78 protein-coding genes and 3 pseudogenes are annotated in these 99,680 nt (G+C 46.5%); 49 read left to right on the plus strand and 32 right to left on the minus strand.

Annotated elements, in window-relative coordinates:
* The first annotated feature begins 695 nt into the window (after positions 1-695).
* The 4 genes from EBR25_00005 (at position 696) to EBR25_00020 (ending at position 3,807) form a co-directional block, all read left to right on the plus strand.
* Positions 696-2,087: a tetratricopeptide repeat protein gene (locus tag EBR25_00005; protein NBW39364.1), complete on the plus strand. Its 1,392-nt coding sequence runs from the start codon at positions 696-698 to the stop codon at positions 2,085-2,087.
* Positions 2,088-2,353: 266 nt separating this feature from the next.
* Complete coding sequence (locus EBR25_00010; GenBank protein NBW39365.1) at positions 2,354-2,668, plus strand: integration host factor subunit beta; 315 nt, start codon at positions 2,354-2,356, stop codon at positions 2,666-2,668.
* Between the two features lie 257 nt (positions 2,669-2,925).
* Entirely contained in the window at positions 2,926-3,312 is a 387-nt protein-coding gene (locus EBR25_00015; GenBank protein ID NBW39366.1) for a hypothetical protein, read from the plus strand.
* 135 nt (positions 3,313-3,447) lie between these two features.
* On the plus strand, positions 3,448-3,807 hold the full coding sequence (locus EBR25_00020) for a hypothetical protein (GenBank protein NBW39367.1): 360 nt from the start codon (positions 3,448-3,450) through the stop codon (positions 3,805-3,807).
* Positions 3,808-3,946: 139 nt separating this feature from the next.
* Here EBR25_00020 and EBR25_00025 read toward each other — a convergent pair whose 3' ends face one another.
* The gene (locus tag EBR25_00025) at positions 3,947-4,750 is read right to left on the minus strand and encodes a hypothetical protein (GenBank protein ID NBW39368.1); all 804 of its coding nucleotides are present in this window, start codon (positions 4,748-4,750) and stop codon (positions 3,947-3,949) included.
* An 82-nt stretch (positions 4,751-4,832) separates the two neighbouring features.
* Between EBR25_00025 and EBR25_00030 the strand changes: the two genes are divergently transcribed.
* Positions 4,833-5,858 carry an aspartate-semialdehyde dehydrogenase gene (locus EBR25_00030; GenBank protein ID NBW39369.1) on the plus strand — a complete coding sequence of 342 codons (1,026 nt, stop codon included), beginning with the start codon at positions 4,833-4,835 and terminating at the stop codon, positions 5,856-5,858.
* Between the two features lie 3 nt (positions 5,859-5,861).
* Complete coding sequence (gene truA / locus EBR25_00035) at positions 5,862-6,620, plus strand: tRNA pseudouridine(38-40) synthase TruA (protein ID NBW39370.1); 759 nt, start codon at positions 5,862-5,864, stop codon at positions 6,618-6,620.
* A gap of 21 nt (positions 6,621-6,641) precedes the next feature.
* Here the strand turns inward: truA and EBR25_00040 are convergent, their stop codons facing one another.
* From EBR25_00040 to EBR25_00055, 4 genes are all read right to left on the minus strand, one after another.
* Positions 6,642-7,343, minus strand: coding sequence for a hypothetical protein (locus EBR25_00040; GenBank protein ID NBW39371.1), 702 nt, complete (start codon positions 7,341-7,343; stop codon positions 6,642-6,644).
* A gap of 153 nt (positions 7,344-7,496) precedes the next feature.
* Complete coding sequence (locus EBR25_00045; protein NBW39372.1) at positions 7,497-7,679, minus strand: hypothetical protein; 183 nt, start codon at positions 7,677-7,679, stop codon at positions 7,497-7,499.
* Between the two features lie 326 nt (positions 7,680-8,005).
* Positions 8,006-9,193, minus strand: coding sequence for a phosphoglycerate kinase (locus EBR25_00050; GenBank protein NBW39373.1), 1,188 nt, complete (start codon positions 9,191-9,193; stop codon positions 8,006-8,008).
* 51 nt (positions 9,194-9,244) lie between these two features.
* On the minus strand, positions 9,245-10,054 hold the full coding sequence (locus tag EBR25_00055; protein ID NBW39374.1) for a Nif3-like dinuclear metal center hexameric protein: 810 nt from the start codon (positions 10,052-10,054) through the stop codon (positions 9,245-9,247).
* A gap of 128 nt (positions 10,055-10,182) precedes the next feature.
* Between EBR25_00055 and EBR25_00060 the strand changes: the two genes are divergently transcribed.
* The 12 genes from EBR25_00060 to EBR25_00115 all read left to right on the plus strand — a co-directional run bounded on the left by EBR25_00060 (position 10,183) and on the right by EBR25_00115 (position 24,698).
* Positions 10,183-11,037: an acetyl-CoA carboxylase carboxyltransferase subunit beta gene (locus EBR25_00060; GenBank protein NBW39375.1), complete on the plus strand. Its 855-nt coding sequence runs from the start codon at positions 10,183-10,185 to the stop codon at positions 11,035-11,037.
* 333 nt (positions 11,038-11,370) lie between these two features.
* Complete coding sequence (locus EBR25_00065; protein ID NBW39376.1) at positions 11,371-13,995, plus strand: LPS-assembly protein LptD; 2,625 nt, start codon at positions 11,371-11,373, stop codon at positions 13,993-13,995.
* Between the two features lie 82 nt (positions 13,996-14,077).
* Positions 14,078-15,118 (plus strand): dTDP-glucose 4,6-dehydratase, encoded by a 1,041-nt coding sequence (gene rfbB, locus EBR25_00070; GenBank protein NBW39377.1) that lies wholly within the window; start codon positions 14,078-14,080, stop codon positions 15,116-15,118.
* Positions 15,118-16,044 (plus strand): dTDP-4-dehydrorhamnose reductase, encoded by a 927-nt coding sequence (rfbD, locus tag EBR25_00075; GenBank protein NBW39378.1) that lies wholly within the window; start codon positions 15,118-15,120, stop codon positions 16,042-16,044. The genes rfbB and rfbD overlap by 1 nt, the downstream gene beginning before the upstream one ends.
* Complete coding sequence (locus EBR25_00080) at positions 16,019-17,131, plus strand: mannose-1-phosphate guanylyltransferase (protein ID NBW39379.1); 1,113 nt, start codon at positions 16,019-16,021, stop codon at positions 17,129-17,131. The genes rfbD and EBR25_00080 overlap by 26 nt, the downstream gene beginning before the upstream one ends.
* Positions 17,132-17,322: 191 nt before the next feature.
* A complete protein-coding gene (gmd, locus tag EBR25_00085) occupies positions 17,323-18,294 on the plus strand; it encodes a GDP-mannose 4,6-dehydratase (protein NBW39380.1) in 972 nt (323 codons plus the stop codon).
* 24 nt (positions 18,295-18,318) lie between these two features.
* Positions 18,319-19,290, plus strand: a complete 972-nt coding sequence (locus tag EBR25_00090) for an SDR family NAD(P)-dependent oxidoreductase (protein NBW39381.1) — start codon at positions 18,319-18,321, stop codon at positions 19,288-19,290.
* Between the two features lie 80 nt (positions 19,291-19,370).
* Positions 19,371-20,075, plus strand: coding sequence for a glycosyltransferase family 2 protein (locus tag EBR25_00095; GenBank protein ID NBW39382.1), 705 nt, complete (start codon positions 19,371-19,373; stop codon positions 20,073-20,075).
* Entirely contained in the window at positions 20,066-21,550 is a 1,485-nt protein-coding gene (locus EBR25_00100) for a UbiA family prenyltransferase (protein ID NBW39383.1), read from the plus strand. The genes EBR25_00095 and EBR25_00100 overlap by 10 nt, the downstream gene beginning before the upstream one ends.
* A gap of 26 nt (positions 21,551-21,576) precedes the next feature.
* Positions 21,577-22,935, plus strand: coding sequence for an FAD-binding oxidoreductase (locus tag EBR25_00105; protein ID NBW39384.1), 1,359 nt, complete (start codon positions 21,577-21,579; stop codon positions 22,933-22,935).
* A gap of 12 nt (positions 22,936-22,947) precedes the next feature.
* Positions 22,948-23,688 (plus strand): SDR family oxidoreductase, encoded by a 741-nt coding sequence (locus tag EBR25_00110; protein ID NBW39385.1) that lies wholly within the window; start codon positions 22,948-22,950, stop codon positions 23,686-23,688.
* Complete coding sequence (locus EBR25_00115; GenBank protein ID NBW39386.1) at positions 23,685-24,698, plus strand: hypothetical protein; 1,014 nt, start codon at positions 23,685-23,687, stop codon at positions 24,696-24,698. Before EBR25_00110 ends, EBR25_00115 begins: the two co-directional genes overlap by 4 nt.
* A 118-nt stretch (positions 24,699-24,816) precedes the next feature.
* Here EBR25_00115 and EBR25_00120 read toward each other — a convergent pair whose 3' ends face one another.
* Positions 24,817-26,427, minus strand: coding sequence for a hypothetical protein (locus tag EBR25_00120; protein ID NBW39387.1), 1,611 nt, complete (start codon positions 26,425-26,427; stop codon positions 24,817-24,819).
* Between the two features lie 164 nt (positions 26,428-26,591).
* On the opposite strand from EBR25_00120, the gene EBR25_00125 reads away from it, so the two are divergent.
* Positions 26,592-28,445 (plus strand): hypothetical protein, encoded by a 1,854-nt coding sequence (locus tag EBR25_00125; GenBank protein NBW39388.1) that lies wholly within the window; start codon positions 26,592-26,594, stop codon positions 28,443-28,445.
* A 295-nt stretch (positions 28,446-28,740) separates the two neighbouring features.
* Here EBR25_00125 and EBR25_00130 read toward each other — a convergent pair whose 3' ends face one another.
* Entirely contained in the window at positions 28,741-29,166 is a 426-nt protein-coding gene (locus tag EBR25_00130) for a TraR/DksA family transcriptional regulator (protein ID NBW39389.1), read from the minus strand.
* Between the two features lie 432 nt (positions 29,167-29,598).
* Here EBR25_00130 and EBR25_00135 point away from each other — a divergent pair, with 432 nt between their 5' ends.
* On the plus strand, positions 29,599-31,278 hold the full coding sequence (locus tag EBR25_00135) for a hypothetical protein (GenBank protein NBW39390.1): 1,680 nt from the start codon (positions 29,599-29,601) through the stop codon (positions 31,276-31,278).
* Between the two features lie 163 nt (positions 31,279-31,441).
* Here EBR25_00135 and EBR25_00140 read toward each other — a convergent pair whose 3' ends face one another.
* Entirely contained in the window at positions 31,442-34,513 is a 3,072-nt protein-coding gene (locus tag EBR25_00140) for an isoleucine--tRNA ligase (GenBank protein NBW39391.1), read from the minus strand.
* Positions 34,514-34,613: 100 nt separating this feature from the next.
* On the opposite strand from EBR25_00140, the gene EBR25_00145 reads away from it, so the two are divergent.
* The gene (locus EBR25_00145; protein ID NBW39392.1) at positions 34,614-34,979 is read left to right on the plus strand and encodes a J domain-containing protein; all 366 of its coding nucleotides are present in this window, start codon (positions 34,614-34,616) and stop codon (positions 34,977-34,979) included.
* Positions 34,980-35,718: 739 nt separating this feature from the next.
* A complete protein-coding gene (locus tag EBR25_00150; protein NBW39393.1) occupies positions 35,719-36,285 on the plus strand; it encodes an Hsp20/alpha crystallin family protein in 567 nt (188 codons plus the stop codon).
* A gap of 175 nt (positions 36,286-36,460) precedes the next feature.
* Here EBR25_00150 and EBR25_00155 read toward each other — a convergent pair whose 3' ends face one another.
* Positions 36,461-36,832: a hypothetical protein gene (locus tag EBR25_00155; GenBank protein NBW39394.1), complete on the minus strand. Its 372-nt coding sequence runs from the start codon at positions 36,830-36,832 to the stop codon at positions 36,461-36,463.
* Positions 36,833-37,133: 301 nt separating this feature from the next.
* On the opposite strand from EBR25_00155, the gene EBR25_00160 reads away from it, so the two are divergent.
* Positions 37,134-38,354, plus strand: coding sequence for a hypothetical protein (locus tag EBR25_00160; protein ID NBW39395.1), 1,221 nt, complete (start codon positions 37,134-37,136; stop codon positions 38,352-38,354).
* Between the two features lie 27 nt (positions 38,355-38,381).
* On the opposite strand, the gene argB is transcribed toward EBR25_00160, so the two are convergent.
* The 6 genes from argB to EBR25_00190 are packed head-to-tail and all read right to left on the minus strand — an operon-like array spanning position 38,382 to position 44,142.
* Complete coding sequence (gene argB / locus EBR25_00165; protein NBW39396.1) at positions 38,382-39,278, minus strand: acetylglutamate kinase; 897 nt, start codon at positions 39,276-39,278, stop codon at positions 38,382-38,384.
* Complete coding sequence (locus EBR25_00170; GenBank protein ID NBW39397.1) at positions 39,271-40,287, minus strand: N-acetylornithine carbamoyltransferase; 1,017 nt, start codon at positions 40,285-40,287, stop codon at positions 39,271-39,273. The genes argB and EBR25_00170 overlap by 8 nt, the downstream gene beginning before the upstream one ends.
* On the minus strand, positions 40,284-41,459 hold the full coding sequence (locus EBR25_00175) for an aminotransferase class III-fold pyridoxal phosphate-dependent enzyme (protein ID NBW39398.1): 1,176 nt from the start codon (positions 41,457-41,459) through the stop codon (positions 40,284-40,286). Before EBR25_00175 ends, EBR25_00170 begins: the two co-directional genes overlap by 4 nt.
* Positions 41,460-41,482: 23 nt before the next feature.
* Positions 41,483-42,559, minus strand: a complete 1,077-nt coding sequence (gene argC / locus EBR25_00180) for an N-acetyl-gamma-glutamyl-phosphate reductase (protein ID NBW39399.1) — start codon at positions 42,557-42,559, stop codon at positions 41,483-41,485.
* Positions 42,560-42,563: 4 nt separating this feature from the next.
* On the minus strand, positions 42,564-43,652 hold the full coding sequence (locus EBR25_00185) for a hypothetical protein (protein ID NBW39400.1): 1,089 nt from the start codon (positions 43,650-43,652) through the stop codon (positions 42,564-42,566).
* A gap of 16 nt (positions 43,653-43,668) precedes the next feature.
* Positions 43,669-44,142, minus strand: a complete 474-nt coding sequence (locus EBR25_00190) for a hypothetical protein (protein NBW39401.1) — start codon at positions 44,140-44,142, stop codon at positions 43,669-43,671.
* 84 nt (positions 44,143-44,226) lie between these two features.
* On the opposite strand from EBR25_00190, the gene EBR25_00195 reads away from it, so the two are divergent.
* The 7 genes from EBR25_00195 to EBR25_00225 all read left to right on the plus strand — a co-directional run bounded on the left by EBR25_00195 (position 44,227) and on the right by EBR25_00225 (position 52,327).
* Positions 44,227-45,411: an argininosuccinate synthase gene (locus EBR25_00195; protein NBW39402.1), complete on the plus strand. Its 1,185-nt coding sequence runs from the start codon at positions 44,227-44,229 to the stop codon at positions 45,409-45,411.
* 41 nt (positions 45,412-45,452) lie between these two features.
* Positions 45,453-46,955: an argininosuccinate lyase gene (gene argH / locus EBR25_00200; protein NBW39403.1), complete on the plus strand. Its 1,503-nt coding sequence runs from the start codon at positions 45,453-45,455 to the stop codon at positions 46,953-46,955.
* Positions 46,952-48,070, plus strand: coding sequence for a M20 family peptidase (locus tag EBR25_00205; GenBank protein NBW39404.1), 1,119 nt, complete (start codon positions 46,952-46,954; stop codon positions 48,068-48,070). The genes argH and EBR25_00205 overlap by 4 nt, the downstream gene beginning before the upstream one ends.
* Before the next feature lie 133 nt (positions 48,071-48,203).
* On the plus strand, positions 48,204-49,217 hold the full coding sequence (locus EBR25_00210; GenBank protein NBW39405.1) for a hypothetical protein: 1,014 nt from the start codon (positions 48,204-48,206) through the stop codon (positions 49,215-49,217).
* Between the two features lie 14 nt (positions 49,218-49,231).
* Complete coding sequence (gene fahA, locus EBR25_00215) at positions 49,232-50,500, plus strand: fumarylacetoacetase (protein NBW39406.1); 1,269 nt, start codon at positions 49,232-49,234, stop codon at positions 50,498-50,500.
* An 11-nt stretch (positions 50,501-50,511) separates the two neighbouring features.
* The gene (locus EBR25_00220; protein ID NBW39407.1) at positions 50,512-51,594 is read left to right on the plus strand and encodes a hypothetical protein; all 1,083 of its coding nucleotides are present in this window, start codon (positions 50,512-50,514) and stop codon (positions 51,592-51,594) included.
* A 79-nt stretch (positions 51,595-51,673) separates the two neighbouring features.
* Positions 51,674-52,327 carry a rhodanese-like domain-containing protein gene (locus tag EBR25_00225; GenBank protein ID NBW39408.1) on the plus strand — a complete coding sequence of 218 codons (654 nt, stop codon included), beginning with the start codon at positions 51,674-51,676 and terminating at the stop codon, positions 52,325-52,327.
* Between the two features lie 73 nt (positions 52,328-52,400).
* Here EBR25_00225 and EBR25_00230 read toward each other — a convergent pair whose 3' ends face one another.
* Positions 52,401-53,171 (minus strand): glucose 1-dehydrogenase, encoded by a 771-nt coding sequence (locus EBR25_00230; protein NBW39409.1) that lies wholly within the window; start codon positions 53,169-53,171, stop codon positions 52,401-52,403.
* A gap of 141 nt (positions 53,172-53,312) precedes the next feature.
* Here EBR25_00230 and EBR25_00235 point away from each other — a divergent pair, with 141 nt between their 5' ends.
* Positions 53,313-55,745 carry a phosphoenolpyruvate synthase gene (locus EBR25_00235; protein ID NBW39410.1) on the plus strand — a complete coding sequence of 811 codons (2,433 nt, stop codon included), beginning with the start codon at positions 53,313-53,315 and terminating at the stop codon, positions 55,743-55,745.
* Positions 55,746-55,763: 18 nt separating this feature from the next.
* On the opposite strand, the gene EBR25_00240 is transcribed toward EBR25_00235, so the two are convergent.
* Positions 55,764-55,991, minus strand: coding sequence for a hypothetical protein (locus EBR25_00240; GenBank protein NBW39411.1), 228 nt, complete (start codon positions 55,989-55,991; stop codon positions 55,764-55,766).
* Positions 55,992-55,996: 5 nt separating this feature from the next.
* Positions 55,997-57,256, minus strand: a complete 1,260-nt coding sequence (locus tag EBR25_00245) for a class I SAM-dependent methyltransferase (GenBank protein NBW39412.1) — start codon at positions 57,254-57,256, stop codon at positions 55,997-55,999.
* 187 nt (positions 57,257-57,443) lie between these two features.
* Between EBR25_00245 and EBR25_00250 the strand changes: the two genes are divergently transcribed.
* From EBR25_00250 to EBR25_00260, 3 genes are read left to right on the plus strand one after another with little or no spacing between them, the layout of a single operon-like run.
* Complete coding sequence (locus EBR25_00250) at positions 57,444-57,908, plus strand: DUF2267 domain-containing protein (protein NBW39413.1); 465 nt, start codon at positions 57,444-57,446, stop codon at positions 57,906-57,908.
* A gap of 14 nt (positions 57,909-57,922) precedes the next feature.
* A complete protein-coding gene (locus tag EBR25_00255) occupies positions 57,923-58,255 on the plus strand; it encodes a hypothetical protein (GenBank protein ID NBW39414.1) in 333 nt (110 codons plus the stop codon).
* Positions 58,256-58,266: 11 nt separating this feature from the next.
* Positions 58,267-60,276 carry a protein-L-isoaspartate(D-aspartate) O-methyltransferase gene (locus EBR25_00260; protein ID NBW39415.1) on the plus strand — a complete coding sequence of 670 codons (2,010 nt, stop codon included), beginning with the start codon at positions 58,267-58,269 and terminating at the stop codon, positions 60,274-60,276.
* Between the two features lie 119 nt (positions 60,277-60,395).
* On the opposite strand, the gene EBR25_00265 is transcribed toward EBR25_00260, so the two are convergent.
* Positions 60,396-60,914: a DUF892 family protein gene (locus tag EBR25_00265; protein NBW39416.1), complete on the minus strand. Its 519-nt coding sequence runs from the start codon at positions 60,912-60,914 to the stop codon at positions 60,396-60,398.
* Positions 60,915-61,040: 126 nt separating this feature from the next.
* Here EBR25_00265 and EBR25_00270 point away from each other — a divergent pair, with 126 nt between their 5' ends.
* The 3 genes and pseudogenes from EBR25_00270 (at position 61,041) to glgP (ending at position 64,612) form a co-directional block, all read left to right on the plus strand.
* Positions 61,041-62,225 (plus strand): hypothetical protein, encoded by a 1,185-nt coding sequence (locus EBR25_00270; GenBank protein NBW39417.1) that lies wholly within the window; start codon positions 61,041-61,043, stop codon positions 62,223-62,225.
* A 95-nt stretch (positions 62,226-62,320) separates the two neighbouring features.
* Entirely contained in the window at positions 62,321-62,794 is a 474-nt protein-coding gene (locus tag EBR25_00275; GenBank protein NBW39418.1) for an Hsp20/alpha crystallin family protein, read from the plus strand.
* Positions 62,795-62,961: 167 nt separating this feature from the next.
* Positions 62,962-64,612: pseudogene (gene glgP, locus EBR25_00280) on the plus strand (alpha-glucan family phosphorylase).
* 2 nt (positions 64,613-64,614) lie between these two features.
* On the opposite strand, the gene EBR25_00285 reads toward glgP, so the two are convergent.
* Complete coding sequence (locus EBR25_00285) at positions 64,615-65,025, minus strand: CBS domain-containing protein (GenBank protein NBW39419.1); 411 nt, start codon at positions 65,023-65,025, stop codon at positions 64,615-64,617.
* A gap of 171 nt (positions 65,026-65,196) precedes the next feature.
* Here EBR25_00285 and EBR25_00290 point away from each other — a divergent pair, with 171 nt between their 5' ends.
* The gene (locus tag EBR25_00290; protein NBW39420.1) at positions 65,197-67,065 is read left to right on the plus strand and encodes an ATP-dependent metallopeptidase FtsH/Yme1/Tma family protein; all 1,869 of its coding nucleotides are present in this window, start codon (positions 65,197-65,199) and stop codon (positions 67,063-67,065) included.
* Between the two features lie 305 nt (positions 67,066-67,370).
* Here the strand turns inward: EBR25_00290 and EBR25_00295 are convergent, their stop codons facing one another.
* Positions 67,371-67,832, minus strand: a complete 462-nt coding sequence (locus EBR25_00295) for a hypothetical protein (GenBank protein ID NBW39421.1) — start codon at positions 67,830-67,832, stop codon at positions 67,371-67,373.
* A 531-nt stretch (positions 67,833-68,363) separates the two neighbouring features.
* On the opposite strand from EBR25_00295, the gene EBR25_00300 reads away from it, so the two are divergent.
* A complete protein-coding gene (locus EBR25_00300) occupies positions 68,364-68,903 on the plus strand; it encodes an ATPase (protein ID NBW39422.1) in 540 nt (179 codons plus the stop codon).
* A 20-nt stretch (positions 68,904-68,923) separates the two neighbouring features.
* Here EBR25_00300 and EBR25_00305 read toward each other — a convergent pair whose 3' ends face one another.
* Together EBR25_00305 and EBR25_00310 are read right to left on the minus strand one after the other, a co-directional pair.
* Positions 68,924-70,249, minus strand: a complete 1,326-nt coding sequence (locus tag EBR25_00305) for a Glu/Leu/Phe/Val dehydrogenase (protein ID NBW39423.1) — start codon at positions 70,247-70,249, stop codon at positions 68,924-68,926.
* Positions 70,250-70,464: 215 nt separating this feature from the next.
* Entirely contained in the window at positions 70,465-71,778 is a 1,314-nt protein-coding gene (locus tag EBR25_00310; GenBank protein ID NBW39424.1) for a homogentisate 1,2-dioxygenase, read from the minus strand.
* A gap of 305 nt (positions 71,779-72,083) precedes the next feature.
* On the opposite strand from EBR25_00310, the gene msrB reads away from it, so the two are divergent.
* On the plus strand, positions 72,084-72,752 hold the full coding sequence (msrB, locus tag EBR25_00315) for a peptide-methionine (R)-S-oxide reductase (GenBank protein ID NBW39425.1): 669 nt from the start codon (positions 72,084-72,086) through the stop codon (positions 72,750-72,752).
* A 51-nt stretch (positions 72,753-72,803) separates the two neighbouring features.
* Here msrB and EBR25_00320 read toward each other — a convergent pair whose 3' ends face one another.
* From EBR25_00320 to EBR25_00330, 3 genes are read right to left on the minus strand one after another with little or no spacing between them, the layout of a single operon-like run.
* Positions 72,804-73,610, minus strand: coding sequence for a hypothetical protein (locus EBR25_00320; protein ID NBW39426.1), 807 nt, complete (start codon positions 73,608-73,610; stop codon positions 72,804-72,806).
* Positions 73,610-74,440, minus strand: coding sequence for a hypothetical protein (locus EBR25_00325; protein NBW39427.1), 831 nt, complete (start codon positions 74,438-74,440; stop codon positions 73,610-73,612). Before EBR25_00325 ends, EBR25_00320 begins: the two co-directional genes overlap by 1 nt.
* Before the next feature lies 1 nt (position 74,441).
* A complete protein-coding gene (locus EBR25_00330) occupies positions 74,442-75,482 on the minus strand; it encodes an ATP-binding cassette domain-containing protein (protein ID NBW39428.1) in 1,041 nt (346 codons plus the stop codon).
* 230 nt (positions 75,483-75,712) lie between these two features.
* On the opposite strand from EBR25_00330, the gene EBR25_00335 reads away from it, so the two are divergent.
* A complete protein-coding gene (locus EBR25_00335; protein ID NBW39429.1) occupies positions 75,713-76,246 on the plus strand; it encodes a hypothetical protein in 534 nt (177 codons plus the stop codon).
* Positions 76,247-76,250: 4 nt separating this feature from the next.
* On the opposite strand, the gene EBR25_00340 is transcribed toward EBR25_00335, so the two are convergent.
* Positions 76,251-77,153, minus strand: a complete 903-nt coding sequence (locus tag EBR25_00340) for a glycosyltransferase family 2 protein (GenBank protein ID NBW39430.1) — start codon at positions 77,151-77,153, stop codon at positions 76,251-76,253.
* A 103-nt stretch (positions 77,154-77,256) separates the two neighbouring features.
* Between EBR25_00340 and EBR25_00345 the strand changes: the two genes are divergently transcribed.
* From EBR25_00345 to EBR25_00360, 4 genes and pseudogenes are all read left to right on the plus strand, one after another.
* Entirely contained in the window at positions 77,257-80,007 is a 2,751-nt protein-coding gene (locus EBR25_00345) for a glucosidase (protein NBW39431.1), read from the plus strand.
* A 141-nt stretch (positions 80,008-80,148) separates the two neighbouring features.
* Positions 80,149-81,975 (plus strand): M3 family oligoendopeptidase, encoded by a 1,827-nt coding sequence (locus EBR25_00350; protein ID NBW39432.1) that lies wholly within the window; start codon positions 80,149-80,151, stop codon positions 81,973-81,975.
* 33 nt (positions 81,976-82,008) lie between these two features.
* Positions 82,009-82,725, plus strand: a complete 717-nt coding sequence (locus EBR25_00355; GenBank protein NBW39433.1) for an NAD-dependent deacylase — start codon at positions 82,009-82,011, stop codon at positions 82,723-82,725.
* A gap of 1,013 nt (positions 82,726-83,738) precedes the next feature.
* A pseudogene (locus EBR25_00360) lies at positions 83,739-83,909 on the plus strand (HU family DNA-binding protein).
* A 206-nt stretch (positions 83,910-84,115) separates the two neighbouring features.
* Here EBR25_00360 and EBR25_00365 read toward each other — a convergent pair.
* Both EBR25_00365 and EBR25_00370 read right to left on the minus strand, forming a co-directional pair.
* Positions 84,116-84,574 carry a hypothetical protein gene (locus EBR25_00365; GenBank protein NBW39434.1) on the minus strand — a complete coding sequence of 153 codons (459 nt, stop codon included), beginning with the start codon at positions 84,572-84,574 and terminating at the stop codon, positions 84,116-84,118.
* A 169-nt stretch (positions 84,575-84,743) separates the two neighbouring features.
* Positions 84,744-86,948: a 4Fe-4S dicluster domain-containing protein gene (locus EBR25_00370; GenBank protein NBW39435.1), complete on the minus strand. Its 2,205-nt coding sequence runs from the start codon at positions 86,946-86,948 to the stop codon at positions 84,744-84,746.
* A 592-nt stretch (positions 86,949-87,540) separates the two neighbouring features.
* On the opposite strand from EBR25_00370, the gene EBR25_00375 reads away from it, so the two are divergent.
* Together EBR25_00375 and EBR25_00380 are read left to right on the plus strand one after the other, a co-directional pair.
* Positions 87,541-88,839 (plus strand): HlyC/CorC family transporter, encoded by a 1,299-nt coding sequence (locus EBR25_00375; protein ID NBW39436.1) that lies wholly within the window; start codon positions 87,541-87,543, stop codon positions 88,837-88,839.
* Positions 88,840-89,081: 242 nt separating this feature from the next.
* Positions 89,082-89,813: a hypothetical protein gene (locus EBR25_00380; protein ID NBW39437.1), complete on the plus strand. Its 732-nt coding sequence runs from the start codon at positions 89,082-89,084 to the stop codon at positions 89,811-89,813.
* A 4-nt stretch (positions 89,814-89,817) separates the two neighbouring features.
* Here EBR25_00380 and EBR25_00385 read toward each other — a convergent pair whose 3' ends face one another.
* Positions 89,818-90,135 carry an RNHCP domain-containing protein gene (locus EBR25_00385; GenBank protein ID NBW39438.1) on the minus strand — a complete coding sequence of 106 codons (318 nt, stop codon included), beginning with the start codon at positions 90,133-90,135 and terminating at the stop codon, positions 89,818-89,820.
* 18 nt (positions 90,136-90,153) lie between these two features.
* The gene (locus EBR25_00390; GenBank protein NBW39439.1) at positions 90,154-91,086 is read right to left on the minus strand and encodes a hypothetical protein; all 933 of its coding nucleotides are present in this window, start codon (positions 91,084-91,086) and stop codon (positions 90,154-90,156) included.
* A gap of 29 nt (positions 91,087-91,115) precedes the next feature.
* Here EBR25_00390 and EBR25_00395 point away from each other — a divergent pair, with 29 nt between their 5' ends.
* A complete protein-coding gene (locus tag EBR25_00395) occupies positions 91,116-94,592 on the plus strand; it encodes a DNA polymerase III subunit alpha (GenBank protein NBW39440.1) in 3,477 nt (1,158 codons plus the stop codon).
* 1,292 nt (positions 94,593-95,884) lie between these two features.
* Positions 95,885-96,097, plus strand: a pseudogene (locus EBR25_00400) (hypothetical protein).
* Positions 96,098-97,256: 1,159 nt separating this feature from the next.
* On the opposite strand, the gene EBR25_00405 reads toward EBR25_00400, so the two are convergent.
* The gene (locus EBR25_00405) at positions 97,257-99,680 is read right to left on the minus strand and encodes a hypothetical protein (GenBank protein ID NBW39441.1); all 2,424 of its coding nucleotides are present in this window, start codon (positions 99,678-99,680) and stop codon (positions 97,257-97,259) included.

Below are 99,680 nucleotides of genomic sequence, written 5' to 3' on the forward strand. Positions count from 1 at the left end.
CTTAAATGATAAACCTGTTAGCTTTGTAAGGCAGGATGTTCGGGAAGACTTTGAGCTAAGAGGATTAGTAAATTGTTCCTGCTGTAAAAATAAGCTCACGGCTGCCTTTTCAAAAAGTAAAACTGGCAAGAAGCATCCCTACTATAAATGTGCCACTAAGGGATGTGATTACTACGGGAAAAGCATCAGAAAGGCTCAACTTGACGATGATTTTAATGTACTAGTTGCTGACATTAAACCTTGTACTGAGATTGTAGAGCTTGCTGAAGCGATATTTGATGATGTTTGGCAAAGTGCAGCCAATGACCAAGAGAAATCAAAGAATAAGGCTATTAACGAGCATAAAACCTTAGAAGCTAAGTTAGAAGTTATTACAGATAAAATCGCTACAGCTTCCAATGATACAGTTGTCAGGCAATACGAAAAGATTATTGAAAAACTTGGAGTTGAGATTGAAGAATTAGAGCGAAAAATTAATGATGACTATGACTATTCAATTCCTTATCGAACTTCCAGAGAACAAGTTTTTCAAATTTTGCTAAACCCTGAATATGCTTGGAAAAATTATGACGTTTATCAGAAACAACGCTTCTTTAATTTTATATTTGAAGCAAATTTAGAATATGACAGAAACAATGGTTATCGAACTCCCCTAACTACCTTACCTTTAAGGATATTTGAGGAGTTATCAACCAATGAATCTGGTGAAGTGGAGGTGGGGAGAATGCGACCCCACCTCCAGGGCAGGCATCTTAAGTCTCATGGAGCATCCACCACGAGAAAGTCAGGGGCCTACGCTCTCGCTTTGCATGATTGCAAAGAACGAATCGCACTGTATTCGCAATGCTCTGGAGAGTGCTTCTTCCTTGTTTTCTGAATTTATTCTTGTAGATACCGGTTCTTGCGATGATACGGCAATCATCGCTCAGGAGTTTGGAGCAACTGTGATTCATCAGCCATGGATGAATGACTTTTCATTTCACAGAAACACTTCTCTGTCTCACGCCACAGGAGATTGGATTTTAGTGCTTGATGCAGATGAAGTTATTGACGAATCGCAACACAAGTACCTTCGCGAGCTTCTGCAGGGGGAGAAGAAGTGCTACCAGTTTATCCAACGCCACTATACCAACGATCATCGTCTCAGTCGTTTTCAGCCCGCTCGAGGGAGCTATCCTCACAGGGAAAAGCAGTACGTAGGCTTTTTCGATAGTTACTTGTGCCGGTTATTCCCGAATAATCCGAAAATTCGTTATGAGAATTGTGTCCATGAGCTTGTAGAGCCTTCAATCCTTAGAGAGCATGAACTTCAGTTGGAGAAGTGCTCTATCATTCTTCATCACTACGGGAACACTCCCGAGCTTATAGAGAGAAAAAAGAGAATGGGGCTTTATGCAATGCTCGGTGAGCTCAAGCTGAAAGAACAACCAGAAGAGTGGAAAAATTTATTTGAGCTAGGAGTGGAGCACAACACCGGCGGTCGGTTAACCGAGAGTGCAGAATACTTCCAGAAAGCGCTTGTTCTGAATCCTGAAAATATCAGCATTTCAGTTAATTTGGGATTCGTTCTTACTGAGCTTTGCAGGTTTCAAGAGTCAGAAGACGTTTTGTTATCAGCACTGCAAAGAGCTCCTCATAGCCCCGAGGCGTTGTGTAATCTTGCGGTAAACTACATGCGTCAGGATAAAGAAGATCTCGCAATTCCTCACTTGAGAAAAGCGATAGCCCTCAATCCAAATTACATAAATGCCTACGCGAATCTTGGACGTGCATTTTTTAAAATCGGTGCGATAGCAGAAGGTACTCAGGCATACGAGCAGGGAATAGTGAGAGCGCCACGGAATTCAAAGATACTGCTTCAGTTTGCAGTGTCACTTCTTGATGTTGGAATCCTGAAAGAGGCCAGAACCGTCCTAGAGGCGGTCATTCGACTCTCCCCAGATGACGCACCAGGGTGGCAACTGATGGCAGTTGCCCTGGAGCGGCTTGGGCTCCCGAAAGAAGCGAAATTCGCCACTGAAAAAGTGGAAACACTCCTTGCTGACACGCGTTCGCTCAAACCATCTTCAACTCGTAGGGGAGCGTAGCTCGTTCTACAGAGAAAGATGATGTTTTACTATTTTCCATTTTCCGTATTTCAAAGATGACAAATGGGTCAGATTCTCATCGTAATAGGAGTCGCTTCGGCTGGTTAGCCAAGCCGCGGGGGACGGTCCGTTCTTTGGTCGGGGTTCTTCGGGCTTGTTTGCGAGGATGGACGGAAAAGTGTGCGTGATGCATTTAGGGCATTTAGCACACCAATACTTTTGTGTATGATTGCCAAATAAGGCTAATGATAAAGAGGGGTTGAACTGTGAACAAGTCTGAGCTGATAGAGAAGCTAGCTGATAAAACGGGTCTTAACGTCATTCAGGCAGAGGAGGTAGTGAACCTCATTTATAAAAAGATGAGGGATACCCTCGTTGGTGGAGGTCGAATAGAGATTCGAGGCTTCGGTAGCTTTGTTGTTAAAGAGTATGATTCCTATCAGGGGAGAAACCCAAAGACTGGTCAACGTATTGATGTTCCCAAAAAGAAACTTCCCTTTTTCAAGGTGGGGAAGGAGCTTAAGGAGCGTATTGACCAGATAGAAGATCAAGAAGATTCTGGTGCATCTGTTTCGCATTAAACACTGAAATCAACGTTTCCATCCTCTCGTGTTGTTATTTTAGAGCAATTCTTTATAGCTTGCCCTGTGCAAGGGGGCGCCGTTTGAGCGTTAGACAGGGCCTTTGCGGGTTGGAGAGGAGTATTAATTTTTCTTTAGTTTTCGCCCATTTCTGTCGAAGATTTAATTTGTGAAGTAATATGGCGGGGGAGTGAGATTTGGTGTGTAATAGCGCTAAATCAGTAGGGTAGCACTTGCTCTTTGGAGAAGGTAGAGAGATGTCAATTGATTTCTTGCAAGATTTAGAACGAGCGGTAGACAACGGGAAAGCATACTTTGGGTGTCCGAATATCGGTAGGAACCAGTGGAAGATTAGTGAAGTCGCGGAAGAGGTAGAGAGAATAGCGGTTCGGACTGCTAACAACAAAAAGATGGCTGTTAATGTCGTTCGCCTTTTATCAAAACTCGATGCGCTTGTTGGAAACTCTTATTTGGTACCAACAAAGATAGGTGAGCCCGGTCCACGGGGAGAGCCAGTTGTAGAATGGTCAGTGGTAGAGACGCGAGAAGCTGCTGAGATGATGAAAGATCTTCGCCGAGGTCCTGCTCCCTTTTTTGCAATGCAGGTAGAGAAAGTGATCGAGCCGGCAGAGGCTATTGAATAAATTGAGAGCCTTTTCAGCAGGTTTTTCCTTAGGTCTTGAGTCTAATCGCTATTTAATCAAATAGTCCAATGGTGTATTGTCTGGTGAAGAGGAAGCCAGTAGCAGTACAAGATTTATCAAACGAGAAGGGTGTTCATGGACAAGCAGTTTAAGCCACGAATAGTGCGTATCGAAGAAGCACTGGAGAGCCGCTATTCAGCTGGCATACGTCCGTTGTCTTGGGATGATCGTCGAGCAGGTTTCGATAAAGTTCGGACTGCTGATGGTGAGGAACTAACGCTTCTGAGTGGGGGTCAGCAAAGTACGCCACAGCCTGGATGGGAGATACTGCTCACCGCTGAAGAGGCAGTCGATGCTACTGAATTGAATATCCCTTCCGAGCGTGGAAAAATTGCTTGTTACGCTTGGACCTTGTACGGGCTTGGAACTCCGCACAGAGAGGGCCACAGAGAGGGCCACGGAGAGAGCCACGGAGTGAACGGCACACAGAACTAATACGTGCCTTCTGAACTCAATAGCTCCTACCTTTAAGGGGCCTTTAAGGGGGCCTTTAAGGGGTTTTGCATATCTTGTTGTCTCTTTCTCACACAATTCGTGCTGCTCTCAGGTGTTATCGCCCTGTAAATATGCTGACTTATGGATCGGTAGTCGAACAGACCTCTAGTCGAATGATGGGCTGCTCGTCAAATAAGATTGGGAACTCAGGTGCGATGGCAGTGTAGAAACTTCTCGGAAACGACATATCTGCGAGATATAATCTCCCAAGGAGATCTGTGTGATTTGTGAGGCACTCTAATGGTGCACCCAGAGCCATTGTGGAAGACGCAAAGAGTCGTTCTCCGTTAGGTTCTCCCGTCTCAAGATTCACTCCATGCGGCGCAAGAATGCAGTGAACCGGCGTACTCAATTCATTCAAGATAGAGATACTTTGATTGATGAATTCTTGTTCCTGTGGCGGGCGGATTGCAATCGGAAATTCGATATCAGAACCCCCGAAGATAATATTATGACATTCCTGGATTAGGTCGACGACTAAATCGTTTTGGTCAGTGGTACTCCAAAACTCGACTTTCATTCCGTACGCTTTGGCACTCTCGAGAGCGTTCGCGATATAAGAGAGCGGCTGGTCCTCGGGGTGACCAAGAACGAGAATCACTATATCTGACCCAGCATTTTTTAGATGTCGAAGGCAATTTATTGCGATATTTCCGCAAAATGTGTCTCTTACTAAACCGCAGATGAGACCACCAGCAGCGGACAACCCTAGCGCATACCGAACTACCATAGCGAGTCCGTAGGCTGGTCCTTCAGCCAAGGCTGGAGGCGAGAGGTGAAAGCCATCTCTCAGTGATAAAAAGCCGTTCGAGAGAGCCTGGTAGGAAGCAGTAGGAACTCGTGTTCCATCGTCTTTTTGAAAGTATTTTCCCGAGTGGCTCACTGTATGTCTCTATTGGTTTATTTCAGAGTCTGCAATATGTAGTATCACCCCAATAAGAATTCAACAAAAGGCAAAAGTTTCTATGATAGACAAAAAAGGCCCAGCAGTTGCCATCGTAGGGGCAACGGGTGTTGTTGGCAGTGAGATGCTTAGGATTCTCGAAGAGAGGCAGATTCCAGTCGGAGAGCTCTGCCTTTTTGCCTCTAAGGAGTCAGCTGGAGAACTCTATGCCTTTCATGGAGAAGAAATCGAGGTGGAGGAGCTTGCAGAAGACTCCTTCTCAGGCGTTAATTATGCGCTTTTTGCACTCGACTCAAAGCTTGCTGAAAAATATGTTCCTCTGGCGCTCGAGGCAGGAGTTACGGTAATTGATAATTCGAGTGTCTACCGCCTAGACGAGAAGATTCCCCTCATTGTTCCTGAAGTAAATGGCGAGTTGCTCTCAGCTGAGCATCAACTCATCGCGAATCCGAACTGCACCACAGCTCAGCTTGCTCCCGTACTTGCAGTAATGCATCGTGCTGGAATATTGAAACGGGTAGTTGTATCAACCTATCAAGCGGTTTCTGGAGCAGGGAAAGAGGCGCTTGATGAACTTTGGGAGCAAACAAGAGCAGTTTTTACTCAGACCGCTATTCCTAATGAAGCCTTTCAATATCAAATTGCATTCAACTGTATTCCTCAAATTGATGTGATGCTAGAGAGTGGATACACGAGAGAGGAAGAGAAGGTTATTGAGGAAACACGAAAGATTTTGGGAATTCCCGACCTTCCTATAACGGTGACGGCAGTGCGAGTTCCTGTTTTTCATAGTCATGGTGAGAGTGTCAATGTTGAGCTGCAAGAACCGGTTTCCCGTGATGAGTTAATCGCGCTGTTTGAAGCCGAGGATGCGCTTGAGGTATTTCCCCATCATGAGGATTTTCCGTTACAGATTGATGCGGCTACGCGTGACCCCATTTTTGTGGGAAGGATTCGAAAGGATGAGTCAGTCCACTCTGGCTTCGACCTTTGGATAGTTGCTGACAATCTACGAAAGGGGGCCGCCTTAAACGCGGTGCAGATTTTAGAAAAAGTGTTATCGCTTAAAGAAGAGAGTTCGGCGTAAAGCATGAGAAAAATTCGACTCGTTATTGAGTATGATGGGAAGAAGTTTTCTGGTTGGCAGATTCAGCCTGAGGTACGAACAGTACAAGGCGAGCTCCATCAGGCGCTTCAAACGGTCCTGCGGTCAGAAGCAGTCTCCCGTCCAATCGCTTCCGGCAGAACTGACGCTGGAGTCTCAGCAAGACGACAAGTGGTGTGTTTCGAAGCTCCTGTTGAAGAGGAAATGCTTCGTAAGATTCAGGTTGGAGTAAGTAGTATCCTGAAATCGGAAGTGTCGGTGTTATCAGCGTCATTTGTCAGTGATGAATTCCATCCCATACATGATGTGATGAGAAAGCAATACTCGTATGCCGTATGGAATCATCCGAGTCCCCCAGCATTGCAATTTGGGTACGTCATGCATGTTATTGAACCACTCGATATAGATATCATGAGGCACGAATCAGAATGTCTAATCGGTACGCACGATTTTTCGAGTTTTCGCGGACATGGTTGTGGAGCGAGGTCCCCAGTGCGGTGTATTGAAGAGATTACTATTGAGCGGCGCGGAGAGTTGGTGCTCTTCGAATTCCAGGGCAAGGGGTTTTTGAAACAGATGGTTCGAAATCTTGTCGGGACACTTATTGAGTATGGAAGGCGCTCTGGAAAGCTCCAGTCATGTCGGGAGGTGTTGGAGTCATGTGATCGCCGGTGTGCCGGGCCTACGGCTGAACCGTGGGGCCTCAGTCTTGATTGGGTTGAATACCCCGAGGGAAAACTCTAGGAAGCAACGGAAAATGGTGCTTTAGGGAATGAATATAGCTCGCACAGTTGCGACCACTAACAGCCCGCATTGATAGAGCTCTTGCCCAAATATCTGTAATCCATCATTCCCCCCAACCAGCCAAAGGATTAGAAGTGATGTGATACATGCATTTGCTGCAAAGATATATCCGAGTGCAACAAAGTACCCTCCTTTGATACCCGTCAGGTCCGTTTGAATAGGGGTGGCATCTTTGAGTTGTAGATAGAGTTCTGTTCCATGGATGGCTGCCAAAAAAAGGAGAGCCCCTTCCGTATTGGCATGATGGAGAATCGGGTAGAGTAACAGTCCGATAAAGGTAATGACGGGAAGGAAATAGGGTGCCAGTGAGATAAAAGCATTATATTCAGCCGTGTCCTGAGTATAGCTGTACTGAAAGGAACCAGACATCCCTTTCAATTTCAACTTTTTCCATTTGTTCCCAACGAGCAGGGCGAGGAGTGCATGTTTATACTCATGAATCAGCACTGATATCTGGCCTCGGAGGAGTGTGTATCCAAACCACCATCCAAGGAGAAGTCCAGCTAGGAGGAGCCAGAGCGTAAAGCTATCGGCAGTTGAGATGACCTGGCGTGCGGTGGAGAGGCCTATCAGCGCAAGAGGAAGTGAAAAGACATAGGAGAAGAAAAAGGCAACGCCCCCAATTTTTACCTTACGCTTTCTCACGCTCCATCGAAGCAACACAGATTCCTCTTTTGACCCTTTTGGAGTGTTATAGTGGCCAGTGACTCCTGCGTAGCGTAACAGTCCCGACCATGGATCAGAAGAGAGAGAAACCCCTCTGCCTCTTATTATGACGCTTGATACCAGTGATAGAACGACTGCAACTCTTCTCGCTTAGTGCGGAGGGGAGATTAATGCCTTCGCTAACGTCACACTGTTAGGTTTATACGTTCCGTTCATGAGTTGTTGTTTCAACAATCTGAGACGGACAGCTCGTTCCGCATCGCTTTGATGGAGGAACCGTTCAGACACCTCTTTGATACGAGGGTTTAACTTCGGTATTGTCTTATCATTCATTGTACTACTCCGGACCAAATCTTCGAGGATTTTGACTTCCGTGTATTATATTAGTGGATTTCCGTACCCTCGTGACTCAGCACCTTTTCTCTCAAAATAGAATTGCTCCGTTTCGATGTTTCCATCTAAACAAGAAGTCGACCACTCTTCGGTTTTGCTAAACTTTTGGTGTCTAAATAGGTGGAAATTTCTGTGGCAATTTAAGACCTCGTCTTTCTCCGAGATTGGCGTAGCGAGCGTGAATTTTGCTTACATGACGAATGGTCAGGCTATAGAAAGCGCTAAAAGAATGTGTGTAATGACGTAATTGCTGCTACGAAATCCTTTTACTCTACTGCAATATCCAGTGCTTTCAGAGCTGGTAGAGGTTGGCCTTCAAGGAGTGCTAAGAAAGCCCCTCCACCAGTCGAGATAAAATCGAATTTGTGTGCAAGTTCGAGTTTATGAATCGCTGCATCGGTATCACCACCCCCGACAATTGTTACCCCAAGAGCATTCCCTACGCTCTCGACCATGCTCTCTGTGCCTGCGGCAAACTCCTCATGTTCAAAGGCTCCCATTGGGCCATTCCAAACAATAGTAGCTGCATTTTGAACGGCCTCTTGAAAGAGGATTCGTGATGCTGGTCCTACATCAAGCGCCATGCAGTCAGCGGGAATTTCTTGCACCGTAACATTTCGTGATAGTCCTTGGCTCTTCAGACCTGGGGCAACGACAACGTCAACAGGGAGGTACAGTTGACCACCTCTTCTTGCAATTTTCCCGAGAATTTCGAGTGCTTGTGGAAAGAGCGCTGGCTCATAGAGAGAGCGACCCATTTGAATACCCTGAGCAGCCAGGAAGGTATTCGCCATCGCGCCCCCCACAATCACTTTATCCGCTTTTTCGCATAATCTCGTCAGTACACCGAGTTTGGATGAGATTTTTGCTCCGCCTACAATGACGCATAATGGCCGCTCAGGCTGAATAAGTGCCTTCTTGAAATAATCGAGTTCTTTCTGCATGAGCAGTCCTGGAACTTTAACGGTCATGTAAGAGGGCACGCCAACAACGGATGCATGAGCACGATGTGCTGTTCCAAAGGCATCATTCACGTAAACATCAGCGAGCGAAGCGAGTGACTGGGCGAATGCTTCCTGGTTTTCTTTTTCATTTTTATGAAAGCGTAGGTTTTCTAGAAGAATGATCTGGTTCGGAGATGCCTTTTCTACCAACTCAATGACGGCAGCACCCACGCAGTCGGGAGCTAACTGAACAGGGTATCCCGCTTCAGTCTCGAGAGCTTTTGCCACTGGAGCGAGCGAAAAGGAGTCATCACGTTTCCCTCCAGGTCTTCCCAAGTGCGATGCGACAATAGGGATCCCTCCCTTCTCAATAATGAGCCGAACAGTCGGCGCAAAAGACTTGATGCGATGACGATCTGTAATCTCACCTTTCTCATTAAGCGGAACATTCAGATCGGCTCGGACAAAAACTCTTTTTCCTTTAAGGTCAATATCGTGAATGGTGTTCATAAAGTCTTCAGTATAGTAAGGGTTTGGTAAAATAAGCGTTGCGTTACTCAATCAGATACCAGTCGGCTCGTCCAGAAATATGCACTGAATTTTTGCGTTCTTCTCAAGAAATTTTCCTATCGCCCGCACCCCGAAGGTCTCGGTGTGATAGTGGCCCGCAAAAATGGCATTCATTTCTTCCTCTTGAGCCAGGTGGTATGCCTCATGCTTTGGTTCGCCTGAGAGAAAAGCGTCACACCCCAGCGCTTTCGCTTCGGGAATGAGCGAACTCGCTGATCCTGTCGCGATGCCTATTCGAGAGACATGCTCTGGACCGAACAGAAGTGAGCAGGTCATTCCTTTTTGCGCCTTCTCTGGAATAATTCGACTGAGGAGATGTGATTCGAGTTGAGACCTTTCAAGAGTCTGGGGGAGTATTCCAACGACGCCGATTGTCGCTCCAAGAGCCGAAAAAGCAGGTTGTATATCAGTAAGCTCAAGGAGCCGTGCAATCTCCGATGCATTTCCCACTGTCAGATTTCCATCCAGAGGGAGGTGGCACGAATAAAGAGAACATGTGCCGTTTATTAACGTCCTTATTTTCTCTCCCGTCTTCCCTATCACCATTGGTGAAGGAGCGGTTCCCCAGAAGAGTCCATGGTGAGTGATAAGAAGGTCGCATTCTTGTCGAATGGCTTCTCGTATTATCGATACCCCTGCATCAACTGCTAATCCGACCTTTTTTACGATAGCCTCGCTGTTGGCTTCAACTTGAAGTCCGTTCCAGGCGATATCCGCAGCAGTAAATCGATCGGGATCGAGCAATTCGTCTAAAAGTTGCGTTATATCCGCCAGGCGAACTGCTGTGTGAGAAGTATCCATAATTCAAGATGTTACGAGTTTTCTTTCCGCATCTCAACCCATTGGTCGTTCATTCTCCGGGAGAGTTGGAAATAGTTTGGAAGGATGATAGCCTTCCGTCCGCATTGTTTTCCTAAGAGAAGGACAAAATGGGTTGGTTTACGAGAAGCAAAGCACCAAAGCCGCAGGCAGAAGAGAACGAACGGGTTCAGATGCCAGACGATATTTGGACCAAGTGTCCTCGTTGCGGAGCGATTCTCTATACGAAGGAGCTACGCCGCACATTAGGCGTTTGTACTCGGTGTGAATATCACTTCAGACTTACGGCTCAACAGCGGATCCCCGTGGTTGTCGATAGACACTCTTTCTCGGAAATCGATAAAGAATTGAGAACGAGTGACCCGTTAAATTTTCGAGACAGCAAGAAGTACAAAGAACGGGTCAAGAAGGCTGAGAAATCGAGTGGTTCTCCAGAGGCCGTAATCACCGGTCGTGCGCGTGTCCAAAATATTCCGGTTGTCCTAGGCGTATTCGAGTTTGGATACATGGGTGGGAGCATGGGCTCAGTGGTCGGAGAGAAGCTTGCTCGAATCGTTGAGATCGGAGTTGCCGAGCGCAGGCCAGTCATTATCGTAAGCGCCTCAGGCGGTGCTCGTATGCAGGAAGGGATTTTCTCGCTGATGCAGATGGCGAAAGTTAGCGCAGCTCTCGGTCGGCTAGGTCAAGAGCGGGTCCCCTACATATCAGTTCTTACCGATCCTACAACGGGAGGGGTCGCCGCATCATTTGCGATGCTTGGGGATGTAATCATCGCTGAACCAAAGGCGCTCGTTGGTTTCGCAGGGCCGAGAGTTATTGAGCAGACTATTCGCCAGAAGCTTCCTGAGGGATTTCAGCGCTCCGAGTTTTTACTGGAGCATGGGATAGTCGATATGGTGGTGGAGAGGGCCGATCTCAAGGAGGAGATTGCGGGTCTTCTGACGAATTTTGGTTTTAAAGCCTAAATAAAACATCGGAATACCTCTGAAGCCTCTCTAGGCGTTATCGGTGATACCAGTTGAACCTGCATTCTTCACAGGAGGAGCCCAAATCATTCGGCTCATGGCTCTTGTATTCAAAAGGTCAGAGCCCCAGCTGCTGTTTAGCGCACTTTCCCAAAACAATCGAAGCTGATCGACAAGTGAGTTATTTCATCCCTTTTGAGACTGCCATTTTCGCGTTTATACTCCACGAGGAAGGTTCTTATCTCGTCATAATCCGAGCGCCACGTTTTTTCGTCGACAGAGAAATAGAAAGGTTGCGGTCTGTAATAGGTGGTCTATTGCCTTAGGAAGTCCGTGTTCAGGGCTGCGCTGAGAGTCAGCACAAAAGGGGGATGTCAATTGAAATCAGCAGAGCAGGGAAGAAGAGGAGTCTTGCGTCAATCAGAAGCGAGAGGAGCGGACCGTGTCGTGTTCACGGTTTTTTTTCGCGTTCCCCTGATGTTTATAACAATAGTCATCATGTTCGTTGTTATGCCCCTTTCTCTCTTTGCCCAAGTAATTGCGCCTGACGAGAAGGAAATTTTTCGAGAGGACTCTGATAGATTTCAAGAGCAGCTTTCTAAAAAAAGAAAGTCTCTCATGACTCCGACGGTGTCTGGTGGTGATCAAGTAGATTTCTCGGCACCAATTGTAAATTTCAATCAAGAAGAAAATATTATTTCCGGTTCTGATGGAGTGCTTATTTCGGGGCAGGATTTTCGGATTCAAGGTGAACGAGGAAGTGTCGATCTCGATACGAACGAAGCAAGCCTAGAGGAAAGAGTCGTCTTAACAGGAGAGACAACAAATATTGCCGCAGAAAAAATGCAGTTTAATCTTAATTCAGAGGTAGGCGAATTCGAGCAAGCGACCTTTACTCTGGAAGACTCAGCGTTTCAATTCTCTGCTGAGAGAGCCAAAAAGTTAAATGATGTCGAATTTGAAATGAGTGACTGCTCGCTCACTACGTGTTCGTGTGAGGATGGCTCTATCCCGTGGAAGCTCAGCGCCTCGCGGGTGACGGCTGAGCGAGAGGGCTATGCCCATGCGTATAACCCGGTATTTGAATTTCAAGGCGTCCCGCTATTTTATGCCCCATGGTTGGCTGTTCCGGTAAAGCAAGAACGGTCCAGTGGTCTGCTGGTACCAGAGTTCGGGTATAGCAACAGAGATGGGTTCAACACTCGACTTCCATTTTTTTTCGTAGTGGATGAGTCAACCGACATAACTCTTGCACCATTTGTTCAGACAGAAACCCGTTTTGGAACCGAGTTGGAGTATCGCGAAGCATATTCGTTGCGTTCTTCTTTTGAGGGGAAGTTGTTTTATTCGGATGAGACGCCTCGAGATGGAGAGTTGCGAGGAACCGATATCAGTAATATTGCGGAGCCAGAAATAGATGATAATCGTTTGGGACTGTATGCGAAGCAGCAGTGGAGCAACTCGCCTTCTTCTTCAGTGCCGTTGAGCTTGGTATCAGATATTCACTGGGTGAGTGATACGCTCTTGCTTCGCGAACTGAATGCATCGGAGATAGGTCTCCCGAGTAGTCGGTACGCTACTTCGCGAATTGCCTTGCGTGGTCAGTTTGGAGATTTTGTCTCTTCCTCACTGGTTGGAGAGTGGAACGAAGCGCTTGTCACCCCACAAGATACCACCTTTCAACGCCTTCCAGAGTTCTCGTTAAATATGGCGAAGAGTTATCGTCCGTTTGGCTACAATCCTTATGGCTTGAAGGTGCTTCCAAAGCTCGATTTTCGCGCGGTCAATTTCCAGCGCGACAATGGATATGATGGTATTCGATACAATGTGAGCCCCTCTGTGCGAATTCCTCTGCGCTACAAGAATTATTTCAATAGTAGTCTAGAGATGGCAGCTCATCATACGGTGTATTCTCTCGATGAAGTGACTAATCCTGCGGGAGGAGCGGATCTTGATGATTCGAATAGTCGTGACCTCTTTATCCTCAACTATCAGATAGGGACGGCACTTGAGCGGATCTATGACGTTTCTTCGGACAGCTTCTTAAGGACGATGACGAGTCTTGGAGCGCGAAATCAAGGGAGTATACTAAAGCGAGTAAAGCATACGATTGAGCCGCGAGTCTCTTTTTCTTATGTTCCAGGCACGAGTCAGTCGGATCTGCCACTCTTTGATTCTTTCGACCGAGTAAGGAAGAAAAGCGTTATTACCTATGAGTTAATGACCCGACTTCTTGGAAGCTTTGACTCCTTGAGCCCAGCAGGGGGAGGAATCGAGGAGCTTTTACCAGATACGGAGCAGTTTGAAACACTCGATACGCTCTCACCACTTTCTGGCTTTGATCGAGGCATGAGTGGTTCGGTGGGCGGTCTGACCGGAGGGATGGGAAGGAGCCGAGGAATTTCACGGAGAGGACGGAAGAACATTCGGCAACTCGCATCCTTCCGCTTGGTACAAAGTTATGATTATACCGAAGACCAAGAGGATCTCGATCCCAACCGAAGACCGTTCTCTGATTTGGGGGCGCAATTCTACTTGACGCCGACAAGTGATTTTGGTCTTGGGCTTTCGACAAATTATAATCCCGAGACGGGTGATGTCTCTTCTTGGTCGGTTGAGTCTCATTTCTTTGATGATAGAGGTGACAGTGTACGAGCGCGGTATACTTCAGTCGATGGTAGTGTTGGACAATTTGAAGGAAACCTCGAGCTTGTGTTAGCTCCGCGGGTGAAGTTGGGATACTACGCGCGATTCGATGAGCGAACATCCGAGTTTATTGAGCAACAGTCTGCACTTCGATTCTCGAGTGCATGTGATTGCTGGCACATCGATCTTGGTTTCACTGAGCAGTTAAACCCGAATAGAGAGGCGGTTCTTTTCCGATTTTTCTTGAAGGGCCTCGGTGACTTTACTCAGAACTTTGGGTTTAATCGACAGGGGAATTCGCAAATCCCTTAATAGGTGATGGAAGTCTGTTCAAGCAGTTCTCTCTTCTGCCGTTTCATGTTAGTTTTGCTGGGAATTAGACGGAGGTAATGCCATGCGAGTGCTTGTAACCGGAGGAGCCGGATTCATCGGAACGAATCTTGTGCGATTGCTGCTTGAAGAGCGACCCTCGTGGGAGGTTGAGGTGTTAGATCTACTCACCTATGCAGGAAACTTTGATAATGTCTCGGAGCTGATCGACGGAGAACGCATCGCTTTTCATAAAAAAGACATTACTGTGGCATCTGATGTTCAAGAAGTTTTTCAAGATGCCCAGTATGATATTGTTTTTCACCTTGCAGCAGAGAGTCATGTTGATCGCTCTCTGTATGCAGCGAGTACTTTTGCCGCGACTAACGTTCTTGGAACTCAGCATTTAGTGGATGCTTCGCTTCAAAGTGGGGTGAAGCGGTTTGTACATGTTTCGACTGATGAGGTCTACGGTTCGATGGGGCCAGAGGATCGAGCAACTGAGGACTATCCTATAGTTCCCTCAAGCCCTTACTCAGCGTCGAAAGCGTCTTCCGATCTCATGGTGCTGGCTGCACACAAATCACTCGGGCTGCCGGCGGTAGTAACCCGTTGTACAAACAATTACGGAGCGTACCAGTTCCCAGAGAAGTTCATCCCTCTCTTTATCACGCGCGCTATGCGGGATGAAGCACTTCCGCTCTACGGGGATGGAAAGCAGATGAGAAGTTGGATACACGTTACGGATCATTGCAGAGCGCTTCTTGAGTTGGCAGAGCATGACGTGGTGGGGGAGGTGTTCAATATCGGTGGGTTTGAGGAGGCAGAGCTTACTAATATTCATGTTGCCAGGCAGATTCTCAGTGCGCTTGGGAAACCAGAGTCTCTCATTCAGCATGTAACCGATCGACCTGCGCACGATCGCAAGTATGCCGTGGATAGCTCCGCATTAAATCGGCTAACAGGATGGAAGCCTCAAGTGTCATTCGCAGACGGCATTGCTGAAACCATTCGGTGGTATGAGAACAACGAGGCATGGTGGCAGGCTATTATCAGTGGCTCTTATCAGCAGTTTTATGAGAAGCACTACGGCGCGCGCCACACAACTTCCTCCACGGAGTCCTAATGAAGCTGTGTGTTTTCGGTGCTTCAGGGCAGCTTGGAAAGGAATTGCTAGCCCCTGGGATCAGCCCATATCAGGTCGTCGGTTTTGACGAGATTCATGGTGATGTTACTTCTCTTGAAGTGGTGCGGGATATCATTCAGCGGGAGGCGCCTGATGTCGTGGTAAATTGCGCAGCGTATACCGCTGTTGATAGGGCTGAAGAGGAGAGAGAGATTGCGTTTGCTGTTAATGAAGGAGGGGCCAAAAACCTTGCGATTGCAGCGAAGGAGTTTTCCACTCGACTCATTACCGTTTCCACTGATTATGTATTCGGGGGTGACTCGCAGCAGCAGCTCTGTGAACCGATAAAAGAGGAAAGCCCCAGTGACCCATGTAATGTGTATGGAGCCTCTAAGAGAGCTGGCGAGTTAGCTGCGTTAGAGGTGTATCCGGAGGGAACGCTCGTTGTTCGCACATCATCGCTTCATGGAGCCTATGGAGCAAATTTTGTACACACGATTCTCCGACTACTTGAGGAGCGAGAGGAGCTATCAGTAGTAAACGATCAATACATGGCTCCAACGTGGGCTGGTTGGTTGGCCCATGTGTTGTTGGAGCTCTCTTCAAAAGAGATAACGGGCTATCTCCATGCATCCTCACGTGGTGCTATTACGTGGTATCAGTTTGCCGAGGCGATTAGGAATATGGCTCAGTTCTCTACTCAGGCACCAGCTATCCTTCATCCCATTACTACTCGTGATTATCCTACCCCAGCAAGAAGACCTCGGTACTCGGTGCTTGATTGCTCCAAGCTAGATCGGATTATCTCGGGGGTGGTTATTGATTGGGAAGAAGGACTTCGCGCACATCTACAGGAGCTTGGACGGGTATCATTTGAACAAGTAGCCCAAGAGACGAACTATGGAGGAGAGAACAATGACGACTGAGGTAGCGGCGGTAATTCTTGCTGGAGGGCAGGGGGCTCGGTTTTGGCCCTTGAGTAGAAAAGACTTTCCGAAGCAGTTTCTCTCGCTTGGAGAAAGCGGTGATAGTTTGATTCAGGCAACGGTCAAACGACTTGAACCACTCATCCCTCGTGAGCGCATAGTCGTTATTACCGCCCAGCACTTAGTATCATTGGTGGAAGAGCATACTCCTGGAGTGCAGATATTAGCTGAGCCTTTCGGGAGAAATACGGCAGCGGCAATCGCTCTGGGAGCGAAATGGCTTTCGGATCAAGGTTTCGATGGAGTGATGATCGCGTTGCCAGCTGACCATGCGGTGAAAAGTGATGAAAAATTAATCCAGACACTGCGGGCAGCGACAGCTCTTGCGGCATCGAGTGATGAGCTTGTTACCATAGGTATTCAACCTGACCGTCCTGATACTGCCTTCGGCTATATTCAGAGGGGCGCGCCCTTGGAACAAGAAAGCAGTGGAACAAATAGCGGAGGAAGGGTTTACTCGGTAAAGCGATTTTTTGAAAAACCAAACGAGCGGCGAGCAAGGCAATATATTGAGAGTGGTGATTTTTACTGGAACAGTGGAATGTTCGCTTGGAGACCTGAGGTTTTTCTAGACGCGTTAGAGCGCTTTTTGCCAGAGATGTATGCTGAGTTTTGTGCCGTGGAGTTTCCAGCTGAATGTGAGCAGGTAACAGATGTTGTTGAGGGGCTTTATTCGCGTATTGAATCGATATCGGTCGACTTTGGCATTATGGAACATGCAAAGAATGTGAAGGTGGTAGAGGCCTTTGATTATGGGTGGAATGATGTCGGTTCATGGGACGCATGGGCGGAGCATTTTCAAGGTGACTCTGAGGGTAACCTTTTAAAAGGTGATTGCATCTCTCTCGATGGCTCTGGCAATATTGTTTCCTCGGATTCAGGTCGCTTTGTAGCTCTTGTTGGCACAGAAGACCTTGTTGTGGTTGATGCGAAAGATGCCACGTTAGTGTGCCCTCGTTCTCGAGTGCAGGATGTGAAGAAAGTCGTTGAGTATCTGAAGAAGCAAAAGCGGGAGGAGCTCATCTAGCGCGGTCATAGGACTGTGCTCACACAACCCCCTAAAATCATTATGCTATTAGGAGTTTTCTGGAATTTGTTTCTTTCAACTTCTTTTGAAAAGGCACAGATTATCGAAAACTCTGTCGCAAGGTTGCGACTTTTCTCTTGGCAATTATATAGTCAGGGCACAAATTTTTAGGCGTTTTCAGGAGGATAGAGATGGCGCAAAAGGTAGCTCTCATAACAGGAGTCTCAGGTCAGGATGGTTCGTACTTGGCAGAGTTTCTTTTGGAGCAAGGATATAGAGTTTTTGGAATGGTACGCCGCTCCTCTGAGGAGAAGTGTGAGCGAATTGCACACCTGAAAGATAAGATAGAGCTTGTTCAGGGAGATCTCCTTGATCAGTTCTCTTTGATCTCTGTCTTGCAAGAGACAAAGCCTTCTGAGGTGTACAATCTGGCGGCGCAAAGTTTCGTTCCAACGAGTTGGAAGCAGCCAGTTTTGACGTCAGAGTTCACGGCTGTGGGTGTAACGCGCTTACTTGAGGCGGTTCGTTTTGTAGATAGAAATATAAGGGTCTATCAAGCCTCTAGCTCTGAAATGTATGGCAAAGTAAGAGAAACCCCTCAGTCAGAGCTTACCCCGTTTTATCCTCGTTCACCGTATGGTGTTGCTAAAGTGTATGGGCACTACATTACCGTGAATTATCGAGAGTCGTATGGACTGTTTGCGGTTTCAGGAATTCTTTTCAACCATGAGTCTCCAAGGCGAGGTCTTGAGTTCGTGACCCGTAAGGTTACAGATGGGGTAGCAAAAATTAAGCTTGGCCTCGAAAATGAACTCCGTCTTGGGAATCTGGATGCGAAGCGTGATTGGGGATTCGCTGGTGATTATGTAAAAGCGATGTGGTTGATGCTTCAGCAGTCGACGCCGGATGATTATGTGATCGCTACGGGTGAAATGCATTCGGTACGCGAGCTTGTTCAAGTCGCATTTTCTCATGTGGGTCTTGACTGGGAGCAGTATGTTAAGATTGATAAAGCGTTTATTCGTCCTGCTGAAGTAGATCTTCTCGTCGGTGACTGTCGCAAGGCAAAAGAAGAGCTTGGGTGGGAGCCCTCAGTAAGCTTTGAACAGATGATTACAATGATGGTTGATGCAGACCTCGAGCGGCATCAATCCAAAGCGTAAGCGAAGAAAAAGAGCAGCCAGATCATGAGGATTCTCGTCACAGGAGCGTGTGGTTTCGTGGGTCCGTATCTGGTGAAGGCGCTCCAGGATCTTGGTGGGCATGAGGTTGTGGCATCGGTCCATAGCCACGCGTTAGGTGATAGGGCGGCCTGTGAAGGGGAGTCTTTAAAAAGCCTCGCTTCCAGCGTGGTAGAGCTTGATGTAACTGACAAGATGGCGTGCGGCGAGTTAATCGGAGAACTTCGCCCAGATTGCGTCTATCATCTTGCGGGGCTAGCTTTCGCACCAGATGCTGCCGCTCATTTTGAACGAGCGTTGTCAGTGAATGTGCAAGGGCCGTTCAATGTGTGCCAAGCACTTGCTGACCATTGTCCCGAAGCTCGGATGATCTTTGCGAGTTCGGGTGAAGTCTACGGCGCAATCTCTGACGATGAGCTCCCAATTCGCGAGGAACAGCCGTTACGACCAATGAATCCGTACAGCCTAACAAAAGCTCAGGCAGAGGACGCATTGTGCTATTTTGGACGTCGTACTGGACTGCAAATCGTGATAGCACGACCATTCAATCACTTTGGTCCAGGCCAGTCAGAGAAGTTTGTAACAGCTGCGTTTGCCTCTCAACTGGCGCGAATTGCCGTTGGCAAACAGCCGCCTCAACTCAGCGTTGGGAATCTTGAAGCACGGCGTGATTTTACTGATGTGCGAGATATCATCGATGGCTATGTTTCGCTCTTAGGGGTAGAAGCAGGGAATTATAATCTCTGCTCGGGAAAAGCCCCTTCGATTCAAGAGCTGCTCGACATTCTGATAGAAGAGAGTGGTATTTCAGTCGAGATTCAACAAGATCCGGAACGCATGCGCCCAGCCGAGGTGGCGGAAGTGCGGGGGTCTTACGACAAGATTCACACCGCGTGTAATTGGATGCCAAAACGGGAGTTAAGAGAGTCGCTGCGTGACCTGTACCGGTATTGGCTTGAGAAAGAGCAATCATCGTAGTGCCCATCTTGAATGGTGCTAAGAAAGTAGACTTTTTGAAGAGAGATTGAGTAAGATTAAGGCGTTACGGGAGATTAATAATGAAATTATCGGTCATCATCCCCTGCTATAATGAACGTCACACGATCCATGAGATTGTAAAGGTGGTTCAGGAGAGTCCGGTCTTTGTAGATGGCATCGTAGAGCCAGAGTTGATCATCGTTGATGATTGTTCGACTGATGGTACGAGGCAGATACTTCGCGATGAGATGGAGTCCCGCGTTTCAAGAGTTATTTATCATGATCAAAACCAGGGAAAGGGAGCGGCTCTTCGCACTGGATTTGAGCACGCAACTGGGGATGTGATCATTGTTCAGGATGCTGACCTAGAGTATGACCCCCGAGAGTATGGAATTCTCTTAGGCCCAATTCTTGAGGATAAAGCTGATGTTGTTTTCGGCTCTCGCTTTATGGGAAGCGGCCCTCATCGAGTAGTTTATTTCTGGCATATGATCGGGAATAGAGTACTTACGCTCTTATCGAATATGTTTACGAACATTAACCTGACTGATATGGAGACCTGCTACAAGCTCTTTCGAAAGGAGGTGCTTGCTGGAATCATCATAGAGGAGAATCGCTTTGGCTTTGAACCAGAGATTACTGCCAAAATAGCCAAAGGACGATGGCGTGTTTATGAGGTTGGTATCTCGTATTATGGCCGAACGTATGAAGAGGGAAAGAAGATAGGCTGGCGAGACGGAGTTCGCGCAATTTATGCGATCATTAAGTACAATGTTTGGAAGTAGATTTGGTGGAGCATCAAAGCACACAGAGGGAGCAGGAGAGCGATTCCTCAACAGCAAACGTAGCGGTACCTTTGTGTGTTGATCTCGACGGGACGCTTGTAAAAACCGATCTCTTCTTTGAAAGCATCGTACTGCTACTCTGGAAGAGTCCGTGGCGCATTTTCGAGTTGTTCATTTCCCTGCTGAAAGGTCGTTCATGTTGTAAGGCGTGGATAGCAGAAGAGGTGCTTCCTCGTTTTGAGCTCTTGCCGTATCGCGAAGATGTACTTGCGTATATCCAACAGGAGCGTGAACGCGGCAGGAAAATTATTCTGGCTACAGCGAGTCATGCTCGTGTAGCAGAAGGGGTTGCTGGTCATCTCGGTCTGTTTGATGAGGTTCATGCAACGACGGCTGAAAGGAATTTAAAGGGAAAAAATAAGGCAACCTTTTTGCGAGAACGATTTCAGGTCTATGAATATATTGGCGACTCAGGAGCCGACCTTTCTGTATGGAAGAGTGCAAGCGGTGCGGGAATTGTAGAGTCTCGAGCTCGTCTCACTCAGAGCGCTTTGGCACTGCATCCAAACGCGAAGCGGTTTTCTTCTGGTCGCAAGCCTTTTGCAGGGCTTCGAATGTTACGGATACATCAATGGGTCAAGAATCTCCTCATATTCTTGCCTATATTGATGGCGCATCGAATCTCAGAAGTTCAGCTGATGGGGCAAGCCTGTATTGCATTCCTCCTTTTTTCCATGACGGCTTCAGCGGTGTACATTTTCAATGATCTTGGCGATGTCGAGAATGATAGAACACATCATTTGAAAAAGAAGAGGCCGCTGGCAGCGGGAGATATCTCAATACCATTTGCTATTGGTACTGGTATCGCCTTGCTTGTAACAGCACTAGCCCTCTCGACGCTTCTCCCGCTTCAGTTCTCCTTGGTATTGATTGGATATTTTATTCTTACATCGGCATATTCTCTTGCGTTAAAAACAGTTGCGGTCCTCGATGTTGTTACTTTGGCTTCATTGTATACCGTTCGGATTATTGCAGGTGGCGCTGCTACCGGAGTGCTGGTCTCGGAGTGGTTACTGACGTTCTCTCTCTTTATCTTTTTCAGTCTTGCATGCATGAAGCGACTATCTGAGTTGTTAGGACTTGCGAAGAGAAACCTCACACAGACAGTTGGTCGTGGATATCAAGCTGACGACATTGAGCAGATGGCCATTTTCGGTTCCGTCAGTGGATATCTCTCCGTTCTCGTGCTTGCACTCTATATTAATTCTCCGACTGTAACGAAGCTATATCAGTCGCCTGCCTTCTTATGGCTTCTTTGTCCAGTACTCCTCTTTTGGATTACGCGCATTTGGCTCCTTGCTCGTAGAGGCGAGGTGCATGAAGATCCGATAGTGTTTGCTTTGCGAGATCGGGTAAGTTACCTCGTGTTTGGACTGGCATTAGGAATAATGCTGTTAGCAAGTACACTGGCTTAGCCTTTAGAGGAAAGGGAAAATCCCTCATGAACCGTTCCGAAATTGACAGTGCGTATTCATTCCGAGAAGGCAGTTGCTCATGGGGACGGTATCCCACGGCTATTCATCATGAGCATCCGCTCCAATGGCGGACAGAGACGCTTCTCTCTGAATTTACAGACAAGCAGATAAACCTCCTTCCCTTCGGTAAGGGTCGCTCGTATGGGGACGTCTGCCTCAATGATGAAGGAGCGCTGCTCACCACTGGACTTCTTGATCGAATCATCACATTTGATCCCAGCACTGGAGTTCTTGAAGCTGAAGCAGGCATGACGCTTGAGCAGCTTCTTCGCTTTGCCGTCCCAAAAGGTTGGTTTTTGCCCGTTAGTCCTGGCACTCAGTTTGTCACCTTGGGTGGAGCAGTTGCGAATGATATCCATGGGAAGAATCATCATTGCGCGGGCACTTTCGGCCGACATGTTTTGAGCATAGAGCTTGAGCGCTCAGAAGAGGGGGTTGTTGTGTGTAGTCGTGAGGCTCATGGAGACCTTTTCGCAGCGACAGTCGCTGGACTCGGACTAACGGGACTCATAAGAACTATAACCCTTCAACTGAAGCGGATAGAATCCCCATATTTTGACGTCGAGACAATAAAATTTGATCGCTATGAAGAGTTCTTTGAAATAGCTTCAGAATCGGATCAAAGCTATGATTACACCGTGGCATGGATTGATTGTGTGAATCGGTCTCCGCACCTTGGAAGGGGCCACTTCATGCGGGGAAACCACAGTCCTGCTCAATCTTCGAGTGAGCTCTTAAGGACGGCTCGACGTTCTTTTCTCAGTGTCCCCGTTTCTTTTCCCCGTTTTGTTTTAAGCAGGAAGACAGTCTCTCTTTTTAATCACCTGTATTATCATCGTCAGCGAGAGAAGATAAAAGTGACACGTGAGCATTACCGCCCATTTTTCTATCCCTTGGACAGTGTTAGAGGGTGGAATAAGATTTACGGCAGAGGTGGATTCCTGCAGTTTCAGTGCGTGATTCCTGTTGAGAAGAAAGAGGAGGGAATTGGAGCGATTCTTGAGCGAGTCGTTGAGAATGGAAAGGCGTCTTTCCTCGCTGTGATCAAGGAGTTTGGCGAAATCCGCTCGCCAGGAATGTTAAGTTTCCCACGACCTGGAGTGACGCTGTGCCTGGATTTTCCGATGGAGGGTGCTTCAACCCTCAGGCTTTTTCACCAACTTGAAGAGCTGGTCTGTGGATATGATGGTGCTTTGTATCCAGCAAAAGATGCATGTATGCGACCTGAGAGTTTCCAAAAGTTTTTTCCAAGACTAGAGGAATTTAAGCGATGGAAAGATCCGAAGTTTTCTTCTTCTTTCTGGCGTAGGATGCAAAATATCTAGGAGCTAGAAGTAATGACTCGATCGATTCTCATTTTTGGCGCTACCTCTCGGATTGCGGAGTGTGTTGCAAGAAAGTATGCCGAGCAAAAAGCGAGTATTATTCTTGTTGGAAGAAATCAAGAGAAATTGGGGGCTATATCGCAAGATCTCTTGATGCGCGGTGCAAATGATGTCCAGTATTATCAACTCGATCTTGCAGCGATAGGGGATATCCAAGAGTTTTTTACACAAAATTCAAAATTGAGTTCTGTCGTTGATACGGTATTAGTCGCACATGGTGTATTACCCAATCAGCAAGATATACAGAATTCGTGGACGCTGATACGGCAGAGTTATGAAGTGAATCTGATGAGTGCTATGTGTATCGCTACAGAGGTAACTCAGTGGTTTGAGGAGCAAGGGAGAGGCACGCTTGCTGTCATCACCTCTGTTGCAGGTGACAGGGCAAGAAAATCGAACTACATCTATGGAGCAGCTAAGGGAGGACTTTCTCTTTTCCTCCAGGGATTAAGGAATCGATTTGGTAGTACCCCTATTCGCATTATCGATATTCGTCCCGGTTTTGTGGATACCCCTATGACAGCTCACTTGCCCAAGGGGCCATTGTTTGCAGAGCCTGAAAGAGTGGCTGAAGGAATTGTAAAGGCAATCGATAGAGGTGCTGATATTGTATACTTACCGTGGTTTTGGCGCTGGATACTTCTTTGTATTAGGCTTATCCCTGAAGTAATTTTTAAGAAGTTATCGTTGTGAGAATTATTTTTTCTACATTTCTCTTTCTCTTATTCGGCTATGGGTGTGCGCTACCGCCTTCGCAATCTTCCACAAGCCCATATGTTTCAGTTAACGACAGTGCTCTGATCGAAGCGGTTAGGGATGGGCTTGGGTATGCCAACCAAGGTCGTTTTATCAATGCTGAATTCTCGTTTCGAAAGGCGCTCTTTTATTCTCCTGAGAATTTTGACGTGCAGCTCAATCTGGCAACGGTACTGGGTGAACAAAGAATATATAGTGAGGCGAAAGCACTTCTACGCCATCTGCTCTTAAAAAGTCCAGGAGATATGCGAGTTTTGGGCGCGGTGGCTCGTCTAGCAGTCAGTGAAGGTGATTATGAATCCGCCAAGAGGTTTTATCATAAAATTCTTGAAGTGATAGTGACAGCTGCTACACCAGAAAAATATGATTCAATTCGGAGGAATGTTCTTCTTAGCCTTTCTACGATTGCTTTTCGTTTAGGAATGGAAGAAGAAGCACTTTGTAACTCTGAGCTGGCGCTTCGGGATTTAGGAAGAAATGTGGAGCAGAGTGCACGGCACGCAAATTTGTTGCTCGCAACTGGCCATCTTGATCAAATGCAAGAATATCTCGAATCTTTGCAGATCGAACCGCTGCCACAAGCACTGCTCCATCAAAAGGTCTTGTTATCATTTGAGCTTGGTGATGATGATGAAGCGGCCTCGCTCTGTGAAGCGGTGCTCCTGCAGGGGGTAAGGAGTTCGAAGTTTGAAGTTGACTGTCTCTGGATTATTGCTCTCGCAAGAGAATTTCAAATTCTAAGGAGTGATGGTGTCGATATCTCAGAATCAGTAAAAGCTCGTGGTTTTAGTCTCCCGCATCGAGAATATGCTCAAGAGGATTTATTTACATCATTCCGCTTAATGGATGAATTGCTCACTATTCAGGATCAAGTGGCGGTAGGTCAGGTGCAAGATGGTCAGTTATTTGCTTATCCCGGAAAAAAGGAAGCTGAGCAGGCGGCATGATTGCTGTTAGAGGTTTCCCTCGTATCCTGATTTCCTCTCGTAACCTGGTTGGATTTCGGGATGTATCAAGATGTTTTCTCGATTGGTTCGGAAAGAACCCGAGAGCGGAGCGCTTGGCTTAATCAGTATATCGGTGAGAGATGTTTTTTTCGGCGCTTCCGTAAAGAGAGAGGACGTCTTTTGGATGTATGAGGGCCTTTGAGAGGCGGCTGATAGAGGGATCAAATCCATTCGGCTTCGCAAAGAGCATTTGGAGAGCATCAGCGGTAATCTGGGCGGTTGATACAGCATGAATACGATTTCCGAATGGTCCAGTCGGACCGAATTTTCCCATGGGAATATCGACTAACGAGCACGTGTCGGTAATAACCCAAGCATCAACATAGGGCGAGGAAAGTGCTTTTTCAGCAAACTCACCAACAGCCTGCATATGAGAAACCATTCCGATGAATAATTTCGAACCGGTAAATCGCCTTCTTCTCAGTTTCTGAGTTGGATCATCAAGAATCTGCTGTCTTTCAGATTCTGTGAGATGCCCATGCTTGGCAAGTGCTCCTGCTAGGATCATAGAGGAGAGGGAGGAACCGATATCATCTGAGCCGAGAGCAATGACGGGGAGCTCAGTGCTCTTATCCATTAAGAGCCGACTATCGACACTAGCATCGTTCCTCTTTTTTACAACTGCGACCTCTGCTTGTTCTATCCCAATCAGATCTCCGAGGAATTTATTCCTCGCATATGCGGAGTTGTCTGGACTAATGAATCCAACCGAAGGTTGTTGAAATAGAGACCTTCCCCTGAGCCAGTTTACTCCATTCACTCCGTTTCGCAGTTTAAGGTGTTTTTGCATATACGGTAAGACGGCAGCGGAGGGAAAAACAGCTTCGATTTTGAAGTTTCCATCAGACACCAGACCAAATTGTTTAAAGTGGGGGTCAAATGTCAGCAGCCTGTTTACTCCGACCGCTTTGAGCCGCGCTATATATTCGGGATACATTGCGGCTTCACGTATATCACGAGTAGGTCGGTCGCTACGCATTGGAAAATAGGGAGAAATTACCGTGATATCACTGCAGTGATTTTGTTTCGCAGCAGTGCAGAAGCCGCTTAATTCTCCAATGCAAAGGTTTGGGCTTTTGGAGGGATCAATAAAGATGACGAGGTGATTCTTTCTAACATTTGGCAGTCGAAAGTTTTCTCCCCCGTCTGCATACCTGACAGGAGTCCAGTGCGAGAGCTTCACATTTTGGGCGTCTGCTTCTCGGCCAAGGTTAGCGCGGATGGCAGAGATTGTTCTCTCAGCGTAATTATTCGCAAGACCGATTGCAAAAAATCGTACATTCGAGAAGTCTGCTCTGGGGCCCTCTTGGCTGGATGCCTTAAACAGTTGTTCTTCAAGTGAGCTCCGGTGCAAGTTATCGAACTCTCGCATATCTTCAAGAGCGCGCTTCCACTGCGGGCTATTGGGTCGTAGTTGAAAGCTTCCATTCCCTGAGTGAACGGGAATTGAGTCTTGTCCTACTTCTTTTGTAAGTTCAGTTATACGTTTACTCAGGGCTTTCACTTCTTCAGGAGAGAGGGTATCAGGAGACTTCCCAATTCGAGCGAGTCCACTCGGAGACAGGATGAACTCTACATCGCTACGATCAAGATTATTTATGTTTTCAAGCGTTGCCTTTTTCCCAGGTCTTTCAGGAGAGGGGATATCGCCTTGTGGAGTTGAATACATATTAATCTTACTTTGATGCCACCCTAGGGAATAGTGACGCTGTTCTATTGTGGTTGCGCTTTCAACCAAGTAGCCTAACGCCTTCTATTTTTTAAGTAAAGTAATAGCCTTTTGAGCGGAACTTCTCTTTGGAACTTTTTTTCAGTAGACTCAGGTAATTACCTATGATCATGCTTGTTTTTGCCTGTCTTGCCCTGCTCGCCGGGCCACTTCTTTACCAGTTGGTGAACCGTAGTCCGCGGGCTCTTAACGCGATCGATGGCTTTGTATTTGTTTCAATCAGCGGGCTGTTAATCATCCATCTTCTGGCGGAGTCGGATGAGTCTTTTGGATTTTTAACCCTTGGAGTGCTTGCACTCGGTCTCTTTGGACCGCTTTTTTTGGAGCGTTTCTTTCAGCGTATTGAGCACGAAGTGCACATCGCCACCATGATTCTTGGGGCAGTTGGGTTTCTGATTCATACCTCGATTGATGGTGCTGCCCTTGCGTTGAATCACGGGGAAGGAATCGTGAGTTCATCTCGCACGTCTTTGATTTCTCTTGCTCCTGCTATTGTCATCCATAGACTTCCTGTTGGACTTACTCTTTGGTGGCTTTTAAAGCCTCGCTTTGGAATTCCAATTGCTTTTCTTGCTCTTACCTGTGCTGTTGTGGCGACTTTTGGAGGATACGTTCTTGCAGGCAGCCCCGTAGTGCAATCTTTGGAATATACCTTCCCTTGGGTAGAGGCATTTGTTGCGGGTTCTATACTGCATGTTGTTTTGTTTCGCTTTCATTTGCATGGAGATGAGCATCACCATATGCATGAGGGTCATGGAGCAGAAGCTCATGGGTCAGGTCATAATGATGCGCACGCTCTTTTGGGAGAGCCAGCTCGGGGGGTAGAGAAGTGGATCAGTAACGAGGGAATAGGGAATCTTTTAGGAATTCTCCTATTAACTTTTATCTTTTTCTCTATGCCCGCCTCTCATGGTCATCACCATAGTGAGGTCTCTTTTTTCAGCAGTTTTCTGGCATTGGCCTCTGACAGTGCGCCAGCGCTTCTGTTTGCCTATTTCGCTGGCATTTTTATTTATGGATTCTTCCCTGAAAGCTCTGTGCAATGGATGAGAAAAGGTGGCAGGGTGCGTCAGGCAGCGAAGGGAATGATGGTAGGGCTGCCCCTTCCAATCTGTAGTTGTGGCGTATTGCCATACTACCAAGCGTTAGTGAAGAAAGGTGCTCCACCTGCTGCTGCGGTTGCTTTCTTGATAGCGACGCCTGAGTTGGGGCTTGATGCGGTCTTCCTGTCTCTTCCTCTCCTCGGGAAGGAGCTGATGGTAATACGCCTAGTTGCGAGTGCATTGATTGCATTTGTGGTAGCAGCGATCGTTTCACGGTTCATCACCCAAAGAAAGACGCTGCCAGTTTTGAATGAGGCTCTTCCCCCGTCATTGAATCAGAGGATAAAAAGAGGAGCTCATTTTGCGTTAGTCGAACTTGTAGATACGACAGCACCATGGATGTTACTTGGGCTAGTACTTGCTGCCATGGCAGGACCTGTAGTCCAAGAGTTTGGGATTTCTCAACTTCATCCCATACTAGAGGTGTTTCTCTTTAGTGGTATCGGAATGGTTGTGTATGTGTGTGCCTCAGGTGCTACTCCGCTGGTTGCTGCATTGCTTGTTGCAGGGGTATCACCCGGTGCAGGACTCGCATTCCTTCTCACTGGACCTGCTACAAACATAAGCACTTTTGGAATTTTATCGGAGCTTCACGGTAAAAAAATAGCATTTCTTTTTGCTGCGTTAATGTTGCTCCTCGCGTTGATGGCAGGGGTGGTCACGAACCTCATGCTTCCAGAGTACTCTGGTATTATCGATCTCGGATCGGAAGTACACCATGTCGAGCAGGGGCTTTTCCCTGCCCTCCGCAGCATAGCCCTAGCGTTGGTAGCGCTCCTTTTCCTTGCTTCTTTTGCAAGACAAGGCGGCAGAAAGTTTTTTGGACATGTGTTGGGGGATCAAGTCGGCCATTGATGGGTTGCCGTACTTTTAAGCTGTTATGGAAATCGTCCCTTATTCTGCGCCACGTGGTGAGCACTGATGCATGTTGAAGTTTATCAATACCAGTAAAGGGGACTCTCTATGTTCTCAAGCCAAAGAGGAAGGGTGTGCGAGCATCCCACCATTACTCGGGAAGGTCGTGCAGAAGGCTTCCCACGTGATCGGAGAGTCAACCGAGCGTTCAAAGGAATACAGTCCTGTGGGCAATAGAATGCTAGAGGCAATAGAGTGCTAAGACAAAGCGAGACAGGTCAGCTCGGGAACGAGTTTAATCTTCGTCGTCGTCTGCTGGAAAATAGTCCTCTGATGAATCGAGCTCTTCGGTTTTTCTAAACCCACGCTCTTTCCTTTCGAGCATCTCCTTGGCTTCAACGGTGTACTGAGCAACAGGACGAGCTTTCAGTCTTGCATAGGGGATATCTTCTCCCGTCAGTTCACAGATTCCATACGAGTCATCATCGAACTTTGCTAACGCTCTTTCAATCTTATCAAGAAGCTTCTGTTCTCTACTGCCAAGCTTGTGCAGAGAGGCTTGTGAGATTTCTAATGATGCGATGTCAGCACTATCACCTGAGAGTTCATTGAGCTCAGAGAGAGAATCATCTTGACGTTTCAAGAGTTGGTCGAGGATTCTTTTCTTGTCAGCAATAAGAAGTTCTTTAAGTTCAGTAAGTTGTTTCTTTGTTAGAGCCATTGCGTTTTACCCTTGATGGTATGAGCTGATGTTTCTGCATCAGACCTTTCGGTATACTACACCGCCAATCCGAATTCTGAGAAGAGATGGAGTATCCTACCCGTAGAAGGATGTAAAGACTTTAGGGGCTTACGGCTGCGAAAACGAGATGCCACAAACATGAGTTTCGCACGGAAAGTCTGGAAAGAGAGCGTAATTTCAATTTGTTATAGCTGCGTTGGTTCTCTCCGTTGCTCTCTTGGCCGTGGATGAGACCTCATGATGAGGGAGGGAGGATTTGGGAAATCCTCGAAACAACACAAGGCTCATTGCCGAAATGCTGTTTTACTATATTACGGGTTAGTGGGCTGACGCAGCGCAAAACTCATTTTAGAGTAACGGTACTTGCCCCTATTCAGGGAGCATTGGTTGTGTAGCACCGAAGGAGTTGCCATGTCTTTTCGTTTTCTATTGAAACTTCAACACGCTCTTATTGTTCTGATTTTCTGCGTTCTCTGGATAAGTCAAGCGAATGCGATTTCAGTGAAGGCAAGGGTTGAAGGTCAGCAACTCCTTGCTACCAGTGGCAGTCAAGTGAGTGTCTCTAAGAATGATGGACGTCAACGGATCAAAATATCTGGTAGCTCTGCTCGGGTTCTCCTTCGAAGTGATGAGATTGGTACTTTTTCTGGACCAGTTGTAGTGGGTATCAAAAACGGCAAAAAGGTATATTCGGTTAAAAAAGCGATAAGACTTGGAGTATGCTCTAGCCCTGAGAGTGTAGCACTTGTTGGAGTCAAAAAGGGGAAGCCTCGTGGAGGTGGTAATAAAAGAAGGGTTGTGAATTTAGGCGCGCTCAGGCTTGTAACCGATGAACAAGAAAACTCCCTCGGATTTTACACTCCTCGCCGGCGTCTTGGACGCCGTCAAATGGATGCCTCGGTATCTGCACCAGTCAGCTCTGAGTGCGTGCCAGAGGGCAATGGTAGAAATTTAGGGCTTGTCAGCCAGCAAAACACGTCTTTTAGCGTCTCGAGCTTTTTAGGAAGAGCTGTTTCGGAGTTTGATCTGGATGGAGATGGGCTTCCGAATAGTCTCGATATCGATGTAGATAATGACGGTATCCTGAATCCTTATGATGCAGATTTTTCTGCGCCAAGTGACTCATTCCGCTTATTCTCGAACCTGAAAGTCAATATGTCCGATGTGGTGAATTATCATACAGGTGAGGTGAGTTCGACTGATATCAACTCCCTTATGTCGAGCACAGCAACGCTTGCCATCGAAGTAAAAGCTTTAGAGGGAGGGATTCAAGAGAGCGAACTTGACTGTGGTGCTCTGACGTATTGTTCAGTGGGTGGTACGGGAACTGCACCACCGAACAGTGGAGCGCCCTTTCCAGGACTCGCGGGTGAAGCGTTTGACCTCGATGGCGATGGGTTTGGCACTATTACTCGAGGTGGCACAGGAGACTTTCAGTTAGCACCCGGGGCAGGGTCTGCTGATATAAAAGCAGGAGATGTTCTCGTTCAGACCGTGAGTGATTCTTCTACATCAACGGTGACATCGTACACAGGCATGTTGGATTTTATTTTTAATACGACACCTGCGCTTCGTAGTGTTTCCGTAAACGGTGGTGGCGCGCTGGTTATCTCGTATCCAGCTGATGAAAACATCTCTGGCTCAGCGAACAACTGTTTCTCAGCACCTGCTTTGGGGGATGTCTCGCTGGAGCTTGAGAGTTGGAGGCCTCAACGAGCGGGGGTATTAGGAGCGGGTGAGGCTGCTATTATGGATATCGGAAGTTCTAATATCGTGATTGATATTCCGAATGCTCCGTGTTCTGGCAGTGGAGGTTGTTCTGGCTCTGGTCTAGGGCTTTGCGGAGCAGCCTTTTATTCAACATCTGATACGAACCTAACGACGGCACCTGAAGGGCTTCAGGATATACTTGGAGATGTCTCGGCTGACCCGGCAAATACGTTCACTTTTTCAATTGATGTCAGTGGTTGTCTTGCTGATGGTAGCCTTGCTTGGAATGCGGGAGAGAAGGTGTTTCTCGATCTGCAGATGAGAAATAGCGTAGGTGATAACAGTGCAGTGAAGTTTTGCGTTCAACGGGCAGCGACGTAGTGCCAAGATTCGAGATTTGGTGCTCCAGGTCGTCAGTCATGATAGCGCGATTTACGGCAAGTGATGAACCCTATTGGTATTGGAGCACAGCGGATAGTGGGTCACCGCTCATTTCGATAGTATGAGAGATTTTCGAAGATTATCTTAATAGGCATATGCTCTGCTAGCTGATTCGGCTTAGCTGAATAGTGACGTTACTCTCCCCGATAACAACTGTCTTCTCAATATCGGCATTTTCGAGTTTTGGAAGACGTTCTGCGGTGAGTGTTTCTTGAGTGATATAGTTCTCGTGTGCTGCTAACACCTGATCGCCTCCCTGCACTGCAAGTGCTATGCGATCAGAGATATTAAAATCAGCCTCTTTTCTCAGTTCCTGAATCTGTCTGACGAGATCTCTCGCAAGCCCCTCGATCTTGAGCTCTTCAGAGATATTAAAATCAAAGGTCAGAACAGCTCCCTTTACTGCTTCAACATCGGCGCCTTCTTTCCCAACGTAAACCACTTGAGCCTCGTCGTGTTCAAGAACGAGTTCATCAATGTTTATTTTCCCATCGTCATCGATCGTAAAGTTTCCACTTTTTAAGGCACTAAAAATTCTCTTTGCATCCTTCCCATATCTCGGGCCGATAAGCCGAGAGTTGGCTTTTCCGATTCGTTCTCCAATCAGAGATGGGTCTTTAATGATTGCTATCGACTTAACATTTAGCTCTTCTTGAATAGCCGGAAGCTGACTCTCCAAGCTAAGCTCTTCCAGAATGGCGAGTTGGAGTTCTTGGAGTGGCTGGCGTACTCGGATGCTCGCTTTTGAGCGAAGCGACAGGCCAGCTGAAATGATTTCACGAGCTAGCGCGACTCGTTTTGAGAGATCTTCGTTGCACCGCGTACCATCGATAGTTGGCCAAGCCGACATATGCACACTTTCAGAGTTGCCGAGTGCTTTCCAGACTGATTCTGCAATAAAGGGACAGAACGGACTGAGGATCTGAGTGAATCGTTGTAGGGTAGTATACAGCACTGAATAAAAAGCGAGCTTGTCGGGAGAGTTTTTCTCAGGCGCCCAAACCCGTTGTCGGCTCCGACGAATATACCAGTTATTGAGCGTATCGAGAAATTTTGGAAGGTACTTGGCAGCTTCATGAACGTTGTATTCATCGAGTTCTTCTTGTACCTGTCTAATCGTAATCTCAATTTCAGAAAGGATGAATCGGTCGAGATCTGTTAGGTGTGATTCGTGCTGAGTGAGATCGAGTTGTTCGCTATCGATCTCATCGATCTCAGCATAAGTCGTGAAGAAGCTCAGGGCATTCCAGAGCGGGAGCGAGAGGCTCTTTACCATTTCTTCCACTCCATCATCTCGGAAAGCGAGATCTGCCATCTGTACGGCATGTGACGAGAGCAGGTAGGCACGCAGGGCATCTGCCCCATACTTTTTCATTAACTCCATTGGATCGGTATAGTTCTTCAGAGACTTAGAGATTTTTTTCCCATCAGCAGCGAGGAGCGTCCCGTGTACGAGGCAATTCTGGAACGCAGGACGATCAAAGAGAGCGGTGGATAGGACATGAAGATAGTAGAACCAACCTCTTATTTGTCCTGTGTACTCCACTATGAAGTCAGCAGGGAAGTGAGAGCGAAAGTGCTCTGCATGTTCAAATGGATAGTGAAACTGTCCGTATGGCATCGACCCTGACTCGTACCAGCCGTCGAGGACTTCTGGGACTCTTGTCATCTGACTTCCGCACTGCTCACATGCAAAGTGAATAGTATCGAGATTCTCTTTATGGAGATCCTCAAGAGTGCTTCCTGCTTTTGTTTCGAGTTCTTCGAGAGAGCCCAGCACTACACGGTGGCCGCAGTCTGATTGAGAACATTCCCAGACTGGAATTGGAGTTGCCCAGTAGCGATTCCTTGAAATATTCCAATCCCGAGCATTCTCTAACCACTTTCCGAAACGACCTTCCTGAACACTTTCTGGTTTCCAAGAGATAAGCGCATTATTTGCTATGAGCTTCTCTTTGATTTTCTCTACACTAAAATACCAAGCATCGACTGCTCGATAGATGAGGGGGTTCCTGCACCGCCAGCAATGCGGATAGTTATGCTCGATGGTTTCATCTCGAACAACCAGTCCTTGCTCTTTCAAATATTTAATAATGTCTGGATTTGCCTCATGGACGTTGCGTCCCGAAAAGTGAGAGACCTCATCAGTAAACTCTCCTTTTTCATTCACCGGTGCGATGACTCCGATATTGTGAGAACGGCACGTCCAGTAATCGTCTTCACCGAACGCGGGTGCGGTATGCACAATTCCCGTTCCATCCTCGGTCGACACAAAATCGGCTGAAATAACGCAAAATCCATTTGGATTCTGATCGCGAAAATACGGAAGAAGCGGCTTATATTTCATGCCGAGCAGCTCTTTCCCGAGAGTTACCTTTTGAATTGTAGGTTCTTCACCGAACTCTTTCGCAAATGACGAAACAAGTGCTTCTGCCAGTATGAATGTTTCTTTTTCTACCGTTACGAATGCATAGGAGATGTCCTCTCCGACTGCGAGTGCAAGGTTAGACGGGAGCGTCCATGGAGTAGTCGTCCAAGCGAGAAAATACGTATTCGCATCTGTTTCAGACTGGAATTTGACAGTAATCGCTCTATCTTGTTTGGGGCGTGTCGCGTCATCTAGCCGTGTATCTGAGATTGAGAGGGGAGTTTCGCACCGATAGCAGTAAGGGTTTACCCGGTAGTCTTTATAGATGAGGCCTTTCTTGTAGCACTCAGCGAAAGACCAGATGACAGACTCCATGAACTCTCGAGACGCAGTGCTATAGGGATTGCCGAAGTCGACCCATCGTCCGAGCTTATCTATATAAATCTCCCATGAATCGTTAAATTCGGAGACAATTTTCCGACATTCGTCGTTAAAAGCTTTTACCCCGAGCGTACTTTCAATCTCTGTTTTCTCTTTTATCCCGAGATTTTTCTCGGCCAGTGTTTCAATTGGGAGACCATGGCAGTCCCATCCCCACGACCTTGGGACGTAGTAACCACGCATCGTTTTGTATCGTGGAATAAGATCTTTCAAAATAGATACGAAGATAGTGCCGTGATGCGGATTCCCCGTTGGGAATGGGGGACCATCGTAGAAGACAAACTCTTCCCCAGAGGCTTTATTTTTTTCAACAGTTTGTTCGAAAGTCTTTTCCTCTTTCCAGCGAGCAAGGACCTCTGTTTCCATTTCGGGGAATGATGGCTGGGAGCTGACTTTTTGGAATTTCAAGGAAACCTCACAAAGATAGTTCAACAATTTTAATAAGGTATCGTAAAAGCTCTGGTGGATGCAACGTTTGTGTTTCAGGGATTTTGTCTTTAAGTCGCTGGAAAGGCCTTGCTATCAGATTCCCTCTGGTCAATTCATGCGCTATCAGTGCAAAATAGACCAGTCGGGTTTTAGGTGCACGTTGTTAGAGGAGAGGTTGATGTATTGGGCATATCATACACTGGGAGTCCTCCCTGGAGCATCTCGCGAAGAAGTAAAGAGGAATTATCGTCGGCTTTTAATGAGCTATCATCCTGATCGGCTTCTTCACGCGCAACAGTCTGATGATGAAAAACGGAGAGACCTTTTGCGTTTTCATGAAGTGCAGCAGGCGTGGGAAGCGCTTGATCGTGAGTTTGTTCGTATAGAGAAGAATGCTGCGTAGAGGAATGGCGATACTGCGGCGGTGTAGCATTGCGGTAGAGTTAAAAACAAAATACTCCAGCCCGTACTGTTAGTTGTGCCCTTACTGCTATTTGGGCTGAGATTTTCCAATGTAGACCCTTTCACCAAGACTTAGATTTCAATCCTTCTCGGGGTGAAGTTGCTCGTAAATAACTTGGAGTGGTGGTTTTTCATTTGGTGAGTGGGTCCTTCTATTTTCCAATCACTGAGTCGTTTGTTCCCCGATGCATCGCCATCTGAGCTTACCTGACAGTGGTAGAGAGCCACTTCTGACGAAGATAAGGAAAAGATTTCCAGAAAAATTTTCTGAATTTCATTGAAACAGAAACCTTTTATTGAAAGTGTCCAGAATGGGCGCCCAGTAAAAACAGGGGGTTATCTGGAATTCATAAAAAAAATATCTCTCTAATGATAAAAATCACGTTCATCCTTACGTTCGCCAAAATAAAGCCGTTTATCATTAGTATGAGGCGGAGCTAACGCTTCGCTGTCTCTCCAAAATAATACCGCGCCCGTTGAAAGGGTGGCCTCCCGCGGCCGCCCTTTTTTTTTGTAGGCAGGGAGGGAGGGGCGACTCCATCCCATCCTCTCTAAAACGTTGCTTTTGCCCCCTTGAAATTTATTCCAACGATGACCATTAGGTATTTAGGCGGAAGAGATGAGTCGACTCCATCATACGCTCGTAACATGAAATAGAGTACTACAGTCTATCTCTCTGAATGGAGAGAGTTAAAAGTTCTGTAACTGAATGGTGGAGGAATAAAATGGTAGGATTTGGAAGAGGCTATGTCAGGCCGTATAGACGGGTAGCGCAGTATGCACCTACGCTTAGGAGTGTTAGCCCTTTAGGGTTGAGTGAGGATGTATTACGAGATTTTTTTAACCTTGCTGAGCCGATGCTTAACCAGCGAACAATGAGCCAGCGAACAACGAGCAATATCCCGACTGAAAATTTCTTCGTGAATGTAACTGATGGGGATTCAGCGTATACATTAGCAGTTCAGTTACCAGGACAAAAGAAAGAAGACGTCGAGATAGCGCTCGAAGAAGGAGTGCTTCGCATTACCGTAAAAAGCGAGGAAGAAGGGGAGATTTTACCGTCTGAAGAGAGTACCTCTGAGCGCGTTCTTCTGAAAGAATGGGCGCCAAAGATGGGTACGCGCTCTTTTACCCTTCCGAAAGATGCAGATCCTGAAAAGGTTGGGGCCATAATGAGCGATGGAATCTTAACTCTAACAATTGGGAAACTTGAAGAGCAGCAAGCGAAGCGAGTTGAGATTCATTGATACCAAGGGAAATGGAGTGAAAGAATACCTCAATATTCTTTCCTTGCATGATGCCTGCAAGGTGTGACGGTGAAAGTATCTGGAGATACGAAAAAGCGGCTAGCCAGGAGTTTGTCTGGTTAGCCGCTTTTTGAACGTGATAGATTACGGTCCATCTAAACGATTTTGCCCACGTTTATCTGCCTCGCCGTTGGTTTACACACTCTCCAGTGACCTCCAGTGCACAGATAGTCAGTCCTAAAATGCCTGTCTGGTGGAAAAGACCCACAGCAAGTCTATCAATCATCCTCCGATTCAAGCCATTAAAGGATCCACAGATCTCTGCCTGGCTTTGCGAGACTAAGTGATGAAATATCCAGGCAGAAGAGCCCGGTGCATCTTGTGCAAACGCAGCAAGATAAAGTTGATTTACTGGTTCGGCTAAGCAAGTGGTATCTGATTGAGTTGGCGAAGAGTCTTGTTCTTGGGCACTTGCAAAAGTGGTTGCAGGTAACAATAAAAGTGCAGCAGTGAAAAGAACAAAAGAGTAAAGAGCGGTGCGTTTCATAAAATCCCCCGTTAAAACGATAAACAACCTTGGACTGTCGAGTTTTAAACTCTCGAGTCTTTTTCCAACTCCCCTCAGGATCGTTATGTCAGCAGTACGGAGAACGTTACATAGTCGCGCTAAGCCATTGATTATGCGGCATTATGTATGAGAATGCTGCTTATAAGGGGCGTGTTGGGAGAACTCCTCATTATGTCAAAAATATATCTGAATTCGGCACCAACTTTACATTATAACCAGGTTTTACTATCTCTATTCCATACGGGGTCTGAGATGAATTCTGTTTGGGGAATAGGAGGTTATGAACTTAGAGCACGATAATCGTTTGCCAGAGAGCAAAAATGGAGTATCCAGAGAGAGCTTGCCGAAAGCCGTCCAGAGTATCCACGAGCAACTCATGGCAACGGGGTTTGTTGATTCCTCGAGTCGGAAACCAAGTCTTTATCAGATTGGAACAATTACAGCTGAAGATATCCTATCGGGGTATAGAAAGCTCGATGGAGGAGCTATTGAATTCTCCCTACCAGAAGGTGTTTCAGTACAAGAGGCAGGAGAGTTGCTGAATACCCTTGCTGAGCAAAAAGGGATGAGCTCACCAGTATTTGATGTGACTCATCAGAGATTTTGGGAAGAGAATGAATCTACTGAAGGTCAGGGAGTCATTTCAAACCGAATCTATCACTTTCGTATTATACCAGAAGCAGCCTCTAAATCCCGTCAGCAACAAGTCCAAGACCATGGGGCTCCCGTTTCTATAGGAGTGGTAGCACTAGCTGAAGCATGTGAAAAAATACAGACAGAGAATACAGCATCTCTTCTTTGTGATGGGTTTGGACACAATGCACTGATTCGAGGTGCTACGAGAGGAGTGGTGCTGGGGGCTGATTCTTTGAACGGTGTGGGAGTATATACATGCAGTGATTCTATCGCTGTAAAAGGGATTGCATTCGCTGCTTCAGTATTTGAAGCAGAAGCTACACTACCAATAGTAGGTGAGCAGTTTCTCGGTGGTTTTCAGAAGCTTGATAACGGCCTCATCTCTTTAAGTATTCCATCCGAGCATTCCGTCGTTGAGCTTGCGGCAGCACTGAATGCCGCGGCTCACACACGTGGACTCGGAAGTGATGTCTTTTTTCTTGATGATGACGCGAGGTCATTCTGGGAAGAGCATGAGGCAAATGAAAAGACGAGAACAACTCCTGGTCTTACGTATTCATTCGCTATTGATCACGATTTCGTTCAGGCATCTCGGGACTCACAGGTAGGTCAGCTGGGGGAGCTTGCCCCACTCGCAGTCGTGGCATTGGCTGAGGGATGTCAGAGGCTGAGTAGTCACAATAAGCAGAGCATCTTTGAACGTGAGGGAGGGAGTCCTCTGCTGGTACGATGTCAGACTACCGATAGGTTGCTCTACTCCTTTCCCCAAGTAGGAGTAGACGTCAGTAAGGATGATGGAGCCCCATATCAACATGTGGCTGCCGCGCAACTGATGGATAAAACGCCCATTAAGCCGTCGGTGTAGGCCGCCACTACAGAGAATGACTGCTTACTAACTCTTTTCGGCAATTAACAACGTGCCTGATCCCTCATTGGTAAAGATCTCGTTGAGGAACGCATCTGGTTTTAAGCCGTTTGCAATGTGAGCTCTTGGAACTCCCCGTTTCAAAACCTCAATACAGTTTTGAATTTTTGTATGCATTCCACCCTGAACGGTACCATCAGTCAGGAGTTCTTCTGCTTGGGTCAGTGTGATTTCTGAAAGTAGCGAGGTCGGGTCATTTATGTCACGCATCACTCCATCGACGGGCGAGAGCAAACAATACTTTTGAGCTCCAACAGCTTCTGCAATTCCTGCTGCTAGTGTATCAGCATTAATGTTTAAGATTCTGCCCGTAGTATCTGAAACGAGTGAGCAGATAACAGGGACAAACCCCTTTTCTAAAAGAGAATACAGCACGTGAGGATCAATTCCTTTCAGGTCTGCAACTTCACCAAAATCAACATTCTGTTCCTGCTGAGTCTCAACATTTGATACCGTTTGAGGAGGGCGCTTAAAGGCTTTTGCGAGTCCTCCATCAATCCCACTCATTCCAATCGCTGGAACTTCCTCTGCATTCAACGCCGCAACAAGATCGGTATTTACTGTTCCAGCAAAACTCATCTTTGCAGCTTCCAGCATCCCAGGAGAAGTAATTCGCCTTCCATTAATAAACTCAGACTCGATCTGCAACCTATCGGCTAGAGCATTTGCCTGAGGACCACCGCCATGCACAATGATAAGCTGTATGCCCAGCTGGTAGGCAAGCGAGAGCTGCTCCATGAGATTTTTGAGGTGTTTGCCTGGTTTGCATATCTCACCCCCTAACTTAATCACGAATATTTTCCCCTTATAGGCTCGTATATAGGGAATTGCGGTCTTTAAGAGTTGTAAATCTACTTCAGTCATTTTGTATCACTCCATCGTCATTAGTAAAAATCCATTCAAGAATAGAGAGCTGTGCCCAGAGTCGATTCTCAGCCTGTTCAATGATTGCCGAATTTTTGTGGTCAAGAGCCGCATCAGTCGCTACGAGGTTTCTCCGTATCGGCATGCAATGTAAGAGGCGCGTCTCTTCTTGTAGCAGAGGCGCATCCACCATCCAGTGCGCGTGCCGTTCGAAGTCTTGGCGTTGCCGCTCTGGCTGATTATAGAGCGAGCTCGCTCCCCAGCTTTTTACATAAACGATTTTTGTATCATCTGGTAAGCTGCTCGGATCATGGCTTTGGGCGAATGTGCCTCCGAGGAATGTGGTGGTTTCTTTCGCGTACTGAATAAACTCAGTGTGCAATTCATACCCCTCTGGAGCACACACCGTGATATTCATGCCAAGGTGTGCTGCAGCGAAAATCGCTGAGTGGGGAACGGCAAGCGGCAAGGGTTTGATGTGCGGAGCCCATCTGAGACAGAAATTCTTTGCCTTCGGTTCGGTGCAGATTTCTTTGATTGTCAACATGTCAGCTAACATCTGACACGGATGCTCAACCGCTGATTCAAGGCTCATAACTGGAACAGTTGACCAATCCTCGAAGCGGCGTAAGGTGGTGTCTTGCACATCTTCCGTAACTGACTGAAGTTTTGCGAAGCTTCGAAGTGCAAGCGCATCCACATAGCGAGACATCACTCGTACCGCATCTTTCAAATGTTCAGGTCTGTCACTATCCATTCGAATGCCGAGCTGCTCTTCAAAAGCCCAAGAAGATTCTCCTGGGGTAATTGAAAGTGCTTGGCCTCCACATCGAGCCATTGCGGCCTCGAAAGAAAGTTTGGTTCTCAAAGATGGATTCATAAATACCATTCCGAGAATTTTCCCTGAAAGGTCAGGATATCGCCGTTCATATTTCATCAGAGACGCTGCTTGGAGCAGTGAGAGCAGTGTATCAAGAGAACATCGCTTGGCTTGTGTATAGTGCTTCATGTCAGGCCTTCTCCAATGTCGGCTAGCGCCTCGGCCAGTTGTTTCGCATGCGTTTCCTCGACCTGATAAGAGGGAAGAAGGCGCATCACGTTCGAGACGCCACTTGTTCCCGCAAGAATTCTTTTGTCTCTGAGTCCAGTCACGACGCGTTGTGCTGGTGCTGATAAGACGAGACCAAGGAGACAGCCATGTCCGCGTATCTCTTGCACAAGAGAGCAGCACGAAAGCTCGCTGCGGATCGCGTCTTCAAATCTTTGGACTCGTTCCATGAGATGTTCATTCGAGATGATTGATATTGTTTCAAGAACGGCGGCACTCGCTAGTGGTCCTCCACCAAAGGTGGATCCGAGATCTCCAAGTGCAATTTCTTGAGCAATCTCGGCGGTAAAAAGAACTGCTCCGACCGGGAATCCATTTGCTAGGCTTTTTGCTGTTGTGCTCATGTCCGCTTCAATGCCGTGCGTGAGCATTGAACTATCTCGGTGACCATGTCCATTAACATACGGGACTCCTGTGCGGCCTACTCCTGTTTGCACCTCATCAAAAATAAGAAGTGTTCCCGTTTTGCTCGTCTGCTGTCGAAGCGCAATAAGGAATTCATTCTCGATCGTATTAACTCCACCGATACTCTGAATGGGTTCAATAATCACGGCTGCACATGTCTGATCAATCTTCTCAAGCTCAGCGATATTATTCGGTTCTAGGAAGAGGACATTCCCAGTCCACCCTGGTGTTTTTGCATGCCACGATGGGTCGTCTGTAGCAGCAGCAGCCATTGTGGTTCTGCCGTGCCATCCCCCTTTGAATGCCACGATTCGCGAACGTCCCGTGAGTTGAACAGCCAGTTTGAGTGCGTTCTCGTTCGCTTCAGCACCAGAATTGCAAAAGAATAGGGAACTCATTCTGTTGTTCGCAAAGGTGAGTAGAGCTTCGGCGGCTTTGTTCCGAATCGAGAGGCGAGTAAGATTCGAGTAGAAGAAGAGTTTTTCTGATTGGCAAGCAATTGCTTGCTGAATTCGAGGATGATTGTGTCCGAGTGCACATACGGCGTGCCCGCCGTAAAGGTCGAGATATGTATTTCCATCAGAACCAGTCACATATGCCCCGCTTCCGTGGGTAATTTCAAAGGGGTACTGGGGATATGTATTTACGAGAGGAGCTATCGCATCCATACGTTATTCCTTTCTTGATTTACTTAGTAGGGACGAGTGCCAGGGATCATCAAGCCGCGTTCCTCCGGGAGCCCGCACATCAGGTTAAGATTTTGAATGGCTTGTCCAGCCATGCCCTTAACCAGGTTATCAATTGCAGCCATGACAATGAGCTTTTTATCATCTATGGCTACCGAGAGGTCACAAAAGTTTGTGCCGACTACCGGTTGTAGATGTGGTGGCGATTTGCGAAAGCGAATAAATGGATGTTGGGCGCTGAAAGCCTCGAAGGCGTCAACGACTTGATCCGCATTCAGACTCGTCTTGTTGTGCACATGCGTTGTAACGTAGATGCCACGTGCAATCGGAAGGCTTTGTGCAATAAAGCTCGTCTCGCACGATGGTAATCCGATGTGTTTCAGGCATGAACTGATCTCTGGTACGTGCTGGTGAGAGAGAGGCTTATATGCCGTATAGCTCGCATGCCGGGTTGGGTGATGAGTGCCCTCTTTTAGTTCTCGACCTGAGCCAGAAGAACCTGTTTTTGCGTCGAATGCTATGAAGGCTGGCTTGATCAGAGAGGCAATCGGAGCCAGTGACAGGATTGAGGCAGTGGCCAGACATCCTGGGTTGGCAATATGAGATGCAGTTGAGACTGAATTGCTCGCGAGTTCGGTAAGCCCATAGACGAACTTTGTCGCTAACTCCTCATTACGAGGCGTTCCAGGGTAGAATTGCTGATGTAAATCTTGTGCCGATAGTCGATGCGCTCCTGAGAGATCGATAAACTTCATATTGAGCAGTGAGCGTGTCGGCTCTAGAGCTTCTCCTGTTTTACCGCTCACTTCATGTGGAAGAGCACTAATGATTATGCGATGTGGATGCTCTTTAATCGCATCGATATCTAACTCACTTGAGAAACGAAGCGTATCATAGAATCCAAGCAAGTGCGGGTGGATATCTGTTACGAGTTTTCCGACCTGAGTTCGCGAATTGATTGAAACAACTTTCACATCAGGGTGGTGTGCCAAGAGTCGAAGCAGCTCTCCTGCGCCATACCCAGTGCCGCCGAAGATTGCTACTGCAACTGTTGGAGTCGTCAATGTATCGTCAATAGTCATAATATTACTCTGTTGATGGAATACACGGTGTCGCTTTTTCTTGAATACATTGATTCGCAAAACTGATCAGTTCTTCTGTATTCTTTCTGGCATTGATAGCTCGAACTCCGAGTTCGCGTTCAATGTAGTTAATCCCAGCAAGGTTATCTGTTGTTGGACCTGATATGATTTGAGGACGCAGCCCGAATCGTTCCTTTAAGAGTTCTACTCCGCCCCAGGCTCCTACTGGATCATTCGCGCATAAGACAAACGTGGTAGCCATCTGCATGAGCGTAGCGTCTGAAAGAATCTCTTTCACACCATACGTTCCCAGAATTCCATCTCCGAGTTCTGCTACGATGACATCCACCCCTTCTTCAATCAGTGTATGAAAGACGAGGTGGGCCGTCGGAACAGCGGATTCGCTATCGGTGGTAACAACGCCAGCATCGATAAACGTGTGTGCAGTATCTGCCCCGTAATCCTCCATCTCAAGAATATCCCGTAATAGAGAAACTCCAGTCAGCTTGCAAGCACCAACAGTAAGCCCTGAGTTTTTCAAGCCGCGTATCATGCGTGCGCAAACACTCGTTTTCCCCGCCTGCATGCAAGTGCCTGCAACGAAAACTACTGGTACTTTCCTTGAGAAGTTTATTTCTTGCCCATTCGGCCATTGTAATGCACCGTGTTGTGCCACGTGAGCGGGCTCTCCCTGGCGGCTTTCAAACTGAGGAAAAACGAGGATGCTTCCCAGCACCTCGAAGTCAAAAGGTTTGCCTACTTGTGGGTTTGCAGAAGTACATTCTCCGATTACTCCCCCCATATTAAGGACCTGGAGCCTATCCCCAATCGAGATTTTATCGGGGACCCTTCCTGAATACCCATGCAAGGCATCTCGGTGCCCGAGGGTGCCAGCGAGTACTTCTCCAGCATGCAGCCTGATTCGGCGTCCAGAGAGGTTTTCAATTTCATTATAGGTTGTTTTTTCTCCGTGGATCTTGCCAGCAAGTACGTATCCCGGTTTGGCAATAACTTCCTCAGTGATTCGTGCTTCACGTGTAAGTGAGACGTTTTTAGTGGATGATGATATTTTATCAAGTATTATTCTTCGCATCATTATCTCCAGCCAGTTACAGAAGTTTCTGAGTTAAGAAATCAAGAGCGGGTGCTTGTTGAGACGGATCATCAAAGGCGAGAAAAATTGTGTCATCCCCAGCGACTGTTCCAATGAGCCCTTCAATAGACACGGCATCAATCTCAGCTGCCACTCGTTGTGCCGCACCGAGTTTTGTTCGTACAACAATCATGTAGGGGCCAGCAGGTATGATAGCATCAGTAAGACCTTCAGGGAGTTTTTCCTTTAATGCAGAGGGCGGAAGATAACGACCTGAAAATTTTATTATCCCCAGTTCTTGTAAGTCTCGGCTGATGCTTGGTTGTGCCGCTGAGAATCCAGCTGCTTTCATCGCATCACAGATCTCTTGTTGCGAGTAGTAAGGGGACTCCGTTAAGAGTTCTACAAGGGCTGTTTGACGGGCTTCTTTAGAATCTGGCATCAGGTCAATCCTTCTTGTGGTCTTGGTCTGGAGAGGATAATCCCCCATATTAAATATTTATTCAATATATTTTGCATATTTATTCAATTTAGGCTAGCTTTTGCCCGTATGCTTCATTAAAGAGGAGATGAGATGAATAAAGTCGTTGTTGCCTACAGCGGGGGGCTCGATACGAACTACTGCGTGAAGTATCTTCAAGAAAAGGGATATGAGGTTATCACCGTAACGGTGAATACGGGCGGATTTTCGCCTGAGGAACTCTCTCGGATTGAATCAGTTGCTTATGAGGCTGGGGCGACTCGACACGTTACTCTTGATGCCGTCCAAGAGGTGTTCGAACGGTTTGGCACGAGAATTATTCAGGGGAATATACTACGGGGTGGTGTATACCCGTTGGTGGTAGGAGCTGAACGAGTTATTCAAGCAGAAAAAATCGTAGAGATTGCAAAAGAGATTGATGCAATCGCAGTAGCACACGGCTCAACAGGAGCTGGAAACGATCAGGTTCGATTTGACGTCACCTTTCAAACACTGGCACCTGAGCTGGAAGTGATTGCGCCCATCAGAGAGCTTCGACTGACTCGAGAGGAGGAGACGGAGTACTTGAAAGCGCGTGGCCTTGAAATTTCTGCTGCGAAAAAGAAGTACTCAATCAATCAAGGAGTTTTTGGTGTGACCATTGGAGGAGGTGAGACCCACGACCCGTGGCAAACAGTTCCTGAAGAGGCATACGTTCTGACCCGTTCGCTTGCAAGGGTGAGTGATGCTCCACGTGAGGTGGTGGTGGGATTTGAGAAGGGAGTCCCTGTCACTCTCGATGGCACCGATATGGCTGGGCACGAGATCCTCGCCATGCTGAATGCGATTGGGGGCGAGTATGGCTACGGGAGAGGCGTTCATGTCGGCGACACGATTCTTGGAATAAAGGGACGGATTGCGTTTGAAGCACCAGGGATGTTAGCGCTCATCCGAGCCCATCAGGAGCTTGAAAAGATTGTCCTCAGTAAGAGCCAACTCGAATGGAAGCAGACCGTTGCCCAGACTTATGGCACGTTCATGCACGAAGCGAAGTGGTATGAACCGCTCATGAGAGATCTGGAAGCGTTCTTTGATTCTTCACAACAGAAAGTCACAGGGTTAGCGCGTCTCCGGTACGAGAAGGGGCACTGCATTATCACTGGTGTTCAGGCTGATAAATCAGCCCTCTCTGCGGGAACGCTCTACGGGGAGGAGTCCTCTCTCTGGAGTGGAGAAGAAGCCCGTGGTTTCTCAAAGATTTACGGCATGGGGTCTGCCATCTTGCATCGGATCGGGTAAGATCTACGTCGGCTCGAAGGAAGAAAAGGAAAGGAGTTCTCGTGGTCAGTAAGACAGTCTCTGAGTTTGTTGTTTCACCCCAGCAGATGCAGCTTGATATGAAGATGGTTGCCTCAGATATCTGGGGAACAAGAGCACATGTGTTGATGCTTGCACGAACGAAAATAGTTTCGCAAAGTTCTGCAGTAGCAATTCTGCAGGCGCTGGCGGACATTGAGCGGTTGAACGAGCAAGGGAATTTTTCGATTGATCCAAATCGAGGAGCACAGCTTACGCTCGAAAAAGAGATCGTCGAACGGGCAGGAGAGAAAGCTGGTCTATCAGCGCATACCGCGCGGAGCCGTAACGACCAGGTGATGGTAACGGAGCTCCTCTTCTTGCGGGAGGAAGCGTGTGAACTTGCGATACAGTTAGAGCATGTAATCAAGCAGCTCATAACCTTTGCAGAAGAGCATATTGATTGGGTGATGCCCGGGTATACCCACATGCAGCCAGGGAAACCAACAACGGTTGCACAGTGGTGTCTTATGTACTGTGGGGGGTTTGTTCGTATTCATAAAGCGCTTTTCTCGCTCTTATCGCGCTATGATCAGTGCCCTCTTGGCTCAGTAGAATCATTCGGTACTTCTTGGCCTATTGACCGCGAGTATACGGCTGAGCTTCTTGGATTTGAAAAGGTGTGGGAAGTGCCACTTGATGCGATCAGTCACCGAGGCTTTTTCCAGTACGAGTTGCTGCAGATACTTTCCGTTGGTGCGATAGAGCTTTCAAAGTTTGCAACCGATACCTTACAGTATGCGACGTTTGAATATGGATTTCTCGAGTTGGGAGACTCTGTGGCACAACGACTTCACCCAATTACGGGAAGCTCAGTCATGGCACAGAAGAAGAATCCCGATGCCCTCGAATTACTTCGAGCATCTGGGAATCAGGTCGCAGGCTCGATGCTTGCAGGCTTTGAGCTCCTTTCAGGACTTCCAGCCGGATACAATCGAGATGCAAGAGAGTTAAAAGAATACGTGGAACTCGGGCTGAGGAAGTTCAAAACTGGGCTGGGAGTGCTCACAGAAGTACTCGGGAGCATGCGCTTTCACCGTGAGCGTATGGAAGTGCTCGTGAAGCAGAACTATTCCTTAACGACAGACGTAGCTGATTTTGTTTCGCAGACGACTGGTCTGCCGTATCGGCTCGTGTATAAGATTGTAGGGCAGGCAGTGAACGATCTCATGGAGAGAGGTCTTCCCTTGGAAGACCTTCGGGAGTCAGATCTGGTGCGTTATGCCGAGGAGCTCGGCACTTCGCTCAGTGTGAATCCAGAGGACCTCAAAGAGGTCCTGAAGCCTCAAGTGGCTCTATCTCGGAGAAAGCACCGTGGGGGACCAAGTGAGGAGGCTACCAAGCTCTCTGTTGAGCTTTTCGTGAAGGAGTGGGAAGCGTGCAAGGGGGCCCGTGAGGGTGTCCGTCTCAGAATCCAAGAAGCTGTCCATCGGACTGCGAGTGAAGTGGCTCGTGTTCTTGGGGAGAGTGAAAGAGTTTCAGAATGAATGTAATCGAAAAGCTACAGGCTCTGATTCAGATACCTTCAGAGAGTTCCCATGAAGAAGCAATAGCACAGTGGCTCTTTCGTTATCTGAAAGATGCTGGTGTTCAGCCGGAGCAAAAAGAGAATAATGTTTTCTGTCGCATCCCCGGAAAAAATCAAACGAAAGCAATAATCTTCAATGGACATACGGATACCGTTTCGGCTGGAACGCTGAGTGAATGGGGTTATCCCCCCGTGGGAGCAGATGCTGGTGTAGTTGCAGATGGTCGAGTATATGGGCTGGGCGCGAGTGATATGAAAGCGAGCCTTGCCGCTTTTTTAGAGCTTGTGGATCGATATCGAGATGAAGTGCCGCCGCTTGATCTATTCTTTTCGTTCGTGCGAGAGGAGGAGACGACAGGACGGGGGTCTCGCGAATATGTGCAATATTTTCAAGAGAACTGGCAGAGTCGTTATGAAGATGTCATTTGCATTGTTGGTGAGCCAACGGGATTTGAGTACATAGAACTTGGAAATCGTGGAGTGCACCATGTTGAGCTTGTCATTGAAGGGGTGGCTTGCCATGCCTCTCAAGCAGCGGGGAAGACCACCAACGCTCCTGAACTTGCATTTGAAGCGATGAGCCGAATAGAGGAGCTCAAGAAGGAGTGGGGGAAGTCATTTGTGCATGAGCAGTTGGGCAAGCCAGCGGTAACGATGACAGGGATCCGCTCAAGTGAGAGTTCTGTGAATAGTGTTCCGTCGTCTGTGTTACTTCGGTGGGATATTCGAACTACGCCAGAACTACATCCTCAGGTGAAGAGTCTTATGGAGGATGCGCTCGGCGATCTTGGGAAGGTGGTAGGATTACGTGATCCGTGCCAGTGTGCATTTTGTCCGATAGATAGTTCGCTTGTCCGTGCGTTTGAAGCGGCACATCCCGCAGTTGAGCACCGAATTGCACGAGGGGGGAACGATTGTGGTAGTTTTATCGAAGTGGGGATTCCTGCGGTGACATTTGGTCCTGGCAAAAAAGAAGTCATTCACCAGATGGATGAGTATGCTCCTGTGCAAGAGCTTGAGCGAGCGTGTGAGGAGTACGACAAGGTTATTCAGGCATTTGCTTCTTGTCGATGAGAGGAACGGTGTAATCGCTAACAAATTGATATTTCTGACAAATCTAAATTTCCATATCCGATACTGCCCATAGCGATCGTATCCCTCGAATGGTACAAGAAAGGGAGGTCTTTTCGTTTCAGTAATTAGGGATATGAACACACATCAGAAAGTAACAACCGAGAACCTACCAGCGGGGAATTCCTGTGGCCCGTTCGCTCGCTGTTTCTTCTCGAACATGGTGGACTATGCAGGCCTTTTCCCTCCAGCTGGTCTTCCGCTGGAAGTGGCAGTCAAGAATTTTCTTAAGTACCGAGAGTCTTCATCCAGTTGGATCCTCTCTCGGTTCGTTATTACTGCCGAATCTTTCCGTTCGCTTCAAGACGATCTTCTGGCTCATTTCTCTGCGGACAATCCATTTCGGATTTCTCTCCTTGTCGGAGATTCTGATAGCGAAATTGCTGAAGTCTTCTCTCTTGTCGAACGCAGTGAGGGGCGTGTTCTGTTGGATATGATTGAGTGTCGAATTCAAGAGCATAGCAATAGTCTTGACGTGTTGCGTAACAAACATGAATTTCTTATCAGTAGTCACTTCGCAGAAGGTTTATCCTCAATATTCTTCGAGCTCGCTCTTCACTCGGACTGGGAGGAGAGCATGAAAAAAGTCGTAGAGGAAATAGCAGCGAGGAATAGTGAGTCGAGGCTGCTTTCTGGATTTAAGTTGCGTTGCGGTGGAATACAAAACCATCTCATCCCTTCCCCGGAGAGCATAGCGATAACCCTTGAAACGGTTTCGGCTCACGCAGTTCCTATCAAGTTTACGGCAGGGTTACATCATCCCTTTCGACACGCTCCACGCTCAGAGGAGGGAGGACGTACAGAGTTAGTTCATGGATTTTTTAATGTCTACTTCGCCGCACTCGTTGCTTTTCTTCGCAATGAGCCAGCCTCAGCACTTGTTCCTATTCTCAGTGCTACCGTTCTCAGTGCTACCGAGGATAACGTGGAACTGCCAGTCTTTGACGCATCCTCGGTCTCTTGGTTTGGGCATCGTCTCCTGTTTTCTGAGATAGAGAAGGCTCGGCACGAGCTTGTGCTTTCGTTCGGGAGCTGTAGTTTTGAGGAGCCGGTGATGGATGCAGAGAATCTCGGTTGGATGAAACAATAAGGGAGCAGAAATTCGTGGTACAAAAGTCATTTGTTAAGGTTGCAGAGAGCTCTCACTTTCCGATTCAGAACCTTCCGTATGGAGTGTTTTCTCGTGATGGAGGCGCACCGCATATCGGGGTTGCCATCGGAGAAGAGATACTTGATCTGACAGTACTCCAACAAAAAGGAGTTCTGGAGGGAGACTATTTTCAATCGCCTACCCTGAATCGGTTTATGCAGGAGGGGAAAAGTGAGTGGCAAAAAGTAAGGCGTACAATACAACAGTTGCTTGATGAGAGTTGTGCAATCATCCAGTCAGATGCCTCTTTATTGAAAGAGGTTCTTGTAAAGCAGAGTGAAGTTCAGCTCTTACTCCCGATCGAAATTGGAGACTATACTGATTTTTACTCCTCGAGAGAACACGCAACAAATGTCGGGAGCATGTTCAGAGATCCGAATAACGCCCTCCTTCCGAACTGGTTACATGTTCCCGTAGCATATCACGGACGGGCAAGTTCGGTTGTGATCTCTGGGACCGATATCCGTAGACCATGTGGACAAACGAAAGCTGATGATAAGGAGCTCCCGTCTTTTGGGCCGTGTCGACTCATGGACTATGAGCTCGAACTTGGACTGATCATCGGGAAAGAGAACGCACTCGGTGAGCCGATTTCAATACAAGAGGCAAACGATTATATATTCGGCATGGTGCTCGTGAATGACTGGAGCGCGCGTGATATTCAGAAATGGGAATACGTACCACTCGGCCCATTCCTTGCGAAGAACTTCGCAACTTCTATCTCCCCGTGGATCGTTACTATGGACGCCTTGAAAGAGTTTAAGGCTGCTGGTCCCAAGCAAGATCCTGAGCCGCTTCCGTATTTGCGTCAGGGGGGAGAGAATGGATTTGACATCCAGTTGGAGGCATATTTAACGACTCCTGATCTCAGGCAGCCTGAAGTGATTACCAGAACGAATGCGCGCAATCTGTACTGGAGCCCTGCCCAACAGATTACTCATCATGCTAGTAATGGCTGTAGTTTACGGGTAGGGGATTTAATAGCCTCAGGAACTATCAGTGGAACGGATCCTGATTCTTATGGCTCGCTATTAGAGGTAACATGGAAGGGGACTCGCCCAATTCAACTTCCTTCAGGGGAAACGCGTACCTTCTTAAGAGATGGAGACACCTTAACCCTCTCAGGGTATGCAACAGGGAATGGCTATACTATAGGGTTTGGAGAAGTGAGCGGGAAGATCTTGCCAGCATGCATTGATGAACAACTGATTGTTGAGAGATAGGAGGAAGAGACATGAGTGATAATCCACTACGCATGAAACGCTTTGGTCCCGTTACGTTATATGTTGAAGATGCACGGGGTGAAGCTGAGCGACTATCCGAATTAATGGGAATGGATATTGCGTATGTCCCTGAAAAGGAGGAGGAGCCTGTCTATGGCATTGAAGCGGAGGATGTTCTCTTCATTCTTGATAGTAGAGATGATGCGTCTCTCTTAGCGCGACAATCAGGCAACTTTATTCGTGAAATCGGTATTCGGGTTGAGAATACAAAGGAGGCTCTCACAGAAATCGGGAAGAGAACAGACCAACCTTCAGGCATTTGTGATGTCACTGGAGTGGGACATCTCAAGGCACCACATGACGGTGGGCTATTTTTCCGTTTTCTTGAAGATGATCAAACACCTTATTTGGGGATGACTCCAAACCCTCATCTTCAGCGCGCCTCCTCGCATGCATTTCAGCGAATTGATCATATCGTAACGAACACACAGAAGATTCTCCCCGTGATTGATTTCATGAGAGATGTTTTTGGAATGAAAAAAGTGAATGAGTTTACTATTCGAGTAGAAGCGGACGAATTTATGGCCTCGCTCTACAGTGAAGTCATGGGCTTGTATGGAACGGAAGAGGCAATTCTTTTCCCGGTTAATGAACCTCTAGCGGGAGATGACGAGTCTCAAATTCCAGCTCAACTGAGAGAAATGGGAAGGAGCCACGCACAGCATATAGCGCTGGCCACTGATAACATCATTGGCTCTATTCAGAGCCTCAGAGCTCGGGGTCTTGGATTCCTAGAGTTTCGGAATCAAAAGCATGCAGAGTGTTACTATGATGAGGTGCCAAAGAGGCTTGGAGATATCACTCCAGAAGAGGCATTCGATACACTGAAGCGACTTGGGATTTTAGTGGACAAGTGTGGAGAGGGATATTTACTTCAGTTATTTTCTAAGCGGATGTTTCCAGGGAGAAGTGTGCCATTTATTGAGATCATTCAGCGGGCAAGTGATGTAATCGGATGTTTCGGTGATGGAAACTTTGCTGCGTTAGCCGAGTCATTAGAATACTCAATGCGTTCAGAAAGCCTGGAATCCTAGGTGTTCGTTGTACGTAAATTTATATATTCCTATGCTCCGTTGGAGCCGGGATGTAATGAGAGGATGGAGAAGATAGGAAATGTTACATTCGAAGATTAAAATCCAAGTAGCGAAGGTCTGTATTCTTATGAGCTTCGCTGTTATGTCTGCGATGCTCATCGCTTGCAGTGGAGTGAGCGCACCCTCAAAAAAAGAACTTATTAAGAACTTTTATCTTACCGAAGCGGCTGTGCTTGTGAGTCCGCATCACCTCAGGAAAGCAATGATGAAGGGAAAGAGTGATTTTACTCTTGTTGACTTAAGGAGTGCTGAGGAGTATCGCAAGGCTCATATTAAGGGTGCGCTTAACATTCCTGCATACTCTTCGCCAGATAAGTCAGCCTATGATCAGGTTGAAAGAATAGTCGGGGCCTTTCGAGAGCTTCCTCAAGATAAAGATATTATTGTTTACTGTTACAGTGAGCCGTGCATGACGGGAAGAAAGATAGGGAAAGTGCTTGCTGAGCATGGGATTTATGTACGTCATCTTGGTGTTGGTTGGAACGAGTGGCGTTACCATTGGACTACCTGGAATCATGAACACGAATGGAGTCAAACGAAGGTTGAAGATTATGTGACGACCGATCGACAGCTCAACTCGTCAGTTCAAGTCAATGGGGCACACTCTTCGGCGAATGACAATCGAAAGGGGAGCTTAGATGCCTGCGTTGCAGAATCGGAGCTTGGCTGCTGAAAAGAAAGAATGGATGAGCCATTAAGCTCGAATCTCGTTGCAACTCAGAAAAAGAGTCGTGTCTGATTACAACTTATCGACAGGTATATCCACCATCAATGATCAGCTCTGATCCAGTGATAAATTTTGCTTCTTTCGATGCAAGGTAGAGCGCTCCGTAAGCGATATCATCTGGCTCGCCAATGTGTCCGATTGGATGCTTTTCGGCGATTAATTTTTTACCTGCCTCGTTGTTTAGCCCCTGACTCTCAAGATGGTGTTCTACCATGGGTGTCCAAATATACGCTGGATGAATTGAGTTTACGCGTATTCCATCTTTTGCATAGAGCAGGGCATCTGTTTTTGTCATCAATCGGACAGCCCCCTTTGATGCATGATACGGAGGAACATCATCTCCACCGATCAGACCATAGATTGAGGAGAGATTCACTATGCTACCTCCGCCATTTTCTATCATTTTAGGAATGATATGTTTTGTGCAAAAGAAGACGCCCTTTACATTCACAGCTTGAACTGCATCCCATTCTTCTTCTGTGATTTCGTGTGTTGGCTTATTAGCGCCAGCAATTCCCGCGTTATTAATTAGTATCGTTGGGGCTCCAAAGTCTTGTTGAATTTTTCTGAAAACAGTTTCTACTTCTCTTTCTTTGGAAACATCCATTTTAAAGAAGCTGGCCTTTCCATTATAGTGGCGTATTTTGTCACATAAGCTCTCTCCTTGATCTTCAAGGATATCTGTTACCGCAACAACTGCGCCCTCTTTGGCGAATAGCTCTGCAGTAGCTCTCCCGATTCCTAGAGCACCACCAGTGATGATTGCAATCTCATTATCGAGTCGTTGCATGCTATTTCCCCCTTGTAAGTAATTTGTGCTGCGCCTCGCATCATGAAAGGAAATCAGTGCGCTGAGTATGATGAGCATCAATTTCTTTTCGTTGAAGAGAGTGCAGAGTGAGCCAGAAAAAAACAGCAATGAGAGGAGGAGATTTTGAGTGACTATATTCGGTGGCTAGAGGACGTTTCTCATGAAGATACTGCTGAGGTAGGAGGAAAGAACGCTTCTCTTGGAGAACTGTTTCGAGAATTAACAAAAGACGGCATACAAGTGCCCTATGGATTCGTCATTACCGCAAGTGCCTATCGTAGGTTTCTCCGGGTTGCTCAGATTGAGGCTCGTATCATGCAGCTTCTTTCAGTGCTTGATACAAAAGATCTTTCTGATCTGCAAAAACGTGCACGAGCAATACGTGAGTTAATTATATCTGCTAGTTTTGATGATGTATTGAGGGGTGAGATTACTCAAGCATATGCGCATCTTTGCAAAGAGTCTGGCTCACCTGTTGATGTAGCTGTTCGTAGTTCTGCTACTGCTGAGGATCTTCCCGAGGCAAGCTTTGCAGGGCAGCAAGAGAGTTTTTTGAATGTCTCCGGGGAGCGAGCGTTACTTCAGGCCTGTAAGCAGTGTTTTGCATCTCTATTTACGGAAAGGGCGATTTCATATCGAGTTGAGCAAGGCTTTGATCAAGATGATATTGCTCTCTCAGTAGGTGTACAGCGCATGGTCCGTGCAGACCTTGCTTGCTCAGGAGTCGTCTTCACACTTGATCCAGATTCTGGATTTCAAGACGTCGTACTTATAACTGGGGTGCACGGTCTTGGTGAGCCATTAGTGCAGGGAAAAATTTCACCAGATGAGTTTTATGTTTTTAAGCCAACGCTCCGTGATGGATATCGTGCAATTCTTGCCAAAAATCTTGGTACAAAGTGGAATAAGATGGTCTATTCTGAATCAGGTCAAGCTACCACAACAACAATACGTGCTTCCTATGCTGAGCGCTCACGTTTTGTATTAAATGATGATGAGGTGCTCTTACTCGCTGAATGGGCATGCCGAATAGAGGATCATTTTTCTAAGAAACTTGGGCGACCGGCTCCCATGGATATAGAATGGGCAAAAGATGGTAATGATGGAAAGTTATATGTCGTGCAAGCAAGACCCGAAACGGTAGTCTCTCAGCGCGAGCAACATCTGCTCCAAACATATCGACTAAAGCAAGTGGGGGAGGTTCTCCTGAGTGGACAAGCTATTGGTCAGCGAGTCGGTCATGGAGCAGTACGGGTATGTCCTGATATATCTCGAATGTGTGAATTTCAGCAAGGTGAGATCCTTGTGGCAGATACAACCGATCCTGATTGGGAACCTCTCATGGAGAAAGCGAGTGCTATTATTACGAATCGTGGTGGACGCACGAGTCATGCGGCGATCGTTAGTAGAGAACTTGGTGTTCCTTGCGTTGTTGGAACAGAGTTTGCCACTGACACGCTCCGAGATGGTCAAGAAGTAACCGTATCGTGCTCGGAAGGAGAGGTAGGAAAGGTGTATAAGGGTCTCATTGAATTTGAGGTGGAGGAAGTCTCCCTTCCAAGTTTGCCTACAACGAGTACGAAAGTCTGTTTAAATGTTAGCGAGCCTCGTAAAGCATTTACCCATGCAGCATTGCCGAATGACGGAGTTGGTCTAACGAGAATTGAATTCATTCTTGGCTCATACATCGGCATTCATCCACGGGCCCTGATTGATTTCGAGCAGATTAAAGATCCCATAACCCGAAGAGAGATTGAGAAGCTCACCTGGAGCTATCCTCGTAAAGCAGAGTTCTTCATAGAGCGCTTGGCTCAGGGAGTCGCCATGATAGCAGCAGCGTTCTATCCAAAGCCTGTGATCGTACGATGTAGTGATTTGAAATCAAATGAGTATGCCAGACTTCTCGGAGGAGAACAGTTCGAACCAGCGGAGGAAAATCCGATGCTCGGATGGCGAGGCGCTTCGAGATACTATGATGAAAGATTCCGTTCTTGTTTTGAGCTTGAATGCGAGGCGATTAAGAGAGTCTTTTATACTCTTGGCCTCAAAAATATTATACTGATGGTTCCATTTTGTCGCACGCCAGAGGAGGGGAGAAAGATTATTGAACTCTTTAATGATTTTGGGATTCATCAAAGTGATATTCCCATTTATGGTATGTGTGAGATTCCCTCGAATATACTCTTGGCGGATGAGTTTCTTGAAATATTTGACGGACTGAGTATTGGTTCTAATGATCTGACACAGCTCGTGCTTGGCGTCGATAGGGATTCTGCATTAGTAGCTCACCTCTTTTCAGAGGTAGAGCCATCTGTTCAAAAGCTCATACGAGAAGTGATTCAGTCTGCACATCGGCATGGAAAATACATTGGACTTTGTGGAGATGCACCCTCTTCGAATCCAGATATCCTTCGTTTTCTCGTTGAAGAGGGTATTGATGCTATTTCAGTTACACCAGATGTTCTCCTGAAGACGCGTATCGCTGTTTCTGCACTAGAAGATGAGACGAAACCTGAATCATCTGTGTCTTTGGCGCAGGTTCAAGTTCAATAAGAAGAGATTGCTCATATGCTAATCGCGTAATTCCATCTCACAGTGGGGACATAAAAAAATGTCTGGATTACTCATTGGTGGCTCTTCATCCGTTATATCGAGTTCATCAGTGTAGTTAAAAAGTTTGCCACATCTTGAGCAGGCAACAGCAATTGTATCATCTTTCCGATTGAATTGATCTGAGGTTCGAAGCGTTACATTTCGCTTCCTAGTCTTTTGTCCAAATGACTTCAATTTGTGCACCATATATATTACGCCTCTTTCTGAAATAGAACTTGATAGAGTTGACATGGCCCCGTTCGAAAGCTCGCTTCCACACTGTAGAGATAAAATTCCCACATTCTCATGAAGCGCTCGCTATACTGTCCTCCAAGCTTAAGAACCTGTTCTCGATGTTTATTGAAATTTGCTCTCCAATGAGCAATTGTATGGACATAGTGCTCACGAAGATTTTCAATATGAGTGATGATAAGCCCTGCTCTTCGCATCTCATAAGTAATCTCCTCAAGTCTTGGAAGATAACCACCTGGAAAAATATATTTCATAAGCCATGGGTCGGAACCTTCCTCGGGGGCACTAGCCGTAGAAATTGTATGGAGAAGCCCACGTCCACCAGGGCGAAGCACTCGTCGAATCATCCCCATGAATTGTGAATACGATTGTCTCCCCACATGTTCAAACATGCCGATGCTTACAAAGTAATCAAAGGTCCCATCGAGTTCGCGATAGTCAAGAAGAAGTGCCTTGGCTCGATTGGACATTCCTTTTGGGCCGAGGACATTCTTTACATAGTGATATTGTTTTTGGCTCAGGGTAATGCCTGTGGCATGAATATTTGCAAAGCGTTGAGTAATATAATGAAGCATGCCACCCCAGCCACATCCAACATCAACGAGAGATGCATCGCTATCTCTAATGGCAAGCTTATCTGCAATCAGGGAATATTTATTTTGTTGAATCTCGAAAAGTGTTTCATCAGGTGAACGTTGATAGCCACATGAGTATGTCATTGACCTATCGAGCATATATGAAAAGAAGGTGTTTCCAAGGTCATAATGATCTCTAACATTCTTGCTGCTCGAAGTCAGTCGGGTTGGACTTCGAAGGAGATGCTGCAACAAAATGCGTAGCCGTGTTTGTATGTCTTCTCGAATATGCTCCCACAGCTTATTCTGAAATAAAATGCAGAAAAAATCTCCAAGAGATCCATGGAGAATCTCCCATTCTCCATCCATGTAGCTCTCTCCGAGGCCAAGTGAGCCTTGTTGGATAAGCCGTATAAAGAGGTTCTCGTTATGAATACGCCAAGTGCAATCATAGCCAGAGTTTTGTCGCCCATATGTTTGCGTTTTTCCGTTGGGAAACACGATTCGTAATGTCCCATAATGAATCTGCTGCAGTAATCTGTGTGCAGCAATTGGAACTACGGGAAGAGCTTTTGATGATACTACTCGCAGTTGGGGACTATGCGTAATATCCTGTTGCGCCTGTTTTTCAATTAAAAATCCCACTTTAACCCCCCTTGTTTCATATCTTGTGACTGATTAACCGAGATGAATTGGTTTGTCGGTGATTTGTATCATTGTTCATCAGGGTGGTGTTTCTAGACGATCGCGATCATGGTAGCTGACATTGGCAAATTCTATTCTTTCTTACGATTGAGATTGTACAAAGGATAGCAAGCAGGAAAATCAACCGATGCTGTTCCTTCTTGGAGGAAAAGGGATGAACTTTGAAGCCTATATCGATAGTACACGTATATTTATTAGTGACGTTGCTAGTGAACTTGGAACGCCACAGGATATCGATCGAGCTTTTCGAGTTACAAGGGCAGTGTTCGCTGCTCTGCGTGAGAGATTGACCAAAGAAGAATCTTTCGATCTCATCTCACAACTTCCATTTCTTTTAAAGGCGCTTTACATCGATGGCTGGAATCCTAGTCGACAAAAGGTAGCTGAGGGACGGCACATCTCTGATTTTGTAGCGACTGTACGACAAGCAGATATGCGCTCAATGTCAAAAGATTTTGGTAATGATCATTCTGCACAGACTTCAATAGAGGCTGTATTTCGGGTGCTCAAACAGAAAATTAGTAACGGAGAAGTGGCGCATATAGCAGGTGGATTTCCGAAAGAATTGAAGAGTTTCTGGTTAAATGCCTAAAGAGGGGGAAGAGAATGGCGATACGCGAGTTAGAGAAGCAAGAGTGGCAACAGTATTTTTCTCATCTGCCTCAAGCAGGGCAGTATGAAGAGTTTCAGATTGAGGTGATTTCACCACGAATAGGTGCTCAGGTTGATGCCGCCTGGGAGCCATTTAAAAATATGAAATATGATCCCTCAAACGATGAAATTGAGATTCTATCACCAAAAGTTGGACACTTCATTCGATCTCCTCAACAGGTTACCGTCGAGGCTAATAATTCTGGAGCTGAGATTATGGAAGTTATAGATAAGGAGCAAACAAAGTTCATTATAAGCCTACGTACAGCAAAGAAACTTGAACGATAGAGACAATGAGCATGCCGGCAGGAAGGAATGGTGCGACCGGAGCTCTCTCCGCACGTCTTCGATTAGAAATGGTTGAGAAGCAGATTCGTGCTCGAGGAATTCATTCTGCAGCAATTCTGTCCGCTATGCAGGTAGTTCCTCGAGAAGAATTTCTTCCGATCGAGAGTCGTGGTCTTGCATATAAGGACCAACCCGTTCCAATCGGCCACGGGCAAACAATTTCACAACCATATATTGTGGCTCTGATGCTTGAGTTGCTTGGTCTCAAATCCACCGACACAGTACTTGAGGTCGGCGTTGGGAGTGGCTATGCAATTGCTATTATCAGTCGGATCGTGACTCGAGTGTATGGAATTGAATGGCATGCTGACTTAGCGATACATGCCTGTGAGCGAATTCAGAAGCTTGGGTATGAAAATGTAGTTGTTCAGCAAGGAGATGGCTCCCAGGGATTGCCAGAGAAAGCTCCCTTCGATGCAATTCTTGTATCAGCAGCAGGATGGAGTATTCCAGACGTGCTTCGTAGACAGTTGAAGATAGGTGGGAAGATGGTTCTTCCTGTCGGTAAAAAGTACGACATACAAAAACTCTTGTGTATTCAACGAGTCAGTAAAGAAAGATTTATTGAAAAGGAGCATGGGTCAGTACGGTTTGTGCCACTCGTTGGGAGTGCTGGTTGGGACTCGAGGCTTGCTCCCCAGGTAAAGAGCAACGGTACTCTTCCTAAGCTTATTCATGAGGTTGCTATTCCTTTTGATGACATCTATGGAGATCACTTGGATGGGCTCATAGAGCGCATCGGAGAGAGTCGTATAGTTTTAATAGGTGAAGCAACTCATGGAACATCGGAATTTTACACTATACGTGCTGCCATCACTGAGCAGCTAATATCCCGGAAGGGATTTACCATTGTCGCGATTGAAGGTGATTGGCCAGATGCATATTATATAAACTCCGACTTACAGGGGAATAAAGAGCATCGACAAGAAGGATTTATTCCCTTTGGTAGATTTCCAATATGGATGTGGAGAAATGCTGAAACGGCTCGTTTTCTCTGTTGGCTAAAGAGCTATAATTCTCAAATAAAAGAACCAGAAGACCGGGTACTATTTGCTGGACTTGATATTTATAGTCTCCATTCATCGATGACAGCAGTTCTTCGTATCCTTGAGCAGATAGATGTGCCGTTGGCTAATAAGGTTCGAGCGCGATATGAGTGTCTGACTCCCTGGGAAGAAGAGCCAAGCGATTATGGAAGGGCGGTCTTATCTGGAATACGAAAGGATTGTGAAGAGCAAGTTCTCTCTGTTCTACAAGAGCTACTGGAGTGGAGACTTCAACTCAATAGCAATGGTCATAAGAAAAGTGACTTAATGAATTTGTTGCAAAATGCCCGCATTGTCGCTAATGCAGAGGAGTATTACCGAAGTCTTTATTGTAGCTCCACGAGTTCATGGAATCTTCGTGATCAACACATGTTTGATACTCTGAATCAGCTACTAGAGGGTAATGGAGGGACTTCGCGAGCCGTAGTCTGGGCTCATAATTCGCATATCGGAATAGCATCTGCAACAGAGATGGGAAAGCGTGGGGAGTTCAATCTTGGTCAGTTATGCAGAGAGGCTTTCAAGGAGAAAGCATATCATATTGGCTTCGGCCTGAATGGAGGTGTGGTAGCAGCTGCTTCCCATTGGGGTGGTAAGCTGGAGAGAAAAAAAATTCATCCAGCTATAAGTGGAAGTTATGAAAACATCTTTCACGAATCACACGTACCAAGATGCTTTCTTCCTCTGCGGGAGCCTGCACGTAAGGAGGTATGCGAGGAGCTCAAAGAATCTCGACTCGAGAGAGCGATTGGTGTCATCTACAGACCAGAGCGAGAGCGATCCAGCCACTATTTTCACGCAGTTCTACCAGAGCAGTTTGATGAATATGTATGGTTTGATACTACAAAACCAGTTACCCCCCTTCCAGAAGTAGAATCGCATGGAGCACCTGATATCTTTCCCTTTGGACTATGAGCAAACGGTTTGTGATAGGGCAAAAGGAGCAACCTACTGCTCCAATTTTGCAGATAGTTATTTTCAATGGGAATGAATATTTACCTTCTCAACTCATGTTGAGGCACTTAGGGTAAATTTTATCCCAGAATAGGGTTCATAGCTTCCTCGTTGAGAGAGTGGGTAGATATGTTTGTTAATTCACGATCAATATTTTTTTCATCATTGAGCATATGACCCACAGTCTCCATGATCTTTTTATACCCTAGGGTTTTCGCGTAGGCTTGGCAGGTGCCAAATCCAGAGATGTCATGATGGTTAAGATGTTGAATGGAGACGGCAATTCCAGCTTCTCGGACTTGAAGGTCGGTTGAGCGACTAATGATTTCAGTCGCCTCATGAATGAGACCACGGGTCGCTTCGCATCCTTCTCCCCCAATATCAGCGTCAAGCTCAAGGAAGATATTTTCCAATGTCTCAAGATGATGTCGAGTCTTTTTCTGAAGCTCTTCAATGACTTTTCGAAGTTCGGGTGTTTTCGCTTCTTTCAGCAAAGTCGGAAAGAAGCCAAGTTGTCGATTTGCTGAATCGTATCGGTCTCTGAGTTGTTCAATAAAGAGGTCCTTCAAGTTTGCAATCTTACTCATACTAAACTCCATTGATAACTTGCTACGCTATTGTGAATTTAATTGTGATGTTATTGAGCAATCGTGTCAGTGATAACGATCAGCTTATGGTACTAGAAGTATCATCTGGCAAGTGGAGCAGAGATGAATCAAAGCCTGATGAATCATAGCCTGTACAGAGCTCCTCGTAATGAGAGAATTGCTCTTGCCAAAGGGTTGATGGAAGATTTTGTGAATTCAACAGGGCTACTCGGAGATCCTGCCACAAGTCGGCGCTATCTATGGACCGATGCATTCGCAGTCTGTAACTTGGTCTCACTCTATCGCCTTACTCAACAAAAGAGATTCTTACAATTAGCTCTGAAGCTTGTGGTACAGGTTCATGAGGTCTTGGGACGTCATCGTGAAGATGATATCCGAACAGGATGGTTGAGCGGTTTTAATGAGCATCAGGGCCGAAAACATCCAACAAGTGGTGGTTTGCGAATTGGCAAGAAGTTAATGGAGCGACATGCCACTGAGTCATTTGATGAGCAGCTAGAGTGGAGTCGTGATGGACAGTATTTTCATTATCTTGCAAAGTGGGCTCACGCACTTTCCGTAATTGGTTACGAGACAGGAGATAAGACATATCATAGGCAGGCATACGAGCTCATTAAAGCCACCTTACCCAAGTTTCTCTATCAAACTGCATCTTCGATGAATCGTCGAATGTATTGGAAGATGAGCATTGATCTCTCTCGTCCACTCGTCTCATCAATGGGGCATCTCGATCCTCTCGATGCTCTTATAGTGGTTTATCAGATCCAGAGGAATTATTCCGAAAGGAAGGAAGATTTTGAATCTGAGCAAGAGAGCTTGATGGAGATTTGCGGTCATTCGACGTGGAGAACGACAGATATGCTCAGTATTGGTTCTCTTATGATTGAAGCGTATCGAATGGGACAGCTCATTATGCTTGGAGAGACTCTTGATGTTTCACTCCTCTATGAAGTTATTCATGGAGCCTATGAAGGGCTCTCAGAGCTCGAAGGGGTAGATTGGGATACTAACCCGGAGCTCCGCTTGGCTTTCCGAGAGTTGGGACTCGTTATCGGACTCAAAGCCATTGGGCGTTTTTCTGAATTGGTACTTCAAGAGAAAGGTCTGCGAGATGTTCTTGCAAAATCTCTAGTCGCCTTTGAACGCTTCTTGCCCCTTGTTGGAGTAATAGAAAGTTTCTGGTTAGCTCCTGAGCATAGGCTAAATAATACCTGGATTCAGCATGTAGACATAAACGAGGCAATGCTTGTTACTACGCTACTACCCGATGGATTTCTTGAGTTAGAACCTGAAGAGAGTTGATCGATATCATAGGCGAAAATAAAGAGCAGATTTACAGTTTTGGATATCGGGTTGACCCGTCTTAAAAGAACACAATACTTAAGGAGGTATTCAAAATGACATTTCTACCATCGCTCTTTGAGCCTAGGTCCCGTCTTTCATCATTCTTTCCATCTCTACGCCGTGAGCGTTATGGTGATGTTGAGGATGTAATGGAGAATCTATGGAGTCAATTTCCCGTTCCTGCATACACCATAGGAGTGAATGGAAAGCGGTTTCCGATAGACATCGAGGAGCAAAATGATAAGTACGTTATTCAGGCTGAGATGCCGGGTATTAGCAAAGAGAACATTGATATTACTCTGAAGGATAAGGTGCTAATTGTCCGATATGAACAAGGTGAAGAAAAGGAGGAAAAGGGGAAAAGCTATCTTTGTCGCGAATGCTGGAAAGGATCATCATCGCGTTCAGTCATGTTGCCACATGCAAAGGGAGAGCAGGATGTCGAGGCAACATTACGTGATGGCGTATTAAAAATTGAGGTGAAGAAGGAGCCAGCTGAGGTTTCAAAGAGAATTGCTATCCACTAGTTGAAAATATTTCGATAGTACGAGGATGGAGTCTCTTCCTAAGAGACTCCACTTTGTATTTTGAATTGGTGATATAACCCATCAATCGGGAGAAATTACTTTGAAAGAGTGTAAGATAACTATTCTCTTGTCATAACCATTCTTCGATGACTATCGCATATTTTTCGATGGAGATTGCCCTCTCTCCGGAGATGCCAACATATAGTGGAGGCCTAGGCGTTCTAGCGGGAGATACCATCCGAAGCGCGGCTGATGCGGGCATACCAATGGTCGGGATTACACTACTACATCGCAAGGGATACTTTTTACAAAAAATTTCAAAAGAGGGAATACAATTTGAATATCCATCTCCATGGGAGATAGAAAAAAAGCTTGTTGAGCTTTCGCCTCAGGTGTTCGTTGAGCTCTATGATCGAGTGGTTCATATACGCGGTTGGAGATGGGATTATTGTGGATTGCAGGGCAAGATCCCAGTGTTTTTTCTTGATACGCGTCTAGCTCATAATAATGAAGAGGATCAAAAGCTCACTGATTATTTATATGGTGGGGCTCCTCACTATCGTCTGTGTCAGGAAATAGTTCTTGGAATCGGAGGAGTAAGGCTGTTAAGAGCACTTGGGTACAATTCAATCGAGCGATTCCATATGAACGAGGGACATTCAAGCTTGCTTGCTGTTGAGCTTCTACGAGAAGAAATGGACAGGATGCAGGTATCTGAGGTGACGCCTTTAATCCTTGACCGTGTCAGAAAACGTTGTGTTTTTACCACACATACTCCAATACCAGCTGGTCATGACCAGTTCGATAAACAGATGGTCGAAGAAGTCATGTGCGATACGAGGATACTTGAGTCAGCACATCTCTTTTCGCAAGGGAAAACGCTGAACCTTACCTCTGTTGGTTTTGAACTAAGCCATTTCATCAATGGAGTTGGGAAGCGGCATGGTGAAGTTACTCGACAACTCTTTCCGAACTATTCTATTGAAGCCATAACAAATGGGGTGCATGCAGCAACGTGGGTATCGAGTGCTTTTCGTGACCTGTTTAGCCGATATATTCCACGATGGGAATCAGATAACGCAAGTCTTCGATACATATTGAATGTGCCCTTGGAGGAGATTTGGATGGCACATCAAAGTGCAAAGAGAGAGCTTCTTTCTTTTGTTTGCCAACATGCAAAACGTGAACTGAGAGAAGATATATTTACTATTGGATTTGGGAGGAGAATAACGGCATATAAGCGTCCATTGCTCCTATTTGCTGACCATGAGCGATTACGTGCAATAGCGAAGCTCAATGGAGGTTTGCAAATAATTTACGGTGGAAAGGCTCATCCAAGGGATTATAGTGGAAAGGGGATTATTGAAGAATTAATTCGTCGAGGCGAAAAAGAGGAGTCAGACATTCAATTCGTATTTTTGGAGAATTATGGGATGGAGACAGCTCGGAAAATGACCGCTGGTGTTGATCTTTGGCTGAATACTCCTGAGCCACCTCAGGAAGCATCGGGCACCAGCGGCATGAAAGCAGCCTTAAATGGAGTTCCTTCATTAAGCGTCTTGGATGGATGGTGGTTAGAGGGGTGTATCGAGGGTCGGACTGGCTGGGCAATCGGAACACGACAGATTTGAGCATGGGGCTATATATTGGGATGCTACCGATCTGTATCAGAAGCTAGAGGATGTAATAATGCCGCTATTTCATAACCAGAGAGATGAATTTATTGATGTGATGAGACATGCGATAGCTCTGAATGGATCTTTTTTCACTACGGAGCGAATGCTTACATCCTATATCGCAAAAGCCTACTACCTGTAGTTTTACCGAAGAGCATGCCGCAAAATATCAACATAGCTTACCATTCCCATAAGATAGCCTTCAGCTGGCTCCACTACAGGGATTGCACCGATATCTTGCTCTAGCATTAGCTCAATAGCATCATCAATCTCATCATCGGGTCCTAGGGTAAGTGGATTACTTTGTGAGATATGAGAAATTGGTTCTTGTAGCCGTGCTCGAATCATATCCCAATCTGCTTCGAGGGCATCTGTCGGAAGCACATATCCTCTTAGCTCACGATCGCTAACAATCCCGACTAACGTTTCATCATCGAGTATTGGAAGATGGCGGCACTTTTGCTGACGCATTTTTCGAAGAGCATCTTCCACACTTTCATCAGATGTCACAGTTTCTGGAGAAGAGGTCATAATCTGAAGTAGTTTTCCTTGCATGGCATTACTCCTTTTTGAGTTCGGATAGTTCCTTGTCAGAAGACAGGCTTCTTTGTGAACAAATGAAATCAAGGGTGATCATAGAGGGGATGCTCCTTCTTGATATGAGCATTATCACCTCTTACTCAGTATCAAGCAGGTTAGAGTGGAACGTAGATTAGAGAGGTATGTTTGGAGTCAGAAAAGAAAATTAGAATTAACTTCTGGTATATCATCCTTTTTGTATGGGGATTTCTTCTATTACAGGGGATTATTCGAAGCCGATATGCCGAACTTCATCTTCCATATAGCGATTTTATAGTTGCATTAGAGCGAGGAGAGGTCGATCAATTACGTATCTCAGATAAGTATATTCATGGAGTCATTCGGGATCCCAATACTGGAGAGAGTAAGTCTTTCTCTTCTGTCCGCATTGATCCTGAGCTTGTAGAGACTGTCTCTCGGTCTGATGTGCATTTTGAGGGCATTTTTGAAAACACATTCTTTCGGGATCTTCTTGGATGGATACTTCCTACACTCTTACTGTTAGGGGGATGGGTTTTCGTAATTCGATACCTAGCGAATCGTGAAGGTTTTGGTGGTGGAGGATTTTTGGCAGTTGGAAAGAGCCGTGCGCGGATATACATGGAAGAGAGTACTCGAGTGACATTTCGTGATGTTGCAGGAGTTGATGAAGCAAAAGAAGAATTGAAAGAAATTATTACTTTTTTGAAGGAACCAAGTCGATATGGACGGCTCGGTGGTCGTTTACCAAAAGGGATACTCCTTGTGGGGCCACCTGGTACAGGAAAGACTCTGCTTGCTCGTGCAGTGGCGGGTGAAGCCGGAGTGCCATTTTTCTCAATTAGTGGTTCTGAGTTTGTTGAACTATTTGTCGGAGTTGGTGCTGCCCGTGTTCGGGATCTCTTTGAGCAGGCACGGAGTAAGGCCCCATGTATCATTTTTATTGATGAATTAGATGCGCTTGGAAAAGCGAGAGGATTTGGTGCGCCAGGTGGAGGTCATGATGAAAAAGAGCAAACACTCAATCAACTCCTTGCTGAACTTGATGGATTTGATCCAAGTGTTGGAGTCGTGTTGCTTGCAGCAACGAATAGACCAGAAATCTTAGACTCAGCCTTGCTTCGTGCAGGACGATTTGACCGACAGGTATTAGTGGATAGGCCAGATAAGCGGGGACGAGAACAAATCCTCTCTGTGCATATTAAGGGAGTTGTTCTCGGAAGAGATGTTCGACTTGAAGAACTTGCAGCGCTTACCCCTGGATTTACAGGAGCAGATCTCGCAAATCTCGTTAATGAAGCTGCGCTTTTGGCGACTCGTCGAGAAGGTATTGAGGTTGCCATGAGTGATTTTACAAATGCCATTGAGCGTATTATTGCCGGTCTGGAGAAAAAGAATCGACTATTCAATCCTAAAGAGCGAGAGATTGTAGCGTACCACGAGCTAGGACATGCACTCGTTTCTTTGGCATTACCGGGCGCGGATCCAGTGGTCAAGGTCTCGATTATTCCTCGAGGGCTTGGCTCTTTAGGGCATACCATTTCAAGACCAGTAGAAGATCGATATCTTATTTCGCGAAAAGACTTGATGAATAAAATGATTATTTTATTTGGTGGTCGAACCGCTGAGAGTATCATTTTCGGTCAGGTCTCTACTGGAGCGGCTGATGATCTCATGCAGGCAACGGAGATTGCTCGCAGTATGGTTACTCGCTACGGGATGGAAGATTCATTAGGAGCGGTAGCGTATGAAAATATTGATAGTCCCTATCTGGCAAGGGGCAATGGTACACTTTATGGATCTAGTAAGCGGTATAGCGAACAAACGGCATACAAGATTGATCAAGGGGTAAGGGAATTGGTCGAAGAGGCGATGAGAGAGGCTCGCATCATCCTCGAAGAAAGAAAAGAGCTCCTGTCTTATCTTGCAGAAATTCTTTTGGAAAGGGAAACATTTGATGGCGCGGAACTTGAAGAATTAATCACAAACTTCAAACCAATTGGACAGCATAATAATAGTAAAGCTCATGCTGGGTAGTAATGGCAGGCTGCGGTATCAAAGAAATGAGCTATCTCTTGCTTCCTGCTGTCTACTTATATCCTCCCGAGCTCGCTGAAAGAGGGACAGGAAAACCAAATAGGTTGCTGGAAGCATTGAAGAGGGGATGATTCTTGATGGACCGAGGGTTGTTCAGTTATCGACGAGGCGAGTTGAGAGATTGAAAATAGAGCCCACCGAGAGCGTCAAATTTCACGCTTCATAATCTGACCTCAAAAAAGAAGCTGGTACATTATTGCGGAGGGGTTTGAGCTCTCCTCACTTCGATGGTTATCCCTTACTGACTAACGATATTGATCAATTAGCTCTTTTTCCGTTGCTTCGTGGAATGTCAGAACCACCCAATCCGAGTTCCCGGCACGAGGTTGATGCCAAATGTTGCGTTCTACGGATGCCCACCTCTTGGAAAGTTCCAAGTTAGCCCCACTGACAAGGGAAAGAACTAAGGGATTTGAGCTATCTTTGACCTCGATTTCACCATCCCCCTCGAGGGAGACCACTCGCTGTAAACTGTTGGGATGTCGCTCTGTCTTGAATTCTGTTTGAGCCCGCAGTGAGAAAAGTCGAGCCGAGCGAATCATTTTGGGAAGATCTTCGCCAAAGATTTTAAGTGATAATGGAACTGTGCCAGCAAGTATGCTGGGATCGTCCTCCAGCTGTTGCTTGACTTGCCTGATCTGTAAAGTCAAGTCTGTCCTCCGGACTCGGTCATCTAGTATTTGAAGAAGCTCTTCTTCGCAAATCATAAGATCCTCGCTGGAAGGCATGACGGTTCGAGGGTAGGGCGGCAAATTTGCGCCAGCGTATTTGACGTCCCGCACAACTCCTTTGTTAATCTGCCACCATAGTATCTTGGCTAAAGACGTTTATGCAACTTCCATCTACCTCCTGCCACAGGGAGCTGACGTACATCCGTTCAAGTATGGAAATGGCGATTGCAAGGAAAACAGGCGTTCCTCCTCTGGATGAGCAAAGTATCCAAATTCTATTCAACTCGAATACGATATAGCCACATCATCATATGACTTCTCATACTCCCTTCAAGAGCTCTCTTTCCCTTCAGCATTCCTGATAATATTAGCGAGCCACAGAGCAGCGATGGCTCTATACATCAGGATTCGATCAGATTTACTTCTGATATTTATCTAGCATCTTCATATTTGGCACCCTTCTTATGAGGATGATCAATCCCTTCTCATGCTTTTTGAGTTAAAACGGGAAGACCCACTGAGCTTTTAGAGTAGATTTAGAGTAAAAGAGGCTAATAGGAGGGAATAATGTCAGAGCACCTAACGCCATTCGATCCACACCTCAAGAGAGGCCACTATCTACAGGATCCATATCATGATGTGAATCACGATGCTTTTCGTCTTCGCGGAAAGCTTCGAGATGGAAGCGCATGTAATACATGCAGCGTAGTTTTTCATAAGGGGTTAATGCGTTGGGCGGATGATGTCAATTCTGAGTATCCAGAAAAAGATAGGTCAAAGGGGCATTTTGAGTGTCCGGCGTGTCAGAGGGTGAGAGAGCGAATCCCAGGAGGGGTCGTAACAATCCGAGGTATGTTTTTCCATCAACACGAGGAAGAAATTCTAAACTTAATTAAATCTCTTGAACACGAAGAGCACTCTCAGCATCCGATGCAGAGGATCATATCTATGATGCCTATAAGACTCGGTCTTGAAATTACGACTACCTATGAACATCTTGCTCGACGAATTGGCGATGCTCTGCAGAGCGCTTATCATGGAGAGCTGCAAATCCAATATTCCAAAGGGGAGAAATTAGTCCGAGTAGTCTGGTGTCGCGGAGAGTGATGGCGGCCCTCTACGAGATCTTATTGACTTTCGAGTCTCGCCTCAGCTGTTGTATGAGTGGTCTCTGTATTGAACTCTAATTCACTTATTTCAACAGGTAGTTTGTCTCGGCGCCCATGAATTTTGTGGAGTGCGTTTACAAAAGCTCGGGTGGTAAGTTCAGTATGTTTCTGCTCATTTGCATAAAGTTCTCGCATCGCATTCTCAATACACTGAGAAGTATCAGAGAAGATTGATTCTTCTGAGACATCTGCTTGCTCTAGCATCAGGTACGAAAAGGCTCGCGCCATACCGCAGTTGGCAATGAAATCGGGGATCAGGGCGACTTTTCCATCGACATACTGAGTTAACGGTCCGAAGAAAATCTCTTTTTCCTCGAAAGGAACATTAGCGCCCGATGCTATGAGCTCGAGCCCTCCTTGAATCATCATATCAACGTGTTGATGGGTAACGAGCCGCGAGGCAGCAGCTGGAATAAATATCTCAGCACCGCTTTTCCAAAATTGGTCCTGAAGAGCTTGATGAGAGATTTTTTCTTTGCTGTGCAGTGCATTTCCCTGACGTGTACAAAGGAGGTCGGCAATTTCTTCAGCGGAGAAGCCGTTGGCTCGTGCCACACCACCATCTCGGTCCGTAATTGCTACAATGTTTCCGCCCATGCGTGAGAGATAGTATGCAGCACTGGCACCAACATTTCCCCATCCCTGTACAGCGATGCGCTTTCCTTCTAATGCGCCATTCCAGATTTCATAATAGTGTCGGATTGACTCTGCAACGCCATAACCGGTAATGAGGTCAGCTACCGTGAACGTATTCGGGCTCGGGGTGAAGAGCTCCGACTTTACCGGTAGGGAGACTCCTCTTCGAAGTTGTCCGATTTTATCAATCTTCCCAGTTTCAGACGGATTAAAATGCCCACACAGCACTCCCTCCTGGGGGTGAAAGACCCCGAACCGCTCGAGCCGCGGGATAACATCGCGAATCTCATCTACATTCAGGTCGCCACCTGTTCCGTAGTAGTGCTTGAGGATAGGGCTTACCGCCTTAAACCATCGATCGAGTACCTCATCTTTCCGAGGATCGTTTGGGTCAAAGTTAATACCCGACTTCGCCCCTCCGATAGTTGGGCCAGAGACGGTGAACTTAATCTCCATCGTTTTTGCGAGAGCAGTAACTTCATCGCAATCTAGACCAGGCCGCATACGGGTGCCGCCACCAGCTGCGCCGCCTCTCAGGGAGTTAATTACAAGCCAGCCTCTCGCTTCGGTTTCTCTGTCATTCCATTCAAAAATGAGTTCTGGACGAGTTTCCGCAAATGCTTGAAGTTGATCTTGAATTTTCTTCATCGTAGTTCCCCATCTCGTACGACCAGAGTGATCGCGTTTCCCAGTGAAGGCGAATGCTCTCTGCCGAGAGATTCTCCTTGCGTCCCCACCCCGTACCTTTGCAAAAAGTAGGCAAAGGAGAAAGCATTCTTAAAAAAGGATTAATTTTCTCTGATGATTCGAACAAATTCAGTAGATTATCGACACGCAGCTGGAGGCTGTTTCCCCTCAATTTTCTACTTGACTCCGGGTGAACCGTCGAATCTTTTCTCCAGCCCCTTCCAGCAGTCAAGATAGTCAGTTTGCAGCGTGGGAGCTTCAGCAGCAAAGCGGGTTACCATTTGTGGGAACCGAGTTTCAAACATAAACGCCATCGTATTTTCTAATTTTACTGGTTTCAACTCGCCTTCGGTAGCTTTTTTGAAGCCGAAGGCATCGGGTCCATGAGGTAACATCATGTTGTGCAGGCTAATGCCACCAGGGACGAATCCTTTTTCTTTCGCATCATATTGGCCGCAGATTAGTCCCATGAATTCACTCATGATGTTGCGGTGATACCATGGAGGTCGAAACGTATGTTCAGCAACCAACCACCGCGGAGGAAAGATCACAAAATCGACATTAGCAGTTCCTTGCTCCTCTGTCGGGGCTGTAAGAACTGTGAAGATCGACGGATCTGGATGATCAAAAAGTATGGCTCCCACTGGTGAGTAGCAGTTTAGGTCATACTTGTATGGTGCATAGTTGCCATGCCAAGCCACTACGTCCAAGGGTGAGTGATCAATCTCTGTCTTATAAAATTTCCCACACCACTTTACTGATAACGTGCACAGTTCTTCTTTGTCTTCGTACGCGGCAACAGGCGTCTTAAAATCTCGTGGATTTGCCAGACAATTTGCTCCGATTGGACCTCGATCTGGCAAAGAAAACTTGGCGCCATAATTTTCGCAAATATATCCTCGAGCAGACTTTCCTACTAACTCTACCTTGAAAATCATTCCACGAGGAATCACACAGATTTCTCCTGGAGTAAGCTCAATTCTTCCCATCTCGGTAAAGAGGCAGATCTCCCCATCCTGGGGCACAAACAGGAGTTCACCATCAGCGTTGAAGAAATACTCGTGTTTGTTCGTTTGATTCATCACATAGACGTGAGAACTCATTCCCGTTTGAGTCATGCAATCACCTGCGGTGGTTATGGTGCGTACACCATGCAGAAAATCTGTAGGTGTAGAGGGTATCGGGGTCGGATCCCAGCGGAGTTGACCAAGTGAAAGGGAGTGCTCGTCTTTTCCTGGAGCAGTTTTCCAAAGTGGCACTTCAATGGGATGGAACTGATTCGTGTGCCGCACTGATGGCCGAATACGGTAAAGCCAGGAGCGTTCGTTTGTGCCTCGAGGTGCTGTGAAAGGAGAGCCAGAGAGTTGTTCAGCATACAGTCCGTAGTTGCACTTCTGGGGAGAGTTTTGTCCCTGCGGAAGAGCACCTTCTAGAGACTCCGTTTCGAAATCATTGCCGAATCCAGGCATATATTTTTGTTTTTGAGCCATTACGATCTCTCCATTTTAGAATGATCATTCACCCGAGGCAGGATGCTAACTTAAGTTACCGAAAATTTTAACGTAATGGATTTTGAATGACGAGGCTATTCTTTTCTGAAATGGACGTAAGAAACCGAAAAACTTGTCGTCTTTCATTTTGTGTTGGATTAAGTCCGTACGGAATAATACAGTTACGAACGTGAAAACATCGTTCTATCAATCGGTTTCGGTGATGGGATGCATTCGTTACACGTTCGCGGGCACTGGGATGACAGGTCACGGGTTTGGGGGAGCTATTGAGAATTTGTTTCGGTATGAAGTTCCTTACTGAATCGAGGATGGGGTATCGGTCGAGGCTTGCGGTTCTTTTCCTAGGCTTTTTGAGTTGGGTCGCAATGTACTATGTGCATTCACTCGAAGCGCAAGAACGGGAAAAGCCAGGCGAAACCGAGGCTGCATCACAGATAGGCCAGCAAGAGGAGAGTGATATGAATGAAGCTGTTTTGCGGAGAAGTTGGGTCGATTTTTGTGGTCAGGATACAGAGCAGTGCGCTGCGCCTTCGAAGGATAGCCTTCGAGAGAAACTGAGCCCCCTGCAGTACTATGTTACGCAAGAAGACGGCACTGAGCGCGCCTTTCAAAATGAGTACTGGGACAATAAACGAGAAGGGATATACGTGGATATTGTCTCAGGCGAGCCACTCTTTAGCTCGAAGGATAAGTATGATTCAGGCACCGGCTGGCCAAGTTTCACCCGTCCCATTGCCGAGCAGGCATTAACCGAGAAGCAAGACCGGAAACTCTTTGTCCGTAGAACAGAAGTGCGCTCTCGGGGAGCTGACTCGCATCTCGGACATGTATTCCCCGATGGACCGAAGCCAACGGGGCTGAGGTACTGCATCAACTCAGCGGCTCTTCGATTTATTCCGAAAGAGTATTTAGCGGAAGAAGGGTATGCGGTGTATCTCCCACTGTTCGATTAAGTTGCCGACAGTAAGTGAATACATAATTGTTCCCGCAAGCAAGAAGAGATGTTAGCTAGAAGCTGATTCATATCTTTTTACCGCGACACCCCATACATAGTGAATGAGGATCCAAGTTATTCCGATGGCGGTGGCCATGCCGAGAATAAGACTCCACGTGCCTGATGAGAGGAGATAGTGCGTTGGTGCGCTTGAGACGAGGAGAATAGGAATGAAGAGCGTAAATAGCTTCTGAAAGAAGTACTGATAGATAAAATCAGGCCATCGACCGACTGCTTGCAGCTGCATACGCAGATACATCATTCCTACATTTTCAATCGTCCAAAACATGGCAGCGGATATGAGAATTTCTATAGAAACGAGGAGGGTGATTCCGAGCAGCAGGAAGAATGGGAGGAGGATCCATTGCTCTATTCCGAAAGACAGCCTAGTGCCGAAATAAATAAGTGCGCCCCATACGACCGGCGTCAGAAAGAAGTTAGAGAAGCGAATATTCCGAAAGAAAAGGATAAATAAGAGGTGTGCGGGTTTTACTAGCCAGAAGTCTAGCCTTCCAAGGCGTAAGTCCGCTGAGAACTCCCAGAAACTCATTGCGAACATCGACATGTGGAGTTGATCGATGGCGAGGAAAAATGAGACGAAAAAAAGGAATTGATCGCGGTCCCACGGGCCAATCACCTCTACATGCTCGTAGAGAAAGGCAACAACCCCGAAAGAAGAACAGTAAAAGAAGAGGTCTACCAAGATGAGTAAGATGAAATGGGTACGGAAGCTCAGAGCCTGGGCAGCACAAACAGAAACATATTGGCGATAAAGACCAGCATAATACGTAATGGTATGAGATAGAGAGCGTGCCATTACATCCCCGCTGCTGAATATAAGTGAATCCCTTTCTTCCAGAGGATTCTTCCAAAAAGCCAAATAAGAAAGATCCAGATCAGCAGTATGCAGGGAGCAGGTATCGGTAGTTGAGGGGCGGTTCCAACAAATGACTTTACTGGGATAAATGTCAGATAAGGGAAGGGCGTAAACAAGGTAATTTTTTGAGCCCACGCCGGAAAGAGCTCGAGCGGAATCACGGCCCCTGAGAGGAACGATGCGGTGATAGAAAGAATCACCCGAAGCGTCCACGTCTCCTCCAGCCAGAAAGCGAGCAAGCCGATAGCATATTGAAGGTAATACCATAAGACTCCAGCGAGTAAGGCAGTAGACACTCCCAGCATTAGCCCATGGACATCTGGAAGCGAGAGCACGCCGACACTGATCAGGAAAAAGAAAGAGAGACTTGCTATGAGAATCTGGATACTTTGCTGTCCTAAAAATGCGGCAAGGTGATATTGCCAAAACTCAAAGGGATAAATGAGATAAGATGAGATCCGTCCGAGACGAATATCCTCAGCAAGATTTCTACTGTTATAGGTTTGAGTCAGAAGTGTTACGACGAGCACCCATCCTTGGTAGGCGAGCATACTGTCTTTTGAGTATCCTCTGATTTCTTCTATGCCTTGAAGTTCGTAGAGTGATGACCACAGGTTATATTGAATTAAGAAGAATATCAGTACTGGACCGAATGTTTGAAGAAGAAAGTTCGTCTTGTATACAAGGGTATTATTTATGCTAATGGAAGCAGTCTCTTTCCACTTTCGATATTCAAGACCAAGAGTATGAACAAGAGCAGTTTTTCCCATGTTATATGCTCTGTGAATGAGTCGAGAGCTCTGGCGCAGTCGGTAAAAGGTGGGGATTCTCTAAAATTGAAGTCATCACTCTTTCTATCGGAAGTTTTTCCGATGAGAGATTCGAGATAGGGAAGCGAGCCGTAATAGCATTCAGTGTCTCGCGGAAGGCATCAGCTGAAATGCGCAGTTCAACTCTTAAGCCGTCTGGCTCCCATTCTGGATGTAGTGACTGCCATAGCGAGTCGTTCTGATCGACTGCCCTTGAGAATTCCACTTGGACATATTTCTCATGACCAAAAAGGTTTTCAAATTCAGTAAGCGTGCCATCAAAACGAGATTGTCCGTCTAGTAGCAATACGATTCGATCAGCCAATGCATGTACATCACCCATATAGTGAGATGTGAGAATAATCGTTGTTCCTCTTAATTTCTGATACTCGAGCAAGAACTTTCGAATTTTTCTTTGGGCTACAAGGTCTAGCCCGATTGTCGGTTCATCAAGAAATAATACCTCTGGTTCATGGAGGAGTGACGCCATGAGTTCAAGCTTCATGCGTTCACCAAGTGAGAGTTTTCGAACATGAATATGAAGGAGATTCTCCACGGAGAGCATTTCCGATAGTTCATGAACCCTGCGGCGGAATACCGGGGGTGCAACTTCATAGTAGTGCCCAAGGAGTTGTAGTGAGTCATAAGCGGGGATGTCCCACCACAGTTGAGACTTTTGCCCCATCACGAGACTGATCTTCTTTCTGAGTTCACGAGAGCGTGCTGAGGGTACATGCCCCAGAACCTCGACTGTGCCAGAAGAAGGAACAATGATTCCAGTGAGCATTTTCATGATCGTAGTCTTCCCTGCGCCATTTGGACCGAGAAGACCAATTATCTGTGATGAGCCAGCTTCAAATGAGAAGTTGTCTACGGCAGTAACTGTCCGATAGGTGCGGTGGAAAAAAGAACGAAGCGATCCAAGCATCCCAGCTCCTTTTTCGTAGGTCGAAAAAGACTTGCGTAATGAGTGACACTTTATAGTTGGGGGTGCTGTTGCCATGACGGACAGGATATTGAACTTTTCGCGGAAAGACCACCAGTACAAAACCGTACGACCCGACCGAATTTGAGATGAAGGAAGGTGCTAACGGGGAGAATATTTACGTTCTGTCGGGCTCTAAGTGTGACTCAAGGGATATCTGGGCTGACGCTGATATTCTCTCTTGTCCGAATTATCTCAATAATGGAAAACTTTACGGGTCTAGTCTCTTTTTTCGGTGGTGAAGTATCGTGCAGCGTTTTTCAGTTCTTGTGTTCTTTCTCTTCTTGCTCTCGTCTCTGGTTGTAGGTTGCGGAGGAGGCGGTGGCGGAGGAGGCTACGCTGGCTCCGGGAGAGTGGATCTTTCATTAGAACCAAATAGGATTGACGTCGGTGACCGAACTCGTATTAGCGTTCAGATTTCGGAGGTAAATCCAGATGGTGCGCTCCTCAAGCTCCACATTCCAGATGCGCTCAGCTACGTTTCAAACACTGGCGTGCTTTCGGTTGGCGGACAGGATTTTGACGTAGCCCCCGATATAGATGTTCTCGGCGACTCGCAGGATCGGTATCTTGTTTTCTTTTTTCTGCAGAGTGACTTCGGAGATGGTCGAAGTGGACGGTTGCGGCTGGAGTTGCAGGCCGATGCCAGTGTTGCTGATGGCTACATCGAGGTTGATATCGATGTTGATGATCCTGATGTGAATAATCTTCTTGAGTTTTCAATTGATGATCCCCGTTTTCAGGTTGATCAAGCGAAGCAAATCATTGTTGAAGACTCGTAATTGTTTAACTGGTGAGAGTTTCGTTCAGCGAGGATGGAGAATTTTCATCTGTAGAGGGGTCATTTGAATCCGCCATTTCCTGGAAGCTTTTTGGCTGTATGCCGCGGTGAAGCCACGCGAATCGGAAAATATCTATAAACATTTTCACGCTATCGGTGACGAGATTCACTTTGGATCCTGGAATATTTTGCCAGTTAATAGGCACTTCTTTAACCACGATATTTGATTTTCTTGCAAGGAAGAGCAGCTCAATATCAAAACTAAATCCGTCGCTTGTCTGATGCAAGAAAAGAAAGGAGGCTGCCTTTTGAGAAAAAAGCTTAAATCCACATTGCGTGTCAGCAATTTTCGGGAGGAGAATGATATTTACAATGCGGTTAAATATCCGCCCGATGATTTTCCTGAAGAGGAGTGCTTGAACTTCAGTCTCTTCAGATTGCATTGCTCTAGAGCCAATCGCAACATCAGCGCCACTATCGATTGCCGCGATGAGACGTTTAACTTCAGCGATTGGCGTTGAGCCATCTGCATCGGTGAAGAGAATAAGGCGGCCATGAGCATTTAGAGCTCCAGTTCTTACGGCATGACCCTTCCCATAGTTTTTCGGGAGTCTAATAAGCCGCACCTGCCTCCGAATTTTCTCGAATTTTTGTACAACTGTGGAAGTCTCATCAGAGCTGCCATCGTCTACGACTATGACTTCATAGTCCTGTCCAAAATCATCGAGAAAATCAATTGTATCAAGAAGGGTTGGTGGAAGTCGGCGTTCTTCATTAAATGCCGGAATAATAACTGAGATGAAGGGCTCTTCGTTCTCTGTATCCCCCGTGAGGTCTATATTCATATGCACAGTATGTTCATTGCAGCTATCTTCTCGGATAACTTTTTTCAAGCTCAGCTCTTCCACAGACTATCATTTCTGGTTACAGAGCAACATGCTTTCATGTATGGTTCGCTCTTGTCACTTTTGATTCGGATCCTTAGTCTAGTGATGCGGAGAGGATTCTAGAATGCGAAATTTGGCCACAGCTGAATATATACGACTTGTTGAGGCGGCTCAGCGTTCGCACCATTGGAAGCGATGGGGACCGTATCTTCCTGAGCGACAATGGGGGACTGTTCGAGAGGACTATTCCCCCGATGGCTCTTGTTGGGAGTATTTCCCTTATGAACGCTCTCGTTCACGGGTATTTCGTTGGGGGGAGGACGGGTTGCTCGGTTGGTGTGATCGAAAGTGCCGGCTCTGCTTCTCACTTTCAGTTTGGAACGGGAAGGATTCTCATCTCAAGGAGAAGTTGTTCGGGCTTACTGGCCCTCAGGGGAATCATGGAGAGGATGTTAAAGAACTTTACTATTACCTGAAGGCGCTTCCTACGTATGCCTTTGCTGAGGCTGCTTACATTTATCCTGTAAATGCCTTTCCGTACCAGATGCTAAAAGAAGAAGCATTGCGGCGGTCGCGCTACGAACCAGAGTTTGAGATTTTTGACGTACCGGAGCTATTTGAATCCGGATACTTTGATATTCGCATCCGGTATTCCAAGGGGTCACCGAACGATACGTTGGTGGAGATTGTGGTAAAAAATATCTCCTCAGCACCTCAGGTATTACACCTGATACCGTCGCTTTGGTTCCGAAATACATGGAGTTGGGGAAGGACGGGAGAAGCGTTTGGCCCGGAACCATTTCTTCGGGCGGACGGAGAGAATATCGCGACTGCGCACCATGAGACTCTTGGAGACTATCGTTTTGCCTTTGATCAATCTGTGCAGGATGGGGAGTTTCTGTGGACGAATAACGAAACAAATTTTGAAAAGCTTTTTCATGAGGCAAGCCCGACGCCGTATGTAAAAGATGCCTTTCACCGTTATCTTGTTGATGGGGAAGTCACTGCTATCAATAGCGAGTCCCAAGGCACAAAACTAGGGGTGCATACCGCTCTGGACCTTAAGCCGGATGAGGAGCGCATTCTGCGATATCGGCTAACAAAAGAGAGTGAGTTCTCTGGAATAGACTTTGGAGAGGCGTTTCAAAGGACGTTCAGTGCTCGAGAGGGAGAGTGTAGCGAGTTTTATCGTAGTGTCATTCGGCCTGAGACAACTGATGCGCATCGTAAAATTGCTGAGCAAGCCTATAGCGGTTTGCTCTGGTCGAAGCAGTTTTACTACTACTCCGTTTATGAGTGGATGAAGGGCGATCCCTCTCAGCCGAAACCTGCCGAAGAGCGTAAGGATAAGCGTAATAGAGAATGGAAGCATCTGTACAATATGGATGTCATCTCAGTGCCGGATAAGTGGGAATATCCATGGTATGCCGCATGGGATCTTGCTTTTCATGCACTGGGCTATGCGCGAGTCGATCCTGATTACGCGAAGGGGCAATTATTGCTGCTCTTGAGAGAGTGGTACATGCACCCTAACGGTCAGATCCCTGCTTATGAATTTGCATTTTCGGATGTAAATCCACCAGTTCATGCGTGGGCTTGTTGGCGTGTCTATAAAATGACAGGTGCCAGAGGGAAAAGAGATCGTGAATTCTTAGAGAGAGTATTCCACAAGCTCCTCATTAACTTTACATGGTGGGTAAATCGGAAAGATGTTCGCGGAAATAATCTTTTTACTGGGGGATTTCTTGGACTCGATAATATCGGAGTATTTGATCGCTCAGGACCAGCTCCGCTTGATGGGCACTTAGAGCAGTCCGATGCGACAGCATGGATGGCATTTTATTGCGGCACAATGCTGTCGATGGCACTGGAGCTCGCTAGAGAAGAGCGCTCATATTCTGACATTGCCTCAAAATTCTTCGAGCACTTTGTAATGATTACCGACTCGATGAATACGCTCGGTGGAACTGGATTATGGGATGATACGGATGGATTTTACTATGACCAGTTGCAGCTTGATGAAGAGGCGCATCTCCTTAAGATTCGTTCTTTAGTAGGACTGATACCAATAATCGCTGTCGAGATTCTTGATGATCGTGTTGTTGACTCTCTGCCTGGTTTCAAGAAGCGATTAGAGTGGTTTTTAAAGCATCGGTCGGATCTTGCAAAGCACATTACATACCTTGAGCACTCTGGGCCAGAACACTACGGGAAAAGATTACTTGCCCTCCCATCGCGCGATCGTCTTCAGAGTATTCTGGAATATGTATTGAATGAGGATGAGTTCTTGTCGCCTTATGGTATTCGCTCTCTCTCTCGCTATCATCATGACCATCCGTATGTATTCGATCTCCTGTCCCAGCAGGAATCGTCGTTGTCTGAGGATCTTGAAAGTCGGCATCTTGAGGTTTCGTATACCCCGGGCGAGTCTAACAGTCTTATGTTTGGGGGGAATTCAAATTGGCGCGGCCCCGTATGGCTACCGACAAATTACCTCATTATTGAAGCGCTTGAGAAATATCACCATTTCTATGGAGATTCCTTTCAAGTCGAGTTCCCGCGAGGCTCAGGGAAGATGATGAATCTTCTTCAGGCAAGCCAGGAGATTTCTCGCCGACTTATTGCCCTTTTTGAAGAGGATGAGACGGGCAAAAGACCTTACATGGGAAGTGCGCCTCACCCGATTGTGCATTCAAGAGAGCAGCGGGGCAGGGTACTCTTTTCAGAATACTTCCATGGTGATACTGGCCAAGGTTTGGGAGCGAGTCACCAGACTGGTTGGACTGCGCTTGTGGCACTCTTAATAGAAAAAGTTTCAAGGGCGGAAGAAGAGAGCAGGGGAGTTATCGGTGAGCAACTTTCGCTTCGGTCTTAGGCTATTTTATCCCAGAGTCCCGAGTATCGGCCGAAAGCAGCGGATTTGATGAGCCGTAAAAGGGATACTTTTTGTTTGTGGGCTATGGTTCGAGTAAGCGTCATAGTATGAAAGTTAAGGTGTATTGAGAAAGGAAACGAGATGGTTAAGCAAATTGTTCGAAGAGCTGGCAGTGCTAGGAAGGGAACCAAAAAAGTGAAAACACTTCCACAGTGGAGTTTGTCGGATTTGTATACTTCTCCGGATGATAAAAAGATTTCCTCTGACTTACGAAAAGCAAAAAAACAAGCTGAGGCTTTTCGGCGAAAATACGCAGGGACACTGGCGAAGGTGTCACGCTCACCAGTGCGCTTTAAGAATTTATTAGCAGAGTACGAAGCCATTATGTTGCTGGCCTCTAAGCCCTATCATTATGCATCTTTGCTTTTTGCTGAATCAGCTTTGGAAACCGGCAGAGGGGGGCTATTACAAATGGCCCGAACCCGTTACGTCGAGATTGTTAATCTATTGGCGTTCTTCCATCCTGAGGTCCTCTCTATCTCGAAGCAGCGCTTGCGCCAACTTTCTTCGGCAAGCTCGCTGAGTGCTTACAAAAACTATCTGATCCAGCTTATACGTTATCAGAAGCACGAGTTGCCTGAGCGAGATAAACAAATATTCAGCGATATGAGCTTATCAGGAAAAGATGCTGTCATGCGCATGTTCGATGAAGAGTTTGCGAGTCGCTTGTATGAGTTGCCCATTGGCAGGGGAAAGGGAAGACAGCTCGGTCTGGAAGAGATTTTAGAGCTCCTCCACAGTCCAGATCGAGATCTTCGGAGACGAGCTCAAAAAGGATTCTCTCAAGGACTTAAGGAAGATGCCAGGAGGCTGACCCTATGTTTCAATACCCTTTTGCAGGATAAGCAGATTCGTGATCGATACCATCGATTTAGCTCTCCTGAGGAATCGCGACACTTAGAGAACCAGATTTCACCTCAGGCTGCTGAAAGTCTGGTAAGAGCAGCCAAGCAGAGCTATCGCGATGTAAAGCGATTTTATGAATTTAAACGTCAGTTATTGGGTTACAAGGAGCTCTTTGACTATGACCGCTATGCTCCTTTAGGGAAAACAAAGAAGATCCCATGGAAAAAGGCGCAAGAGTGGGTAGAGGAGGCATTTGAAGAGTTTCATCCTGAATGCGGTCGTATTGCCCGTGAGTTCTTTGATAAGGGGTGGATTGATGCAGCAGCTCGACCAGGGAAGAGGGGGGGAGCATTTTGCTCTTTTGTAACTCCTGACCTTCATCCGTATGTATTTTTGAACTATGGAGGAACCGAGCGTGATGTGTTTACCCTTGCGCACGAACTTGGCCATGCGATTCATGCATATCTTATGCGGGAGCAGTCCTACCTGAGCTTTGATACCCCATTGACCATAGCAGAGACCGCCAGTGTATTTGCAGAGCTTCTCTTGTATGAGTCGCTCATGAAGAAAACTCGAGATGCATCAGCGAGATTAGCAATGAGCATTCGTCATGTTGAAAACATTATCGCGACTGTTCACCGACAGATAGCAATGTTTCAATTTGAAAGAGATATTCATGCAGCTCGTGAAAAGGGTGAATTGGCAACGGAGACTTTTAATGCCTTATGGAGGGTTCGCCAACAAGAAATGTTTAAGGGAGCAGTGACACTTACCGAAGAATATGATTACTGGTGGAGCTATATTCCACACTTTATCCACAGTCCCTTCTACGTTTATGCATATTCCTTCGGACAGCTGCTGGCGCTTGGATTGTTTGAGCGGTACCAGGATTCCCGAAAAAATTTTCCTGAGAAATATCTTGATTTCTTGAAAGCTGGGAATTCGCGCTCTCCCCAACAACTTGGCCGTTCACTTGGAATAAATCTTTCTCGCCCAGAAATTTGGCAGCAAGGAGTCCTTGCGTTTCGAAAGCGAGTGAAGGCAGCGATAGACCTCGCCTAGAAACTTGAGAAGAAGTGCGATGAGAGAGATCTGATGAACCGAGAAAGAAAGAATCTGGTTGTGCTTTCTGGCGCTGGAATCTCTCGAGAGAGTGGTCTTCAAACGTTCAGGGATGGAGATGGACTTTGGGAAGGATATGACGTACAGCAGGTGGCTACCCCAGAGGCATGGGAGCGGTCACCATCGCTTGTTCGACGGTTCTACGATGAGCGGCGGAAAGCAGTGCTTGAAGCTGAGCCAAACCTTGCTCACCAGGTCTTGGTGTCGTTGGAGGAGTCTTTTCGGGTCGTAATCATCACTCAAAATATCGATGATCTCCATGAAAGAGCGGGAAGCTCTCATGTCCTCCACTTACACGGAGAGATTCTGAAAGCCCAGAGTTCTGTTGATGCCTCACTTGTTTATCCCATCGATGGTCCGCACCTTTCGCCATCCGCTGTGTGTCAGCATGGACACCCCCTCCGTCCTCATGTTGTATGGTTTGGAGAGCCGGTTCCGATGATGGAAGTGGCAAGTGCCGAGGCCCAGAAGGCTGATATTTTTGTTGTTGTGGGGACCTCCCTCACCGTCTATCCCGCCGCAGAGCTTATCGAGCATATTCCCGCAACAGCGCTCTTGTATTGTGTCGACCCAGTTATTCCAACGCTTTCTGCGCGAGTTGCTTCGAGAGTAAAAACTATTGAGGAGCCCGCATCGAGAGGCTTGGCACAGCTAAAAGACATCTTGGCACTGGAGGTGCTCCACTCTTAGAGTGGTGGGAAGAAGGAGCGAATCCGCTCTCAGCCCCGATTTTTAGGGCTTTTTTGACATTTTTTTAAAAAAAAAGAGTTGCGTTATCTCGTAAATTTTGGTCTTTATCATGATGAAACCCTTAATTTACGGGGTTTTTAGAGGTTTATGAGCATTAGGTCCGTATATTGGTGCTTGTATCGGTAGTCAAAGCGTCTGGAGTGGTCTGGATTCCCTGCTTTCTCTGCCGGTGTTGTGACCAGAAAATGTATGTTCCGTAGGAGCTATGTCCCTCTGGGATAGGGGCTCCTTTCAGAGGTTGAGGGTAGCGCCAGTGGATTGGAGTGCTGTGCAGAGACAGTGTCTGTGTACATGAACCCTACGGAAACTTGGCGCGAAATTCCCTGTTTGTAAGGAAAACGCTCAATAGTCGGTTTTTTAGTGCTTTAGGTTTTGCTCCGTATGATGGATGCATACTTGTTTCGAGAAAGAGCTTTTGTCTTTAGTACGTTAAACGGCCGTTTGTGCTTTGAGTGCTAGTGGGTCATTTGAGTACTACTGGGTCAACGGAGGTTCCCCGAGCGACTTTGGCTAATCTCAAGGAGTATGGATTCTAAATGTGATTCCCAGACGTTTTTCATTAACCCGTGTAAAAAAATTTTAGGAGTAACATTCCTATGGCAAGAAGAGCCGCAACAAGAAGCACCGCTTCTAAGAAAAAAACAACGAAGAAGAAAGCAGCAGCGAAGAAAACTACTGCTTCTAAGAAAAAAGCAACCAAGAAGACAGTAGCGAAGAAGAAGCCAGCAGCGAAGAAGAAAGCTGTAGCTAAGAAAGCTCCTGCGAAGAAGGTTGCAAAGCCAGCACCAAAGCCAGTAGTAAAGGCAACAAAGGCGACAAAGCCGAAGAATGCTTCTACTTTAAGCTACACGCAGTCGGAGTTCGTTGAGAATCTCAGAGCCTTCTGTGGCCTAGAGAAAAAGTCTCAAGCAAAGGAGCTTTGGGAAGATATGTCTGGTTTTTTCCTAGACGCTCTTAAGCGAGGATACCGCATCCCTCTTGTTAACCTTGGCAAGATGTACGTGCGAAAGTCTAAGGCGCGCATGGGACGAAATCCTGCAACTGGTGAGATTATCCAAATTGCAGCAAAGAAGCGTGTTCGTTTCACTGCTTCAAAGTCTTTGAAGGATAATGTTCTTTCCTAAAGACGGTTTGTGCTCCTCACGTTTTGCTCTCAGAATGTAGGGCGTACGCGGTGGGGAGTGCGTAATAAAGGGAGTCGCTTTTACATAGAGAGCGGCTCCTTTTTTTTTGTGCTCATCGCAATCAATATACGCCACCTGTTCGAGGCCTTGTTCTTTTAACTAAGATTGGTCCGTCTATTGGAGGATTGGATGAACAACGCATCCTATCAAAAAGGCCTCTTTAAAGCGGGATAGCTCGGTTGCGGTGGGGATGGTGCAGCTGATTGTCTATGACTATCATTTTCACTCTCATTTTGTTTGTCGACTCCTGGTTGAGAGGAGTTGGGAGGGAAGTAGTTCTTTTTCTCGCCACCAAGGTTTTGCCCGGTCACAGGATTGATGCTGGTGAAGGACATTGACGCGCCTCCAAAGCCCGCTCGACGTAAGACGGGTGGGGGAGTCGAGATTGACTCAATTCCGCTGTCTTTGTCGCCTTCAGATAACTCTGGGTTGGCTTCTTCAACTTCTTTTCTTCCTTCATCGCGCTTCTTCTTGATCTCTTCAGCGCGCTTTGCTTTGAGCTTTCTATCTTTCTTTGCTTTTTTTGCTTTGTCTTGGCGTTCTAGCTCTTTCTTCTTTCGTTCTTGTTCGGCTTTTTTGCGTGGATCGTCACTTGAGCCCCACATGGGAACCTCCTCTAATACTTCCTTCCTAACTCTTCTGTTATGCGAATGAAGTAGTGGAACGTGACTTGGATAGAGGTATTTCCATCCAAAAGGGGAGGCTCAAGAGGCGCGCGCCAAAACAAGAAGAAGGGCAGGCGAGTTTTGAGAGCCTTTTAGAAATTTCAAGCACTTACTCTTCCTTGAGCCGCTCTGCGAGTACTTCTGCAATATCTCGAACCTCCATCGTTTCTTCACGATTGGTAAGCTTCACCCCGTCTTCCATCATTTGCATACAGAATGGACAGGCGGTTGCAATCTTCGTTGCGCCTGTCTCGGCAAGCTCATCAACACGAAGAGAATTAACCCGCTCTCCTACTTTCATATCCATCCAGAAGTGCCCTCCTCCAGCTCCACAACAGAGCCCTTTCTCCCTCGAGCGTTCGGGCTCAAGGATGGCGAGGGATGAGGCCTGCTTGAGTGTCTCTCGAGGGGCTTCATATTCATCATTATAACGCCCGAGATAACATGGATCATGGAAGGTGTACTCTTCGTGGCCTTGTTCGATATTGAGTCGATTGTCCTTCAACAATCTCTTTAGGAGTACCGAATGGTGAAGTATCTCTGGTTGTCGACCATCACCGAGATTCCCAAACTCAGGATACTCATTTTTGATGGTATTAAAACAATGTGGACAGTTCGCTACGAGGGTTTCAAAGCGAATGCTCTGCAGAGTGGCAATATTCGATTTTGCAAGGCTTTGAAAGAGATTCTCTTCTCCCAGCCTACGAGCGGGATCTCCAGTGCAGCCTTCGACGGTCCCTAAGATTCCAAAGTTCAATCCTGCATGGTTCATAAGGGATACCAGTGCTCTTGCGATCTTTTGCTTCCGTTTGTCGAAAGCTGAGACACATCCTACCCAGTATAGGTAATCAACCGAATCGCCGGGCTGAAGAACGCGTACGTTCAGATCCTCAATCCAATTCGCTCGGTCCTCAGGTGCACCATACGGATTTGCTCGAGTTTCAAGAGAACGCAGTGTGCCTGCTGCCTCTGTCGGCACCTCTCCTTGCATTAAGACCATATTTTGGCGATTACCAACGATCTGATCCACGTGGTTGATTCCTACTGGACATGCTTGTACGCACGCCATGCAGGTTGTACACGACCAGAACACATCCTCCCCTAAGACCTCTCCAGCAATACGAGCATCTGCCTTTCCCGCTATTGCTTTTGGGGACTTCTGAACCAGGGAATTCTCACCTCGGAGCTCTGGATTGATAATACTGGCAGACTCATCTGAACCATCTCCGAGCACCATTCCTGAGCTATTTTCCAGGTAGCGGCGTTGAAGACTTGAGTCGAAGATTTTCAAGGGGGTGGGTAAAATAGACTCATCAGTAATCTGCCCCTTTACTCCAAGCCCTAGAAGGTGATTGCGTGTATCAAGAATGAGCCACTTCGGAGAGAGAGGTTTCCCAGATATGTAGGCAGGGCAAACCTCTTGGCACCGCCCGCAACTGGTGCATGCTTCAAGATCGAGTAGGTTTTTCCAAGTGTAGTCTTTAATAGACCCGAGTCCAATCGAAAATTCGTCAGACTCCTCCATGAGCTTTTCAATGTCCCCCGGGGATTTGATTTGTCCCTTAGCACGGGAGCGCGGTTGAAAATAGAGATTCGCTGAGCTCGCTATAATATGGAAGAATTTTGTGTAGGGAATGAGCGCAATAAAACTAAAGACAGTAAGTGAATGAAACCACCAGCTGAAAAAATGAAGATTTTTGGTGGCATTTTCTGAGAGCCCCCAGAAGAGGCCGGCAAACATATTTCCGATAGGAGAGTAGTGGGCCCAGGGATCCTGAGTGGCGTGAATTCGGAGTCCCTCCAGAAGAAATCCTTGAACACAAAGAAGAACAAGCATCCAAAGAAGATAGCTATCGGCAGCACGGGAATGAAGATAATCTGGCTTGAGAATCCACCGTCTATGCGCTGCTAGTCCGCATCCAATAATTACCCCGAAACCGAAGATATCTGAAAGAAGAGTAACCGCGAGATAAAAATCCCCCTGATAGATGCGAATTCCAAGGTCGTGATCAATGAGAACCATTGTCGTGGTAAAAAGTAGAACAAAAAAACCAAAATAAATGAGGGTATGAAATGCACCCACGCTCTTCTTTTGAACCACCTTTTTCTGGAGAAACGCCTTAACGAACAGGCTTCTGATTCGAGCGGGAAAACTCTGGCGATACTCCGAGTCAGCTGCTCCAGAGAGGATGAGCTCTAGGTGTCGCAGTAGACCAATTGCTGCAACAAACAGAGACACAGCCATGAATGCGTACATCGCCACAGTATTTGGCAAGCTACTTACATTCCACATTATTTCGCGGGTTGGGGTCATATCAGCTCCGAATATTTGATGGTATCCACTAAGGATTCCAAAACCTGCCTTTAAAACATTTCGTCACGGTGTGTTGACAGGGCTCTATCTTCATAAGATCATTATGAAATAGTTATCACGGTCTTGGAAGAGAGAGAGTTGCCCTCGTAGGCGAACATCCTCTCAGAAATGCTAGACCCTTGAAGAAGCTAGGCTGAGAGGGAAAAAGGGTGTTGAGTTGGTGCTACAGCAGGATGCTGACTGTTCGTCGCCGATTGCCCAAGTAGCTGTGGAGTCTCAGAAGCGAGAGACAGCATAGAAAAAGGTTTGATAGCACGTGATACGCTTCGACCTCTGTGCAAAGGTCCTCGGGAATGCTCTTTGTAGTAGTGATCAGGTTCCTGAGAGGCCTCGTGCAAGCGGAGTGAACGGAGAATAGGAGTTAATAGAGAGTAGTGTCGATATCAGTGCAGAGAAGACGGAAGAGCCCATTACACCGTGAAGACCCATTACACCGTGAAGATATGGAGCCTGAGCCGGGACGGAGAATTTCTTTGCCGAATTTTTCTATTCCATCCTTTGTTATTCTTAAACGTGGTGAAGAGAGGGACAAATGAGCTTTTTATCTCTCGTGGCCCTTTCCCTTTCAATAGTTGGTTACGGAATTTTTGCCTTATTTAAGTTGGCGGTGAGTCGGGCTTCTCTCTCTGTCATAGAGCGTTTCAAAGAGGAGGGAGTCTGGGGAGCAAAGCTTGCACTTCGGGTATTGCAGAACGCGGATAGGCACATCCTAGCAGCACATGTAGGTCGGTTTCTGTGTGCTCTCAGCTCGGGCGTATGGGTATTGTTTATCTCGTACCCTTGGCTTGATGGAAACGTGACATTATCGCTATCAGGCGTGACGACGATAGTATTATTTCTTCTTTTTGCTTTGTTTATCACATTCATCGCAGTACTTTTTACTCAAGTTCTCAGTGCCTTTGGAATGAAATCACCAGAAAAGGTGCTGCTCTCTTTGGGGTGGTTAGGTGAGGGTTTATCGCTATTCATGCAGCCTATCCAAATGCCGATCCGTGGGGTGCTACACTTCGTGGCGCGTTCTGGACAGATCGATGCGATCCCTTCTGCTCGAGAGATTACTTTATCGGCAGAGGACCTTGAGTCTGTCATAGAGCATAGCACGCAGGCAGGAGCGCTTGATGATGCAGAGTCCGAATTATTGCATGGAGCGCTTCGTCTATCAGAAATACGTGCTCGTGAAATAATGACTCCTCGGGCAGATATCGTATCGATAGACACCGAGACGACATTGGATGAGCTACGCAGTGTGCTTGCAGAGGCAGGTTTTTCTCGTGTGCTGGTTACAGGAGATCAGCTTGATGAAGTGCGTGGCATGTTGTTGGCGAAAGACCTGATGTCGCTCATTGGTTCTGAAGTCAAACAGTTCTCAGTCGAGCCGTATATTCGTCAAGTGGTATTTGTCGATGGTGAGCTGCGAGGAGATGAAGTGTTGAAACGTCTGCGAGCGTCACAGGCTCATCTTGCTGTGGTATTAGATGAGCATGGGGGTGTTGACGGAATCCTAACGCTTGAAGATCTTCTTGAAGAGATTGTTGGTGATATCTTCGATGAAACCGATGTCCGTGAAGAAGAGCAAGAGATTACCGTTATGAAATCTGGTGAGCTTCTCGTTGACGGAGGTACGTCACTGGCGGACCTGGAGTCGGAGCATGGAATTATCCTTCCAGCTGGTGAATATGACACTGTCGCTGGGTTCATCATAGGGCAACTCGGTCGGATTCCTGAGGTGGGTGAAAAAGTAAAGTCGAATGGAGCGTTGGTTTCAGTTGAGTGTGTTGACGAGAATCGGGTGACACAATTGCGCATTTCCTTTTCAAAAGACGCCGCCTGAGCCTTTTTGAGGCTATCTGAGGGACGGAGTATCAGCTACTTAGAAAAAATCCTTAGATAAAAGCAGAAAAATCAAAACTTTAGCGCATGAGTCCGCATCCAAAGTGATGGACCATTCTGTCTTCCGCCATCAGCTGTTTCCTCCTGTTGTATTGGACTCTGTCTGGCGACTCAGAATCAGGTTGCCGTCGGTAAGTTCTAGACGAAAAGATTGGTAGTTTGGTTAAGACTTCAGGGAAATGTATGGGCAGCAAAACGAAATCAATTCGCGAGAAGGTGGTAAAAACCAAAAGTCCGAGAACGAAAAATTTTATCTTGGATTTAAGAATTCATAGCCCAGCCTCACTTGGATATCTTGGTATTGAGGGAATCGATACTGCACCGGCAATTGTACGCCTTGCGAAGGTTAAAGGGTTAGATGTTATCGGCGTGACTGATTTTTATTCCGGGAGATTTATTGATCCAGTTGTAAAGGCGGCTACTGGAAGTAAAATCACTGTTCTGCCGGGTGTCAGCTTACGCTGTAGCCTCGATGAGTGTAATGATATTGTTTTGGTCTGCTTATTTGCAGAAAATTATACATCGCATGATGTTGAAGACTTTCTAAAAGAGCTTAATGTGCCAGAGGCTACCTACGGAGATTCTTCCTTTACCTTGAGGGCTTCGATAGGACAGGTGATAGAGCGTGTTGAGAAACGGGGAGGGGTTATTATTCCAAGCAGGCTCGATAAGACTCCGCATCAGATGAAGGCAATACCTCGGCTGGTTGAAGATTTTGGATTTCGGACCTTTGACCTTACACACCTTGATACGAAGAGCTACTTTGCTGCGCAGTGGCCTAAGCTTTCCTTCAATCTTTATAGTTTTTCCAGTGCAAGTGCCTTGGCTCAGGTCGGGAGTCGTAATTCTCGCGTTCGATTACCAGACCGATCATTTGAATCGATACGTCGCGTTGCAACGCGAGCGGAGTTATAAAAGGTCACGGTTCTCTTTGGGCGAATAGCGCTAATAGGCTCTCCGAGGAGTCCTCTGATGAGCTCTCATTCCACTTTTCGTAACCGCATTGTACGCACTTATGAAGAATACGTGCGTGTTCCAGTCCGCCACCAGTTTTTGGGAGTAGAGCAATCGGTTTCATCCCACCATGACATGTTTCTGCACGATCTCCTGGCTGTATGTCAACGTGTTTGCTCCAAAGGCATTTCGGACAGTGGTTTGTATAGCCATTGCCTTGAACGAGGGTATTGCACTGGTCGCAGGTAAAGTTCTCTTTTTTTCTTTGAAATTGTTTGCTCATGTTACCGTGCGTGTCTCTTTATCTGCTTAGACTCTCAACAATTCGGTCTGCGCAATACGAAACGATAACATCAATTTCTGAATTCAGCAGATATTCTGTTGATGATTTGAGAAAATAGAGCGGGTCGGCTTTTGAGGCAGAGGAGGCCAGCGAATACATGATTTCGTGTTCTCCACTGGTAATAAAGCTACCGAGTTTTTGCTTCGGCTGTGCTGCCCGGGCTTGATGAAGTATCTCCATATATGTAATTCCTGGCTTTACGAGAGCGCAGTCCGCTCCCAAGTCTAATTCTGCTTCGATAAAGGAGAGCGCCAATTCATGCTGTTCTGGTCTAAGTTGATACTCTGATTTATCGACCCCCGTATTCATTCCTTCAGATGAGCGGAAGGGTGCAAAGAGAGGAGAGTGAAATTTAGCAGTTTGTGAGAGTATGAACGGTGTTGATAGTCCCTGTGTATTACTCCAAATGCGGAGTTTTTTTGAGAACAAGGGAATCATGCCACTGGGCATAAGTCCTTTTGCGCCCGCTTCGAGGAGCAAAGTCGCTTGTTGGTACAGATGTTGAATCGTTTGTTGTTCATCATTTTGGATTCGACAGTGAGAATCATGAGTGTATTGGCAGACACAGAGGTCAACAATCGTAACAAGCTCGGGAAACGCATGATTAATTGCTTGTAAAGTATGGATAAGCGGGGAGTCCGCTGAGAGCGATGATGAAGCATTTATGGATTTTTCTGGAAGCAGCTCATAGAGAATGATACCGCCAAGACCGACTAGGGAGGCGCGTTCTGCTGCCTTGAGGACATCTTGTACCGTCTGACAAATATGAAAAAATGTAGGGAGTTTTCGGTAGGCAGATGGTGACACCTGCGAGCCGGCGATAAAAATAGGCCAGACAAAGTGGGCGGAAACGTGATGTTTGTTGCTATCTCTGGTGATACAGTGCACCATCAACCCTCAAGAAATTGGTAGTAGTTTTAATGACCTCGACTCCGTTTGCTCATCTCCATCTGCATACACAGTATAGCTTACTTGATGGCTTGAACAGAATTGATGACGTCCTTGCTAGAGCAGCTTCACTCTCCCAGCCTGCTATAGCTATCACAGACCATGGAAATATGCATGGTGCTATTCAATTTTACTCTGGCGCGCATAAGGCGGGAATTAAGCCGATAATAGGGTGTGAGTTGTATGTTACGAACGGCTCTCGCTTGGACAGAACTCCGATTGGTCAGGGTGGTGCGGGGACATATCACCTGACCGTGCTTGCGATGAACGAGGTGGGCTATAAAAATTTATGTCGACTCGTTTCTCTCGCATATCGAGAGGGTTTTTACTTTAAGCCCAGGGTAGATCATGAGTTACTGAAGCAGCACAATGAGGGACTTATTGTATTGAGCGGGTGTCTCGGGAGTGAAATTGGGCAATGTGCTCTTCAGGAGCAGCTTGACGTAGCCCAGGAGCGAGTTGAGTTTTACGCAAAAACTTTTTCCGATCGGTATTATCTTGAGCTTCAGCCCCACCCAATAGCAGAGCAACAAAAATTGAATGAGCTCTGTGCTGATCTCGCAAAGCACAAGGGTGTTCCAGTGGTAGCTTCGACTGACTGCCACTATCTCTCGGAAGACGATCATTTCGCACAAGAAGTGCTCATGTGTATCTCTACTGGAAAGCAGATAACGGATCCAGATCGTTTGCGACACGTCGGATTGACGCTCCATTTGAAGAGTGGAGATGAAATGATCCAAGAGTTTGGGGCGTTTCCGTATGCAGTCGAGGCAGTAAAGAATACCGTTGAGATTGCTGAGCGTTGTAATTTAGAGTTTAATTTTTCAACGTATTACATGCCTCGTTTCGAACCTCCTAAGGGAGAGACTCTAGAAGACATGATGATTCGGAGTGCGAAAGAGGGTCTTGTTGAGCGATTGGAGCTTGTTAAAGCACAGAATCCAGAGGTTGCTGAGGATGTCTATTGGGAGAGATTAGACTCTGAGCTGGAGCTGATCAAGAAGATGGGCTTTGCAGGATATTTCCTGGTGGTGGCAGATTTTATTATTTGGGCCAAGGAAAATGGAGTTCCTGTGGGTCCAGGTCGAGGGAGTGCTGCTGGCTCTCTTGTGGCTTATGCCATGCAAATCACAGAACTTGATCCGATAGAGCACAAACTTTTATTTGAACGATTCCTCAATCCGGAGCGGGTATCGCTTCCTGATATCGATGTGGACTTTTGTATTCATGGTCGAGATCGGGTCATCAAGTATGTTGTTGAGAAGTATGGAAAAGAAAATGTGGCGCAAATTGCCACTTTCGGGACTCTGAAGGCAAAGGCAGCAATAAAAGATGTTGGCAGGGCGCTCGGGAAGAGCTACGCAGAGATGGACAGAGTGGCGCAACTTGTTCCTGCACCACGCCAGGGTTTCGATTTCTCACTTCAAGAGGCTCTCAAGATGGAGCCCAAACTGAAAGCCTATGCTGAAGGGGAGGGGGAAGATCTTATATCACTGGCTATCAAAGTTGAAGGGCTTACAAGGCACTCCTCTACTCATGCTGCTGGAGTAGTTATTGGAGATAGAGCGCTGACCGAATTCCTTCCCATGATGGTGGATAAGGAAGGAAATGATGTAACCCAATTCTCGATGAAGGATGTAGAGAAGATTGGGCTCGTAAAGTTTGACTTTCTTGGATTAAAGACCTTAACGGTTCTTTATACCGCTATTAGCTTGATTGCAGACAGTCAGGGGGAGGACATTAATTTGTCGACCCTTCCACTCGATGACCCTGAAACATACGCTATGTTGACTGCTGGTAAGACCACAGGGGTCTTTCAACTCGAGTCAACGGGAATAACAGAGATGACTATGAGGTTGAAGCCAAGCGGCTTTGATGACCTTGTTGCTATTCTCGCACTGTATCGTCCGGGACCGCTTGATTCAGGGATGGCGGAACATTATATCGAGCGAAAAAATGGGCGCGAAGAGACAGAGTATCTCCACGAATTAATGGAAGACATTCTCTCTGATACGTATGGGATCATCCTTTACCAAGAGCAGATTATGCAGCTCGCAAGAGAGCTTGCAGGATATTCACTTGCAGAAGCAGATCTCCTCCGCAGAGCGATGGGGAAGAAGATCCCCGAGGAAATGGCCGCTCAGCGTTCAAGATTCATGGAAGGAGCATTAGCGCGAGAGATTAAAGAGAGCTCAGCGAAAGAAATTTTTGATCAAATGGAAACCTTTGCTCGGTATGGTTTTAACAGGAGTCACTCGGCTGCCTATGCCCTGATCTCGTACCATACCGCATATTTGAAATGTCATTATCCCGTTGAATTTATGGCTGCGTTAATGTCACTTGAGATGGGAGATAGTGATAAGACTTTAAAGAATTTGAATGACTGTAGGAAGCAAGGAACAGCAGTGCTTCCGCCTGACGTGAATCTCAGTGTAGCAAATTTTTCGGTGCATGAGGGAAAGATTTGTTATGGACTCTCGGCGGTAAAGGGAGTTGGAGAAAAGGCAGTAGAGAAGATAGTAGAGGCTCGTGAGAACGGTGGCAGCTTCGATTCACTAGAGGATTTCGTTGAGCGAGTCGATCTTCGTGCAATCAACAGAAGAGTGCTTGAGAGTTTTATAAAATGTGGCGCCTTTGATTCGTGTGGGCAAAGGAGAAGCACGATGTACGAACGATTGGAAGATGTTCTTCGTGCAGGGCAAGCGTTGCAAAGAGAGAAAGATACGAATCAAATAGGGCTGTTCGGAGCAAGCGAACAAAGCAGTCGTATCCCCCGCAAAAACATTACTGTTCCAGATTGGCCAACGAATAAGCGACTTGCATACGAGCGCGAGGCACTTGGATTTTATATATCGGGTCATCCAATAGCGAAGTACAGTGCGCTTCTCACGAGTATCGGAGCGCGGTCTGTTCATAAGCTCAAGGAGTTGAAAAGTGGTGTGCAAGTAAAAGTAGGTGGTGTGATTACTGCTTTACGACTGAGAAATACTCGGAAGGGAGATCGTTATGCTTCTTTCATGTTTGAAGATCCCACGGGAACAGTAGACTCAATTGCCTGGCCAGATTCATATCAAAAAATCGCTTCTTTAATGATTGCTGATGAGCCGCTCGTTGCCACTGGTAGGGTTGATGTGGCTGATGAACGGGTGACATTTATTGTAGAGTCCATGGAGTCTCTCTTTTCCTGCCGTGAGAAAACGGCGAGTGCTGGAGAACTTCGAATCTCAGCAGCTGAGGCCACTGAAGAGCGATTAGAGCGCCTGACGAAGTTATTTGCAGACCATGCTGGTACCTGTCCAGTACGGTTAGTTTTGGAGAATGAAGCTGGCGATGTGGTGTTTCAGCTAAGAGATAAGCAAGAAAATCAAATTCTTATCAATATCTCAGAGGATGTATGTGATGCGGTGGAGGAGGTCTTTGGTCGACCTGCCTTGTCATTTTTATCGTAAATTCCCTCGAGATAACTCCCAATCTATAGTGGATTTTGTTTCAGAACCTCGTTATAGTCCGGCGAGCGGAGTGGTGGATTTTGGTGTGTTTCGGACCGTGCCTCAGACTTTTTTTACGTCTCAGCCTTTCTTTTCCCCGTTTTTGCTCTCTTTTCGTCCCTTTTAGCACATGTTTCGTAAGCGAGGGAGAATGGGAAGTAGGGAATACCTCTGAGGAAAGCTCGTGTGAGACTTTGTACGAGCGATAGGAAGAAAGAACAACACCAATCTAGTAGTGCTCTCGCCGGTTCGTAGATGAATTTACCATGAATTTCAATAGGTTGCTGAGGTGTAGGTTTAGGCTCGTGTGAGTGCATTGAGGTGGTATTGGTGTCTTCAAACGCTTATGAACAATTCAGTACAGAAATATTTGCTTAGCGAGGTCAGTCATGGAGACTAGCGCATGAAAAATACGAGTGTTGATGCGGATTTTGTCCGCACGTAGTGAGTCATTTAGAAGAGGATTTCTCGTGAAATATATTGGAAATAGGGATGGAGAAGGGTTGTCTGTAAGAAAAGGCTTTATCCCTACGCTAGTGGGTCTATTTGCTATCTGTAACCTTCTTCTGCTGGACAACACGGTAGTAGAGGCTCAAGTACGTCAATTTGGATTTGAAGAAGTTGTTCCAGGAGTGGAGCTTCGGCCACTAGGAGGCGGACCTTCAAGACCAGTTGGGCTGCTTGAGACGTTCATTGTAGAACTTGATGAAAATGAGCAGACCGTCCGTTTTCAGCTCACGCTTTCGCGGTATCTCACTGATGCATTGCCGAATGCCTTTGCGGTAGTGATGAATGGTGGAGGTATGCCGTCGGGGAACGGAGACGCACCTATAGTGGTATTTGATGGTTCTGATACTGTGCCTCGTATTACAGTAGCTCGGTACATCCATCAGACTGTCGGTACTCGAATGCTCGATTCTTTGTTCAATCCTGGTGGAGAGATCCTTATTTCGGGAGATGCATCGCTCCCTGAAGTGTTACTGGCGGTAAAAGAGATAGATGGAGATCGGGTCTATTTTGAGCTTCAACTCGACATCTCAGGATTTAACATGCCAAGCAATAGCTTCCCGCAATGGCAGGGGTTCGTCTCAACTGGTGAGATTGGAATATGGATGGACGTCTATCAAGATCTTAATGTGTGTTATTCTGATCAAACAGGTTCTTCTGGACCAACATATCCATTTGGTGGCGGTTATGTGACTCCTGGAAGCTGCGTATGTAATACGAATACATATCCCGGAGATCCTCATGATGATGATTCATCTGATGATTGCTCTTCTGACGATAATTCATCTGACGATAACTCTTCTGACGACTATTCATCTGACGATAATTCGTCTGACGATCACTCCTCTGACGATGATTATTCAGGTGGCTATTCCTCTCAAGGCTATTCATCCGATGACTATTCTTCAGATGACAATTCTTCGCGTGACTACTCTTCAGATGATCATTCTTCAGATGATTGTTCCTCGGACGATGACTCTTCAGAGGAAGAAGAAGAGGAAGAAGACTTTTGTTATTCACGGTATGGACGACTCGATATTCACGAGTGGCCATTTGACTACACTCCAAGCTGTTCAATTTCTTTCCTCACGCTTTCCGATGGTTTGAGCCCTTCAGGACTCGATCAGTTTCTTTATGGAACAGAGGTAGAGATTCAAGGGGCATGTAGTATGCCGGATGGAAGCGATTCAATTCTGGAGTTCTCTCCATTACCAGATGGCTCAATAGCTTCTGTGAATAGTGGCTCTTCTGTAGCTTCTGATCAGGATTTCTTCTTTGGTATTCCAACGACACAAGCCTTGCCTGGTGATGTCATTTCGATTGATTTTTCATGCACCGGGGTTAATGCGTACATGACAGGCCTTAATCTTTCTGGAGCATCGTGTGAGATCGAATTTGAAATTTACGAGGAATCATTCGATGATCCATGTGAGGAAGAGGATAATACTTCCATACTTTTTACCTTGGATGGTCTTGGGAAGGATATGGATACCCTCAATCGCCGAATTGCGCGAAAGGCAAGAAAGAGAAACCCTCAAAAACGGCGGCGAATTCGCTCTTTAGAACAACAGTCTGCGGATGCTGCTATCGATGCATGGGGCATTTGGATTGACCTTCCGACCATTACTTATCAGTGTGATGATCCAACAATCACAGTGTTAGATCACTCAGGTGCTCGATTCGATTACATTGATGATATTAATGAGCTTGAGGTAATAGGGAAGCGTCTATCTCGTATCCTGAAGCAAGGTGGGGCAAAGAGACGAGCAAGAAAGTTTCGAAGACGCGTAAAAGAGTTAGCTGAGACTGCGCGACAAGAAGCCGAGAATACGCCGATTCAGTCTAGCGGCATCTCTTTCTAGGCAAGGAGAGCACTAGGCCGAGTTTGGAATAATCTGCGGGGTATCTCCGCGCTCTGATATCAGTCGAGCGGAGATGCCCCGTTGTAGTGTCTACTAGGCCCCAAACGGTAGCTTCGTGGATTCGTCGATGCAGCTTCTTCATAATGATGCGGTTCTTCCCGATTGTCTGCTGGATTCTTTGAATGAAATGTTCGACTTAGCAGCATAACCTGTTGCAGTCCGAGATACGCATGAACCACGATTCTACGGCTTTATTTCAATGGCAACAGGAGCGTTCTTGCTCGAAATAGAGAGAATCGTTAGGGAAATTTAGGTGGTTAAAGATTGAAAGCAAGAGGCGGTAGCTGAAAGAAACGTGATCAGGTATAGATAGAGCCAATGGAAGTGTGGTATTGAAGTGGCGGCTTCCCATCATGTGATAATGGCAAGGGGGTAATGAAATCAACGAATCAACACTCACATCCTGATTTTGAGTGGATTGATTTTGATTCTTTTGAGGGCTTTCAGGAGAAACAAATGAAATTTCGGATTGGGATATGATCTGTTCAAAAACAATTTGACTTTGTGAATAGTGATTTGTCGAATTGTTCAGAGTTGCCAATTCAGCGAATCGCTTTACATAGACTGGATTATTCATTGTAACAGGCACTGAATCCATCGAAGAGAGATCTTGATCCACTATCACAAACTCGTGTGTTGGTTGGATTGAGTCCAAAAAATAACGAGTAGAATAGCCGTACATGGCCTCAGATAGGATACCCTTATCTGTATCACTGTTTGGAAATATTCGACTAAGCAGATCCAGAAATTCTACAACAACCGGAGAGGGTTCAATCTCGCTATTATCTTTCTGATTTTGCCCAATATAGCTGATGTAAACTTTTTGTTTAGCAGCCATTATAGCTTCATAAAAAAGCTGCCGATCCTCTCGTTTTCTATCCCGTTCTGTCGGAAGTGGGTAAAGACTCATAATGTCGAATTCAGGAGCGGAATAAGACCTGGGAAAACGGGCGCCGTCAATTCCAATCACTCCAATAATCTTAGCTGGAATTCCTCGAAGTGGAACCATATTTGAAAAGAGAACTCCCTGTCCAAATCTTGCTGCAGAACTTGAGGTTCGAGAAGTCAAGTTCGTGATATGTTTGAGTAAAAACTCAAACGGTAGATCCATTGAGTCCGATTCAGATTGAGTGATATCAGACTGAATCGCATCTAAAAGAGATTTTATTGAAACTGGAATTTCCTTTTGAAGAATGGATGGATTGGACCGAAACAGATATTGAGCCCAATTAGTCAACGCTTCAATCTGGTCTCCTGCAGATTTTCCTGATTTCATGCTCCATTTTCGAGCCTCATTTAGTGTACTCAGAAGTTCTTGAAGAATACTTAGCAGGCGGACATCTTCAGAATCTAGGAGACTGAATGTATCACCCGCAAAAGGATCTGTAAGATCTTTTCCCCATAAATGTGAGTTCCAGGCACGAGAAAAAAATTGTTTCCAGGTTAAGGATTCTGAACAAGGTTGATTCAAATCAAGCTTGTGATCGGCGTCATAGGCCCATAAAACTCGATTCTGATTAACCCAACGACGGATCTTGAATAACTGAGATTCAGATAGTTGAAAGGACTCCATAATAGATTCATACCGAAGGAGTCCCAAGATTTTTTCAGGCTCAAATCGACTTGTGAGTATATTCAGAAAATGCAGAAATGCATCCAGTTCATTTGCAAAGGTCGGTGCTCTCTCAGTGATGGTATATGGAATTCTTGGCAAGCCCTCATTTTCCTGATTAAAAACGGCTGAAATAAACGGTGCATACGCCTTAATATCTGGACTTACAATTACAATGTCGGAAGGTTTTAAGTCCGGATAAGTTTCTAGCCATAAGTAGAGTTGCTGGTGAAGAACTTCTACTTCTCGCAATTCATGATGACAGGAATGTATCTCTATAGAATCATCTATAAATTCCTTACCTGTTACGGCCCGAGTAGCTGATTTTAGGATTGATAATGAACTCCTGTGTAGATGAGGAGGGTGCTGTTTAGAATCAAATTTGCGTTCTGGTTCTTTTGATGAAGGGATTTTCGAAACTTCAAAATCATTTAATTGATGAAATGAGTTCAAAATCGCTTCAGATTCCATCGAAAATTGCTCTGAGAAAAGCGACTCCTGATCTCGGAGAAGAGAATAAATAGAGATTGAGGTCGAGGATGGATATTCTTCAATCAATCTTAAAAAAGGCTCAGGTAATAAACCGGCATTGAAAATAAAAAGGTGATTATTAGAAATATTCCCCTTTATTTTTGATTCAGAAAACACCGCGAGTTGTCTATCAAAAAGAGTAGCCCGATCACATGGATACTCCACTTTTTTAGCCCATCTAGCAAGCAAATATCGCCATAATTCTGCTTGCCAGGAGATAATTGGATCATCAGGCTGCTCTCCTTTCGCCCATTGCAAAAGCATGTGAGGTCGATAGTTTTGATAGGCATCCAATACAGAGGCTGTTTGAGTAGCCAATGAAAAGAGAGCTCTTTCCTGCAAAAGGGGTTGTAAGGTGGTTAATGTCCTTAGATAAGCAAGGGATTCCTTTCGAATGTCTTCTTTTAAAATCTCTTTTAACCACTGGAAAATGAAAAAAGTTAACGGGCCTTTATCAGAAGGAAGAAGATGAGGGAT

Source organism: bacterium (genome assembly GCA_009926305.1).
Classification (GTDB): Bacteria; Bdellovibrionota_C; UBA2361; order UBA2361; family RFPC01; genus RFPC01.

Bases quoted from the DNA above. Each gene is read 5' to 3' on its own strand.
- EBR25_00005 (NBW39364.1), top strand. From the start codon at position 696: ATGAATCTGGTGAAGTGGAGGTGGGGAGAATGCGACCCCACCTCCAGG.
- EBR25_00015 (NBW39366.1), top strand. From the start codon at position 2,926: ATGTCAATTGATTTCTTGCAAGATTTAGAACGAGCGGTAGACAACGGG.
- EBR25_00020 (NBW39367.1), top strand. From the start codon at position 3,448: ATGGACAAGCAGTTTAAGCCACGAATAGTGCGTATCGAAGAAGCACTG.
- EBR25_00030 (NBW39369.1), top strand. From the start codon at position 4,833: ATGATAGACAAAAAAGGCCCAGCAGTTGCCATCGTAGGGGCAACGGGT.
- truA (NBW39370.1), top strand. From the start codon at position 5,862: ATGAGAAAAATTCGACTCGTTATTGAGTATGATGGGAAGAAGTTTTCT.
- EBR25_00045 (NBW39372.1), bottom strand. From the start codon at position 7,679: ATGAATGATAAGACAATACCGAAGTTAAACCCTCGTATCAAAGAGGTG.
- EBR25_00050 (NBW39373.1), bottom strand. From the start codon at position 9,193: ATGAACACCATTCACGATATTGACCTTAAAGGAAAAAGAGTTTTTGTC.
- EBR25_00055 (NBW39374.1), bottom strand. From the start codon at position 10,054: ATGGATACTTCTCACACAGCAGTTCGCCTGGCGGATATAACGCAACTT.
- EBR25_00060 (NBW39375.1), top strand. From the start codon at position 10,183: ATGGGTTGGTTTACGAGAAGCAAAGCACCAAAGCCGCAGGCAGAAGAG.
- rfbB (NBW39377.1), top strand. From the start codon at position 14,078: ATGCGAGTGCTTGTAACCGGAGGAGCCGGATTCATCGGAACGAATCTT.
- rfbD (NBW39378.1), top strand. From the start codon at position 15,118: ATGAAGCTGTGTGTTTTCGGTGCTTCAGGGCAGCTTGGAAAGGAATTG.
- EBR25_00080 (NBW39379.1), top strand. From the start codon at position 16,019: ATGGAGGAGAGAACAATGACGACTGAGGTAGCGGCGGTAATTCTTGCT.
- gmd (NBW39380.1), top strand. From the start codon at position 17,323: ATGGCGCAAAAGGTAGCTCTCATAACAGGAGTCTCAGGTCAGGATGGT.
- EBR25_00090 (NBW39381.1), top strand. From the start codon at position 18,319: ATGAGGATTCTCGTCACAGGAGCGTGTGGTTTCGTGGGTCCGTATCTG.
- EBR25_00095 (NBW39382.1), top strand. From the start codon at position 19,371: ATGAAATTATCGGTCATCATCCCCTGCTATAATGAACGTCACACGATC.
- EBR25_00105 (NBW39384.1), top strand. From the start codon at position 21,577: ATGAACCGTTCCGAAATTGACAGTGCGTATTCATTCCGAGAAGGCAGT.
- EBR25_00110 (NBW39385.1), top strand. From the start codon at position 22,948: ATGACTCGATCGATTCTCATTTTTGGCGCTACCTCTCGGATTGCGGAG.
- EBR25_00120 (NBW39387.1), bottom strand. From the start codon at position 26,427: ATGTATTCAACTCCACAAGGCGATATCCCCTCTCCTGAAAGACCTGGG.
- EBR25_00125 (NBW39388.1), top strand. From the start codon at position 26,592: ATGATCATGCTTGTTTTTGCCTGTCTTGCCCTGCTCGCCGGGCCACTT.
- EBR25_00130 (NBW39389.1), bottom strand. From the start codon at position 29,166: ATGGCTCTAACAAAGAAACAACTTACTGAACTTAAAGAACTTCTTATT.
- EBR25_00135 (NBW39390.1), top strand. From the start codon at position 29,599: ATGTCTTTTCGTTTTCTATTGAAACTTCAACACGCTCTTATTGTTCTG.
- EBR25_00140 (NBW39391.1), bottom strand. From the start codon at position 34,513: ATGGAAACAGAGGTCCTTGCTCGCTGGAAAGAGGAAAAGACTTTCGAA.
- EBR25_00145 (NBW39392.1), top strand. From the start codon at position 34,614: ATGCAACGTTTGTGTTTCAGGGATTTTGTCTTTAAGTCGCTGGAAAGG.
- EBR25_00150 (NBW39393.1), top strand. From the start codon at position 35,719: ATGGAGAGAGTTAAAAGTTCTGTAACTGAATGGTGGAGGAATAAAATG.
- EBR25_00155 (NBW39394.1), bottom strand. From the start codon at position 36,832: ATGAAACGCACCGCTCTTTACTCTTTTGTTCTTTTCACTGCTGCACTT.
- EBR25_00160 (NBW39395.1), top strand. From the start codon at position 37,134: ATGAACTTAGAGCACGATAATCGTTTGCCAGAGAGCAAAAATGGAGTA.
- argB (NBW39396.1), bottom strand. From the start codon at position 39,278: ATGACTGAAGTAGATTTACAACTCTTAAAGACCGCAATTCCCTATATA.
- EBR25_00170 (NBW39397.1), bottom strand. From the start codon at position 40,287: ATGAAGCACTATACACAAGCCAAGCGATGTTCTCTTGATACACTGCTC.
- EBR25_00175 (NBW39398.1), bottom strand. From the start codon at position 41,459: ATGGATGCGATAGCTCCTCTCGTAAATACATATCCCCAGTACCCCTTT.
- argC (NBW39399.1), bottom strand. From the start codon at position 42,559: ATGACTATTGACGATACATTGACGACTCCAACAGTTGCAGTAGCAATC.
- EBR25_00185 (NBW39400.1), bottom strand. From the start codon at position 43,652: ATGCGAAGAATAATACTTGATAAAATATCATCATCCACTAAAAACGTC.
- EBR25_00190 (NBW39401.1), bottom strand. From the start codon at position 44,142: ATGGGGGATTATCCTCTCCAGACCAAGACCACAAGAAGGATTGACCTG.
- EBR25_00195 (NBW39402.1), top strand. From the start codon at position 44,227: ATGAATAAAGTCGTTGTTGCCTACAGCGGGGGGCTCGATACGAACTAC.
- EBR25_00205 (NBW39404.1), top strand. From the start codon at position 46,952: ATGAATGTAATCGAAAAGCTACAGGCTCTGATTCAGATACCTTCAGAG.
- EBR25_00210 (NBW39405.1), top strand. From the start codon at position 48,204: ATGAACACACATCAGAAAGTAACAACCGAGAACCTACCAGCGGGGAAT.
- EBR25_00220 (NBW39407.1), top strand. From the start codon at position 50,512: ATGAGTGATAATCCACTACGCATGAAACGCTTTGGTCCCGTTACGTTA.
- EBR25_00225 (NBW39408.1), top strand. From the start codon at position 51,674: ATGTTACATTCGAAGATTAAAATCCAAGTAGCGAAGGTCTGTATTCTT.
- EBR25_00230 (NBW39409.1), bottom strand. From the start codon at position 53,171: ATGCAACGACTCGATAATGAGATTGCAATCATCACTGGTGGTGCTCTA.
- EBR25_00240 (NBW39411.1), bottom strand. From the start codon at position 55,991: ATGGTGCACAAATTGAAGTCATTTGGACAAAAGACTAGGAAGCGAAAT.
- EBR25_00250 (NBW39413.1), top strand. From the start codon at position 57,444: ATGCTGTTCCTTCTTGGAGGAAAAGGGATGAACTTTGAAGCCTATATC.
- EBR25_00255 (NBW39414.1), top strand. From the start codon at position 57,923: ATGGCGATACGCGAGTTAGAGAAGCAAGAGTGGCAACAGTATTTTTCT.
- EBR25_00260 (NBW39415.1), top strand. From the start codon at position 58,267: ATGCCGGCAGGAAGGAATGGTGCGACCGGAGCTCTCTCCGCACGTCTT.
- EBR25_00265 (NBW39416.1), bottom strand. From the start codon at position 60,914: ATGGAGTTTAGTATGAGTAAGATTGCAAACTTGAAGGACCTCTTTATT.
- EBR25_00270 (NBW39417.1), top strand. From the start codon at position 61,041: ATGAATCATAGCCTGTACAGAGCTCCTCGTAATGAGAGAATTGCTCTT.
- EBR25_00275 (NBW39418.1), top strand. From the start codon at position 62,321: ATGACATTTCTACCATCGCTCTTTGAGCCTAGGTCCCGTCTTTCATCA.
- EBR25_00285 (NBW39419.1), bottom strand. From the start codon at position 65,025: ATGCAAGGAAAACTACTTCAGATTATGACCTCTTCTCCAGAAACTGTG.
- EBR25_00295 (NBW39421.1), bottom strand. From the start codon at position 67,832: ATGATTTGCGAAGAAGAGCTTCTTCAAATACTAGATGACCGAGTCCGG.
- EBR25_00300 (NBW39422.1), top strand. From the start codon at position 68,364: ATGTCAGAGCACCTAACGCCATTCGATCCACACCTCAAGAGAGGCCAC.
- EBR25_00305 (NBW39423.1), bottom strand. From the start codon at position 70,249: ATGAAGAAAATTCAAGATCAACTTCAAGCATTTGCGGAAACTCGTCCA.
- EBR25_00310 (NBW39424.1), bottom strand. From the start codon at position 71,778: ATGGCTCAAAAACAAAAATATATGCCTGGATTCGGCAATGATTTCGAA.
- msrB (NBW39425.1), top strand. From the start codon at position 72,084: ATGAAGTTCCTTACTGAATCGAGGATGGGGTATCGGTCGAGGCTTGCG.
- EBR25_00320 (NBW39426.1), bottom strand. From the start codon at position 73,610: ATGGCACGCTCTCTATCTCATACCATTACGTATTATGCTGGTCTTTAT.
- EBR25_00325 (NBW39427.1), bottom strand. From the start codon at position 74,440: ATGGGAAAAACTGCTCTTGTTCATACTCTTGGTCTTGAATATCGAAAG.
- EBR25_00330 (NBW39428.1), bottom strand. From the start codon at position 75,482: ATGGCAACAGCACCCCCAACTATAAAGTGTCACTCATTACGCAAGTCT.
- EBR25_00345 (NBW39431.1), top strand. From the start codon at position 77,257: ATGCGAAATTTGGCCACAGCTGAATATATACGACTTGTTGAGGCGGCT.
- EBR25_00350 (NBW39432.1), top strand. From the start codon at position 80,149: ATGGTTAAGCAAATTGTTCGAAGAGCTGGCAGTGCTAGGAAGGGAACC.
- EBR25_00355 (NBW39433.1), top strand. From the start codon at position 82,009: ATGAACCGAGAAAGAAAGAATCTGGTTGTGCTTTCTGGCGCTGGAATC.
- EBR25_00365 (NBW39434.1), bottom strand. From the start codon at position 84,574: ATGTGGGGCTCAAGTGACGATCCACGCAAAAAAGCCGAACAAGAACGA.
- EBR25_00370 (NBW39435.1), bottom strand. From the start codon at position 86,948: ATGACCCCAACCCGCGAAATAATGTGGAATGTAAGTAGCTTGCCAAAT.
- EBR25_00375 (NBW39436.1), top strand. From the start codon at position 87,541: ATGAGCTTTTTATCTCTCGTGGCCCTTTCCCTTTCAATAGTTGGTTAC.
- EBR25_00380 (NBW39437.1), top strand. From the start codon at position 89,082: ATGGGCAGCAAAACGAAATCAATTCGCGAGAAGGTGGTAAAAACCAAA.
- EBR25_00385 (NBW39438.1), bottom strand. From the start codon at position 90,135: ATGAGCAAACAATTTCAAAGAAAAAAAGAGAACTTTACCTGCGACCAG.
- EBR25_00390 (NBW39439.1), bottom strand. From the start codon at position 91,086: ATGGTGCACTGTATCACCAGAGATAGCAACAAACATCACGTTTCCGCC.
- EBR25_00395 (NBW39440.1), top strand. From the start codon at position 91,116: ATGACCTCGACTCCGTTTGCTCATCTCCATCTGCATACACAGTATAGC.